The following is an 87,516-nucleotide window of genomic DNA, read 5'->3' as shown; positions in this document are numbered from 1 at the left end:
ACATCATTTTCAAATCGTTTCCACACCACATTCTCTTCAAATCCAATACAGGCAACAATTTCAAAGAACTATTATCTTCAATAACGCAACGCTAATGATCACTTACAACCTTCAACTCTACAGGTACCTCAAAAAAAACTCATAGGTCCTCAACATCTGGTCAATACGCTGCCGGTTATTTCCACTGCGTGTAATCTCATGTGTTGCTCCCGGATGACGCACATATTCCACTGGTCTGGCCAGCGTTTTCAGACTTTTATACAGCATCTCACTCTGGATAACCCCGGTGCGCAAATCATTTTCACCATGGAAAATAATCAGCGGCGTTGTGATGTTGTTCACATAAGTCAGTGGCGATTCTCTATCCAGTAATACCTTTACATCTTTCTGCCATGGATAACCGCCGAAATATCCTGGCACCAGGCGTGATGCATTTCCTTCTCCGAAAAATGTTCCCAGTTCATAAACACCTCTTTGTGAACAGGCAGCTTTGAAACGTTTATCATGACCCAGGATCCATGTAACAAGATAACCTGCATAAGAGCCACCCGTAACGAACAATTTCGATGTATCTGCCCAATTTTCTGCAACCGTTTTATCCAAAGCTGTCAGTACATCAGATGCCGGTCCTGCACCCCAATCGCTCAGATTGCCACGAAGAAATTGTTCACCATATCCTGATGATCCCCGGGGGTTGCTGTATACCACACCAAAACCTTTTGAACAGAAATACTGGTACTCATGCCACATGGAACTTTCTCCTGGTCCCCACATCGCCGTTGGACCTCCGTGAATTTCCAGTAGTAAAGGATATTTATTTCCGGGTTTAAAATCAATTGGCTTCATCACCCAATACTCCACACTCATTCCTTTCTCATTTACAAAACTGTGCTTTTCCGGAAAACTCAGTTTCCTGTTTTTGAGCCAGTTGCTGTTTAATGAAGTAATCTGTTTACTGTTTTTTACAAGCGCATCAGCAATAAAAATTTCTGAAGGGTTTGCAACGGATGTTTTCGCAAATAAAATTGAGTTTCCATTGATGTCAAAGCTGGTGATGCCACTGATATCATCAGTAAGCTTTTCGGATTTACCTGTATTCACATTAAAACGACTCAATTGTACTGCTCCATTAGTCTGTAATGTGTAATAGATGAAATTCTCATCAGCATTCCATTTGATACCTGAAATATTTCTGTCTGTATTTATGTCGATAGCCTTATTTGACTTTCCATCGATGGAAACAACTTTAACCACTGGAATGCGAATTTCCTTAGTGCCGTCAATAGCGTAAGCAAGCCATTTACCCGATGGTGAAACGCCCATGATCCTGTATGCAAAACTATCTTTACCGAATAATTTTTTCTCAACTCCCGTTTTCGGATTTATACTGAACAGTGCCATCTCTTCCTGGCGGTCTGGATGCAATTGAGGATTTGGAACAGTATTGAAAAACATCAGTGTGTCGTTTACAAAAACCGGATTTGTGAAAGATCTGAATCCATTACATACGGTTTTTGGATTGCCACCACTCGCAGGGATTATAAAAACCTGGTTGAAATTTATTCCGGATGAGGTAGTTGATTCTTCCTGGAACTTTACCCGGTCGATCACCTTTGCCTTATTATCTTTTTCGTTTATTGCGAGGTAATTCCGGATAGCGTCTATGGTGCCATCAGGATCAGCAGCCACCTGGCCGGTCCGAAAATTACTGTTCGGGTTAAATCCTGGTTTTTCATAATCCCATTTCGGTGTTTCTTTCGATGGATTGAGCAGTGAATCAGATAATATATCAGTGAGCGTCGCGGTGGATGAAAAAATAATCTGTTCTCCGTTTGTTGTCCACTGGGGATTTGATGCTCCATATTTAATTTTGGTCAGCTGAATTGCTTCGCCGCCATTCATATTCAGTATAAAAATTTGTGGCTTAGCGTTTATAGTTCTTACAAAAGCGAGTCTTTTACCATCAGGACTAAGGCTTGGCTGCGATGCACCTTCTTTAGCCGATGTCAGTTGACGTGGATTATTACCGGCAGGATCGGTAGCCCATATCTGAGTTACATATTTGTATTCCCATTTGTCTGCATCCGGTTCAATGTTCTGTACAGTGAATACTGCGATTGTACCATTTTTCGCGATGTCAATATTGCCTGCAGTTTTAATTAACGTTAAATCAGTGACGCTGATACCGCGGATTGACTCCTGTGTATAAGCATAAGCGGAAACAACCGATATTAAAAAAATAACAAGTAATAACCTTATCATATTTAAATTTTGAGTTCAATCTGAAATCTAAACATAATATAGATACCTGACGTAAAGAGCTGACAGGTTTCCAAAACCTGTCAGCTCTGCCTTAACTGGCGGGTTTCGATTTTGGAATGATTTTCGGCTTTGCAGATTTTGGGATCACCAGGTTGGTGCTGATCTCAGGAAGTTTGGTACGAAGGTCATTTTCCCTGAACAACGAAGTGTCGATAAAATACCAGTTTTTGCCTCCATCTTTTGACAAAGCAAGGAGCGTGGTTTCATATTCGATATCTGCAAATACTGTTGCCAGGTAAATGGTTTGCGATAAGGTTGTTTGTAATTGTTTTTCGTTCGTGATGATATCTGCAGGATTTCCGAATATTATTTTATTGACGGTACCACCCATACTCTTAAACATTAACAGGGCTGAGTCAGCAAGCAGGCTAAGTTTTTTTTCACCTCCTTCCATCTGCACCAGTTTCGGATACATGAACTTTTTGAAGGCAGTCATATCATTATTCACGAGTGCCTTTCCCATTTCAATAGCCTGGGTTTTTATTACTGTCGAAAGTGGTTGTGCAACCGCAGAATTTCCAATGCAAATCAAAATTAAAAGCAGCAACCTCATAAATCTCTCCTTTTATTGATGGTATAGCAAACGAGCCACACGATTGCAGTCACGATCAGTGTAAGTATCACGTGCATCCCTATCGCATCAACCGCTTTCTGGTATCCTTTCTCATCAAATTTTCCCAGGAATGCGACGATAGGAATCATTCGGTCGGATATCTCCAGCGGAAAAAAACGGCCAATATCATTTGCTTTAAAACGAAGGATTTTTTCGGCGATATTTTCCAGGATCAAAAAATAAAAAACGAAAACACTCAATGCAATGAATGATCTGCGGATAATAAATCCGATAAGGAATGCAATAGATAGCTGTGAGAAAGTTTGCAGCCCAAATAAACCCACATACTTTACCTGTGAAAATTTATCAGTTACATCAGCAGGCGTATTATTCAGGCCGATGGCCATTGCAACAATAAAAAATATTACGCTTATCAGAACTGTAATGAAGGCGACATCAAAAAGTTTTCCGGTAAGAAACTGCTTTCTGCTCCATCCGTCGATTATATTCTGCCGGTGAGTTTTAAAATTATATTCATTGGTGATCAGCATGATTACTACAATACCGGGAATGAAAACAAAAAAAGAGCTGAAATAAGCAGCAGTATGAAATACTTCCGGAAATGCAAAAGGGTTGCCGATCAATGCTTTAGCCAGTTGCCCTTTAGCGTCTTTGTTCTTTGTTAATTCAAGATAGCCAGTGTAGAAAATATAATTGATGCCCGGGTAAGAAAGTGCCGTTATTCCGATCACCCACCAGAACGCACGATAACTCTTGATTTTAAGCCACTCTGTTTTTATGATATTGTTCATGCTGTAATTGCGCTGTTGATGTTCTGTTGTTAAAGTGGATTTTCGTGTACGTCGGCAGTGAGCTCAAAAAACCTGGTTTCCAGTTTTTGTTTTTTAAGCAACAGGTGATTCAGTATAATTCCATTATTGAAACAAAAGCGGTTTACTTCTTCGAGATTGACTCCACCTTTCTGGAACGTCGCGTATACAAATGCGTTTTCTTTACTCAGATTTTTAATCCCGGCAAATTCCCTGAGCAATTCAAACAATCGCGAATTGTCTGCAGCAGAGAGTTCGACCGCATCTTCATCGATCAATACTTCATCGACATTTCCGGTAGTGACAAGCACTCCTTTTTTAAGTATGGCGACATGTGTACAGATCTTTTCTACTTCGTCCAGCAAATGGCTCGCAATGATGATCGTATGACCCTGGTTACGCAATGCCGTGATCAGCTGCCGGATCTCGATGATGCCTACGGGATCAAGTCCGTTGGTGGGTTCGTCAAGTACAAGAACCTTCGGACCTCCGAGCAATGCTGCTGCGATGGCCAGTCTTTGTTTCATTCCGAGACTGTATGTACTGAATTTTGTATTTCTTCTTTCAAAGAGCTTAACCTGTTTTAATACAGAATCAATTGCAGGTCCTGCATCACCGCGGCCACTGATCTCATGAGTTATCTTAAGATTGTTCACCGCGGAGAGGTAGTGATAAAAATTTGGCGTCTCCAGTAATGAACCAATCTTCTTACGGATATCCGGAGAACTCCCTTCTCCAAACCAATTATAACTGCCGCTATCGGCAGCCAGTACATCAAGAATAATACTGAGTAATGTCGTTTTACCGCTACCGTTAGGTCCTAAAATGCCGAATACCGAACCTTCCGGAACCTCGATGCTGACTTTATTCAAAGCCTGGATGCGGCCATAGGATTTCGATACCTCCCTGATCTGCAATATTGCCATGAGATGATTTTCTTTTATAAAAAATGGATCGGCTGAAAACTCCGGACAGAACTTCAGGAAAGCTATTACAATAATCCTGAAAACTGTTAACAGATTTAATCACGGAAGATGCTTTTTTCTGTTGACATATTGCTGCAGAGTTTCACTGCCGGCAATAGGTGCAATCGTGTCGTGCATCATCACCTCTGTAAAGAAGGCGATTTTATCGAAACTATTCCGGTCAAATATTTTTATCAACGGCAGCATTGATCTTACGAGGCCCATAGGAACCGTTCGTATTTTTTTTGCAGGATTGATATTTTCCTGGATGATTTCGTTGATCCTTTTTCGCGTAAGCACTTCCGGCCCACCGGCAGCGAGGACATAGTTTTTCTCAGCCAGTGAATCAACGACTATCCTTGCCAGGTCTCTTTCTGAGATTGGATTTGTTTTCATTTCACCTTTTCCCATATTGACCAGTTGCCCTTTTGCAGCCATTTTCATCAGGTCGATGAATGCGCTGAAGAGTGCTGGTGGTTTCACAATGGTGTAATCAATCCCCGATAGTGCGACCAGGTTTGCCATTTCCTGGTGTACAGCGAAATACTCCAAATCCGGATATTTTTCTGCATCCAACGCTGACACATACACGAATTTTTTCACTTTGTTTTGGAGCGCATCTTCGAGAATTTTTTTATTGATTTCCAGGTCTACCTGGCGAAAACTTCGTTTTGACCGATCAAAAGGAGATACTGATTTTCCAAGGGCTGAAATAACCAGATCATACCCCGCACAAATGCCTTTAAAATCATCCGATGAGGATAAAGGGCTTATTCTGAAATCATCAACATCATTTTCAGGAAAAGAATTATCAGGTCTGCTTCTGACTACCGCTGTCGTGAAAAAATTCTTCGATTTCAATGCCGCCACCATTTCGCTGCCCAGGTGGCCGGTTGCCCCAAAAACCAGCGCTTTTATCATTTCTCCTCTTTTATGCCAGGACGTTTAGATGCCCATTTTATTACAAAATATCCTGCGAAACTGGCCACAAGGGATGCTGCGAGTATTCCCAGTTTAGCCTGGCTTATAAGGAATTCATCATCAAATGCGAGATCTGTTACAAAGAGCGACATTGTAAAACCGATCCCTGCGAGTAATCCGACGCCAACGAGATGCCTGCCTGTCATTCCTTTAGGCAGCTGTGCGACTCTTAGTGAGATAAGTATCTGAATAATACCTGCTACTCCAATCAGTTTACCGAGCAACAGCCCAAAGAATATGCCCATCACTACCGGGCTCAGGAGCATATCTCCCAGGCCGGCGTCCAGTTTCATTCCGGCATTACTCAATGCAAACACGGGCAGCACCAGGTAAGCCACAAATGGATGCATCGCATGTTCGAGCCTTTGAAGAGGTGTCAGCGCCAGTTTTGACACATCGCGAATATTCGCGAGGACATGCAACTGCTCGTGTGTCACCGTTGGCTTATTATTTGTTTTAGCTTTCTTAAAATCTTCCACAAGTCCCTCTACCTGCAAAACAAAACCCTCCCCGGAAATTTTAGTATTTGCAGGAATTGTAAATGCAGCAAGAACAGCAGCAATCGTGGCATGCACACCAGACATCAGAAAGAAAAGCCAAACACCACCGATGCCAATAATCGCATAATACAAAGTACTGCGAACACCCATCCGGTTGCTGATAACAAGTAACAGTAGCAACGCTCCTGCACTGAGCAGACTGTCTACATCTATCTCAGAAGTATAGAAGAAGGCGATCACAAGTACTGCTCCGAGATCATCTGCGATCGCCAATGCTGTCAGAAAAATTTTTAACGATACGGGCACTCTGTCGCCCAGCAGGTAAAGTATACCGAGTGCAAAAGCAATATCAGTAGCCATTGGTATACCCCATCCACCAGCAGCTTCACCTTTCAGGTTGAACATTGCATAAATCAAAGCAGGAATCACCATGCCGCCAATGGCTCCGGCAAGAGGCAGTATCGCTTTCCGTGGCTCATTTAGTTCCCCGGCTATAATCTCTCTTTTCAATTCAAGTCCAACGACGAAAAAGAAAACAGCCATCAACCCATCATTGATCCAATGATGCAGACTCTTCTTAATCATGTACTGATTATAGCCAACATAAAATTCGTGTTCCCATATATGCTGAAACTGTGTTCCCCAGGGAGAGTTGGTTAATATAATTGCAAGGAGAGCAGACGAGAAAAGCAAAATTCCGCTCGTGCTGCTGTTGCTGATAAATTTTCTGACGGGCTTCAGAATCCATTTGTCAACGGGTTCCTGTCTGATCCCCGATCTTTCCATATCATTCATGTTGTTGAGCTGACTATGAGATCAGAAAATACAACATTATCAATTAAACCAGCATTAGATTACAATGATTTGTCCCGCAATTTTCCCATGCGCATAAAAACGGGAAAACGAATTTGTTTTTCCTGATCCGCGGGCCAGCTGCGTAGAAGCTGTGCTTCAAGATCAACAATCGGATCCTTCTTATTGATTCTGATGTAATTTTTTACAGCGGACCAGGTAGATAGATAACCCAACAGATCTGCACGGGTCCATTTTTTATCGATGCTGAATTCAGGTGTTTCCAATTCCAAAAAAGGAAAAGGGATGTTTTGGTAATGACCATCGACATATTTTCTTTCAGAATCCCAGTAGGGTCCGGTTACATCATGATAAAAAGCTTGTGTTTCCCGGTCCGTTTTTTCATCGTCCATTACATTAAACATTCCATAACCGATAGCTGCAAATACTCCACCGGGCTTAAGTGTGCGGGCAACTTCATGGTAAAATGCGTCAAAATTAAACCAGTGTATTGCCTGCGAAACCGTGATCATATCAAAATAATCTCCCGGGAAATCAACCTTTTCTGCAGGCTGAATGGAGTAGAAAATATTGGGAGCCTGAACGGCATTTGAAATCTGGCTCGAAGAAATGTCGGTTGCGTAAACCTCTGCGAAAACTAATGACATCGGTCCGGCAACCTGTCCGTTTCCGGTGGCGCAATCCCATAATCTTCCAACCGCATTTGCTTTTGATGCGAGGAAATGAAACAAGGCCTCCGGGTAAGTAGGTCGGAATTTTGCGTACAGATCAGAGCGGGTGGAAAAAAGGTCTTTCATCCAGGTAACATTATCGCTTCAAAGATATTTAAAAATGCCCTTATGCTTCTAACACCAAAGCTTTCAAAGGATTTTGTAATTAAATTCAATATGTATAGATTCACCGACGTAACCTTAAAATAAGCTTAAAGCTAACCATGTTCAAGAGCGTTCTTAATTACTTCCAGAAATCATTTGAGCGTAAAAAAGCTCGTCGGGTAGTACAGGAATACGAACCCAGGATTGATCGTTTCCGTTTAAAAGATGGAGAAATAGAGTTTGCTAATTGGAAAAATCCGCTGGTTGAACAAATCGTGATTACCCAGGGGATGGTGGATTTTTTCGGAAAGTTTATACAACCAGGTGATCTGGTGGTGGATATCGGGGCAAATATCGGAGACACCACCGTTCCAATGGCGCTCGCCGCCGGAAAATCGGGAACTACATTGGGGTTCGATCCGAATCCATTTGTATTTAAGATCCTGAAAATTAATGCAAAGCTGAACGAAACAAAGCACAATATTGTTCCCCTGCCATATGCTATTTCTGTAAACGAAGAAGAGTTTTATTATGTTTCTGAAGAAGCCTCATTTGGTAATGGTGCTATTTCACCTACCAAAGAAGCCGGCAGGTTTAAATTTACCTACCCCGAAAAAATCAAGGGCATCAATCTGAAAAAATTTCTTGAGGAAAATTATCCTGCCCAGATCGACAAACTTTCATTTATTAAAATTGATACAGAAGGTTACGATAAGGAGATCATCAAATCGATCCCGGATCTGATTGAAAAATACAAACCTGTTATTGTTGCAGAAAGTTATGGTAAAAGTTCTGCTGAGGATAAAACAGATCTATTCAATTGCATTAGCAAATTAGGATATGATCTTTTTTACTTTAAAGATTTTGATGTCAATACATCATCGGCTGAGATTCGCGACAGCACAGATTTGATCAGCTATAAAAAGACGATCAATTTTTGCGCGATGCCCAAAGGCAGGAAGTTTTAGGGCTCCAACGTTTAAAGTTAAATGCAAAACGCGGGCCTAGGAGTCTTGGGCCCGCGCATACAATTAGCAATTTTCAGCTTTCGGAGTTATCAGATTTCGGCGTTTGACGTTCAACTTTAAACTAGTTCCTGATAGGTTTCCCTGTCTTTAACACGCCCTGTATTCTTTCCAGTGTTTTTCTTTCACCACAGAGACTAAGAAAAGCCTCTCTTTCCAGGTCGAGCAGATATTGCTCGCTGACAGTAGTTGGTTCGCTGAGATCTCCCCCGCACATAACGTATGCGAGTTTGCGTGCAACGAGTGCGTCATGATCTGTTGCATAGCCTGCGCGCCACATACCATTGATTCCTGCAAGCAAAGCTCCGAGGCCTGATCGGCCCAATACTTTAATATCACTCCTCTGTACCGGTGTCGTATAACCGCTATGGAATAGTTCAAGTACGGATTGTTTTGCTTCACTGATTCTGCGCGCAGGGTTCAGAATGATTTCGTCATGGCCTTTTCTGAGAAAACCAAGATCAAAACCTTCCTGTGCAGAAGTTGCCACCTTTGCAGTTGCAATCGTCAGAAATCTGTTTTTAAGCGTGATCGTTTCTGGTTCATCCTCATGCATTTCGTCAGATGCACGCAACACAAATTCTTTAGTACCCCCGCCGCCTGGAATAAGACCAACACCCAGCTCTACCAGACCGATATAAGTTTCGGTAGCCGGACAAACTTTATCTGCATGCAAACTTAATTCGCATGCTCCTCCCAATGAAAGCGCGTGAGGCGCAACTACCACGGGAACAGAAGAATATCTGGCCCGCATCATAGTATTCTGGAACATTCTGATACCCATGTCCAGCTCGTCATATTCTTCCTCAACGGCAAGCATGAATATCATTCCCACATTAGCACCTGCAGAAAAATTAGCGCCTTCATTCGCAATTACAAGTCCTTTATATTTTTCTTCTGCCAGAGAAATACTTTTTTGAATTCCTTCAAGTACTTCTCCGCCGATGCTTCCCATTTTTGTATACCATTCCAGGCCGATAACATCATCACCCAAATGATAAGCGCGACACGCACTGTTCTTCCAAACGGTTTCATTTTCAAATTGCTTCATCACGATGAATGCAGACTCCTGGCCAGGTGCAACAGTACTGATGTATTCTTTTGTTACCGGTGAGTAACAGAGTTTTTTGCCGTCGGCAACTTTGTAAAACTGGTGATGGCCTTTTGAAATCATATCGTCCACCCACGCAGCAACTGGATAGCCGTTTTTCTTCATGTTCTCAACAGTCTTAACAACACCCAGCGTATCCCAGCTTTCAAAGGCACCGATTTCCCAGCCGAAACCAGCCATCATCGCATCATCAACGCGATAGGGTTCATCAGTTATCTCGGGAATACGATTGGAAACATACGAGAACAATCCATAGTGAAACTGCCGGTAAAAATCTCCGGCTTTATCCATGCCTGTACACAAAGCTTTCAATCTTTGTTTCAGATCTTCGATTGGTTTGGCAGCATCTACAGACGGAAACTTTGGCTTTTTTCTCGGGCCATACTCCATCGTTTTCAGATCAAGTGTAAGTATTTCCTTTTCACCTGAAGCTCCTTTCGTCTTTTTGAAAAATCCCTGGCCCGTTTTGTCGCCCAGCCAATTATTATCGACCATTTTCTGCAGCCATTCCGGGATCTGGAAATTGTCACGCGTTTCATCTGCAGGACAATTTTCGTAGACACCCCTGGCCACTTTCACCAGTGTGTCGATGCCTACAACATCTGCAGTTCTGAAGGTGGCGGATTTTGGCCTTCCAATGATGGGACCTGTGAGCGATTCGATCTCATCGATATTCAATCCCATCTTATCCATCAGTTTAAAAATGGACATGATGCCAAATACCCCGATCCTGTTTGCGATAAACGCCGGTGTATCCTTACAAAGCACCGTTGTTTTTCCAAGATAGAGATCGCCATAATGCATCAGAAATTCAACAATGCCAGGATCGGTATTCGGAGTGGGGATAATTTCAAGTAATCTTAAATATCTCGGTGGATTGAAGAAGTGTGTTCCGCAGAAATGTTTTTTAAAATCATCGCTTCTGCCTTCAGCCATCAGGCGGATAGGGATACCCGAAGTATTCGAAGTAATCAGTGTTCCCGGCTTTCGATGTTTTTCAACCTGCTCAAAAATCTGTTGTTTGATATCCAATCGCTCAACTACAACTTCAATCACCCAGTCGCAATTGGAAATTTTAGACATGTCGTCAGTAAAATTTCCAGTGCTTATTTTTTTGGGAACATCTTTGTTATAAACTGGTGATGGATTGCTTTTGAGTGCTGCAGCAAGTGCATCATCAACAAGTTTATTACGCAGTTTTTTATCTGATGAATCAACTGCTTCTTTGGGAACCATGTCCAGCAACAACACCTGCAAACCCACGCCTGCGAAATGGCAGGCAATCCTGGATCCCATTACACCGCTTCCCAATACAGCAACCTTTTTTATTGTTCTTTTCATATAACAAGATTTTCAGCTCAGTGGTAAACACAAAATAGTTAGCTAAACAACTATCTCAACCGAAGATAATAAATTACAGACAATGGTAAAAACCTGAAGTTTTGCGTTTAACGTTTTACGTTGAACGTTTTACGTTGAACGTTTTACGTTGAACGTTTTACGTTGAACGTTAACAGCACATAATGAAATGGTTATCTTAGTGATATGCGTAAACGGGCCCGTGAAATTTATGAAGCTGCTATTGCAGCCGTTCAGCCAGACAGATTGATTCGAAAAAATCTTCGGATGGAAGGCGATGAATTGTTTGCCGGTGATTTTAAATATAAGCTTGAGCCCGGCACTCAAATTTTTTTGCTTTGCGTGGGTAAAGCCGCCGCTGCCATGGCAATTGCTGCTGAGGAAATTTTGGGAGAGAAAATCGGGGATGGCCTCGTACTCACGAAATATGATCATAGCCTGCCGTTAAAAAAACTCCGGATAATAGAAGCTGGTCACCCCGTTCCTGATGAGAACAGCAGACGCGGAGCAGAAGCAATCTTATCCATTTCAAAACAAGCACGGCCGGCCGATATTGTAGTATTGTTACTCAGCGGCGGTGCATCTGCATTGATGAGTGATCTTTCTGCGGGTATAGATGTGACGGAATTCGATTTGCTCACGAAGCAACTTTTAAACAGCGGCGCAGATATCAAAGAATTGAATACAGTACGCAAGCATTTATCCTTTTTAAAAGGAGGTCAACTTGCAAGGCTTGTATCACCGGCAAAATTGGTTTGTCTTGCGCTCAGCGATGTTCCTGGTGACGCACCTGATATTATTGGAAGTGGTCCGACGGTTGCTGATCTTTCAACCTTTGCAGATGCTGTTGAAGTTCTAAAAAAATATGAGTTGTGGAATGGTGCCGGGCAATCAATAAAAAAAAGATTGCAGGAGGGCGTGGAAGGAAGAATTGAAGAAACTCCGAAGCCTGGAGACAAAGATTTGGTAAACTCGGATTATAGGATCATTGGGAACAACCGGGTTGCTGTGGAAGCTGCTGCTGAAAAAGCAAAATCTTTAGGCTATCAGACTGTCATATCGTATAAGGAATTATCTGGGGAAGCTGCAGAACAGTCGATTGCTTTCCTGGAGGATAGCCTTTCCCGGGAAGGATCTCTTCCTCTTTGTGTTATAGCGGGAGGAGAAACAACAGTAACGGTGAAGGGCAGTGGAAAAGGTGGTCGTAATCAACAGATGGCATTGTCGTCAATTGCATATGCGATGAAAAATCAGGCAGCTCTTCAAAAGAACTGGTTGCTGCTTGCCGGATCAACAGATGGTACAGACGGCCCAACCGACGCAGGTGGCGCTTTCGCTGATACTGAATTGATCAATGCATTGAAAAAATATGAAGTTGATCCTCAGCCCTGGCTCGACAATAATGATGCGTATAATTTTTTTAAGAAATATGGAGGACTGCTGATGACAGGTCCAACGCAGACAAATGTGATGGATATTTTAATTGTGTTACGAGAGTCATAGTCACTGCAGGTATGAGTCTGGCATGTTAACCAACTCCAGACTCCCGGCTGTTTTTCCTCCCGCCTCCTTACTCCTGCCTCCCAGCTATTTCAGAAATTCATTTTCTTTACTTCCCGGTGATTTTTCCTGTCTTGTTTATTGACGCCTTCGATACCAACACTATTCAATGCTCCGCTGATTACGATTTTCATCCAGTAATTGAAGATGCTTTTATCGCGAATGCGATCCCAATAAACGGTTCCCGTTTTTCTCATATTTTTTCCGCGAAGCAAAATATTATTTGCAGCAAAGTTGATCAAACGCGTAATTACAGTTTTCCTTGAGTTGTCTTTTTTGTTCAGATAACTGACATGAAGGTTTCGATAGTACATCTGCATCTTACCACGGGCAACTTCATCGTCTCCGACAACGACCATTTGAAGTGTATCTAATGAGCCGCGGTCAACTCTTGCTGAAGCCAATGGTTCAAGTATGGTATTTAATGCTGGTAATCCAAATGGACCGATCTGAAGATTGATTTTAAAACCATGTACCGGATCATAATAAGATTCTTTGTACTTCAAATGAAGTCTGACAGTATCAAGAAAATTTGAGCTGGCAGTGAAAGTCAAACTATCGTTTTCCTGTTCTCTTTCAAGATTGTGAAAATTGTAAAATGACGCATTGGTGTTGGCAAATCTTACTATGCCTGTCCTATGCGTCTTGTCATTAATTTCTTCATAGGTAACAAGTCCGTTGTACAACCGGACGCTATCGGCACTAACAGGGAAGGGTATCTGTTTTATCATGCCGGTGGCGAGAGGTTTGATAAAACCCGCTTCAAATGGAAGATGCATGTCTTTGTAGATGTACAGCGTTGGATTGTGCATCTGCATAAAACCACCATGAATAATACTATCCTTGCCCCTGGTTTGAAAATCAAATTTTTCGATCTGGACTTTTCCGGAAGAGAAACTGATATAATTTCTTCTCACCGTTTGCATCTGCATAAAGGAATCAGCGCTGATCACTGGTCGCCACGATATGCTGTCTGTTTCGAAATAATCCGTTGTACTATTGAATAAAATTCCTCGTGCTGTAATCCGGTCTTCTCCATCAGTGTAATCAAGGTTGGAAGCATAGAAATTAAGATCCGGGTTCTGAATTAGAATTTTAGGCAATGTCATCCGGCGGTTGTTTCCGATCGACAGGTTTCGGACAGCCAGGTCAGTTGCAACAATATTTTTATTTTTTCCGGTATCTGTTTTAATAAGAAAATTTATTCCAGGCAGTACAGCTTCGTTGATGATGGCTGACCATGCAGCAGGAGTTTTTCCATCGGCTCTTTGATAGCTGACATCTTTCAGGTTAAAAAGTTGTTGCTTACCAGCGAGAGAATTTATCTCTGCATGTTCATTGCTGAATTGTAATCCCGGCGAGTTCGCCATTATTTTTTTTGCTGAAATTGTCTTGCCATCTGATTTAACCTCATTCATTTTTAACGAAGAAATTTTCATATCCCGATAAACAGAAGTGGATGGCAGAATAATTTTTGGATCGATCAGTTCCAGTTGATCAATATCTGCAAAAGGGATTTTTCCATTGGAGGAAGCACTATCCGACACAGTTGTCGTATCACGAATTTGAATGGTTGGTTGAAATACCATTAACTGCTCAATTTTGTTCTTCTTATCGAGTATGCTCGCGAGGTCTGAAACCACCTGTATTTTTGGAAAGTATCCTGAAATATTCTGACGGCTTCCTTTGATATCCAGTTGCACTTTTTCGAGTATGGATACCTGCTTGTCATTGAGAAAATAAGTACCTGCATTAACAGCAATCGACTCATTGTTGAACCGGAGTTGATCACCTTTTACGGAAAGGCCCCTTATCTCGGGCATCCCTTCATCAGTTATTTTCACATTTCCCGTTGTGACAACAGAAAGGAATGTCTTCATCGTCAGTGCATCTCCCTTGATGTCTACAGAAGTATTCTTTCCGTTGGTATAAGCCCATTCTGCAACGAAAGATTCAAGAGCAGATGGAACATCTTCTTCTTTTTTTCTGTAGTTCAGGATAATGCCAGCTTTCTGCCAGGATACTGAATCAGCAGTAAATTGGAATGGAGATTTGCGTTCGATATTTTTCAGGTTAATATGTTCAGCGGTAATCGCATTTCCTGGTTCATTCCCGGTGTAGGTAGCGGCTTTTAAAAAAATCGACTGATCTTTTCCGTTATATATACCTTCCGACAGGCGAAACTCCCTGCCCTTGTTCCGCAGAAAACCGTTTTCAAAAGAAAAGCGATCAATACTGTTGATCAGTTCACCCGCATCGTCAGCATTTAAAAGAGAATTAGCTTTGATACCGGTATTGAAATGATCCATCTCCAGGACAGTACCATCTCCGGATTGAATAATCACTTTTGCATCGCTCAGGATCAGTTGGTTGATTTCAAAATTGTCTTTGAATCCATCAAGGACCCTGTACAAACTTCCTCTTTGTTTTTTCTTTCGCGTCTGGCTGTGGATTTCAACCTCGGGTCTTACCAGGATAGCACGTTCAGCAAAAACTTTGTTGTTGTAAATCAATTCTGCCCAGGTAATATCTTCCAGTTGGAAAGCCCTCGTTTTTACTTCACGCCAATCGGCATTATGATTACTGCTATTGGGTGCAATGGCAAAGTTGCTGAGTGATAACCTGTTTTTTAGTAATTGTATACTATCGAAGCGAATCATATATGCGCTGTCCCGGGAAAATCCTTTATAGTCGCGGATGGCAAAATCAAATCTTTCGACCTGGATAGGTACTTCGGGATCCTTCAGGATCAATAAACCCATCAGGTTGAAATTGCTTTTTTTGGAAGTGTATGTCGTTACTCCTTCTCCGCGTTTTACCTTGATATCAATTCCGGCATTTAATACGTTTATCGCCCTCAGATCGAGATTGGCAAAGAGGTTTTTAAAAGCAGCTTCGAGACTATCTTTTTCTCTTTTCTTTGATGAAAAAACAGAACCTGCTGCGGTATTTTGTACTTCCAGATTGAAACGAATCTCAGGATTAAGACAAACGGTACTGTCTACACGAATAATATCTGCTCTCGACAGTGCATTCAGATCCGTGTTGATCAGTCGTAGAGTATCAACGAATACTCCGAAATCAGCAGTGGAATTTTTTGTTTTGTTTCCATAGATATAACAACTGTCAATTTCGATATGACGGGTTTCGCTGTTCAATCTGAACCTGCTGAAGCGGAGACCATGAAATCCATCAGGGAAAATAATATCCTGGTTATGTGATTCGAGCAGGATTTTGTCGGTAAACAGAACGCGCTTTCCGGCATCATATCCAGAAGATTCGCCGAAATTAGTGATGGTAAGATCGATGTTGGAAATATGTATCGGCGGCGATTCAGGATCGTATTGTCTTATCAGCGAAAAGCTACCATTTCTGATGGCGAAATGGCGGATCTCCATTTTGCTGATCACTTCTTCGATCGACTTATAAATTTTTGAAATCTCTTCCGGCAACGAGATCTTTTTATTTTCTGATGGTTTTGTTTTTATTACTTCCACAACTGGCTGTGTACAATCCAGTGAATCGATGGTAAATGTTTTGCGGAAGATGATGGATTGAAGCGAACCGGTATTCAAAACCATCTTTTTCAATTGTATTACATAGGAAGTGCTCTGATCAGCTGAAGGAGCAGAACTTATCCTGGGATTGAGCACTTCGAACTGTTGCTTGCGGAACGAATACCTTACTTTCTGACTCGCGATTTCTATTTTTCCTTTTGACTCGGAACGTACGAATTCACGTAAAAGATATTGGGCATTGTAAATCACCCAGATGTATGCACCCAGGAATAGCAAAAGAAGGATGCCAATGATAATTCCGGAAATTTTTAAGATACGCTTCATCAGGCGGTAATCACAAATATCGGATTGATAACGAATAGATTAGTGATTTAGGTATTTGGTTTACAGATTTAACTTTTGGGAGAGGTAAGGCAGCAGGCAGCAGAAAAATTCACGGAATCCTGCGAGGAAAAAGCATGCAAACTGGTTTAAGGAACCTTGGTGCCGCTTTTTTCTTATAGTAAAGTCATATCAATAAAATAAAGGGAATGCAGGATTGGGGATACAGGAAACTTTTCGTTTGGCATAGATCGATGGAATTAGCAAAGCAGCTTTATTTCCCAAGCGAAAAGTGGCCTGCTCAGAAAACTTCTCATTAAAAGCGCAAATAAGGAGGGCAGCGATTTCAATCAGTTCTAATATCGCAGAAGGTTCAGCACGAAGCAGCGCCGCCGAAAGAAAAAGATTTTATACAATTGCCCGTTCATCACTTGTCGAAACAAATTCACAATTGGAATTGTCGGTAATGCTTAACTAGACTGGTACATCAGATTTTGAACCTGTTAATGTTAACATGGTGGAAGTCTTCAAAATGTTGTCCAAGATGATTCAATAACAGGAGAAGTGAAATCAAGATCGATATGACTTCACGATCCTGATTTCGAAATCTGATTTTATTTTCAAAGCATGTCAGCACCGGTCTGCTGCCCGCTGCCTACTGCCTGGCTAACTCACTTTCGCTCCCGCTGCGATCTCCTGCGCCGGCTGTACAAAATACAATTTCCCCGCACTATCCTCAGCCATCAGAATCATTCCATTACTCTCTATGCCTTTCATTTTTCGCGGAGCAAGATTGGCTACAACCACTACCTGCTGACCGATGATCGAGTCAGGTTCAAAATGTTCCGCAATACCCGATAGAATGGTTCTTTTTTCAAAACCAAGATCCACTTCCAGCTGAAGAAGTTTATCGGCTTTCTTCACTTTGGTTGCAGAAAGAATTTTGCCGGTAAAAAGTGAAATCTTCGCAAAATCATCGTAGACAATTTCCGCTTTCATTTCAGGTTTTATTTCTTCCACAGGAACTTCCGCAACTGCAGTCGATGGCTTTGCATTTGACTTTAATTTTTCAACCTGGTATTTAATCTCATCATCTTCCACCTTGCGGAACAGCAATGAAGGTTCTCTCAGGCTATAGCCCGGACTTAACAATTTCTGTTTTCCTGCATTTTCCCAAAACAGAATTTTCTCCACCACTTTAAACATGTGCAGCATCTTTTTAGATGTAGACGGCAGCCATGGATTAATAAAAATCGCAAGGTTAGCCGAAAGCTGCAGACATACATGCAGGCAGTTGTCGATTATTTTCTGATTCTCAGGATTTGTTTCCAGATTTCTGGCAAGGATCCAGGGTTCTTTTTCCTGCATGTACCTGTTTCCTTTTCTTGACAATTCAATCACCTCGAACAGCCCTTCACGAAAACGGAAATGCTCAATGCAGTCTTCAACAACTTCCTTTGTTTTCATGAATCCGGCCAGCATGTTGCGGTCTTTATCATCCATCACATCTTCATGCAGCTTTGGTACTTTTCCGCTGGTGAGTTTGTGCATGAGCACCATCGTGCGGTTGACAAAATTGGCAAAAACGGAAACGAGTTCATTGTTTACTGCATCCTGGAAACCTTTCCAGGTAAACTCGCTATCCTTTGACTCCGGTGCAATCTGAGTAAGATAGTACCTGAGCATATCCACCGTTTGTTCGCCACCGTTATCCTTGTTTACAAAATCATCGATATAATCCTGCATATCGATCTTCCAGTTGCGACTTGTACTCATCTTATCTCCTTCGAGATTCATGAATTCATTTCCGGCAACAAACGAAGGAAGGATATTTCCATGCAGGTTAAGCATCACCGGGAATATGATGCTGTGAAATACGATATTGTCTTTCCCGATAAAATGAACCAAGCTGGTATCCTTATCATACCAGTAGGGTTTCCAGTCTTTACCGGCATTTATTGCCCATTGTTTTGTTGCACTGATATAACCTATAGGGGCATCAAACCATACATACAACACTTTGCCTTCTGCATCTGTCAGCGGCACTTTTATTCCCCAATCAAGATCGCGGGTTACTGCCCGGGGTAATAAACCTCCATCGATCCAGCTTTTGCACTGGCCAACCACATTGGCTTTCCAATCGTTTCCGTGTTCTTCCAGGATCCATTTCCTGAGAAACCCTTCATGCTTATCCAGCGGTAGGTACCAATGTTTGGTGGGTCTTTTGACCGGTGTCATTCCACTGAGTGTACTTACTGGATTGATGAGCTCATCAGGGCTTAGGGTTTTACCACATTTTTCACATTGATCCCCATAAGCCTGGTTGAATCCGCAGTTGGGGCAGGTGCCTTTGATGTATCTGTCGGCCAGGAATGTTCTGGCTTCTTCGTCATAATACTGTTCACTTTCAAAAACCTGGAACTCATTTCTGTCGTTCAGGTAAGTGAAAAATTCCTGTGATGTTTCATGATGCAGCGGCTCGGAAGTACGATGATAGATATCGAAAGATATTCCCAGGTCCTCAAAATTCTTTTTACAGATTTCGTGGTATTTATCGATGATCGCTCTTGGAGTCGTGTTTTCTTTCGCAGCCTGGATGGGTATGGCGGTTCCATGTTCGTCGCTGCCGCAGACAAAAACCACATCGCGCTGTTGGGCACGCAGGTACCGCACATAAGTATCCGCAGGTAGGTAGGCACCCGCGAGGTGTCCGATATGTTTATAGCCATTGGCATAGGGAAGGGCGGAAGTAATCAGATATCTTTTCGGTTGCTGCATAAATCAGCCCGGTTAAACGGTTTTGCCTGCCGGGGGCTGCAAAAATACCGCAAAATCGCCGACTGGTGACAGTCGACCTGGGCGGTCTAATAAACCTGGCAGGTCTTTCAAACCTGGGAGGTGTTTCAAACCTGGGAGGTGTTTTAGACCTGGCAGGTCTTTTAAACCTGGGAGGTGTTTTAGACCTTGCAGGTCTTTCAAACCTGGGAGGTGTTTTAGACCTTGCAGGTCTTATAAACCTGGGAGGTGTTTCAAACCTGGCAGGTCTTTTAAACCTGGGAGGTCTTAGACCTCCCAGGTTGTGGTTTTGGAAACCTGTCTTCTCTGAACTATTTTTAGACTTTGTTCCTAATGTCCTGAAACAACCTGTGCATGAATAGAAAAAATTTTATTCGTTCCGTATCCATGTCAGCTGCTGTAATCGGCAGCGTTTCTTCAGCGTCAGCAGCATCAGAATCATCTGATGCCCAGGCAATCATACCTCCTTATCTCAAACCTGGAGATACGATTGGGATCAGCGCACCAGCCGGATATATCCTGGATAAAGAAATACAGCCGGCAAAACTTAAACTGGAAGAATGGGGATTTAAAGTCCGAATTGGCTATACCGTAGGTAAACGTGATTTTAGTTTCGGAGGAACGGACGACCAGCGGGCAAATGATCTCCAGATCATGATCGATGATCCGAACGTAAAAGCAATTTTATGTGCACGCGGAGGCTACGGAGTAACGAGGATTATGGATAAGCTCAGTTTCACCCGTTTCAGGGAAAAACCAAAATGGATCATTGGTTTCAGCGATATCACCGCGCTTTTAATCCACGTCAACAGGAATTTTAATACTGCTTCGATCCATTCCAAAATGTGCAACAGCTTCCCGGAGAATTGGGCGTCAGCAGAACCACAGATACAGGAATCCATTTTATCAATCAAGCAGGCACTGACAGGAACGAAGATGAAATATACCATCCCCGTTTCCCCGATGAACCGAAAAGGCATTGGAACGGGGCAACTGATCGGTGGAAATCTTTCCATTATCCAAAACCTGATGGGTACCAACTCTGAAATAAAAACTGATGGAAAAATTCTTTTCCTTGAAGAAGTTGCTGAGTACCTGTACAGTCTTGACCGGATGATGATGAACCTCCAACGTTCTAAAAAACTTGACAAATTATCCGGTATCGTCGTGGGAGGATTCAACCGGCTTAAACCTGATGATCCTGGTGAAGAATTTGGTCGCACGGTGGAAGAAATTATTCTCAGTAAAGTAAGCGCCTATTCGTTCCCGGTATGTTTCAATTTCCCGGTCGGACATCAGAAGTACAATATGGCGCTGAAATGCGGAGTGAAGCATACACTCACCGTCAGGGAAGATACTGTTGAACTCACAGAAATTTAAGTTTCATGGCGGTTAGTAAAATAGTATTTCCCCCATGTCTGAATAAGGGCGCCGTAATCGGCATCACTTGTCCTGCCGGTTATATGCCGATTGAAAAAACGGAAGATTGTGTTCGTACTTTAAAGGAATGGGGATACCATGTTGTCATTGGAAAAACAATTGGACAGCAGTACAATTATTTTTCGGGTACTGATGAACAGCGATTGGATGAGCTTCAGCAAATGCTGAATGATCCTGCAATTGACGCAATCCTCTTTGGTCGCGGTGGCTATGGAATAAGCAGAATTATTGATAAGATAGATTTTCGTGCATTCAGAAAAAATCCCAAATGGCTGATTGGTTTCAGTGATGTGACTTTGTTGCATACGCATATCCATCGCCAATTTCATATAGCAACTATGCATGCTCCGATGGCGGGTGCTTTCCGCGATGGAGGCTATAAAAATCAATACATCGGTTCTCTTCATAAAGCGCTGACAGGAAAAAAGGCGAGCTACAACAGTTCGGTGCACGAACTAAACAGAAAAGGTAAAGGCGAAGGACAGCTGATCGGTGGAAATCTCACAATGCTGGCACATGCATGCGGCACATCATCAGGTATTCAGACTGACGGAAAAATTCTTTTTATTGAAGACACAGGGGAGTACCTGTACAATATCGACAGGATGCTGATTCAGTTAAAGCGTAATAGCGCTTTGAACAAACTTGCAGGGTTTGTGGTTGGCGGATTCGATTCCATGAAAGACACAACTGTTCCGTTCGGTAAAACGCTTGAAGAAATAATTCTTGATGCAATAAATGAATTTGATTACCCTGTCTGTTTTGGATTTCCGGTGAGCCATGAAACAGCAAATGTTGCTTTGAAAATTGGTGCAACTTACAGGCTGATTGTCTCGGGTAAAAATGTTTCGCTTAAAGAAAAGTAAACGCAGAATCTGAATATAGAATTAATTTTCTTTCCTCAAAATACATTTTCCTCTACTACAATCGGGATCGACGCCTTCCCGGTATGGTAGATATCAAAACCTGGCGAAATAAAAAGCCTTGTATTCCGGATAGATTAAAAAACAAAAAAGTTCCGTAACCAGTAACGGAACTTTTTAGGAATAGTTGTTCAGAGATATGTGTCAAACAGGAACACCATTCTGCTTTCACGATGAATGATAATCATCGCTACTGCGACAGTCAACCAATAAAATCTCTTGTGTCAGCCTTTTGCTGTGCAGAATCAGGTCGTGGAAATTCAGAAGTAAATACAAATTTGAACCATTTAAAATTATAATTATCATCAATTAACTAAATAATCTGATAGGCAAAATCTATCAGGGCGTAACTTTGCAGCATGACACTGACACAACTCGAGTATGTTGTTGCTGTAGACAATTGCCGCCATTTTGCTACTGCGGCTTCGCGCTGTTTTGTTACTCAGCCTACGCTGAGTATGCAGATTCAGAAGCTCGAAGAGGAGTTGGGCATCAAAATTTTTGATCGCAGCAAACAGCCTGTAATACCTACTGAGGGCGGACGGGAAATAATTGAACAGGCAAAAAAAGTACTCGCGGAAAAAAGTAAGATAACTGAACTGGTTCAGATCCGGAAAGGTATTCTCGCAGGAGAGCTAAGGATCGGAATCATTCCAACTCTCGCGCCATATTTACTTCCGTTGTTTCTGAAAAGTTTTAACGCTAAGTTTCCTGAGGTAAAGCTCATCGTAAATGAGATGATGACGGAGTTTATTGTACAGCGTCTTCGCGAAGGGAGGATCGATGTAGGTTTGCTGGTTACGCCTTTACAGGAAAAAGGAATTCGCGAACAGCCTTTGTTTTATGAAGAACTTGTGGCCTACGTATCGAGGAAAAATGCAGCTTATGAAAAAACATATGTGCTGGCACAGGACATCGATCCGGAAAAATTATGGCTGATGGAGGAAGGACATTGCTTTCGCTCACAGATCGTAAACCTTTGTGAATTGAGAAAAGCTTCTGAAAGTGGCAGCCATTTTGAATATGAAGCCGGTAGTATTGAAACTTTAAGAAGGATGGTTGATCTGAATGATGGGATCACGATTTTACCTGAACTCACTACCCTGGATATGGGTTCTAAACAGCAGAAGCAGATCAGGCATTTTAAATCGCCTGCCCCGATGCGCGAAGTGAGTATGGTTACGCATCGCGACTTTATGAAAAAGCAACTGATAAAAGCTTTGCAGGAAGAAATTATTGCAGCAGTTCCCGATTCTGTAAAGGATAACAAGAGCAAGAATGTAATTCCATTGTAAAGATGCAACGGATTACACCTTTACCGATCAGCAGCAGCCATAAAGAAACTATTTCGCAAAATATTTTTCGGATTTCAATGGATGTCCCAGGTATATTAGTACTAAGGGAATCAGTAAAAAAGGAATTTCCATGAATGCAGTTTTGTAATTGCCGGCTCTGAGCGCGAAAGACATCACAATGAGTATCCCGAATGCATTGAGAATATTCCCGACAAAAAATGTTTTCGGTACCAGTGTGAGTATTGCGGATACAATCGCAAGTATTGAAACTCCGGTGAGCACTGGTTTGCTGATTCCAAGATCTGTCATCATTTTTATTTCCTCCGCACTCATTTTACCGGACAAACCAGCCCATCCATGTTTAATATTCAGGTAAGCGGTGATGAGTATTAAAATGCCGCTGATGATTTTGGCTATCATAATTCATTAAAAGATTAAATTGAAAATTGGAATACTGCTGTCAGGAAGTTACGAAAACGATGAAGCGAAATAACCAGTTCATCTGTTCAATTGCTGGAGATTTACAAGTAAAAAATCGCTCCGATCATTCCAAGGTTAAATCCTGCATGACAAATAACTGTTCCCCAGATGGAAGTTGCTTTTTCTTTAAAATAGAAGAAAATTCTGCTGACTAAATACATCGCTCCAACCCATATCAGTGCAGGTACAAAAAGAAAGTGCCAGCGCTCATTTATAAAGACAATTCCAAAATGCGCAAGATGGGTGAATGCAAAAAGGAGACTGTCGATAACAGACGCTTTCTTTTCATTCATCGATTTTGCAAAACCTGTATGTACAATCGCGCGAAAGAAAAATTCTTCGCCGACAGGACTAAAACTCATTCCTGTAATCGCAAATATGGCGAACATCACCAGCTTATCCGTATCATTTGTATTTTCCGGTAAACGATAAGACCTGCCGATATAATTGTACCAGTTGCTTTCTGTATTTCCATACAATAGCATTCCCGAAAAATGAAGAATGACTGCAAAGCCGAGACCAGCGGCAAACGCGGATAATAATACCGACCATCTTTTTGTACTCACGATACCCGCTTCCCTTCGGCCATTACGCGTAAGAAACAGGAAAGGCGTAAGCGCAGATAGCACCATGATAATTCCAATTGCGTTGTAGTTGCCAATTTCATTGGCCTGCAACACGAGGAAAAACCGCGGAATACAAATAAGTAGTGCCAATCCGAGGCTGAATTTCCAGTTAAAAGAAAAAAGCCTGTTCCAGAAAGGATAAAGTAAAGAATCGCTCCCGTTACTGATCATTTTATTACCCGGTGCCAAATGCAAACACCGTCACTAATTTATAAAAATGTGATTTTACAAAATTGGTTTCCTGAGCAGGATGTAGTTTTTTTGATTGGCTGGACATAAACAGTGATATCAGAACTCCTGTATTACGCCTCTCCGTTTTCCAGTTCTTTCAGAATCCTGTTTACATCTTCTTCCGTCGAACTGAGTTTTGTTTTGCATATATTGATAAGGAATGCTGCACGCTTTACTTTTTCCGAAAGTGCATCAACAGAAATTTCTCCTTCCTCGATCTCGGTTACAATTTGCTGTAATTCTTCAAACGCTTCTGTATAACTGATCTTCTCACTCATCTTTTTTTAATTTTTCTATTGATTCTGCAATACTTGTCACATTACCGGAGTAAAGAGTTGTACTCAAGTGATCTCCCGGATTTACATCTTCCGCATTCCGGACCAGTTTTCCCTTTGATCGAGTAATGCTGTATCCACGGCGAAGGACATTCTCCGGACTCAAATTTCTAACATTCTTCTCAATGGAATCAATCCTCAGCAGGGAATAACTAATCTGTTGACTCACCTGCTGCCGGAGTTGATCGGCGAATTGTTCAACTTCCTGCTTCTTTGCTTTTATTGACATGACACTATCTTTCTGTAATATTCTACCGGAATTTTTTAGATTCATTCTTCCTGCACCGATGGCCTCTGCTGAACTTCTTGTCAAAGAAAATTTAAGATTATTCAGACGGGCTCGTTCATGATGAAAGCGAAAACTGATTTGTTTCTGCACAGCAGTTCCGATCTGATCAGCGAAGTTTTTGTTTCGTAGTAAGATATTTTCAGTAACCGATCTGAATAATTTTACTGTTGACAGGAGCGCGTATTTGTTTTCAGCAATAATACTCTCCGCAAATTCAATAATCCTCGCTTCCGCTTCCTGTACCGGAACTGAAAAATCATGAAACTGCTGAATCAGGTATTCGGCCAGTTTCGTGGGGGTGATGGCATTCTGAAATGAAACCAACTCGGCGACAGTCTCATTTGTGGAATGACCTATGCCCGTAATCACCGGTGCCGGAAATGTGCATATGGTTTGGGCAAGCGTATAATTGTTGTAGCAGGACAGCCCGATATCTCCACCGCCTCCCCGGATGATGGCTACAACATCAAAATGCGCAATAACTTTCCGGATTCGGTTAAGCTGAGCTGTTATCTCCGCTGCAGCTTTGTCGCCCTGAAGTACCGCCGGAAACAACATATGGAAGAATCGATATTTCCATGGATTTTTACTAATCACATCGATGAAATCCGCATATCCTTTGCTGCTTTCCACGGAGATAATTGCAATCCTTTGCGGAAGCAGTGCCAGAGGAATAAATTTGTTCAAACTAAAAACACCTTCCTGCTTCAACCTGTCAATAGATTCCTGTTTTTCTTTTTCAAGATCTCCAAGTGTAAATGCGGGATCAATTTCAAGAATCTGTAATGCTAATCCATGAACCGGGTTAAAACTGATTTTCGCGAGGAACAGAATTTTTATTCCGTCTTTCAAAGGCTCTTTCAGTGTTGCGCGGAATTTCTGATCTGCTCTCAGATAATCATCCTTCCACAAATTTGCTTTCATCTGCGCCGTAATCTTTCCTCCTGATTTCTCCACCAGTTCCGGGTAGCAATGGCCTGAATGAGGATAGTAATTGAGTTTATTCATTTCTGCTTTCACCCAGAATGCAGAACCATACCTGCCCGCCAGCGTTTGCTGAATACTTTTGCTTACGTCCAGCAACGTAAATATTTTCCTCTCCTGTGACTGATCAGCCATGTGCGGAAGATAGCTGAAAATTTCTTTTTAAATGTTTAGTGTTAATCTGATACAGAGATCAGCTTATCGCGATTTTTTTTTAATTTCCTGAATATGATTTTTCTCCTGGTCAGCTGGTGGTATATACTTGGCGGCTACCTGCTCGTTCTCGCGGTTGCTTATTTTATCCAGGAGAAACTGATCTTTAAGCCCGAAAAACTTGCCCAGGATTTCCAGTTTAAATACGATGCTCCTTTCAGCGAATTGTTTTTTGATATTGAACCAGGTGTGAAAATAAACGGATTACATTTCCACAGGGAAAATCCTGCCGGACTCGTTTTATATTTTCATGGAAACACCCGCAGTATAAAAGGCTGGGCCAAGTATTCCGGAGATTTCTATCGATACAATTATGATGTGGTTCTTGTGGATTATCGTGGTTTTGGAAAAAGTACAGGAAAGCGATCGGAGGAAGGCATGCTGAATGACATGCAGTTTATCTACAATGATCTTAAATCGAAGTATCCGGAGAAACACCTGATACTTTATGGCAGAAGTATCGGAAGTGGATTTGCAGCAAAACTGGCTTCAGATAATCATCCGCGATATTTAATACTTGATGCGCCTTACTACAGTTTCTCAAAAGTCGTTGAACGGTTTTTACCGATTCTGCCGGTGAGATTTGTGCTGAGATATCATCTTCGCACAGACAAATGGATCCAATCAGTCACCTGTCCGATATACATTATACATGGTACAAAAGACCGATTGATTCCGTTAAAAAATAGTATTCGTTTGCAGCAGCTCAATCCTGGAAAAATTACGCTGATACGTATCCATGGTGGCGGACATAATAACCTTCCGTCCTTCCCTGAATATCATAATTTTATACGCGATATTTTGCAATACTAGGCAGCAGGCCGGCCTGAGAAGGCAGGACTGAGAAGACAGCAGATCGGTGTAAGATCGTTTAGAATCCCTGCAGATACTATGCTGTTACCCCGGCTGTATTTTCTGTGTTTTGACTTTAGCTGGGTAGAAATCAGTAGTAAAAGGGCAGAAGGGTAAATGGGAAAATTTGAAGATGAATGCCGTTCAGGATAGTAGTAAATAAATGGAATAAATGAATCGGAAAAGAATCAAAAGAATTATTCAATGGGTTGTAATTATTTATTGCCTTCTGGGAACTGCTTTATACTACCTGCAGGAAAAAATGATTTTTCATCCGACTCCGATTGCATTTACTGATACGTTCAAGATCGACAGGCCCTTCAAGGAAGTTAATATCCCATATGATCCACATACAAATCTTAGTATCATCAAATTTGAAGTGCCTCGCGAAAAGAAAAAAGGTGCCGTACTCTATTTTCATGGCAATATGAAGAATGTTGAATACTATGCACCTTTGACTGAAGAATTTCAGAATCGGGGTTACGATGTATGGATGCTGGATTATCCGGGTTATGGAAAATCAACGGGAAAGATTTCAGAAAAGCTTATGTATGAATTTTCTGAGCAGATGTATAAAATGGCGAACAGTGAAATTAATGCCGATTCAATAGTGCTATACGGTAAATCTCTCGGCACTGGTCTTGCGTCTTATATCGCTGCAAAAAAAACAGCAGCATACCTCATCCTTGAAACACCATATTATAGTATGCATTCCGTTGCATTCAGCCGTTTCCCAATTTATCCTGTAGCGATGATGATGCATTTTGAATTTCCTACTTACTCCTATCTCTATGAATGTAAAACTCCCGTTTTTATTTTTCATGGAACAGATGATCGTACAATTTCATTGTCCAGTGCTCAGAAGCTAAAAAAATATCTCAAGCCAGGCGATGAGTTTTTGGTTGTTGAGGGAGGCAAACACAATGGTCTTCAAAAAAATCTGCTGGTTCAGAAAAAACTGGATTCTATACTCGGAAAAGTTTTTTGATTTTCTAAGCTGCCCTAAAAATATCACCAATAAACTCTTAATTACTACTTACAGATTACTACTAACCACTTCTGCTGTCTGCTGTCTTCTGTTTAATCGATCATTTTCTTCCAAAAATCGTCTAATTACATTCAATCATCGAATTGATTTTCAAACGCAAAAACTGCGATGCATATTTGTATTGTCAAGATTGATGAGTCAACCCTAAGCCCTTTAGAAAGATAAAAAACACCCTTCGTCCCGAACAAAAATTAAACGGTCCGTTTTTCCCGTACCCTTAAAAAGGCGGACCCAAACCTGAACCCGGAAAGAAACAAACATGTTGGATTTAATGCTAACCTTGCGAAACCTGGAAGCAAAGCGGAAAGAAAATGAAACCACAAAGCCGCTATGCGAATTTCAACAATCTCTGAATGACTAGATTAAAAAGTTCCCGCCGAAAGCGGGAACTTTTTTTTGAAAGACCGGGAGAAATATTTTACAGAATTTTCCTTTCAGAATTATCCGTTTGATATCACCCCTCGCTTCCAATTCCGTCTATGGTGGACACCATCCGGAAAACCACCAGATTTACACTAAGGGTTTAAAATTATCTGTAACAGGAAATCTGACCAACGTGAAATAACGTTTTCCAGACGTTTTTTTCTCCTCGCATAAGCGGATTTTTGATTTTTTAGCACAAAAAAATGTGCATTAAATCAATAATTCCACAGTTTTTTTATGAAAGCAGTTATAAAGTGGGGTGGCCATAGATTTTGCCGGAAGGAATGTCAATAGCAAATATGGTCAGGATGAAGCTATTAGCTTTCAGCGCGTGTAATTGCTGACAGACTTGCGGTAAAAAAAGAGAAGGCGTACAGTAGTTTTACTTTGCTGGCATAATTTTTTTGGAACAACTTTAAAGGCGGTTAAGATATCCTAACCGCCCTTGTTTTAAATCCACTTGGTATGAAAAAAATCTATGCAACCAATTTCGGAATTTGCCTGGCGATGATCCTTGTGTTTTATGTGATGATGGTTTTCTTTACAAAAGTATTTTAAGTGCTGAATGTTGATTCACGTCGGCTGGCGTCATCAGTAATACCAGATCTGTGTTTTATGTTGATGGCTCGTTTATGTGAATGAACATTATTTGTTCACGGCACGCACCGTCGTTGTACCACCACCGTTGAGCGTAAGATCATGTGGAGTATTTGTCTTCCATTTCCCACGTGTGAAATCTGGTACATCAACTGTGCGTGATCTTTTTGCAATGGAAGCTTCACTTAACGGAGCAATAGAACTCCACAGCGCCGCATCATATACATCCTGGTCGAGTGGCAGGCCATTGCGGAGACAATCAATCAGTCTCCAGTCCATGATGAAATCCATACCTCCATGTCCCCCGACATTTTTAGCGATATCACCGATATGTTTTACAATCGGAGGAGTATACTTTTCTTCGAGCGCTTTAAACTCTTCTGCTTTCACCCATTCGTGACCAAAAGCGATTTTAGCTGGTGACGGCCATTTCTGCGCCATACCCTTTGTTCCACTGATAAGATGAATCCGACTATACGGCCTCGGAGAAGTAACATCATGTTGTACCATGATTGTTTTTCCTTTCTCTGTTCTGATCAAAGTGGTATTCATATTACCACGGAATTTTTTATCTGCAAAAGGTTTATAGAAATCATCTGTTGCAGCTTTTTCTTTCGCCATGGCACCCATCTGAAAATCATTTGTGGACATTGACACCAGATGATCCATTCTGTCACCACGATTGATATTCAGGCATTGCGCAATCGGACCAAGTCCATGTGTTGGATAAAGATCTCCGTTCCTCGTGGCATTTTCTTTTAATCGCCACATATCAACGTAACCATCTTTTGCAAAATTAAGCGAACGCAGGTCGTGGATGTATGCGCCTTCTGCATGAACAAGTTCGCCAAACATTCCGTTGCGAGCCATGTTCAAAGTCAGCAATTCAAAAAAATCATAGCAGCAGTTTTCAAGCATCATGCAATGCTTTTTTGTTTTTTCTGATGTTTCCACCAGCTGCCAGCATTCGTCGAGCGTTCTTGCTGCAGGTACCTCTGTCGCTGCATTTTTTCCTGCTTTCATCGCCGCAACTGCCATCGGTGTATGTAAGGACCAGGGTGTGCATATGTACACAAGATCGAGGTCTTCGTTTTCGAGCATGGCTTTCCATCCGTCATTTCCATCATAGCCTTTTGCTGCAGGAAGCCCGGATTTTACAAGTGCCTGGTTTGATTTTTCAACACGATCTTTAAGCTTATCACAGATGGCTTTAATTTCGATGCCTTCAATAAAACTTACACGTTGAACGGCGTCGCTACCGCGCATACCCAGACCGATAAACCCGATCCTGACCTTGTCCATTTTTGGTACGGCAAAGCCGGACATGTTTACAGCATCCGGCAAAGAAGGATAGTTTAGAGCGTACGCATCCTGGCTGTGCAATCCTGCAGCAACAGCACTGCCACCTATGGTGATATTCCTCAGGAACTGTCGCCTGTCCGTTTTACTCATATGGGTAATTTTTGGGGTTGAAGATAATGATAAGAAGTGAGGAGGCAGGAGACAGGAGGCAGGAGATTTAACAGAAAGTTTTTCGTAACAAGCATTCAGTGGAAGATATTTTACACTCAGTAGGCAGGAGAACGAAGGCAGAAGTTTTAGCTGACAGTTGATAGGTGCCTGTCGAGGAGATAAACCGTTTCGATTTGCAGGAATTAATTTTAAATAGGAACAACGCTGCCTTGTTTCTATATAATACCCTGGTCAATAAAACTCGGAATTAAAAAAATTGTCTATTTGAAAAAGCTTCAAATCCCAATGAAATTTTTCCGGGTGGCAAAAAATACCGGCTCGGGATGAGTTTTGCAAAGGATGCTTGTTACTATTAACTACTAACTGATTCTCCTGCCTCCCAACTCCTTACTTCTGCCTTAAAGATTCAGCCAATAATTCATCTTAAAAACAACTGCTCTGTTCTTGTTCTTAAACAACGGATCAGTAAAGTAGTTATCGGTATATACAAGAAAAATATCACTCATCGGTTTATAGCGCCATTGCAGGCGACTATTGAAATTGATATTGTTCCGCTGGCTGTTGTATTGAATAAAAGTTGTCCAGAAAAGATTGTTGGTGAAATTGATTTCAATCCTTGGAGCAATCAACAGAAGTTTGTCATCGCCGGTTGGTTCAGCAAAATGCAAAGATGAGTACACCAGGTCAAGACTGAAATTTCCCCAGGGCTGCGCACGGAAAGTTCCTGATACTGCCAGCTGGTACATTTCACCACTATAAAATCCACCTGCTACACCTTCCACACCAAAATAGATTTTTTTACGGTAGTCACTCTGAAACTCGAGACCAACCCTGTTGTACAAATATTTTCCCGGCATCAACGGAGCATTGTCAGTAACATTTGTAGGAAACAGGAGATTGGTCTGCGTGTTGTTGAATACAAAACGCAAGCCCATCGTGTTTTTGAACTCTACGAGGTAGGACATTTCTGTGGTGCGTTCATTCAATGTGTTATCCCTGTTCCACACAATATAGTTTTCCATTCCAAACCGGTGATTATTTACAAAGCCTGAAGACGGAAAAATCCGGTAGGTGGTTTCATTAAATAAATGCCGGAAGCCGACACGATAAATGGTATCCTTGAGTGCATCATAATTTTCAATGCGCTCAATATAGCCCATATCGGTGTAGTAATTATTCGTCAGGTCAGTGTAATCAAAAACAGAATTGAATTTTTTTCCAAGGTATCCGAAACCAAGATCTATAAAATGCTCATGCGTTTTTATATCAGGTTTGAATGATCGGTGATAACCTGTCCATGCATTCCATTTTCCGGTGATGTCGATAAAATTATACTCAAGACCGAAGTTCCTTCCGAATTCATCCAGCGGATTACTCTTGATATATTCGTCGTGACTGATCTGCTGACGATTCAGAAAATATCCTTTTACGACGGATCTTTTCTGTACCTGTTGATTGAAACTAACTGCTGTATAGTTCTGCGCCTGGAAATTTCCTTTTTTCAGACTCTGCATATTCATAACACCGAGCCTGAATTTTTTTGTAACGTTTCCGCTTAACCGAACACCGCCTGCAATGGGTATGGTGTTTCCTTCATTATCCAAACCGATCCTCCTGGAGTAAAACGGTTTTATCGGATCTATTCCGTAACCTGAAAAAAGATCATCATTCTCAAGAAAAAAAGTCCGTCGTTCCGGGAAGAAAATATTGAATCGTGTAAGATTTGTCACCTGCCGGTCCACTTCCACCTGGGAAAAATCCGGATTAACAGTCAGGTCAAGGTTCATTGAAGGGGTGATAGCGATTTTTGCATCGACACCTAAGCCAAGTTTGCTATTGGTTAATTCATTGTCTGCAAAAGCTGCTGAACCGGATATATAAGGTATCAGCGAAATATTCCTGCCAGGGGAAGGAGGAGGCTCATCCCAAATCAATGCGCCGGTATATCCAAAATCAAAAAATGGAAAGTTCACTGGCATATCCGTCCAGCTGCTGTATTGGTTGTTCTGCAGATCTGAACGAAGAAAATTGATTCCCCAGATTGCTTTGTCAGCTGAAAATCTCAAAGTACTGAAAGGGATAGCGATTTCTGCGGTCCATCTGTCTTCATATCGTTTTGTAGCTGAATACCACTTGTTATCCCAGCTGAAATTAAGGTTCCCTTCACCAGTGTTGATAGAGATCAGATCTTCTGTCTGAACATTATAGGGATTGATGGAAAAAAGAAATCCATTTGTTTTCTGATTGAAAGGATCAAGAGAAATACTCACCGCATCGCTGTCATAAATTCCATTATCCCGTTTCAGGGTTTGCACTATGATGGATTTGTTCTGCCACGCAACGATGGAAAAGTACAGGTTGCGCTGGTCATAAGTCATACGGATTTCGGTGAGTTGTTTTGCTGAATCCACATCATTGGGCCATTTTTCAAAGAAACGCTGGGTTGCTGTGGCCTGCTGCCATGAATCTTCGTCAAAAATACCGTCCAGCTTAATCAGTCCGGTCGCTTTTCTGATGTGCATACGAAAGCGTTCCTGCATGCTCACCACTGGCTGAGCATCGACATCGGCAAAAGCAAAGAGGAACCCCAGCAGCAATAGTCTTCGTTTTCTCATATACAGGATCGCGAATTTCGATCGATTTTACTGCGTGGCAAAAACCAATGGGAAAAATCCCGAATGTATCTGATGAATGGAAAATCATTCATGCCAGTGGCTGTTAAAAAGCATTTCCGGGTTTCAGTTGATTTCCTATCTTGGGTTTATGTTGTATTTCCTGGCCAAGGCGATCATGTGGCCGGCAACACAGGTTTTTTTCCGCAGGATGGTTATTTCCGGAGCGGAACATATTCCCAAAAACAAGCCGGTAATACTGATCGCCAATCACTCTGCTTCATTTCTGGACGCCATCGTAGTAGGTCTTCTCATCAGGAGGCCAATGTATTTTCTTGCACGCAGTGACGTATTTAAACCCCGCGCAAAAAAGTATATGAAAGGCGTACACATGATCCCTATATACAATGCGGAACACAGCAAAGAAGATCTCAGCAGGAATATGGAGACATTTGCTGAAGGTGAAGAGGTATTAAGGCAGAAAAAAATCCTGATGATTTTTCCTGAGGGCATCAGCCGCCGCGAAAGGATATTACTCCCGCTGAAAAAAGGAACTGCAAGGATTGCCTTCCATACGGTTTCAACACATGGCTTTGATATCGGCCTCGAAGTAATTCCTGTGGGGATCAATTACAGCTTTCATCGTTTTCGTGCAAGCGTGGTGGTTTCCGTTGGCGACAGCACAGCGATAGCTGATTATAAAACCATGTATGAAGAAAATCCTGCAAAAGCCATCAATGTACTTACACGCGAGCTGCAGGAAAAATTCAGTAATACAGTTTTATATGTCGACCAGGCTGAACGTACGGACCTCATCAATCAACTCCTTGAATATTTCAGGAACGATGCTATTCATCGGTCGGATTACCGGAAAAAAGACCTCGTGATCAGGGAAGAAAAAAGCATAGCCGATGACGTTAGTGAAATGGATGATGATACTGCCAGCGACGTTACTGAAAGTGTTTTCAGATACACACATAAACTGAGTAACCTGCGGTTGAATGACAGATCAATTATCCATCGCTATCATTCTATTTTCTTCCATTTTTTTGGATTGATCCTGGGGTTACCCGTAACACTTTGCGGTGCAGCAACAGGAATAGTTCCGGTGTTACTTGCGAAATACATTGCAGATAAAAAAGTAAAAAGAATCGATTGGTATACCAGCGTAAGCTGTGTTTTGGGTGGAATGCTGTTTGATATCTGGTTTATTCTTTTATTGATCGTTTCTGCATTTGTACAGCAATGGTGGTTTTTTATCGCCGTATTGTTATCACCGCTGACGATCTACCTTGCCATCCAATGGTGGGAAGCGTTCAAAATTTTTACCGCACATGCCCGATATCTTTTCCTTCGTAATGCAAAACCGCAGGTGATAAAGGACCTCGAAGATCTGAGAAATGAATTTAGTTTCTGGAGAACCAATAAAAATCTTCGCCGAAGATTGTTCAGATAGGATTATTCATCTTTAATAATATCGGGACGCCGTTCCTGCGTTCTCTTTACAGCTTCTTCATAGCGCCATTCATTTATTTTTTTGTGATCGCCACTCAGCAATATTTCCGGCACTTTCCAGTCGCGATATACTTCCGGGCGCGTATATACGGGCGGAGCCAAAAGATTATCCTGGAAGGAATCGAACAAAGCAGATGTTTCATCATTCAGAACACCTGGTAACAATCTGCCGATGGCATCAACCAATACGGCCGCAGCGAGTTCTCCTCCACTTAATACATAGTCCCCTATAGAAATTTCACGTGTTACAAAATGATCCCGTACCCGCTGATCGATGCCTTTGTAGTGACCACAGATCATCAGTATATTTTCCCTCAGTGAAAGTTGATTTGCGATTGGCTGTGAGAGTCTTTCTCCATCAGGCGTTAAGAAAATAATCTCATCAAATATTTTATCGGCAGATAATTCCTCAATCGCTTTTACTAATGGCTCACACATAATGACCATACCTGCGCCGCCGCCAAACTGGTAGTCATCCACCTGGCCATATTCATTTACTGCCCAGCGGCGGAGATGATGCACCGAAATTTCCAGCAGGCCTTTGTCCTTCGCACGTTTGAGAATGGAATGGTTAAACGGACTTTCCAGTAATTCGGGCAAAACGGTAAGAATGTGAATGTGCATGGATCAAAGATAAGCGCATTGGAAAAAATGCGATCTATTCCATGAATTCGTCAAGGTCGCGACGTTCTTTTTTGGTAGGCCGTCCGATTTTTGTTTTTCTTTTACCAGAATAAAAGACAGCAGCCTGGTATTCGAGACGTTGTTTTTCTTCTTCAGGAGTTTTGTCGGTATAAAATTTCACTGCCTCGGTGTATTGTACACGGTGGTCCAGCAACCCGCTGACCTGGATTACCCACCTGCGTGCTTCTGTTTTTACTTCATATTCATCACCAATATGCACAGTCCTGGATGCTTTAACACTATCACCGTTGAGCTTCACTTTTCCTTTATCACAGGCTTCGGCAGCCGCAGTTCTCGTTTTAAATAAACGAATGGCCCAGAGGTATTTGTCTATTCGGAGTTTTTCGTTTCCGGCTTCACTTTTCATAGTTAAAGTTAAAAGTTATATGTTGAAAGTTGAAGGTTTGAAGTCTGCAAAACTGTTTCAGCATTTGACAAGACAGGATAGCCGGTTCACCACCGGAAATAGCTGTTCGAACGAACAACCATGAACGAACAACGAAAAACGAATTCAGCCAACTTCTTTTAACTTTAAACATTCTACCCGCCTGCTGTCGGGCAGGCATTAAACTTTAAAAATGAAGTTCAACAAAATCCTCCTCCTCGTTTTTGTAATCACAGTTCCTTTTTTTGCTGTTGCCCAGAAGTCAAACGCATTGCGCTGGTCAAAGGATGGCGAAGCGATGATCCGTTTTGAGGGCGGGCAACTGAAGAAAACTTTTGTGGCAGATGGCCGGTCTGAAGTATTGTTTACCGCGGATCAACTCAAGGTAAATGGCACAATGATTCAACCCGCAGCTTATGAGTTTAGTGATGATCAATCAAAACTGCTGGTGTTTACCAATGCTGCCAGAGTATGGAGATACAACACGCGTGGAGACTACTGGCTTTTTGATAAAGCCACCGGCAAATGGCGACAGGTAGGAAAGGGCAGGCCTGCACAGTCGCTTATGTTTGCAAAATTCTCTCCCGACTTTTCAAAAATTGCTTATGTAAGTGCGCAGAATATTTATGTAGAAGATGTGAAAACCGGTGCAGAAACACAGCTTACTACAGGGGGTAACCGAAAGCTGATCAATGGTACTTTCGATTGGGTATATGAAGAAGAGTTTTATTGTCGTGACGGATTCCGCTGGAGCCCGGATAGCAGGTCGATCGCTTACTGGCAGGTAAATGCTGCTGATACAAGGGACTTTTTCCTTATCAATAATACCGATTCGATCTATTCAAAAGTAATTCCGGTCGAATATCCGAAAGTGGGGCAGCCGCCTTCGGCAGTTAGGATTGGTGTTGTTGGATTGACTGGCAAAATCACGAAATGGATGAATGTTCCCGGCGATGCAAAACAGAATTATATTCCGCGTATCGATTGGTATGGAAATGAGGTGATCATTCAGCAACTCACAAGAAAACAAAACGAAACTGTTCTCTGGCGATGCAATGCAGCAAGCGGCGAGGCGAAGAAAATAATCACTGAGAAAGATGCTGCCTGGATTGAGATGATGCAGAACTGGGATTCCGATTACGCTGATCGCGGTTTTGACTGGCTGAACAATGGCAAATCATTTCTATGGGCAAGTGAGAAAGATGGCTGGCGTCACCTTTATCTTATCGACGCTGCCACTGGCAAAGAAACACTTGTTACCAAGGGGGACTTTGATGTAATGAGCATCAATTGTGTCGATGAGAAAGGAGGCTTCGTATATTTTATCGCTTCTCCGGAAAATGCCACGCAGTCTTACCTTTTCAGATGTTCCCTCAATGGAGGATCTGCCCCCGAAAGACTGACTCCTGCAGAGCAGCAGGGTTCCAACAGTTATACTATTTCTCCCGGTGCGAAGTATGCATCACATCGGTTCACCAATCATAAAGTGCAGACCATTGCTGAATGGATCAGTCTTCCGGATCATAAAACGTTAAACAATGATTCACGACTCAAAACCGCATTGCAGAAAGCAGCATCGCAAACTTCTGCTACGGAATATATAAAGATAAAAACAGCAGACAATATTGAAATGGATGCGTTGGTGATCAGGCCAGACAATTTCGATCCTTCAAAAAAATACCCCGTGGTTTTTTACGTGTATACGGAACCGGCAGGTCAGCTGGTGCAGGACGAGTTTGGTGCCGGGTATAATTTTTTATACGATGGTGATATCAGTGCAGACGGATATTTCCAGATTGCGATTGATAATCGTGGAACACCGGTGCCGAAAGGACGTGAGTGGCGCAAATCGATTTACAGGAAAGTAGGGATTATCAATATTGATGACCAGGCTGCAGCAGCAAGGGAAATCCTGAAATGGAAATATATCGATCCGGAACGTGTGGCAGTATGGGGTTGGAGTGGCGGTGGCTCTGCCACATTGAACCTGATGTTCCGTTATCCGGAAATTTATAAAACCGGGATCGCGATCGCTGCTGTAGCTAATCAGCTTACCTACGATAATATTTACCAGGAAAGATATATGGGGCTTCCTTCGGAGAACATGGATGATTTTATAAAAGGTTCGCCGATCACCTATGCAAAAAACCTACAGGGAAATTTATTATACATCCACGGCACAGGTGATGATAACGTTCATTATCAGAATGCAGAATTGCTGTTGAACGAAATGATCAGACACAACAAACAGTTCCGTTTTTTCCCGTATCCTAATCGTACGCACGGCATCAGTGAAGGGGAGGGAACTTTTGATCATCTCAAAACATTGTACACACAGTACCTGAGAGAGAAATGTCCTCCGGGAGCGAAGTAGCGCGCAGGGGCGAATGTAGTTTGAAGGTGTGAAGGAGATTAAAGCGGGAAGATCTGAATACAAGACTGTACGCACTTAGAAAGAAGTCAATGTGAAAAATCATTTAATAAAAAAGGTATAGACGCCATGGACGGCGTCTATACCTTTTTTATAAGGCCAATAGCTCTCAATAATCAAAGACATATTAGTGGCCATATGAACAACGATACAGTATTAATTGCATCAGTTTTTGAAAAATAAAAAAACTTAATTGTGTTGGAAAAGGAATGGAGAAAGACTTCAAAAAAGAAGTGGGGCTAAAATTGTACTGGATTGGAGATGGCCGACATTTTAAAAAATCACTGCTTCAAGGCGCTTTTTACTTCCTGCCTCACTTCTTCCCTAAATTGGCTCAGCCTTTGGGGAAGCCTTCTACTCAAGGGTTAGTCGGTTCCGCAAAGGCTGATAATGGTTTGCAATCGGACACAAATATATAAACATGAATGATAACCAAAAATTTATGTCACTTATTTTCAGGAAACAATAACACTTTATAACAATTGATGATACATTAATTGCGTTCTCTTTTTTTATTTTAAGCGATTACTCTTTTAAAACTAATCTCAGAGTAACCCACACATAAATTAAAACGGCGTTATTACTGCTTTTGATTTCATTGGACGTGTTTAATGAATTTCTTATACATTCGTCCCTAAATATTTTTTTCATGGAGGCATGGAAGCGCTACCAGGATGAGCATAAAGAACGTTTTTTGAAAGAACTGATCGACTTGTTGAAAATTCCTTCAGTCAGCGCGAAGAGTGAACACAAACAGGATATGACGATCTGTGCTGAGGAAGTAAAGCAGCGATTGCTGGAAGCCGGCGCGGATAAAGCGATTGTGTTTGCGACAGAAGGTCACCCGATTGTTTATGGTGAAAAGATTGTAAATCCTTCATTACCGACAGTATTAGTATACGGCCATTATGATGTTCAGCCTGCTGAGCCGCTGGAGCTATGGAAAAGCGGGCCCTTTGAACCCGAAATCCGCGATGGTAAATTATATGCCCGCGGTTCCTGCGATGATAAAGGCCAGTTTTATATGCACGTGAAAGCATTGGAGATACTGGTGAAAACCAAAACGCTCAATACCAATATCAAATTCTGTATCGAAGGCGAAGAAGAAATTGGTTCTCCCAACCTTGCAAAGTTTGTTCAGACCAATCGTGACTTATTAAAAGCAGATGTCGTACTGGTAAGTGACACTGCAATGATCAGTCTCGAAACACCATCGATCGATGTGGGCGTTCGTGGCTTAAGTTATATTGAAGTGGAAGTGACTGGTCCGTCCCGTGATCTGCACAGCGGTGTTTATGGAGGAGCAGTTGCTAACCCAATCACCATGCTGGCAAAAATGATTGCTTCATGTCACGATGAAAATAATCATATCACCATTCCTGGTTTTTATGATGATGTGGTAGAAGCAACTCCCGAAGAACGTGAGATGCTGGCCAGGGCACCCTACAACGAAGAAACTTATAAAAAAGACCTGAACATTCCGGAGACCTGGGGTGAAAAAGGATTTACCGTTGCTGAAAGAACGGGCATTCGTCCCACACTTGAACTGAATGGAATCTGGGGCGGATATATCGGTGAGGGAGCTAAAACCGTATTGCCGTCAAAAGCATATGCAAAGATCTCCTGCCGCCTGGTACCGAATCAGAGTTCTGATAAAATAACCGCCATGTTACTGGACTATTTCAACAGGATTGCACCACCCGGTGTAACTGTAAAAGCAGAAGAACATCATGGCGGCGAACCCTACAGAACGCCTCTTGATTCATTAGCGTATAAAGCTGCAGAAGCCGCCATTACAGAGAGCTTCGGAAAAGCGCCTATCCCTGTACGTGGTGGCGGAAGTATTCCCATCTGCTCTCTGTTCGAAAAAGAACTAGGGCTGAAAATTGCATTTATGGGATTCGGATTGGACAGCGACAATCTTCATTCTCCAAACGAAAAATTCGAATTAAACAATTTTTATAAGGGGATAGAAACCATTCCTTATTTCCATAAGTATTTTACTGAAATGTCAAAGGGGTAGGCAGAGGTCCTGCTGCGAAAATTAAAGATCGGATTCAAGTTCAGGATCTCGCGTAGTCGTCACCATACATCAGTTTACGGACAATGACGACTATCCCGAATGGTATCACATACAAAAGAGCGAGTCCGAGCAGGATGAATTTAGTTATAGCAAAAAAAGCAGTGAGCAATACCGTCAGGTCATTGTAGTGATCTTCGAGAGATAACAGCATCAGTATATTTTCAAATACATCAAAGAGTCCTGCAATTACAGCACCAAAGGCGAGAACCACGCCCATCTTTGCAACGATTCTTCGAGTTCTTACGGATATACTTCCGCAAAGCGTGTAAAAAAGCAGGCTGTATAATGGAATAAACAGGAAGTCCAGCAGGATATTATTCTTCGCCGTGCCGATCATTGCTTCTGTTTCCCAGGTTTGGAGAATATTTTTTACTTCTGTTGTTGTACCCGCAAGTTCAAGAGATACAATCCCCAGGGGCGTTTCTTTTGTTTCCAGCCGGCCCTGGATCCTGAGCAAAAGAAACACTCCAAGAGTGGCTATAAAAAAGAAAAGAATAATCCGAATGTTAATCATGGTTGCAGAGCCGGTATTGAAAATAAGTTATACCAGTGCGTCATAACGTTTTTGTACAAAATCCCAGTTGATAATATTGAACCAGCTGGTTACATAATCTGCTCTTTTGTTCTGGTATTTCAGATAATAAGCGTGTTCCCACACATCGATCCCAAGCAAAGGAACACCTTTGATAGTGGAAACATCCATCAATGGATTATCCTGGTTTGGTGTTGATCCGATCTGTAATTTTTTGTCACCATCAACATATAACCAGGCCCAGCCTGAACCGAACCTTGTCATTGCAGCTTCTGAAAGTTTTGATTTAAACTGATCCATCGATCCAAAACTTCCTTCAACTGCATTGCGTAATTTGCCTGCTGCTAACTGTGATGTTCCCGGACCCATCACTTTCCAGAACAATTCATGATTGTAATGTCCACCACCATTGTTGCGCATCTTCGGTGTGAAGCCTGATACTTTTGCCAATATGGCTTCCAACGTAAGACCTTTGGCAGCTGATTCCGCTTCCACAGCTTCTTTCACGGCCTTCGAATAAGCCGCTGCATGTTTAGTATAATGGATCTCCATTGTTTTTGCATCAATGGAAGGCTCGAGAGCGGCATATCCGTATGGAAGAGGTGTCTGATCCAATGGCGTAGGAGGCAATGGATAACCTGCCGGTTGCTCATTAGTTCTGAATGATTGTAAAGCAGGTACTGCTGAAATAGCTCCGGCGATCACGCCTCCCGTTAAAGTGGTCTGCAGGAATTTTCTGCGGGATGAACGAATTGACATGGCTAATTTTTTATGAAGTTAAAATGAATTGACTTAACTGTTCTTTTTAAATAAACTATGCCAACCGGTTCTCACTGTCCTGAATGTTCTGAAGTAAAATTCAGAATTGAATAACTGGGAATCATTCATTGCTTTATAAATGAGGAAAAAGCTCACCGGCATCAATGCGTATACACATAACCACATTCCTCCAAAAGCAGTGGTGATATCCTGCCGTACGAATTTTTCACCAAACATATATAACAGGTGAAATATGAGGAAAAATATCACGGCAAAAACAAGCGGCATTCCTAACCCACCCTTACGTATAATCGAACCGAGTGGTGCACCAATCATAAACAATACAAAACATGCGAATGATAACACAAATTTCCTGTGCCATTCGATGAGGTAAAAGCGTATGTCTTTTCGCCTTTGCTGGTATTCGAGATTGACAATATCCAGTGACGAACGCATCATATTCATTTTATCAGCTGCTCTTGATGACACAAGACTTTTCGCACTGTCGGGAATGATCTGGATATATTGTTTGACAGTATCTGCAATGACCGGTTTCTTTGACTTCCATCCGCTGTCCATTTGTTTTCTGAATAGAAAATATCCTCCCACTTCACGTGAAATTCTCTGGGCCAGCGGTCCTTTGATCGCTTCCTGGAGACTGTCAATCGCCCTGTCAAGTTGCGCTACATCCAGCATCGCATAATTATTTTTGAATGCACTGTCGGGTGTTTTTAAAACATCAAAACTGCTCAGGTCAAATGATTTTTTATATTCTTTGAAACCCAGCCTGTAAAACTCCGTTTCAGCAGTATTGAATTGTCCCTTCTCCTGGTATCTCCACCCGTTACGAAGATTGAATTCAAGAAATTTTTTATCGGCACTAACAGTCATAATACCACTTTCCGCAACTATTATATTATCCTGTAGTGCAAACTGATTTTCATATATAATCACATCATGGATGGTGTTACCATCCTTTTCCTTACTTCCTACCTTTATGGCAAATCCGGGAATTTTGTCATAAAAGATACCCTCCTTGATGTCGAATGCAGGTTTTGCTACACGGATGTCAAAAAGCATGGTGGTAAACTTCAATTGCGCCACCGGAATGATGTAGTTGGCAAACAGAAATGCGAGTACACACAACAACAAACTCACTACCAGCAACGGGCGCATAAAACGAAGCAATGGAATGCCTGCTGACTTAATCGCCACGAGTTCAAAGCTTTCGCCCAGGTTCCCAAAAGTCATTATTGATGATAGTAATACAGCCAGTGGAAGTGCGAGTGGCACTGTATTTATGGCAACGTATCCTGTAAGTTTTAAAATACTTATAATGTCGAGACCTTTACCAACAAGATCATCGATATATTTCCAGAAGAACTGCATCACCAGAACGAACATGGTGACGAAGAAGGTGGCAATAAATGGCCCTATAAAAGCTTTTAATATAAGAGTGTCTAATTTTTTGATCACGGTAAGAAGAGAAAAAATAACAAGGGATGACAGATTTTACAAAAATAAGGCTTTCAGCAGAGGAACTCCGGCTGGTAACGGATGCGGATTTCATTTTAACAAAGAATGGGATTATTGAAAAGGTGTATGGTATGTACGGAGGTCTTTCGGAATGGATGCAGAATGCAGTGATTCCTTTCCAGCAGGAACTCAACGAAGTTTTGGATATTTCTCCCAAAATTTCGCGTGGTGAAAATTACCTCGGTCTTCCTTTTGTGATCCTGGATTATCCCCGTTACTTCAGGACGCATGATATTTTCGCAATCAGAACGATGTTCTGGTGGGGAAAGTTTATGAGTGTCACTCTGCATCTGAAAGGGAATTACAGGGAACACTATCATCAACGCATAATCGAAGAATTCCATACCATTTCACAACTGGGATTTTATGCAGGTGTGGGTCCTGATGAATGGGAACATCATTTCGGGGAGGATAATTATCTTCCTGCAGCAGTGATTGAGCCTGATGAATGGCTGGAACTGTACCAGGCCCGGGACTTTACCAAACTGGCAATTAAGTTTCCGCTGGATCAATGGGAAGAACTTCCGTTGCGTATAACAACGGTTTATTCAACCATCCTTAAAATATTAGGTGGTAATTAGCCATCAGCTGGCGTCCATTGCCGGAATACCAGGTATCAGTTTCCTAAACGATAGAAAAGATCATTCACCTGGAAATCCCAGAGACGTTTCTGGTCAGGGATTTCTTTTTTCTCTGAAAAATCTTTGATCACCAGGATGGTCTGGCTGGTGACTTCTGATTTTTCTATGGCGAACTCGAAGTATTCATTCTTAGGGCCATTCAGCCAGTGAAAACGAACAAATTTATCTTCCTCCGCTTCGATCATCTGCGCCTTATCGGTATTTCCATTCCAGGTGAAAGAGAAGACACTGTCCCGTTCATCTACTTTGTCAGCAAACCATTCCTGTAAACCGGCAGGCGTTGATAAAAATTCATATAAAATCGTGGGCGAACATCTCACAGGGTATTCCAGGGTGTACAATTGCTTACTCATCTTTTGATTCAATTAGTCTAGCTCACAGTCATTCTGACTGTATCCGTGCAAGTATAGAAAATAATCTGTTGCCGCAAAATATTTTTTGGCATTTGTTCACCCCGCATGGTGGGAAAAAAACGTCATTAGATTTTTGAAATAAGTAACTGACTATCTTTCAATTATTTATGAAAAAAATGTGGATTGTGATTGGCCTTTACGGGTATGCGCCTTTAACAATATCTTAAAAGAGTATCCGTTTAAGCTGTGTTAATCCGTACAGCCAAAAAGGCAAAACCAAAAAAGTGCCCTCCTATGAGTATGCGTCAGCTCAAAATCACGAAATCTATTACAAATCGTGAGTCGCAAAGTCTTGAAAAGTATCTCCAGGAAATCGGTAAGGTGGAAATGGTGAGTGCTGAAGAAGAAGTACAACTGGCGATGCTCATCAAACAAGGCGATCAACGTGCCCTTGACCGCCTGACAAAGGCAAACCTTCGATTTGTTGTTTCTGTTGCGAAACAGTATCAGAATCAAGGTCTTTCACTTCCAGATTTAATCAACGAAGGTAATCTCGGCCTGATCAAAGCAGCACAGCGCTTTGATGAAACAAGAGGTTTCAAATTCATTTCTTACGCAGTATGGTGGATCCGTCAAAGCATCCTGCAATCACTGGCTGAACAGTCGAGGATTGTACGATTACCATTGAATAAAGTCGGTCTCGCCAACAGGATTAACAAGGCTTATCAGCAGCTGGAACAGGAGTTCGAGCGCGAACCCTCGGTAGAAGAACTGGCTGATATTCTTGATCTCGAAATCGAAGAGATCTCAGCAACACTCAGTATGGGCAGCAGGCATGTGAGTATGGATTCCCCTCTTTCCGACGGAGAAGAGAGTACATTGGTTGATGTTATGGAAAATCCGAATTCGGAAGCTGCCGATGAAGAGCTTGACCATAATCAATCGATGAAACAGGAGATCGAAAGATCGCTGAACACATTGACCGAGCGCCAGCAGGAAGTACTTCGCTTTTTCTTCGGAATCGGTGTGGATCATCCGATGAGCCTGGAAGATATCGGCGAAAGATTCAGCCTCACCCGCGAACGCGTCAGGCAGATCAAAGACAAAGCCATTACACGTTTACGAAATACTTCAAGAAGCAAACACCTGAGAAGCTATTTGGGGTAGAAACGTTAAACGTAGAACGTTCAACGTTCCGCGTAAAACGTATATTTGCATCTCATTTTAAGTGAACATCAATGATGTTCACTTTTTTATTGGTTAGAAAAACACGGTTATGTTTGAAAATCTCAGTGATAAACTTGAATCGGCGTTTAAGCAACTCAAGGGTGAAGGAAGGATCAACGATCTGAATATTGCCACCACAGTAAAGGAAATCCGAAGGGCTTTGATTGATGCGGATGTAAACTTTAAGATTGCTAAAGAATTTACGGATAAGGTCAAGGATAAGGCAGCTGGTGAGAAGGTAATCAATGCCGTTAGTCCGGGACAGCTCATGGTTAAGATCGTAAAGGATGAGCTTACCGAATTGATGGGCGGTGTTGAAAGTGATTTCAATATCACGGGCAATCCTGCAATTATCCTGATTGCTGGTTTGCAGGGTTCGGGTAAAACTACATTCAGCGGTAAGCTGGCCAGTTACCTGAAAACAAGAAAGGGGAAATCTCCCTTGCTTGTAGCGGCTGATATCTATCGTCCCGCGGCGATTGATCAGTTGAAAGTATTGGGGGAGCAGATTAAAGTTGATGTGTACAGTGATCCGGAAAACAAGGATGCTGTTGCCATTGCGAAACAGGCAATTGTTGAAGCACGGGCAAAAAACAAGAATGTTGTTATCATAGATACTGCCGGTCGCCTTGCCATTGACGAAGTGATGATGAACGAGGTAGCAGGAATAAAAGAGGCGGTAAAACCACAGGAGATCTTGTTCGTAGTTGACTCCATGACCGGCCAGGACGCAGTGAATACTGCCAAGGCTTTCAATGATCGTCTTGATTTTAATGGCGTTGTACTTACGAAACTTGATGGTGATACGCGCGGTGGTGCGGCATTATCGATCAGGTATACTGTTAACAAGCCGATCAAGTTCATCAGCAGCGGAGAAAAGTTGGATACCCTGGACGTATTCTATCCGGAGCGTATGGCTCAGCGTATCCTGGGGATGGGTGATATCACTTCACTTGTTGAAAAAGCACAGGCGCAGTACGACGAAGCGGAAGCAAAAAAACTGGAGAAAAAGATCAGGAAAAACCAGTTTGATTTCCAGGATTTTCTTGATCAGCTGCAGCAGATTAAGAAAATGGGAAGCCTGAAAGATCTGATGGGCATGATACCCGGAATGGGCAAGGCGATCAAAGATGTTGATATCAGTGATGATGCGTTTAAGGGTGTGGAAGCGATCATCAATTCCATGACACCATTCGAGCGTGCCAACCCGAATGTGATCGATATGAGCCGGAAAAAGCGCATCGCTGCCGGTTCGGCGAAGGATATCTCCGATGTAAATCAGTTCATGAAGCAGTTTGAGCAAATGAGGGAAATGATGAAAATGATGAACAAGATGCCAATGGGCGGTAGAATGGGTTTTGGGCGCAGGTAGTGGATAATTTTTTAAGAAATGCTTTGTAATTTTGTTTTGTGAAATAGGCCGTTAGCCTTATCTTCGCAAACTTATTAGTTGAAACCTTTTTAATAAACAACCCGCAAAAAATTTCTATTTTTTATGGCTGTAAAGATTAGATTACAGCGTCACGGGAGCAAAAAACGACCCTTCTACTTTATCGTTGTTGCCGATGCCCGTGCGCCCAGGGATGGTAAATTCATCCAGAAGATCGGCACTTACAATCCTTTAACTGTTCCTGCTACTGTGCAGATTGATCGTCAGAAAGCATTGGAATGGCTTCACAAAGGAGCTCAACCCACAGACACTGTAAGAAGAATTCTTTCTTACAAAGGAGTACTCTACCTGAAACACTTGTTGCGTGGTGTTACGCTCAACCTTTTTGATGAAGCCACTGCAATGACGAAGTTTGCTAAATGGCACGAAGAGCATGAGGCAAAAATCAGGCAGCGTCAGGAAGAATCTGCGCGTGCGCGTAGAGGTAATCGCAGACAGGGTCCTCCAAACCGTCGCATGGAAAGAAGGCCAGGCGAAGCAAAACCGGAATAGTACCTGCTGGTAAGATATCACAGAAAGCCCCCTGATCCGGGGCTTTTTGTATTTTTCAGACGATAAGAACAGCTAATGGATGAACAGTATATCCGTGTAGGTTCAATCGTAGGAACCTACGGAACAGAAGGTGAAATTGTATTGAAACACAACCTCGGAAAAAAATCTTTATTCCCGGGAGTGGAAAGCTTTTTTGTTGAAGTATCCCGTGGGAGTTATATCCCCTATTTCCCACTGCAGATCCGCGGGAAGAATAATGAAGAAGTAATCATCCGGCTGGATTCGGTGGCATCAAAAGAAGCGGCGCAGCTGCTGTTGAAAAAGCAGGTATGGCTACCCGAAAGCCAGGTCAGTAAACTTGCTGCTAAAAATGCACCGGTTTCCCTCCTTGGATACACAGTTCTGAACAATAAAGAACCCTTAGGCCTTGTGGAAGAGGTGATTGAACAACCACAACAGATTCTGCTCCGGATCGAGATCAGTAAGAAAGAAGTGCTGATCCCGTTAAATGAATCGACGCTCGAAAAAATAAATCACTCAAAAAAACAGATACTGGTGAATTTGCCTGAAGGTCTACTGGAAATTTATCTTTAAGGTTTATCGTAAAACGTCGAATGTAAAACGTAAGCTGTTGCTCGAAAGATATTTTTTAGAAATGCAAGTAGATATTTTAATATATTTTTTGCGGCTGCATTGATTACAAAGCAAATATGATCGCAAATTGCAGTGCTGGTCGCTTCGCAGGTTCTGACGTTCAACGTTTAACGTTCTACCTTCCACTTTCAGCGTTTTACTTCGTAAATGAACTCCGCCATCAGCTTCATCCTGAAGTAAAGATTACTGAGTTTGAGTGTGACTTTCGGGCTGATTTTTTCTACTGATCCGTTGTTTAATTTTTTCAGATTTTTGAGTGACTGAATTTTTTCATCGATCTTATCCATCAGTTTTTCGGTTGTCCATCCCAGGTATCTGAGGTTGCGTTCATCCCTGATATGGATTTTCTGAATTTTACCTGCCTTTATCTTTTTAAAAGGAAAATTTTCTTTAATGGCAGTTCTGTATGCCTCATTACTGAGCAAATCGATGAGATTATCATAGGTACCGGTATTTTCATAAGCCTCCTTATATAGATTAAGATTATCTCTCAGTTCCATCAATACCTGTTTTCCTGTAACATCACTTGATTTAGATTCTTTGTGCAGAAATCCGATCAGTTGTTGCAAAGGAGCAACGGTTGAACTAAGCCAGGTCCATGTCATAGCCATTCTTTTGTAATCGGTGAATTTACATCATATTAGCCGGTACAGAAATCTGTAAATTTGATCCCTTGGAGAAGCAACGATATATCGCTCATTTCGACCTCGATGCATTTTTTGTGGAAGTGGAGATCCTAAAAGATCCATCGCTTCGCGGAAAACCGTTGATTGTGGGAGGCAGCCGCGATCGTGGTGTTGTAACGACCTGCAGTTATGAGGCAAGGAAATTTGGAGTTGCATCAGCCATGCCCATGAAAAAGGCCATGCAGCTTTGTCCGCAAGCCATATTGTTGCAGGGCTCGCGTGACAGGTATAGTCATTATTCAAGAATGGTGACAGAAATTATTGCTGCAAAAGCACCACTATTTGAAAAGGCTTCTATCGATGAGTTTTATGTTGATATAACGGGAATGGATAGGTTTTTTCAGCCTTTGAAATGGACAATAGAATTACGTGAAGAGATCATGGAGAAAACCAAACTTCCTATATCATTTGGCCTTGCGTCGAATAAAATGATCGCAAAAATGGCTACAAATGAAGCGAAGCCAAATGGTTATTTGCAGGTGTTGCCGGGAAGAGAAAAGGAATTTCTTGCACCGTTACCACTCAGTCGTTTTATGGGCGTTGGTGAGCACACGCTGAAAAATCTGCATGCGCTTGGTTTTTCAACCATTGGTGACCTCGCCTCTTATCCGCTGGAAGTTTTAGAAAAAACAGTGGGAAATTATGCCGTCGATTTATGGCATCGCGCACAGGGTCAACACCACAGTGAAGTGCATGCCTATCATGAATCTAAATCAATTTCCAACGAAAACACTTTCGAAGAAAATACCAATGACATGGAATTCCTGATGAGCCAGCTGGTAAAGATGACAGAAAAAGTCGCCTTCAATCTTCGCAATGATGATAAGATGGCTGGCTGTCTGGCAGTAAAAATCAGGTATCCGGATTTTGAAACGACGTCAAAACAATCCTCGATCCCCTATACTTTTTTTGATGACGAACTTATTCCTGTAGCAAAGACTTTGTTTCACCAGCTTTATCGTAAAGGTGAAAAAATTCGACTTTTAGGCGTCCGGGTCAGTGAACTCACCCGCGAGGCTCTGCAAACCAATCTTTTCAGCGATCCCGCACGCAAGGCCGGACTGTATAAAGCTATTGATGATGTTAAGGACCGGTTTGGCAGGGATGCCGTAGGAAGCGGCGGAAGTTTCTAGCCTGTAACTTTTTATCGGGACCGCAGCCAAAAGCCGGAATGCGGGAGCAGCATTTGTAAAGTGTTGATTGTGCGTTCATAAAATCGTAACCATGGCAGCTCCGATTGTTTAATAATCTTATGCAGTTCACCCTGTAAATAAATGAACGCTGCATTTTTTAAACGAGAATCCCGGAGATCTGATGCCTGGCGCCCCCTGCGTGCTTCCTTGGCTGTTCAACTATGGACTATGGACTATGAACCGGCTGTTAAATAAGTCTATAAATTTTGTCGGCTTCTCAAATTCTCCTAAATTCGTCGCTCATTCAAAAATTTACCAATTATGGGATTACGTTTAGGAGACATAGCTCCCAACTTCCAGGCAACGACTACTGAAGGTGAAATTGATTTTTATGAATATCTCGGCAATAGCTGGGGCATTCTGTTTTCACACCCGGCCGATTATACTCCTGTATGCACTACCGAACTCGGTAAGACCGCAGCTTTGAAAGAAGAATTCAGAAAGCGTAATGTAAAGGTGCTCGCGGTAAGTGTTGACCCGATTGATAAGCATCGTGGTTGGGTGAAAGACATTAACGAAACTCAGAAAGTGAATGTTGAATTTCCGATCATCGCGGATCCGGATCGTAAAGTGGCTGACTTATATGACATGATTCACCCGAATTCTTCTGAGAATTTCACAGTGAGATCATTGTTTGTGATTGGTCCTGATAAAAAAATCAAACTTACTATTACTTATCCTGCTTCCACTGGAAGAAACTTTGTTGAAGTACTGAGAGTGATCGACTCATTACAGCTTACAGCTAATTACAGTGTAGCAACTCCTGCTGACTGGAAAAACGGTGAAGATGTAATTGTTGTTCCTGCAGTTTCCACAGAAGATGCAGTGAAGAAATTCCCGAAAGGTTTGAATGTGGTTAAACCTTACCTGAGGTATACTCCACAACCTAATGTTGACTAATTAATTCTTTTCGATGACGCTTGAATCCTTACAGGAGGAACTGAGTCAGAAAGATATCAAAGCACAGTTACTCCACCTGGCAAATTTGTTTCCAGGTGGAGTTTGCTTTTCCACTTCACTTGGCCAGGAAGACCAGGTGATAACAGATATTATTGCCCGGAATAAAATTCCGATCCGCATTTTCACATTGGATACTGGCCGATTGTTTTATGAAACTTATGAATTGGTCGATCGTACACGCGCCAGGTACAAGATCGATATTGATGTGTTTTTCCCAAGACACGAAACCGTAGAAGAACTGGTAACAAAAAAAGGCTTCACGAGTTTTTATGACTCCGTCGAAAACAGGAAAGAATGCTGCTTTATCAGGAAAGTTGAACCACTGGGACGCGCACTTGCGGGTGCTAAAGTCTGGATCACCGGATTGCGTGCTGATCAGTCGGCGAACCGTCATGATATGCCGCTGGTCGAGAGGGATGAACAACGCCAGTTAATTAAATTTAACCCGCTGATTCATTGGAGTTTTCAACAGGTACTCGATTACCTTAAGGAATTCAACGTTCCCTACAATCCCCTTCACGATAAAGGATTTGTCAGCATCGGATGTGCGCCATGTACCCGTGCTATCGAACCCGGCGAAGATCCCCGTGCCGGAAGATGGTGGTGGGAAGAATCCAAAAAGGAATGCGGTCTTCACGTAGCTTCCTGATTTCTCCTCATCTAATTTCACCTGTCAGATTTCTGTTTGAGAATTCGAAAAATTTTTTAAGTTCGCATTGCACTTGTCTATTCAAGATGCTGACACCCACCTCATTTATATATCCACCCCCAATTGGTAGTATTATTTTTCTGATCCCTGGTTAACTGTTACCCCCATTCTATAACCCGGATATTTTTCGTTTATGAGGATTCAGCAGCCTGGAGCTGAAAGGACCATTCTTTTAATCACGGCAATCACTGCATGGTTTGCCCTGGGGCTACAATTTTATTTGTCAATTTATACATCAGGTAAAGACCTGACGGAAGCGATCACACGTTACTTTAGCTATTTCACCATCTGGATCAATCTTGTTATCGCTGTTTGTTGCGCAATCTCTTTAATGCCCGGCAGCAATCGAATGAAATCATTTTTTAAAAAACCCGCCGCTGTTACTGCAATTGCGGTTTATATTACTGCCGGTGCAATTGTGTACCATACAGTCTTGAGAAAAATCTGGAACCCGGAAGGCATCAACCGCGTGGCAGATGAACTTCTTCACCTGGTTGTGCCGGTACTGTTTCTGATGTACTGGTTGTTTTTTACCACGAAATCGACACTGAAATGGAAGCATATTTTTTTATGGTTGATATTTCCGTTTGCGTACCTGCTGTTTGCTTTGACTTGTGGCGCGATCGATCATTTTTATCCCTATCCCTTTCTTGATGTAACGATCAACGGATTAAATACAGTACTACTGAATTGTGTGCTGATGATTGTAAGCCTGGTCATTTCAGCTTTGGTGTTTATCACTTATGGGAAAATGGAAGGAAGTAGTACGCAAAAACTGTAAGCAGAAAAGATTGATCAGGCTTTTGGTTTGTTTACCCCTGTCCATTTTTCCAGCTGCTTCAGGGTAGCCTGCATATCCTTAAACAGTGGAGCTTCAATCAATGATTTTTGCCCTTGTTGATTCTGAAATTCAAGACTGTATGCATGTAGTGCCAGTCTGTTCATCAAGGGCTGCTCTTCTTCAGCGTCTTTCGAGAGTTTAAACTTTTTCTTTTTTATTGTAGAGAGAAGGAGTGGTGTATTTGTTCCATACAACGGATCACACACAACAGGATGCCCGGCGTCCTGCAGATGAACGCGGATCTGGTGTGTTCTTCCTGTTTCAATGTTTAGTTGCAACCAGCTATACGACTGAAAAGTTTCCACTACGTTAAAATGAGTAATTGCCGTTTTGCCCTTACGGCTAACAGCCATTTTCCCCTTTACCTGAAAGTGTTCACCAATGGGCTGATCAAAAGTTCCGGATGAACTGCTCATACGTCCATGTACAAGAGCGTAATATTTTTTTTCAACAGAACGCGATTCAAATAACTGTGAATAGTACTTATGTGCAGTAGCATTTTTTGCAAATAAAATCAAACCGCTGGTATCTCTGTCGATTCTGTGTATGATGAACAAATCATCATACTGTTCACGTAGGATAGTTTTCAATGATGGTAATGTGGGATCAAAACGATCGGGAATGGTCAACAGGCCGGAAGGCTTATTTAAAGCAATCAGATCATCATCTTCAAAAAGAACCTGTATTTGTGCCATTCTTTATTTCAATCGACTGTCTATTGAAAATCGTCGTCTGCCTGCGATTTATTCTTGCGGATAAAGGAGCTATTCATAAATTTCAGTAACCTCACTTCTTTTTCTTTCAGGAAACGCCATTTGCCACGTTCAACATCTTTTTTGGTAAGGTTACCAAACATTACCCGATCGAGATTTTTTACATCATAACCGAGTGATTCAAACATTCTTCTTACGATGCGGTTTTTCCCACTGTGTAATTCAATACCAATGATCGACTTGTCTTTGGCATCTGCATAAGCTAAAGCATCCGCACGAACCGGGCCATCTTCCAGTACGATACCATTCAATATTTTTTCGAAGTGAGCTTTTGTGAGGATTTTGTCCAGCTTTACTTCGTACATCTTTCGAACTTCATATGACGGATGTGAAAGTTTCTGCGTCAGTTCGCCATCATTCGTCAACAACAAAACGCCAGTTGTATTTCTATCCAGTCTGCCGATAGGATATACCCTTTCATTTGTTGCTCCCTTGATCAACTCCAGCACAGTTTTTCTTCCTTGCGGATCTTCTGAAGTTGTGATATAGTCTTTGGGTTTGTTTAAAAGAATATATACCAGATTTTCTGCAGGATATAATTTCTTTCCACCGTACACCACCTCGTCACTCGTTTTTACTTTGAAACCAGGCTCGGAAACCACATTGCCATTCACTTTTACTTTTCCTTCCCGAACAAGTGTAGCGGCATCTCTGCGGGAACATATTCCTGCATGAGCAATATATTTATTCAGCGGCATCTCATTATTCTGTTTCCTTATAATAACAGGTGCCTTATGATCGCTTGCAGTGGCTTTATTGGGTGCATGCGGCTGCGATTGAAAAGCGGCTCTTTTTTCCTGCTTCTTTTTTTCAATTGCATCTGACCTTTCCTTTTTGAATTTCTTTTTCTGCTGACGGATCTCTTCCTTGATTACACTGTTTTTTTTCTTTGGCAGAAATTTTTCAAAATTGCCTGCTGGTTTTTTAGTCATGAAGTGTAACTGAAGTATTTAAGAATATATTTTGGAGAAGATCTTTAAGTCTTAAGCTGTTTTTACATCACCTGCTTTATTGGCTAGCTGGCCGCATGCTGCATCAATATCCTTTCCACGGCTGCGTCTCAATCTTGCATTGACCCTGTTTTTTCCAAGGTATTGCATGAAAAACTCAATTCTTTCCTCAGATGGTTTTGTGAAGCGTGCGAAATCAATAGGGTTGTATTCGATCAGGTTGACCAGGTCGGCAGGTATCTGGCGATACGCTTTAATCAATTCTTCAGCATCTTCCTGGCTATCGTTAAACTGGTTGAAAAGAATATACTCCAGTGTTATTTCATTTCCGGTTTTCTTATAAAAATAATTGAGTGCATCAATCAACGACCTGAGATCATTGGTTTCGTTGATCGGCATGATCTCGTTTCTCTTCCTATCGTTTGCCGCATGCAGCGATAATGCCAGTTTGAATTTGACATTATCATCCCCCAGCTGTTTGATCATTTTCGCAACACCGGCTGTAGACACCGTGATCCTTTTCGGGCTCATCGCCAGCCCGTCAGCAGCGGTAATTCTTTCAATGGCCTGAAGGACATTTTTATAATTCAACAGGGGTTCGCCCATTCCCATAAAAACAATATTGGTCAGTTTTTTACCATTGACCTTCATGTTTTGCTGATTGATATGAACTACCTGGTCGTAGATCTCATCAAAATTCAGGTTGCGCTTGCGCTCCATATACCCCGTCGCACAAAACTTGCAGCTCAGGCTGCAACCGATCTGGGAAGAAACACAGGCTGTGAATCTTTGGTCCGAAGGTATCAGAACACCTTCGACCAGGTGACCATCAAAAGTTTTAAATCTTGATTTTATCGTTCCATCTGAGCTTTGCTGGACCGCATCAATTTTTAAACTGGGAAAGCTGAAATTTTCGTTCAGTTTTGCCCGGAGGTCCTTGGAAAGATTGGTCATGTCCTCGAAACTGAACGCATGTTTTTGCCATAACCACTCCCACACCTGTTGTGCACGGAATGATTTCTCACCCATTTCCTGGAATACTGTTTTCAGTTCATCAGGGTTTAACTGCCTGATATTCCGTATCGACGCCACTTTCATCCGGCAAAGATACGGCATCGTCTGTTGCTGGCCCGGGCGACTTATATTTGAAAGATGAAACCTGTCTTCGTTGTTGATGCGCTTCGTTCCCCCATTGGCCGGTATGGCGGTTCGTTGAGTTCTAAAAGGCCGGATGATCTGCTCGCCGATATGATCGTTGCCATCCTTCGGCGCAATCCAAAAATGGATGTCCATCTGATTGAAGATGTGATTGCAGGGGCGGCAAATCAATCAGGTGAGGATAACCGGAATGTTGCCCGGATGGCGGCCTTACTTGCAGGTTTGCCGCTGGAGGTTGCCGGTACTACAGTCAACAGACTTTGCGCTTCGGGATTACAGGCTGTCATGGACGGTGCGAGGGCCATTGCTGCGGGTGATGGTGAAGCGATCATCAGTTGCGGAGTGGAAAGCATGTCCCGCGCGCCTTTTGTAATGGGAAAACAGGAAGAGGGATTTGGACGAAAAACAGATCTGTTTGATACCACGCTCGGCTGGAGGTTTATTAACCCTGCTCTCAGGGCAAAATATTACCCTTTTACGATGGGTGAAACAGCAGAAAATATAGCGAAACACTGGAAGATTTCCAGAGAGGCGCAGGATCAGTTTGCATTTTCATCCCAGGAAAAATATGCAGCTGCCGCAGCAGCAGGGAAGTGGAAAGATGAACTTGTTCCGGTAAAAATATCGGGAAAAAAAGACGAAGTAATGGTTGATACTGACGAACATCCTCGTCAGACTTCCCTGGAAAAATTAGCGGTTTTAAAACCGGCTTTTGCAAAAGAAGGGAGTGTTACCGCGGGAAACTCATCGGGAATTAATGATGGCGCGGCCGCAGCAATATTGGCAAGTGAAGATCTTATAACAAAAAATAATCTTGCACCGCTGGGAAGGATTGTCTCGATGGCCGTTGCAGGTGTTGATCCATCAATAATGGGCATCGGCCCGGTACCGGCTACACGAAAAGCATTGAAAAGGGCCGGGCTGGAGATTAACGATATCGGTCTTGTTGAGCTCAATGAAGCATTTGCGTCTCAGTCTCTCGCATGTATACAGGAACTTGGTATTGATCCCTCAATTGTCAATGTCAACGGCGGGGCGATAGCCATTGGACATCCGTTGGGTTGCTCAGGTGTGAGAATTAGTACAACCTTACTTCACGAAATGAAAAAACGAAAAATCCGCTACGGCCTGGCCACCATGTGTATTGGGGTAGGACAGGGAGCCGCAGTGATTTTTGAAAATGCCATGTAATTTTCACCTTGTAAATGCTGTCTTATTTGCTTTCGAAAAATGCTGCTAACTCATTAGCCGGAATGGACTGTTGTTCACCTGTGGCGAGATTTTTTACCATCACGGTATTAGATTCCATTTCCTTTGATCCAATGATGGCAACAAAAGGAATGTTTTTCTTTTCAGCATATTTGAACTGCTTATCAAACTTTGCCGTTTCATGAAAAATTTCAGCTGCAACATTTTTAGAACGAAGCTCCTGTGCCAGTGAAAATGCAAATTTTGTTTCCTTTTCTCCAAGGTTAAAAAACAACAGTCTTGCCCCGCTTTTTAATGACTCAGGAAAAAGACCAAGTTCTTCCATCACATCATAGATACGGTCAACCCCAAACGAAATTCCGACACCAGGAATGTTGGGTACACCAAAAGTTGCAGTGAGTTCATCGTACCGTCCACCGCCACCGATGCTTCCCATCTTTACACCCTTTGCTTTCACTTCGAAAATGATACCGGTGTAATAATTAAGTCCACGGGCTAATGTAAAATCGACGAATAAAGATTCCGGTGACGATAACTTATCGGCATAATCAAGAATGAACCTGATCTCTGCGATTGCTGCTTCGCAAAGCGGCTCTGATCCCAAAAGTGCCGCGGCTTTTTCCAGCTGCTCAGCAGGCGAACCGCTGATATGCAAATATTTTTCGATAATTGAATACTGCTCTTCAGTCAGGCCTTTGCGTAAAATTTCTTCTTTCACCTTTTCAATTCCGATCTTATCCAGTTTGTCGATGGCTACAGTGATATCCGTCAGGTATTCCTGTCCTCCACATGCATTTGCCAGTGCTGACAGCATTTTGCGACTGTTTATTTTTATCTCCACAGGCACTTTAAGCAGAGCAAAAGCTTCCATATAAATAGAAGTGAGTTCCACTTCATTCAACAGCGATTTACTGCCCACCACGTCAGCATCACATTGATAAAATTCGCGATAGCGACCTTTCTGCGGACTATCAGCACGCCAAACCGGTTGAATCTGGTATCTTCTGAAAGGGAAACTCAGCTGCCCGTGGTTCATCGCGACATAGCGGGCAAAAGGAATGGTAAGATCATATTTCAACGCCCTTTCGGAAATCCCGGGAACATTTTTTCCTTCCAGCACTTTTTCGAAATCAACGCGGGCCTGTTCCTGTTTTTTCGGGTGATCCAGTCCGTTATTTAGTATCCTGAAGATGAGCCGGTCGCCTTCTTCGCCATATTTTCCCATCAGTGTTTCCAGGTTTTCCATCGCAGGTGTTTCCAGCGGATGGTAACCGTATCGTTCGAAAACAGTGCTGATCGTTTTAAAAATAAACTGGCGCTTCCTTACAACTTCTGCAGAAAAATCTCGTGTGCCCTGGGGAATGGATGGCTTCATCTTATTTAGAAACTTGGGTTATCGGGGTCTTTTTTCTATGATCGACTTCTCTCTCTGAATGAGTCTTTCGCAAGCCTGCTCAATCAGCTTATACACTTCATGATATCCTGACTCACCGCCATACCATGGATCAGGTACATCGAGGTTTTTTCCGGGATGGGTCAGGTTCATCAAAAGATCAACTTTGCTTCCGTCGTAATGACTGCCGGCGATCCATTTCATTTCATCAACAACATCCCCGGCCATGGCATATATCCGGTCGTATTTTTTAAAATCCTGGGGAATAATGCGGCGGGAACGCTGGTCACAGATGCTGATCCCATTCATTCCTGCAACTTTTTGTGAAAGACGATGCGGCGACTCTCCATCGTGAAGACCATTAGTACCGGCGCTATCCACCTGCCAGTCCAGACCCTCCTGCTCAATTTTTTGCCTGAGAATGCCTTCAGCCAGTGGGCTGCGACAAATATTTCCCAGACAAACCATGAGTATTTTCATCATTGCTGGTTTTAAGGCCGCAAAGATAGTCGCTGGCAGGAATAAAAGTCGCCAGGCAGGATCAGGGAGACAGGAGAAAACAGCCCCCCGGTGTTGTGGCAAAAATCCAGCAACAGAAAGCAGCGAATAGAAACAACAGGCCATACCGCACCGATCTGCTGCCCTCTGCACGCGATCTTCTACTTATTAACTGCCACTGTCTGCTGTCTACCGTCTCGTTATGAAATCTTCCAAATTCTGCATCTAATACCTGGCTGCATTTCTACTGGCAACTGTGGAAATGATTACCCGTAATAACTAATGGTTTGGTATCCGATCGAATGACATTTGTTAAAAAGGGGAAAGGCAACCCCTATCTGACGGTCACCCTCGAAGAAGAGAATTCGGCATGCGGGATTTGATTAGAAGTTGATTAGTCCTGCAGCATTTACCGGGCATTAGAAAAGCTTTTACGGATATCATTCTTTTCACCAAAACCGGATTTTGATTTTACAGTAGAATGATAATACATCGCTCATAAACAGCCATATTAAATTAAGGTTTTAAAACAGGTTTTCACTACCTTGGCAACTCTGCGAAAAATAACAATGGACAGAAACGAATTCGAAGAAAAACAGGTTCGGCACCAGGGGCGGCTTCGCTCATTTTACGATTTTGGCATGGGAATTTTATGGAGTTTAGCCGGGGTGTTTTTCCTGGGATACCGGAAGTTTGGCTTTGATTTTAATTTTGATCCATTGGTGACATCGATTTTTGGCGGCGCCTGCATTTTGTATGGCATCTTCCGCATCTGGAGAGGATATAAAACAAAACAACAGGCAGGATAAATGAAAAGAAATTTTGCACTCCGGAAATTCATTCCGGCCCAACTATTGTTTTTAACAGGAATTGTTTTTATACTTACAGGGTGCGCCGGAAATGGTAAAAAACCGCATGTTATCGGCGGTGACGATACCCTGACCAGTGGCACCATACACATCAGCGCAGACGAATCTTTTAAGCCGGTAATAGACTCACAGATAAAGGTATTTCTCTCCCAGTATCCTAAGGCAAATATCATAGCTCACTACAAGCCCGAAGCAGACTGTATTAAGGATCTGTTGAACGATAGCATAAGGATGGTGATCATCACCCGTGGCCTCAGTGAAGATGAAGTTAAATTCTATAAAGACACCCTTGAATTTGCACCGATATTCGGGATTATGGCGTCTGACGCGATAGCAGTGGTTGTAAATAATGCAGCAAAGGATTCGCTGTTTACGGTAGGAGATATCAGATCTATCCTCAATGGAACTTCCGGTTATGCTTATAAACCTGTGATGGATGGATTGACAGCGACAAGCACGGTAAGATTTATGCTGGACTCTGTTTTGAAAGGACAACCATTTTCCCAGAAAGTACAGGCTGCTACCAGTAGTGAAGGTGTGTTGGATTATGTAGCGTCAGATCCCGCATCGATCGGCTTTGTCGGAGTGAGCTGGATTGGCAATAAAGAAGATTCAACACAGCTGAGTTTTCTGAAAAAAGTTAAAATTGCTTCAATGCAATGCAGCAATTGTGACAGCGGAGATGTTTATGTTAAACCTTACCAGGCTAATATCGCTCTAAAGAGATATCCTTTCAGACGTGGTTTATATTTTGTACTGAAAGAAAATTATTCGGGACTCGGTCGCGGATTTTCAAATTTCCTAACCCATGAAAAAGGCCAGCTGATATTCAGAAGAGCTTATCTGGTACCCGACAGAATGCAGTTGGGTGTAAGAAGAGTAAACCTGAATATGGAGTAGTAACCAATTTTGATTTCAATATTTTTTCTTAACAAAATCAACTATCACAAATGACAAAAATCAAAACAGGCCTTGTTGCTGTGGTGATGCTGATGAGCAACCTGGTTTTTGCTCAGTCTGTACAGGAAGGAAAAAAATTCCTTTATTACGAGCGATACCAGAGTGCCATTGATGCTCTTGAAAAAGCACTGGCGTCCAAACCTGGTGACCCCGAGGCCATATATTGGTTAGCACAGGCATACCGTGAAAACGGTGATGTTCCTAAGGCAACAGAAACGTTGCGCAAAGGAATGGAGGGTGCCAACGGAAGCAATCCGTTACTGCTTGCCGGCATGGGACAGATGGAACTGGCAGAAGGTAAAACAAACGATGCCCGTCAACGTTTTGAAACAGCCATAAGCCTTACAAAAGGTAAAGATATTAATGTGCTGAACGCGATCGGAAAAGCGAATCTTGAGAAATCCGGAGACGCTGCTTATGCCATCGAAAAACTAAACCAGGCTACTTTAATCAAAGGATTTAAAGAGCCGGATGTGTACATTAATCTCGGTGACGCTTACCGCAAAAATTCAGATGGTGGTGGCGCTGTTTCCTCTTATCAGAAAGCGGTTGCACTCGATCCGAAATACGCAGAAGGCGAATACAAAGTAGGTAAGGTTTATCTCACACAAGGTTCTGATCAGAAAGATATTTTTCTTCAGCATTTTAACAAAGCGGTAGAAATCGACCCAAGCTATGCGCCCGCATATTATGATCTGTACACCTACTATTTCTCGAGAGATGTATACAAATCAAAAAGCTTTTTTGAAAAATACAGGGCTGTGGCAGATAAAGGTCCGGCACTCGATTATGAAGAAGCGACGTTACAGTTTGCATCGGGAGATTTCCAGACTGCGATCACCAAAGCAGATGAACTGCTGGCTAAACAGGGTGAAACTGCAGATCCTCGTCTGTACAGGTTAAAGGGATATAGCTATGACAAACTGAATGACTCAGTGAACGCAATAAAAAATCTGGAAATATTCTTTTCAAAAGCTAAAGAAGGTCAGATCATTCCTGAGAACTATGTAACAATGGCTATGCTTTCTGCGAAGTTCCCTGACAAACAAGCGCAGGTTGACGAGTTTTTCAATAAAGCAATCACCAGCGATACTGCACAGGCAAATAAAATTGACTACGTAAGAAAAGCTTCTGATTTCTTTAAGAAAGTAGGTAATCAGCCAAAAGCTGCTGAGTGGATGTCAAAAGTATTGGTGGTGAATCCTAATCCGGGCAAAGTAGATATCTACAATGCTGGTTTCGAAAACTTCAAGGCGCAGAATTACGCAACCGCTGACAGCATTTTCAAGATGTATTCAGACAAATATCCGAACGAAGTTTATGGATATTACTGGAAGATGCGTTCGCTGATGCTGATTGATTCTACTATGGAAAAAGGGCTTGCTGTTCCGGATGCAGAGAAATTTATAAGCATTGCAGAAACTGATAAAGTGAAAAACAAAAGCACTTTGATCACAGCGTATGGCTATCTCGCAGGATATAACGCGAACATCAAAAAGGACTTTCCCAAAGCGATAGAATATCTTGATAAAATCATCGAGATCGATCCTACAAATCCTGACGCGCCAAAGAATAAAGAGATCCTGCAGAAAGCAAATAAAGGCGCAGCTCAAAGCGGTAGCGCTCCAAAAACTTCGCCGGGTCAGAGTCAACCGAAGTCGGGAAGTGTAAACCAATAACTGATTTTAATTGAAATTTAATAGCCCCTGGTATTGCCGGGGGCTTTTTATTTTAAACCGGTGAAACCGGGATGTACACGTTTTCAGGCGGTTATTATTGTGCGTTCTATTTTCCGGCTATTATTGTTTTTAATATCCCCTGCCTTATTTTTGTCCCCGCAGAAGAAATTTCGCTGATGTATCAATCTTATTTCCTTCAAACTCCTGCCGCTCAGGCCATCTCTGATCTTAATAGTTCTGCCAATTATTTCCCGATTGGAATGCAGCTCCTGTTTGCAATTCTTTTCGTTGGAGGAATGATTACCCTGAGTTATTTCCTTGGTCCGAAACGCAATACTGCCGATAAATTACAGACCTTTGAAAGTGGTATCGAACAACAGGGAAATGCACGTCAGCCAATGGCGATCAAATATTTTCTTGTTGCAATACTCTTTGTTCTTTTTGATGTTGAAGTCATCTTTTTTTACCCATACGCGGTGAATTTCAGGGAACTGGGCTGGAACGGATTTCTGGCCGTCGTGCTTTTTGTAGGATTCTTTCTGTGCGGCTTCATCTATATTATCAAAAAAGGTGCGTTGCACTGGGAAGATTGATCAGGATTAACAGCTTGTTTGCCAAAGAAATTGAACTAAGAAGAGACCGTTTTGTTGTTACTGCGGAATCTTCTTACACAGTTATTTAAAAATTTGTGATATGGCTCGTCCCGTACGATTCAATATAAAACAAAAATCAGTCAGCGACTGGGGAATCAACCAGGTGGATGCACCCGATGGAGTTACCGGTGAAGGCTTTTTTGCGACCTCTTTTGATAAAGTTGTAGGTCTGGCAAGAAAGAATTCCATGTGGCCCTTACCATTCGCTACATCCTGCTGTGGTATCGAATTCATGGCAACCATGGGTTCCCATTATGATTTTGCACGATTTGGTTCTGAGCGGGTAGGGTTCTCTCCCCGTCAGTGTGATTTGCTGATGGTAATGGGGACAATTGCGAAAAAAATGGGACCCGTAGTAAAGCAGGTGTATCTCCAGATGGCCGAACCTCGCTGGGTGATGGCTGTTGGCGCATGCGCTTCCAGCGGTGGAATTTTTGATACTTATTCTGTGTTACAAGGTATTGACCAGGTTGTTCCTGTGGATGTTTATGTGCCAGGCTGTCCGCCAAGACCCGAGGCTATCATAGATGGTTTCATGAAGATCCAGGAACTGGTGCATAATGAGTCCTTACGCCGCAGAAACGGACCGAAGTACAAGGCGTTGCTGGAGAGTTATGGAATACAGTAGGTAAGAAGTAAGTAGGAGTTTAAAGTAGAAAGTTGAAAGCGGAAGGTTTTATATGTTAAGTTATAAGTTAGTTTTCGCGAAAGCCAGATGCATCTGAAATTACGACAAAGGGTAACATTCATGTTCCGGTAGGAACATCCTGTTTGTAGCCGCCCGAAGGGCGGGAATGAAGTCAGAGATAAGAGGTAGGAAGTAGTTTCAAGTTTATAATTGAAAATTTCTAGAGACAACCCATGCATTGTCTCAGAAAAAAAGAAATTAAATAAAAAGCCCTGAAAGGGCGTAATCCAATAGCCCTGAAAGGGCGACATCAAATAACCATGGCAATAGCCAACGATAAAATAAAATCATTATTAACGGAGCAGTTTGGTGAGTCGCTCACCCACTGGGAAGAACCTTATGGCATGCTCACGTTCACGGCTCCACGTGATATGAATCTGAAAGTGCTGAACTTTCTTTACGATACGCCTGAACTTGCTTTTCGATTCATGACTGACCTCACCGGGATTCACTATCCTGATAAAAAAGGCGAAGAATTCTGTGTTGTTTATCACCTGCACAACCTGGTAGAGAATGTCAGAATCAGGATGAAGATTTATACAGCAGCTGAGCGTCCCGATGTATACACAGCAACAGGATTATTTTCCGCTGCCAACTGGATGGAGCGTGAAACCTATGATTTCTATGGAATCAATTTTGTCGGGCACCCGGACCTGAAGCGTGTGTTGAATGTAGACGAGATGGATTATTTCCCGATGCGTAAGGAGTATCCGCTGGAGGACCAGACCCGCGTAGATAAAGACGATGAAATGTTTGGCCGCTGATTTACTTTCGCGGCTCTTGAATAAATAAATATGTCTGAGCATTTTAATATAAAACTTCCTGAAGGTTCGATTGAAAAGCAGACGACGACCCTGAACCTCGGCCCCACCCACCCTGCGACACATGGCGTGTTTCAGAATATCCTGGAGCTGGATGGCGAACGCATTATTAAATCAGAAGCAACCGTTGGATATATCCACCGCGCTTTTGAAAAAATTGCTGAACGTCGTCCGCTGTACCAGATCACCACGCTCACTGACAGGTTGAATTACTGTTCTTCTCCTATAAATAATATGGGCTGGCATCTCACCTGCGAAAAATTGCTGGGTGTGAAAACGCCAAAACGCGTTGACTATCTCCGTATCATCATCATGGAGCTTGCACGGATTTCTGATCACCTGATCTGTAATTCCATCGTTGGTGTTGATACCGGTGCTTTCACTGGCTTTTTATACGTGATGCAATACCGCGAACTGATCTATGAAATATATGAAGAGGTTTGCGGATCGAGGCTGACAACCAATATGGGCCGCATCGGTGGATTCGAAAGAAATTTTTCGGATACGGCTTTCCGTAAGATCGAAAAATTTCTCGCGGAATATCCTGGTGTACAGGCTGAGTTTGAAAAAATGTTCAACCGCAACCGCATCTTTTACGAAAGAACAAAAAACACAGGCGGCATTTCTGCTGACAGAGCATTGAACTATGGTTTTACCGGACCCAACCTCAGGGCTGCAGGCGTAGATTATGATGTTCGTGTTCACACACCTTACTCATCATACGAAGATTTTGATTTCAAAATACCCGTAGGCACCAGCGGCGATAACTATGATCGTTTTATGGTTCGTAATGGGGAGATATGGGAATCGCTTTCACTGATTCGCCAGGCGTATGAAAAAGTACAATCATTCAAAGGAACTGAAGCGGAAGTATTTCATGCCGACGCTCCTGAATATTATCTCCCTCCCAAAACTGATGTATACACAAAAATGGAAGCGCTGATCTGGCACTTCAAGATAGTGATGGGGGAAACAGAAATTCCTGTTGGTGAAGTGTACCAGGCTGTGGAAGGTGGCAATGGCGAGCTTGGCTTTTACCTGATCAGTGATGGTGGCCGTTCACCATATCGTTTACATTTCCGCAGACCGTGCTTCATATACTACCAGGCATATGCAGAAATTGTGAAGGGCGCGATGCTGAGCGATGCCGTTGTAACGATGAGTAGTCTGAATCTGATTGCCGGGGAAATGGACGCGTAGGAAGGCCGAAGAGAGTAAGTAGTAAGAAGTAAGTAGTAAGTAGGAGTTCTTAGTTTATAGTAAATAGTTATCTGTTGAAAACGCCAATGTATCTAGCATTGCGACCAGAGGTAACGATCATGTTCCGGTAGGAACATCATGTTTGTAGCCGCCCGGAGGGCGGACGTGAAGTACGAGGTTTGAGGTAAGAATAAGTTTTTTGTTGATAGTTATTAGAGACAACGCATGCGTTGTCTCGGGAATAGATAAACCAGGAACAACCACGCGTTGTTTCAAGACTAACATAATGATGGTTCTGCGTTTAACGTTCTGCGTTAAACGTATAACGTTGAACGTTAAACGAATATGATGAATCCATTTTCTGAAGCGAAAATGAAGCAGGTTGATAAGATCATTGCACGTTATCCGGAAGGAAAACAGAAAGCGGCGTTGATTCCTTTGCTCAACCTGGCCCAGGAAGAATCCGGTGGCTGGCTGAGTGAACCAACGATGGACTATGTGGCAGGTCTGCTTAAAATTGAACCTATCGAAGTATACGAGGTGGCAACATTTTACAGTATGTTCAATCTTCAGCCCGTTGGCAAATATGTATTTGAAGTTTGCCAGACAGGTCCATGCATGATTAGAGGAAGTGAGGATATTGTAAAACACATTAAAAAGCGCTTAGGCATTGATGTTGGTGAAACCAGCGCTGATGGATTATTCACTTTAAAAGTAGTTGAGTGTTTAGGCGCGTGTGGATACGCACCGATGATGCAGCTGGGAAAATATTTCAGGGAACATCTTACTCCTGAGAAAGTTGATAAGATCATCGACGAGTGTACTCAAAAAGCAGCTCAACAGAATTAAAAAGAAGATGAGCAAACAGTTAGACATATTTGTGGTGTTATTGATTACGGCGACAGTGATATATGCCTGTCAGAGTAATGGTCATTCTGCTGATGGGGGTCATGAATCGCATGGCGACAGTGCAGCGGCTCATGACAGCAGTCATGGCAATATGATATCTGGTGCTGCAGCTCAGGCCGATTCTGTCATAACCTATTCTGGTGTTATTCCTTGCGCGGATTGTGAGGGAATTGAATCAATCGTTAGTCTGAGAAAGGATTTCACTTTCACCGGCAGGCTTTTGTACATGGGGCGTAAATCGACAGGTGCCGGATCAAATGAATTGAATCAATCCGGCAGCTGGATGAGGCATGGCAACACCATACACCTCGTGGAAAAATCGGGAGGTGCCACATATTATCTGCAGACCGATTCGAGTCTTATACAGGTTGATGATAAGGGAGAAAGAATAGGTGGATCACTTGCGGATAAATTTGTTTTAAGAAAACAATAAACAGCCGGTTTCATCCGGCAAATCATAACCCAACGAAATGGGCAGAAAATTACTTTTAGAGAAAGCACATGTTGAAGGTATCCGTCATTTTGATGTATACCGGAGGGAAGGCGGATATAAGGCAGCTGAAAAAGCGCTGACCACCATGGCTCCTGATGCGGTGACAGAGGAAGTGAAGAAGAGCGGCTTGCGTGGTCGGGGTGGCGCGGGTTTTCCTGCGGGTATGAAATGGAGTTTCCTTGCCAAACCAGAGGGTATTCCGCGTTACCTGGTTTGCAATGCTGATGAATCTGAACCGGGTACTTTCAAAGACAGATACCTGATGGAATTCATTCCGCATCTGCTGATCGAAGGATTGGTGATTTCATCGTTTGCATTGGGAAGCAACAGAACTTATATATACATCCGAGGTGAATATGCCTGGATCGTTGATATTCTTGAAGAAGCGATCGAAGAAGCAAGGGCCAATAATTTTGTTGGAAATAATATCCTGGGTACGGGTTTCAATTGTGAGATTTATGTTCAGCGCGGTGCCGGCGCTTATATCTGTGGAGAAGAAACAGCTTTGCTCGAATCTCTTGAAGGCAAACGTGGTAACCCAAGAATAAAACCTCCTTTCCCCGCAGTAAAAGGACTATGGGATTCTCCAACGGTGGTAAACAATGTAGAAACACTCGCAGCGGTTGTTCCTATCATTAATATCGGTGGCGAAGAATATGCAAAGATTGGTGTTGGTAAATCAACAGGTACAAAACTGATTTCCGCCTGCGGTAATATCAATAAACCGGGTGTGTATGAAATCGATATGACGATTTCTGTTGAAGAGTTCATCTACAGCGATGAATATTGTGGTGGAATAGCCAACGGAAAAAGGTTGAAAGCCTGTATTCCTGGTGGATCTTCGGTACCTATCCTTCCTGCGAATCTTTTGTTGAAAACCGCGAAAGGTGAACCAAGAATCATGAACTATGAAAGTTTATCTGATGGTGGGTTTGCAACAGGAACAATGATGGGTTCCGGTGGTTTCATCGTGTTGGATGAAGATCAGTGTATCGTAAAAAATACCTTGACGCTTGCCCGCTTTTATCGACATGAAAGTTGTGGACAATGTTCCCCTTGCCGCGAAGGCACAGGTTGGATGGAAAAGATCCTGAAGAATATCGAATACGGAAAAGGAAAAAAATCGGATATAGATCTGCTTTGGGATATCCAGAGAAAGATAGAAGGGAATACGATCTGTCCGCTGGGTGATGCAGCAGCCTGGCCGGTAGCAGCAGCGATACGTCATTTCCGCGATGAATTTGAATGGCATGTGGACCACCCGGTGGAATGCCTGCAAAGGAATTATGGACTTGCCGGCTATGCAGAACCGTTAGCAGTAGCCACAGCTTAATAAAAATAACAGACGACATAAACGAACTCAAGCATGTCTGAAGCGCCGAAATTAGTTAGTGTAGTTATAGATAATATTACCGTGCAGGTACCACCCGGCACTTCTATTCTCCAGGCCGCCAGGACGATCGGTGGTGAAGTTGCCCCGCCGGCAATGTGTTATTATACCAAACTGAAGGGCAGCGGTGGTAAATGCCGTACCTGCCTGGTGGAAGTGAGCAAAGGAAGTAACGCTGATCCACGCCCGATGCCGAAACTGGTAGCGAGTTGTCGTACGAATGTGATGGATGGAATGGAAGTGAAAAACATTACAAGTGCACGCGTGACAGACGCGCGAAATGGTGTGGTGGAATTTCTCCTGCTGAATCATCCGCTCGATTGCCCGATCTGCGACCAGGCAGGAGAGTGTCACCTGCAGGATCTCAGCTACGAACATGGAAAAGAAGGTACCCGCTACGAATTTCATCGCCGCACTTTCGATAAACATGATCTCGGTCCTTATATCCAGCTTCACATGACGCGTTGCATTCTGTGCTATCGATGTGTATTTGTGGCTGATCAGATAACCAATAAGCGTGTGCACGGAGTACTCAGTCGCGGTGATCACTCGGAAATCGCCACTTATATTGAGAAGTCACTTGATAATGACTTTATTGGTAATGTGATTGATGTTTGCCCGGTTGGTGCACTTACTGACAGAACATTCCGCTTTAAAAATCGGGTGTGGTTTACAAAACCGGTAGATGCCCATCGCGATTGCCCTAAGTGCAGTGGTAAAGTAACACTCTGGGAACGCGGTAAGGAGGTATTGCGTGTTACTGCACGTAAAGACCAATGGGGTGAAGTGGAGGAATGGATCTGTAATGATTGTCGTTTCGAGAAAAAACACATTGACGACTGGGTGATTGAAGGACCCACCAAGATCAACAGGCATTCTGTGATTTCGCAGGGACATTATGTTGGTGTGGTTAAGCCAAAAGAAACTTTTTCAGCAGTGCATGATGGATCAAAACCAAAATTGCTGATGAATATTCATAGTGTCAGTGAAGTGAACCGTCCGGAAATTGATTTGAGTGCCATTCCCGGACCGGCAACGTCCGATGTGTTCAACGAAACACCAAAAAAATCCTGAGCATGGACCTATTACTAGTTGATTGGGCGCTTGTATTTGAAAAATTAATTCTGATCGTAATTGTGGTGCTGGCCTCACTGGGCATTGCTTTGTATACAACGTTTGCAGAACGTAAAGTGGCTGCTGTGATCCAGGACAGGCGTGGTCCTAACCGTGCTGGTCCCTTTGGTTTACTTCAGCCTTTTGCAGATGGATTGAAACTTATTTTCAAGGAAGATATCATTCCTCTCACTTCCAATAAAGCATTGTTCGTACTTGGTCCGGGATTGGCGATGGTAACTGCACTTCTGACAAGCGCGGTGATTCCCTGGGGAAGTGCGCTTGATCTGGATGGACGCACTGTTCCATTGCAAATAGCGGACATAAATATTGGTGTTCTTTACATTTTCGGTGTGGTGAGTATGGGTGTTTATGGGGTGATGATTGGTGGGTGGGCATCTAATAACAAGTTCTCGCTGCTTGCTGCCATCCGCGGAGCATCACAGATCATTTCTTATGAACTGGCCATGGGCATTTCACTGATTGCATTGCTGATGCTGACAGGTTCTTTGAGTCTGAAAACAATCGTCGAGCAACAGATGGGTGGCGGCTGGGGTGGATTGCTGGGATGGAATATTATTTATCAGCCGCTGGGGTTTCTGATTTTCCTCATATGCGCATTTGCGGAATGCAACCGAACACCATTCGATCTTTCGGAAGCAGAGAGCGAGCTGAACTTCGGATATCACCAGGAGTATTCATCAATGAAACTCGGCTTCTTCCTTTTTGCTGAGTACATCAATATGTTTATTTCCAGCGCGCTGATGGCAACATTGTTTTTCGGAGGATATGATATTCCTTTTGTGAATGAAGCGAACCTCGCACAATCATGGGGGCCCAATATTGTGGCATTCCTGGGCGTGATCGCACTACTTGTAAAAACCGTACTGTTTATATTTTTCTTTATGTGGGTAAGATGGACAGTTCCGCGTTTCAGGTACGATCAGCTGATGGACCTGGGATGGAAAAAACTGATACCACTGGCATTGGCAAATATGCTGATTACTGGTGCGGTTGTATTGTGGTTAAACAAATAGTATCGACCGAGATAAAATTGGGAGATCGGGTAAACAAAAATATTTTTGCGAACCTTTACAGACTCCTGTAAAAGTATAATGATATGCAAGCACTAACAAACAGGGCAAAACAAGTTGATGCGGAGCCTTTAAGCTTCTGGGAGCGGTTGTACCTGCCCGGTATTGCCAAAGGCATGCTGATAACGCTGAAGCATATATTTAAAAAGAAAGCGACTATAAATTATCCTGAACAGAAAAGACCATTCAGTTCCGTGTTTCGCGGATTGCATGTGCTAAACCGTGATGAGGAAGGTCGTGAAAGATGCACTGCCTGTGGCCTTTGTGCAGTGGCATGCCCAGCTGAGGCAATTACTATGGAGGGAGCTGAACGGAAAAAAGATGAGTTACACCTGTACAGGGAAGAAAAGTATGCCGCACGCTACGAAATCAATATGCTTCGCTGCATATTCTGCGGATTGTGTGAAGAGGCCTGTCCGAAAGACGCCATCTATCTCACTGAAACTTTTGCGCCTGCAAATTATACACGCAGCAGTTTTATCTATGGTAAGCCTGATCTGCTGATTCCTGACCCGGTTGCTCAACCAGAAGATTTTGAAAGAGCAAAAGGAAAACTGGAAGAACATAAAGCCAATCAGCGCGCAAAAAAAACCGACTAACTGACCAATGAATATTACAGAAATTCTTTTCTGGTTCCTGACTGCACTGGCTATCCTGAGCGCTTTGATGGTCGTTTTCAGTCGTAACCCGGTGCACAGCGTACTCTGGCTGATCCTTGTATTCTTTGCTATTTCCGGTCACTATATCATGCTGAATGCACAGTTCCTCGCCATTGTGAACCTCATCGTATATGCAGGTGCAATCATGGTGTTGTTCCTTTTTGTAATCATGCTCATGAACATGAATTCTGATTCAGAACCTCAGAAGAATAAATGGCTGAAAATGGCCGGAACTGTAGCTGGTGGAAGTTTGCTTCTGATACTGGTTGCTGCATTAAAAAATTCAGAAGTTCAGTACCAGAAAGTGGAAGGTGCCCAGGGAACCATCGGGTTGATTCATAACCTCGGCAAAACATTGTTTACAGATTATGTTGTTCCTTTTGAGATAAGCAGCGTGTTGTTTTTAAGTGCGATGGTGGGAGCTGTTGTCATCGGAAAAAAAGATTGAGATACAATCAGTATAAATTATGCCGATTAATTATTACATATTTCTCGCAATCACATTGTTCTGTATCGGAATTGTTGGGGTATTAACCCGCCGCAACGCGATCATCATTTTCATGTGTATTGAACTTATGCTGAATGCGGTGAATATTTTGCTGGTGGCATTTTCAAAAATGCATTACCTCGCTGCTGCAACAGCAAATCCTGCAACCAATGTGGGTTCCGAAGCACAACTCTTTGTATTCTTTATTATGGTGGTGGCCGCGGCTGAAGTGACTGTGGGCCTGGCTATCATCGTGATGATGTACAGAAATATACATTCCGTAGATATCAATTTTTTAAACAGGCTGAAACACTGATGATGTATACTGTTCCGATTAAAAAATCGGAATCAGCATTAAAGCTATACTGACTGTCATGAGTAAACTCATATACCTGGTTCCTCTTTTTCCGCTGCTGGGCTTTTTAATAAATGGCCTCGGCAGAAAATATCTTTCCAAATCACTTGTTTCCATCATTGGTTCGGGAACCATCCTGGCTTCATTCATTGTGAGCCTGATGATCTTTTTTGAAGTGAAAGCTCCAGGCTTTGCTCCACAGGTCGTGACGCTGTTTGATTTTATAGACGTTGCAAAACTGAAAATATCTTTTGCCTTCCAGGTGGATCAGCTTTCTGCATTATTCCTGCTGATCATCACCGGCGTTGGTTTCCTGATTCATTTGTATTCTTCAGCATATATGCATGAAGAAACACCACCGCATTTCGCACGCTATTTCGCTTATCTCAACCTCTTTGTTTTTTCGATGTTGCTGCTGGTACTGGGTGCCAACTTCGTGATCATGTTTATGGGCTGGGAAGGTGTTGGCCTTTGTTCTTATTTACTGATCGGATACTGGTTCAAGAATGATGACTACAACAAGGCTGCAAAAAAAGCCTTTGTGATGAACCGTATCGGTGACCTTGGTTTTCTCCTAGGTATTTTCTGGATGATCAGCCAGTTCGGTTCCACTGATTTCAGTGTTGTATTTGCCGGTGCCGATGGAACCCCGGTGAAAATACTTACCGGAATTACTTTGCTGCTTTTTGTTGGAGCAATGGGTAAATCTGCACAGATTCCTTTGTACACCTGGTTGCCTGATGCGATGGCGGGTCCTACGCCTGTATCTGCCCTGATACACGCTGCAACGATGGTGACTGCGGGTATCTACATGATCGCACGTAGCAACATCATGTACACGCTCTCTCCTGTTACGCAGGCAGTTGTTGCTATCACAGGATTAGCTACTGCATTATTCGCAGCATCGATCGCGCTGAAGCAAAACGATATTAAAAAAGTACTGGCTTATTCTACTGTCAGCCAGTTGGGATATATGTTCCTTGGCCTTGGTGTTGGTGCATACACCGGCGCTGTATTCCACGTAATGACACACGCCTTTTTCAAAGCCCTTCTCTTCCTCGGTGCTGGTAGTGTTATTCATGCTATGCATCACGAACAGGATATCAGAAATATGGGTGGTCTGAAAAAACATTTACCCATTACGCATATTACTTTTTTGCTGGGATGTCTTGCTATTGCCGGTATTCCACCGTTATCGGGTTTCTTTTCAAAAGATGAAATTCTGACTGCTGCATTTTTGAAAAGTCCGGTGTTTTGGGTACTGGGTGTTCTGGGTGCATTGATGACAGCTTTTTATATGTTCAGATTGTACGCGATGACTTTCCTTGGCAAATTCAGAGGTACACATGATCAGGAACATCACCTGCATGAAAGTCCGGCGGCTATGACTATTCCTTTGGTTGTGCTGGCTTTACTTTCTGTATTTGGCGGATTTATCGGAGTGCCGGAAGTGCTGATGAAAAACGGTCACCAACTCGAAAATTATCTTGCGCCTGTCTTCGCACAATCCACAGCAAAAATGCATGAAGAACATCATCTCAGTCATGTGATGGAGTATATGATGATGTTTGGTGTTGCAGCCATCATCCTCGTGATTATTATCATTGCCTGGAATAAATTCAGTCGCTACCAGAAAACCACAGCAGAAGCTACCGGACTGGGACGCGTACTCGAAAACAAGTGGTATGTAGATGAAATCTATGACACAGTGATCAGCAGACCGCTGCTCGGCTTTTCATCATTCCTGAGCAAGTTTGATAAAATATTTATTGATGGAATTGTAAATGGAGTAGGGAGACTGGTTCAATACAGCAGCAGACAACTGCGCTGGATCCAGAGCGGACAGGTAGGGTCTTATATTTTAATCATGGTTACAGCAACCATCTTATTATTCATCATCCAGTTTTTCTGGAAATCCTGAAGCCCGTAATAGCATATGATAGCTGCATTTGATAATTTTCCCGCATTGCTTTTATGGCTGCCGCTGATCGGTGGCATTCTTTGTTTTTTTATAAAGAATGAAAGGAATGTAAAAACCTGGAGTTTATTTTCTTCTATTATCACTCTAGCATTGGTAGCAGTAAGTCTTACCTATACTGATCAGAAACACTACATGCTCAATGAGGTAAAATATTTCTGGTTAACTGATATCGGAGCAAGTTTTGGATTTGTGCTGGATGGAATTTCAAGAACACTGGTGTTGTTGAATGCTATAGCCTTCCCTTTGATTTTTGCAGCTACCTGGAATACAAAATACAGTAACAGCAATAGTTTTCATGGATTGATGCTGCTGGCACAATGCGGTATGATGGGTGTGTTCATGGCTACTGATGCGATGGCGTTTTATTTCTTCTGGGAACTCGCGCTGATACCCACTTATTTTCTTGCATCACAGTGGGGAGGAGAAAGAAGGATACAAGCCGCATTCAAATTCTTTATTTACACATTTGCAGGTTCTTTGCTGCTGCTGATCGGTATTCTCTATGTATATCTGAAAACACCTGATCAGTCATTCGCTATGCTTTCTTTTTATAAAGTGAAACTGAGTGGGGACGAACAAAACTGGTTGTTCTGGTTATTCTTTATTGCCTTCGCGATCAAGATGCCGATTTTTCCTTTCCATACCTGGCAACCGGATGTGTACGAACAATCACCACCGGCTGTCACGATGGTGTTAAGTGCAGTGATGGTAAAAATGGGCGTATTTGCCGTGATTCGCTGGTTGCTGCCGGTGTTCCCTTCTGCTGTAAAACATTTTGATTCCATTGTCATCGGGCTTTCGGTGACGGGAATAATATATGCGTCCTGCGTCGCGATTGTGCAGGATGATATAAAGCGGTTGATCGCATGGTCGTCGATTGCGCATATTGGTTTGATGTGTGCTGCTCTTTTCACTCTGAACCATGCTGCTGTAAGTGGAGTGATTATTCAGATGTTCAATCACGGAGTAAATATCCTTGGATTGTGGATTGTTGCCGGCCTGCTGGAACAACAACTGGGAATCAGGAAAATTTCCCAACTGGGTGGGATCGCGCAGAAAGCCCCGGTACTTACCATATTACTGGTGATTGTCGCGCTGGCGAATATTGCGCTTCCATTGACCAATGCATTTGTTGGAGAGTTTCTCATGTTTAACGGCCTGTTTGGATACAGTAAATATGTTGCTGCATTTGCGGGACTGAGTATTATCCTTGCAGCGATCTATACGCTGAACATGATCAAAAATGTGTTTTACGGCAGTATGAACCCGATTTCGGAACGTGTGCAGGAGATTACCCTGAATCAGCGGTTGGTCCTGGCCGTTATCGTCGTTTTGATTTTTATCGTAGGTGTTTATCCGGCACCTATGTTTGATCTTATCAGGAGTAGTACAGATACATTATTATCCCGTATTGCGGCCAAATAAACATTGAACGGAATTTATGAATGTGATCATTTTATCGGCGATCCTCGGAGTTATTATGATGTATACCGGGGTAATGTCAAAAAACAAATCAACTGCACGTTATGTGGCCACAGCCGGCATACTGGCGTTGATTGGCGCCAACTGGCTGGAATTTGCGGGAGTTAATTTCTTCAATATTGATACGAGAGGAATGCTGGAGTTTACCAGCTTCGGCCTTGTATTCAACCTGATCATACTGGTTTGTACATTGGTGTATTTTCTGCTTTCAGGCAAAGATCTTGAGGAAGTAGGAGCAAATGCAGCTGATTATTTTGCACTGATATTTTTTATTCTCACAGGCATAGCTATAGTTTCTGCATTCAAAACAATGCTGATGCTTTTTATCGGCATCGAGATCATTTCAATTCCATTGTATATTCTTGCAGGCAGTGATAAAAAGAACCTCAGGAGTAATGAAGCAGCATTGAAATATTTCCTGATGGGCTCTTTCTCAACGGGATTGATGCTGATGGGGATTGCATTGCTGTACGGAGCAACCGGTACTTTTTATACTGATGGAATGTATCTCGGTCTCGGAAATATCACCGTAATGAAAATGGCAGGACTTGTTCTGCTGATGATTTCACTTGGGTTTAAAGTTTCTGCTGTACCGTTCCATTTCTGGACCCCGGATGTGTATGATGGTTCTCCAACCGTATTTACTTCCTTTATGGCAACCATTGTAAAAGCAGCTTTCTTCATTGCTTTTCTTTTGTTGTTCGAAAACGCTTTTGGAAGGATGCATTCAGAGTGGCAGTTTGCCATGGCGCTGATAACTGCTGCAACATTGATCATCGGGAATATTACTGCAGTATTTCAGCAAAGCGTAAAAAGAATGCTCGCTTATTCCAGTATAGCCCAGGCTGGGTTTATGTTGCTGGCGATATTTGCTTTGAATAATATCGGGAAACAAGGGCTGATACTTTATACAGCAGCTTATAGTCTGCCAACGATCGGCATTTTCGCTGTTCTTATGCGGATGAAGGATTATACTTACGAAGGTTTTAATGGATTCGCCAAACATCAGCCGTTACTTGCAGCTCTTCTGGCTGTATTTTTATTTTCTCTTGCAGGCATTCCGCTCACCGGTGGCTTTTTTGCCAAATACTATATGCTGGTTGCGGCCATGAAAAACGGTGCTATGTTCTGGCTGGTTATTATTGGTGTTTGCTGTGCAGCCATCAGTGTCTATTATTATTTCCGGATCATCCAGGCCATGTATTTCCGCGAAGGTGCCGATCCGGGGATCCAGGTGTCAGAAGGTTTCAAAACAGTACTGGTACTGACAGCGGTACTGGTAATTATCCTGGGAGTACATCCGGATTGGTTATTGCATCTGCTGGATAACTAGGCAGCAGGCAGGAGATCTTCGCGACGTCGATTCAATAGGCAATAGGTATGAGGCAATAGTCCGCCTGCCGCGAGGCAGGGCAATAGGAACTGCCAGCCTATGTAATGCCAAACAGTTTCTGCTTGTTCTTTTCTGTTTTTGGCAATAGTAATAGATCTCCGCTATTATCTCAGTTAATTCAAATTCTTATCGGGTTTATAAACTTAATTCGTCTATTTGAGAAAATTGGAAGCAGCAAAGTTTGTAACCCTTAAAGGCATTTGGACATATCAATTAATCAACCCGGTTTGACAATATCTGGTGCCTGTTGCCTGGCTGTTCCTGACTACTGAGAACCGACGCCTGCCGGCCGGCAGACTGACAACTCCCGAAAACACCGCTATTCGCCAGCCAAAATCAAATTTCAACCCTTCTTACTTCTCACTTCTTACTTCTTACTTGTTTATTTACCTTTAGCGAATGAAAATCCGGGATATATTTTCACTGGCCTATCGGACTGTCCGTGGCAATAAACTGCGCACAGGAATCACCGTGGCGATTATCGCTTTTGGTATCATGGCATTGGTAGGAATCATTACTGCCATTGAAGCGATGAATAACAGTCTTCGCGAAAGCTTTGCCACGATGGGTGCCAATGCCTTCAGTATCCGGTTTAAGGAACGCCGTATCCGTTTTGGTAATGGCGATGAAGTGAAGAAAACCGATAAGCGCAAGAAAGAAAAAAAATCCCGTTCCGGTCAGATCATTACTTATCAGCAGGCAAGACTTTTTAAAAGGGAATTTGATTATCCGGCAAAAGTCAGTGTGGGTTTAAATGGTGGTCGCAACTATACTGTGTTTTTCGAAAATGCGAAAACCAATCCCACAGTGGCAATGAATGGGGGTGATGAAAATTATCTGGCGCTCAATGGTTATGAAATTGAATACGGCAGGAATTTTAATAAGCTGGATGTGGAGAGTGGCCGGAATGTTTGCATCATCGGAAGCGATGTTGCCAAGAAATTTTTCAGCAACAGAAAGGAGCGTGCGATTGATAAAGTGATTCGTGTCGGCACCAATAAATATAGGATCATCGGTGTTGCAAAAGAAAAAGGATCGAGTGCGATGATGCGCGCAGATAACGTCGTTTTCACTACTTATACGAATGTTCGTCGGTTGTATTCTAGCAATAACCAGAGCTTCAATATTGCGATTATGGTAGACGATATTAAGCAGATGGATGATGCGATCGGGGAGGCTGAAGCGGCGTTCAGACCCATCCGTGGGCTGGGGGTAAAAGACGACAGCAATTTTTATATCGACAAGAGTGATAGTATCGCAGAGACTTTCATCAAACTGCTGAGTACTATCACTATTGCAGCAAGTGTTATCGGGTTTATAACACTGATTGGTGCTGCTATCGGATTGATGAATATCATGCTGGTAGCGGTTTCCGAACGAACGAAGGAAGTGGGCCTGGTGAAAGCACTGGGAGGTAAAAAGAATGCCATCAGGATACAGTTCCTTTTCGAATCCATTATCATCAGTCTGATGGGTGCATTGATCGGAATATTCCTAGGTGTACTTGTCGGTAATCTTGTCGGACAATTAATGGATACTCCATTCTTTATACCATGGAAAGTGATATTTCTAGGTATCACGATCTGTTCTTTTGTAGGATTACTGGCAGGGATTTATCCTGCGCTAAAGGCTTCGAGACTGGATCCGATTGTGGCGTTGAGGTATGAGTAGGCAGGAGTAGGGAGGCAGGAGGCAGAAGAAAACAGCCGGTTCATAGTTAATCGGTTTTCGTTGTTCGTTATTCGTTGTTCATTATTCACGACAGCGGTTGGTGAAGTGGCAGTTAAGATATCTGGATTTTGGCCGACATTGTCATAGGGAATAATTTATGCACGCGGACGAAATTTATCTTACATATAAAAACCGAATAAAAAAAGACCACCATCACTGGCGGTCTTTTAACATTGGTAGAAGCTTTTTTTTGCATTTGGCTTTAGACTTCGGCTAACGCCATGGCTGGCTGTTTTCTCCTGCCTCCCATCTCCTGCCTCCACATTAATTCCCCGGATTTAACGCCCTCTTAATCCTCTCCGCCAGATCCTGTAAATGATAACGCGTCATCGGATCCGTCATCGCTGGAGCAGCTGCAAGAAATTCGCTACGCAAGGTTGAAAGATGAGCACGTGTCAGGGAACTGATATCTGTTTTCAGCACGTCAGGACCAAAACGAATGGTAAACGCGCCTGATTGAATGGGTGGAGGAGGATTGATCAGCGTGATCATTCTTTCCACATAACTTTTCTGCAGGTTTCTGCGATATACATCGATTTTTCTCCTTGCAGGAACTTCACTCCAGATGCCTTTTTTCAGGTCACTGTAGAACTCCTCGATCGTGTAAGTATTATCGAAACGGTTTGCTCCTGTGAGCAATCTTTCAAGTCTGGAAGGATTCAGTAATGAGCCCATCATATTGTCCTGGAGCATGCTGAGCTGATCTGAAACCGGACTTGAAATTCTGTTGAGCACATTTTTATCGTATAACCATGATGGTGTTTCGAAGAGCTGTTTCTGAAGAAACGACACCGCTTCTTTCTGTGTGGCTTTTGGTGTCACTTCGTATACAAGGCCGTTTTGTTCAACTGATTTCTGTGTTTCATAATATCCGCCCACATTGCGAACAACATGACCAAGATAGCGCTGGAACTGGATCAGCACCTGGCTGTACATTTCAGAAAGATTTTTGTACTGATCAGCTTCTTCTTTTGTCCATTCAGGAAGATTGGCAATTATTCTTTTCAGGTTTCTGATCCCGTAATCACTTGCCTTCATGGCATTGTCTCCCAGATCTTCGCTTTGTGTGCGTGGGTCAGCAAAATTCCCGTATTCATAAGTACCGAACCAGATGCGTGGATTTTTTGCGAGACGCTCATTGTACAATTTGCTCAATTCTTTTTTCTCTTCTTCTTCATCTTTCGCATTCACATATTTATATCCCCATTCAACAGCCCAGTGATCATATTCGCCGATGCGGGGAAACAGGCCCATGCGACCAATATTGTCTTCGGGTTGTGCCACATAGTTGAAACGCGCATAGTCCATAATTGACGCTGTGTGACCATTGGCTTCAACAAATGCTTTGTCACGCAGTTTTTCAACAGGTGTTTTGCTGCTGGATCCCATATTGTGACGCAGACCGAGGGTGTGTCCGACTTCATGTGAAGAAACAAAACGGATCAGCATGCCCATCAGGTCATCATCATATTTCATCTTACGCGCGTCGGGATATACGGCTGCAGTCTGTACAAAGAACCAGTCGTGCAACAATTTCATCACGTTATGATACCAGCCGATATGGCTTTCGATAATTTCACCGCTGCGTGGGTCATGAATATTGGGGCCATAAGCGTTTTCGATATCAGAAGCGAAATAACGGATCACAGAATAGCGTGCATCTTCAAGACTCATGGTGGTGTCGTTCTCCGGCCACTCTTTTGCCATGATCGCATTTTTGAAACCAGCTTTTTCAAAGGCAGCCTGCCAGTCATTTACACCCTGGATCAGGTATGGGCGCCATTTCTTTGGTGTTGCCGGATCAATGTAATAAACGATTGGTTTCTTTGGTTCAACGAGTTCGCCATTTTTCCATTTATCCCATTCGCCGTCTTTGGGCTCGAGGCGCCAGCGAACTGCAAACTCACTCTGCTCAACTTTCTGCTGGTTGTCATCATATACTGTGAAATCATCAGTGAAATAACCTACACGGATATCTGCAGGTCGTTTGCGCATAGGCGTGGCCGGTAGTATGATAAATGAAGTGTTCATTTCTACGGTAATCGATCCTGATGCTGAAGCAGCAGGAACCGATGGCGTAGGAACAGGGGAGCCGAGTGAAGGTCCGCCGGAAGTTGATGAAAAAGTTTTTACAGTTTTAACTTCTGTATTGATTGGATAGCTGCGAATGCTCTCGATATATGACTTATCCGGCTGAAGACCGCTTAAAGTAAGCCTGCGTTTTACGCCTGGTGTCATTGAAACCACCTGGTTATCTCCTTTGAAGTAATCAGTAACATCGATGACAACCCCGCTTGAATCTTTACCCAAAGATTTAATATCAAATGCAGCAGCGATAGGATCCAGGTTGGAATTGCTTACTGCTTTATAGATGGGCTGTGATGAATCTCCTGCCACATTGATCACAATCACCACCCGCATGAAAATTTTATTATCAGGGCCTTTTTCAAAACGGATCACCTGCTGGTTGGCCAGCTCACCACCATACATCCCTGTACCACCGGCTACTTTGGAAAGCCTGGAAACAGCCATGATCTTGCGGTTAAATATCGAATCAGGAAGTTCGAAATAATATTTGTCCTCTACTTTGTGAACCGTGAACAAACCCTTTGAGGTTACTGCTTTTGACGTAATTACTTCTTTATAGGGTTTTGGACCAGTACTCCGGGCGGGAGGCACCATTGGAGGCACTGTGCCTGATGGAGTAGTGGTTGGGGTTGTGGGTGCGGATGGTCTTCTGTTTTGAGCCATAACACTGCTTGCGCCAATGACTAAGCAGGCTCCAAACAAAAGCGCATTCTTCGCTGTTGAAGCTAATCTCATGTATTTTGTTTTTTAAGTGAGCGAAAATAGACGAAAGATGGATACCCGAACAGGTTTAATCGAAATATGGTGTATCTATGATATGAGTGGCATAGATGTAATCCGGGGCATTTTCTATACGAAATATTCTATTTTGTAGGAATTAATTTGATGCCCTGAATTGATATCAGAAATTTATTATCTTGCTTTTCCAGGCTCAAAAAAAAATCCACACCTATCGGGGAATCCAAAACTATTTTCAGTAGAATTGTAACTCTTTTTTTTTTACCCAAACAGCAAATTCAAAAATTCTAAAAATTTAAGTCATGGCGGAAACAAAACCAACTGCGGCTGGTAAGGCTACTACATCAGTTCAACCTAAGAAAAGCAGCAATGCGATTTCTTATCTTGCTCCCATCATATGTATTATTGCTGGGTATTTGTTCTGGAGATTCGTTTTAGGTGCCGACAGTGGATTTACCAGACCTGACCCCGAGGGTGGTTTCTGGCCCGATCACAAAGGACCTAAAGGTGCATGGTATCGTATGTATGAAGGTGGTATTATCGTACCGTTGCTGATCGGATGTTTCCTGATGGTGGTTACATTTTCTATCGAGCGTTTTCTCACCATTTCCAAAGCAACCGGCAGCGGTTCTATTTCCGAATTCATTCGTAAAGTACAGTATCATCTTGCCAACAAGAATGTTGATGCTGCGCTGGCTGAGTGCGACAAACAGAAAGGTAGCGTAGGCAACGTAATGAAAGCTGGTCTTCGCAAATACAAGGAAATGATCACCAACAGCGAGTACAACACGGAACAGAAAGTACTGGCTATTCAGAAAGAAGTAGAAGAAGCCACAGCACTTGAGCTTCCAATGCTTCAGAAGAACCTGGTGTTCCTTTCAACGTTAACATCTCTCGGTACCCTGATCGCGCTTTTGGGTACGGTAATGGGTATGATTAAAGCGTTCTCTTCTCTTGGTGAAGAAGGTGGTTCCGGTGCTGCAGCTGAACTTGCTGTGGGTATCTCTGAAGCACTTTATAATACAGCACTGGGTATCGGTACTTCATCCGTGGCCCTGATGATGTATAACATTTTCACAACAAAAATTGACTCTATTACCTATGGTATTGATGAGTCAGGTTTCACACTGACACAGAGCTTTGCTTCTTTGTACAAATAATTTATTCGCCGGTTATGGAAACCGGTGGGTTGAGCATCTAAACATTAAAAGTATAAGTAATGCCCAGTGTAAAAATAAAAAAGCATGCGCCGGAGAACGATATGACGCCCTTTGTGGATGTGGCATTTCTGATCCTGTCGTTTTTCATGCTGGCTACTAAATTCAAACCTGAGGATCCGGTGGAAATTAAAACACCGAACTCAGTTTCTTCTGCACAGGTTCCGGAAAAAGATAATTTCCAGGTACAGATTGATAAAGATGGCAAAGCCTATTTCTCAATGGATAATCCTGAGTACAGCAAAAAAGTGATTGAAAACGTGAATACGACCAGGAATCTTGGTTTGACTCCCGCTGAAATCAAAGCTTTTGTGAACGCACCAAGTATTGGTGTTCCGTTCACACAGCTGAAATCTTATCTGAGCCTGAGCCAGGATGACCAGAAAAAATTTAAAGCTCCTGGTGTTCCTGCAGAAGATTCTACCGGTGGCGAAATGTATTTCTGGATCAGGGATGTATTATCAGCTTATTCGGGAAGAAAACTAAACATCCTGGTGAAAGCGGATAATTCAACAAAATATCCCGCATTCAAAAACATCCTCGCGGCATTCAAGAAGAATGATCAGAACAAATTTTTGCTGATCACCAGTCCTGAAGATGCACCTCCGGGCACTGCTTTGTACGAAACACGTGCCAAGCAGATGAATGCAACGAAAAAGGAGTAAGCAGAATACGGAATACAGAATTCACGGAACGAGACAAAGTATTTATTAATTATTCAAATTTAAAAATATGGCCAGTATAGAAGGTGGTGGTGATAGTGGCGGGCATAAAAAAGGCCCGGGCGTCAAAAAAGCCAAGAAACTGTCGACCAGGGTGGATATGACACCGATGGTGGATCTCGGTTTTCTGCTGATCACTTTCTTCATCTTTACCACAACCATGTCGCAGCCGACAGCGATGACGCTGTTCCTGCCAAAGGATGTGGAAAAGCCCGAGGATCAGAATAAAGTAAAAGAAACAGGTGCATTTACCATCCTGCTGGGGGGTAAGGACCACATTTTCTTCTACGAGGGTCTGGACCCTACAAAACTGCAGTCGTCCAGCTTTAAAAAGATCCGTGAAGAGATTATCCGGAAAAAACAGAGCACTAACCCCGAAGATCTTGTTATGATCATTAAGCCATCAGAAGAAGCTACCTATAAGAATACAGTAGATATTCTGGATGAAATGACGATCAATGAGATCAAGAGGTATGCGATGGTAGATATTTCACCGCAGGAATACGAGCTGGTGAAAATCACAGAGGCTGCCAGTCCCGGACAATAATCACCCTGCGCAATTATGGAATTAATAAGCCAATTGCATCTTAAGTTTTAAACCTGTTCATCATGGATGTAAATAAAATATTAAGTACACCACTCCTTGACCTGATTTTTGAGGGTCGCAACAAGGATTATGGTGCATATGAACTGAGGAAACAGTATAACCGGCGCCTCACATTCGCGTTGATTATCACTGCTTCTATCGCCCTGATTATTCTGTTGGGGTCGTTCATTGCATCCCTTGGTCCGAAGGATACCAAGAAGGCAGTGGAGATAAAAGAAGTACAGCTGGCAAAAGTGGAAGAGGTAAAGAATGAACCTCCTCCCCCGCCACCGCCACCAAAGCCACCAGATCCACCGAAAGTAGAAATGACCAAATTCACACCTCCTAAAGTTGTAAAAGATGAAGAGGTGAAGGAAGAGGAAAAACCACCGGAAGTAGAGAAACTGGAGGATACTAAAATCAGTACCGTGACCCAGGAAGGTATCAAGGATGAAGGTATTGTTGCACCTCCGGTGGATGCCGGTGGTGTTGTTGAAGCTCCGAAAGTGGACGATGAAGATAAAGTGTTCCAGAAAGTGGAGATCGACGCTGAGTTCCCTGGCGGAAATGCCGGATGGACCAAATACGTAACCCGCGAGATCGAACGAAATATTGATGAGCTGCAGGAAGATGGTCGTTCCGGTACAGTGGTGGTTCTTTTCATCGTGGATAAAGAAGGTGCGGTGAGTGAGGTGAAAGCGTTAGCCTGCGGCGAAGCAGGAGTTGCGAATTGCCTTGGCGCCGGTACCAAACTTGCGGAGATTGCGGTTAATGCTATCCGTAAGGGTCCAAAATGGAAAGCGGCTATTCAGAACGGTCGCCCGGTAAAAGCGTATCGCCGTCAACCGGTAACCTTCCAGCTTGCTGAAGAATAAGTGTACTTCTCAGAAATAGCTTTAAAGCCATTCGCGCAAGCGGGTGGCTTTTTTAGTTAGCAGGAAATAAGAAGGAGATTGAAGTTGAGAGTTGATAGCATCCCGTTGCCGGTGTTAAACTGGCTTGTAAATGTAATGGGCGTAAAAATTGCGACTGAGTTGACCCAGCTTGGTGGTTCCACTTTTTATTTGGGCAACGGCATATTAATCAGGCCTTGCTGATTAAGTGAGGGCACGCGGCGTTTTTCGTTCATCGCTGTTCATTGAAAAGGTGTGATTTGCAGAAATGTAGAATAAAGAATTCAAAGTATAAATCTAATGTGAAGGCCAACCGGATACAAAGGTCTTCATGTTTTGATTTTTACATCCATGCCGTCACTGGCATCAAAATTCTTTTGTAATTCAATATTCACCAGGACTTGTACAACAAACAGCAGACCCTGTTTAACATACCAATTCCTTCAGTGCTCCGGCAAGTAAGTAAGCGGTTTTCAAATACCCATGCAAAGCCGAAATCACCACGTTCATTTTTTCAGGTTCGGTCAAAAGAACGTCAAAACACTCAGTTTTAAATCTTTAAATTTCGTTTATTCGTTTCAGTTATATATATCTTTTTTGTCTGTTGAAAATCTATTTTTTAGATTGTTTGTGAAAATGTAAGGCAATTGCATCTAATACATAACCTACCTGATGCGATACTTTGCATCTGCAATAAACATACTTCAAGAATTTATCCTGAATAAAGTTTCGGGATATATTCGTTTGTTCCACACCGTTATATTCTTTTCGATAGAAATAAAATACAACTAAATCTTTGTGGATTTTTTTCAATACAGCTTCTCAATTAAAAACACTGTTATGGAAAAAAATCAAATCACCACAGCACCGCTGCTGGACATCATTTTTGATGGACGCAATAAAGAGTATGGTGCGTACGAGTTAAGAAAGAAGTACAATGATCGTTTGACAAAAGCGCTTGTTATTACTGCTGGCTTGGCTGCAATCATTTTATTGAGTTCGTATGCGTTGTCATCGAATGAGGGGAAAGTAAAATTTTTACCAGTTGTCCCTGTTGTTGATCTCAAAGAAGTTGACATTCCGAAGGATGAACCGGTGATTATTCCACCGAAACCGGTAGAACCTCCGAGGGTGGCAACCATACGCGATGTTACATTCAGGGTCGTAAAGGATGAAGAAGTAAAAAAAGAAGAGATGCCTCCTGAAGTGGATGATAAAGAGGATGCGAAGATCAGCACGGTAACTCAGGATGGTGGCAAATTCGAAGGTGTGATTGCGCCACCCGTTGACAATGTCAGTTCTGTCATGGATGCCCCGAAAGGTAAACCCGCAGATACTGTTTTTCTTAAGGTAGAGAAGGAAGCGGAGTTTCCTGGTGGTGCCGCAGCATGGACCAGGTATGTTAGCAGAGAAGTGAATCGCAATATTGATGAACTTCAGGATGACGGACGTTCAGGGTCAGTTATGATAAATTTTATAGTAGACACAGAGGGAAACGTAAGCGATGTAAGAGTGCTTAATTGTGGTCAGACAGGAATAAATAATTGTTTAGGCAGTGGATCTAAACTCGCTGAGATTGCATTAAATGCAATACGCAAGGGTCCAAAATGGATTCCCGCTTTGCAAAATGGGAAACATGTGAAAGCCTATCGCAATCAAGCGGTAACGTTTCAGTTGCAGGAGGAGTAGCTCACCCCCGGGCCCTCTCACGCTTCGCGCGAGAGGGGTGGAATGGTCAGAGTCCTAGAAATAGTTTTATTTTTTCAAGGGCTTCACGATAATTTTTTAAGATGAGATCATTGCTTATTCGGAGAACACGAATTCCTTGTACTTCCATTTCCTTATCACGAATCTGATCATATTCTTTTCTGTGCAAATGATAATCCCCATCGAGTTCAAGTACGAACTTATACTGTGGACAATAAAAATCAGCGATGTAAAAAATCTGGCACTGTCCATTTGACGAGATATGAATCGGGTATTGCCTCCTGAATTTTAAACCCAGAAATTTTCTGTTTCGTAAAAGATACCATGCTAGTTCCTCTGCGGGTGTTTGCTTTTGCCTTAATTCACGAGCATATACTATAGAAACCATTTTTGACATTGTACAAAACTCTATTCCAGGCTCATGAAAAACAAGTTGAAATGCACAAAGTCCAGTGTGAAAATTCTATAGATTATCGAGGTTTTACTGCCTTTTCTCCCCTCTCGCGCGAAGCGTGAGAGGGGCCGGGGGTGAGGTCGCCCACTGCGCCCGCAGCCTCCTGCCAATAATTTGGTTTTCTAATTCTTGATTTATAAAAAAATAGTTTATGCAAATCACCGAAAATATCTCCAGCAAAAAAGGCTTCAGAAAAATCCACTCGCTTCGTATCGATATGACACCGATGGTGGATCTGGGCTTTTTACTGATCACATTTTTTATATTCACATCACAAATGATAAAACCACAGGCGCTGGATCTCAAAATGCCAAAGGATGAAGGCGATCCGACACCTACTAAATGCAGTACATCATTTACCATTCTTGCAAGCGACTCCCAGGTTGCATGGTATGAATGTGCAGATGGAGATCCTGCAGGTTTTCAGAAATCGACACTTCCCGGGATGCACTCCTTACGTAATGCAATCATTAAACGCAGAGACCAGGTTGCTGCCGCAGGTAAAGCGACAGATATGGTGGTGATGATTAAGCCACTGGAATCCTGCGAGTACAGTACGCTGATCAATCTCCTGGATGAAATGCTGATCAATAACATTACGCGTTATGCAATCGTAGAACCAGATAGAGACGATCTGCGTCGACTGGAATAATAAAGGTCACAATCGGTACATTTGCTCTCTATCTTTTTATATGAAGGGAGCATGGACCGATACAATTGCTGCAGTGGCCACAGCGCCGGGTATTGCCGCG

The 87,516-nt window shown here is 42.7% G+C and carries 79 protein-coding genes (1 of these 79 cut by a window edge); 49 read left to right on the top strand and 30 right to left on the bottom strand.

Translation table 11 applies throughout. The annotated features are described in order from the left end of the window. Positions 1 to 117: 117 nt before the first annotated feature. The 7 genes from P2W82_RS22125 to P2W82_RS22095 form a co-directional block, all read right to left on the bottom strand. Positions 118 to 2,262, bottom strand: a complete 2,145-nt coding sequence (locus P2W82_RS22125) for a S9 family peptidase (protein ID WP_336518132.1) — start codon at positions 2,260 to 2,262, stop codon at positions 118 to 120. 91 nt (positions 2,263 to 2,353) lie between these two features. Further along, positions 2,354 to 2,875: a hypothetical protein gene (locus P2W82_RS22120; RefSeq protein WP_336518131.1), complete on the bottom strand. Its 522-nt coding sequence runs from the start codon at positions 2,873 to 2,875 to the stop codon at positions 2,354 to 2,356. Then, positions 2,872 to 3,687 (bottom strand): ABC transporter permease, encoded by an 816-nt coding sequence (locus P2W82_RS22115; RefSeq protein WP_336518130.1) that lies wholly within the window; start codon positions 3,685 to 3,687, stop codon positions 2,872 to 2,874. Before P2W82_RS22115 ends, P2W82_RS22120 begins: the two co-directional genes overlap by 4 nt. 29 nt (positions 3,688 to 3,716) lie before the next feature. Next, complete coding sequence (locus P2W82_RS22110) at positions 3,717 to 4,631, bottom strand: ABC transporter ATP-binding protein (RefSeq protein ID WP_336518129.1); 915 nt, start codon at positions 4,629 to 4,631, stop codon at positions 3,717 to 3,719. A gap of 99 nt (positions 4,632 to 4,730) precedes the next feature. Then, positions 4,731 to 5,591 carry an SDR family oxidoreductase gene (locus tag P2W82_RS22105; RefSeq protein ID WP_336518128.1) on the bottom strand — a complete coding sequence of 287 codons (861 nt, stop codon included), beginning with the start codon at positions 5,589 to 5,591 and terminating at the stop codon, positions 4,731 to 4,733. After that, positions 5,588 to 6,937 carry a Na+/H+ antiporter NhaA gene (gene nhaA, locus P2W82_RS22100; RefSeq protein WP_336518127.1) on the bottom strand — a complete coding sequence of 450 codons (1,350 nt, stop codon included), beginning with the start codon at positions 6,935 to 6,937 and terminating at the stop codon, positions 5,588 to 5,590. Before nhaA ends, P2W82_RS22105 begins: the two co-directional genes overlap by 4 nt. Before the next feature lie 68 nt (positions 6,938 to 7,005). Further along, positions 7,006 to 7,761, bottom strand: coding sequence for a class I SAM-dependent methyltransferase (locus tag P2W82_RS22095; protein WP_336518126.1), 756 nt, complete (start codon positions 7,759 to 7,761; stop codon positions 7,006 to 7,008). 137 nt (positions 7,762 to 7,898) lie between these two features. On the opposite strand from P2W82_RS22095, the gene P2W82_RS22090 reads away from it, so the two are divergent. Continuing rightward, the gene (locus P2W82_RS22090; RefSeq protein ID WP_336518125.1) at positions 7,899 to 8,747 is read left to right on the top strand and encodes an FkbM family methyltransferase; all 849 of its coding nucleotides are present in this window, start codon (positions 7,899 to 7,901) and stop codon (positions 8,745 to 8,747) included. A 121-nt stretch (positions 8,748 to 8,868) separates the two neighbouring features. On the opposite strand, the gene P2W82_RS22085 is transcribed toward P2W82_RS22090, so the two are convergent. Next, complete coding sequence (locus P2W82_RS22085; RefSeq protein ID WP_336518124.1) at positions 8,869 to 11,256, bottom strand: 3-hydroxyacyl-CoA dehydrogenase/enoyl-CoA hydratase family protein; 2,388 nt, start codon at positions 11,254 to 11,256, stop codon at positions 8,869 to 8,871. Between the two features lie 204 nt (positions 11,257 to 11,460). Between P2W82_RS22085 and P2W82_RS22080 the strand changes: the two genes are divergently transcribed. After that, entirely contained in the window at positions 11,461 to 12,777 is a 1,317-nt protein-coding gene (locus P2W82_RS22080) for a glycerate kinase type-2 family protein (protein ID WP_336518123.1), read from the top strand. Between the two features lie 89 nt (positions 12,778 to 12,866). On the opposite strand, the gene P2W82_RS22075 is transcribed toward P2W82_RS22080, so the two are convergent. Further along, on the bottom strand, positions 12,867 to 16,676 hold the full coding sequence (locus P2W82_RS22075) for a hypothetical protein (protein WP_336518122.1): 3,810 nt from the start codon (positions 16,674 to 16,676) through the stop codon (positions 12,867 to 12,869). A gap of 289 nt (positions 16,677 to 16,965) precedes the next feature. Between P2W82_RS22075 and P2W82_RS24845 the strand changes: the two genes are divergently transcribed. Further along, a complete protein-coding gene (locus P2W82_RS24845) occupies positions 16,966 to 17,151 on the top strand; it encodes a four helix bundle protein (RefSeq protein ID WP_419555729.1) in 186 nt (61 codons plus the stop codon). Between the two features lie 188 nt (positions 17,152 to 17,339). On the opposite strand, the gene metG is transcribed toward P2W82_RS24845, so the two are convergent. After that, positions 17,340 to 19,451, bottom strand: coding sequence for a methionine--tRNA ligase (gene metG, locus P2W82_RS22070; protein ID WP_336518121.1), 2,112 nt, complete (start codon positions 19,449 to 19,451; stop codon positions 17,340 to 17,342). 65 nt (positions 19,452 to 19,516) lie between these two features. Here metG and P2W82_RS22065 point away from each other — a divergent pair, with 65 nt between their 5' ends. The 4 genes from P2W82_RS22065 (at position 19,517) to P2W82_RS22050 (ending at position 23,127) form a co-directional block, all read left to right on the top strand. Continuing rightward, a complete protein-coding gene (locus tag P2W82_RS22065; protein WP_336518120.1) occupies positions 19,517 to 19,831 on the top strand; it encodes a hypothetical protein in 315 nt (104 codons plus the stop codon). Then, positions 19,824 to 20,849 carry a S66 peptidase family protein gene (locus P2W82_RS22060; protein ID WP_336518119.1) on the top strand — a complete coding sequence of 342 codons (1,026 nt, stop codon included), beginning with the start codon at positions 19,824 to 19,826 and terminating at the stop codon, positions 20,847 to 20,849. The genes P2W82_RS22065 and P2W82_RS22060 overlap by 8 nt, the downstream gene beginning before the upstream one ends. A 5-nt stretch (positions 20,850 to 20,854) precedes the next feature. Then, positions 20,855 to 21,775: a S66 peptidase family protein gene (locus P2W82_RS22055; RefSeq protein ID WP_336518118.1), complete on the top strand. Its 921-nt coding sequence runs from the start codon at positions 20,855 to 20,857 to the stop codon at positions 21,773 to 21,775. A 416-nt stretch (positions 21,776 to 22,191) separates the two neighbouring features. Continuing rightward, complete coding sequence (locus P2W82_RS22050; RefSeq protein WP_336518117.1) at positions 22,192 to 23,127, top strand: hydrogen peroxide-inducible genes activator; 936 nt, start codon at positions 22,192 to 22,194, stop codon at positions 23,125 to 23,127. Positions 23,128 to 23,175: 48 nt separating this feature from the next. Here the strand turns inward: P2W82_RS22050 and P2W82_RS22045 are convergent, their stop codons facing one another. From P2W82_RS22045 to xseA, 4 genes are all read right to left on the bottom strand, one after another. Further along, on the bottom strand, positions 23,176 to 23,547 hold the full coding sequence (locus tag P2W82_RS22045) for a hypothetical protein (RefSeq protein WP_336518116.1): 372 nt from the start codon (positions 23,545 to 23,547) through the stop codon (positions 23,176 to 23,178). Positions 23,548 to 23,648: 101 nt separating this feature from the next. Continuing rightward, positions 23,649 to 24,428, bottom strand: coding sequence for a CPBP family intramembrane glutamic endopeptidase (locus tag P2W82_RS22040; RefSeq protein ID WP_336518115.1), 780 nt, complete (start codon positions 24,426 to 24,428; stop codon positions 23,649 to 23,651). Between the two features lie 107 nt (positions 24,429 to 24,535). Continuing rightward, the gene (gene xseB, locus P2W82_RS22035; RefSeq protein ID WP_336518114.1) at positions 24,536 to 24,742 is read right to left on the bottom strand and encodes an exodeoxyribonuclease VII small subunit; all 207 of its coding nucleotides are present in this window, start codon (positions 24,740 to 24,742) and stop codon (positions 24,536 to 24,538) included. After that, positions 24,735 to 26,207 (bottom strand): exodeoxyribonuclease VII large subunit, encoded by a 1,473-nt coding sequence (xseA, locus tag P2W82_RS22030; protein ID WP_336518113.1) that lies wholly within the window; start codon positions 26,205 to 26,207, stop codon positions 24,735 to 24,737. The genes xseB and xseA overlap by 8 nt, the downstream gene beginning before the upstream one ends. Before the next feature lie 93 nt (positions 26,208 to 26,300). On the opposite strand from xseA, the gene P2W82_RS22025 reads away from it, so the two are divergent. Both P2W82_RS22025 and P2W82_RS22020 read left to right on the top strand, forming a co-directional pair. Further along, positions 26,301 to 27,098 carry an alpha/beta hydrolase gene (locus tag P2W82_RS22025; protein ID WP_336518112.1) on the top strand — a complete coding sequence of 266 codons (798 nt, stop codon included), beginning with the start codon at positions 26,301 to 26,303 and terminating at the stop codon, positions 27,096 to 27,098. Between the two features lie 211 nt (positions 27,099 to 27,309). After that, positions 27,310 to 28,125 (top strand): alpha/beta hydrolase, encoded by an 816-nt coding sequence (locus P2W82_RS22020; protein WP_336518111.1) that lies wholly within the window; start codon positions 27,310 to 27,312, stop codon positions 28,123 to 28,125. 1,128 nt (positions 28,126 to 29,253) lie between these two features. Here the strand turns inward: P2W82_RS22020 and P2W82_RS22015 are convergent. Beyond that, a complete protein-coding gene (locus P2W82_RS22015) occupies positions 29,254 to 30,657 on the bottom strand; it encodes a Gfo/Idh/MocA family protein (RefSeq protein WP_336518110.1) in 1,404 nt (467 codons plus the stop codon). A gap of 419 nt (positions 30,658 to 31,076) precedes the next feature. Then, positions 31,077 to 33,293 carry a carbohydrate binding family 9 domain-containing protein gene (locus P2W82_RS22010; protein ID WP_336518109.1) on the bottom strand — a complete coding sequence of 739 codons (2,217 nt, stop codon included), beginning with the start codon at positions 33,291 to 33,293 and terminating at the stop codon, positions 31,077 to 31,079. Positions 33,294 to 33,441: 148 nt separating this feature from the next. Here P2W82_RS22010 and P2W82_RS22005 point away from each other — a divergent pair, with 148 nt between their 5' ends. Beyond that, positions 33,442 to 34,746: a 1-acyl-sn-glycerol-3-phosphate acyltransferase gene (locus tag P2W82_RS22005; protein ID WP_336518108.1), complete on the top strand. Its 1,305-nt coding sequence runs from the start codon at positions 33,442 to 33,444 to the stop codon at positions 34,744 to 34,746. 2 nt (positions 34,747 to 34,748) lie between these two features. Here P2W82_RS22005 and trmD read toward each other — a convergent pair whose 3' ends face one another. Together trmD and P2W82_RS21995 are read right to left on the bottom strand one after the other, a co-directional pair. Then, positions 34,749 to 35,429, bottom strand: a complete 681-nt coding sequence (gene trmD, locus P2W82_RS22000) for a tRNA (guanosine(37)-N1)-methyltransferase TrmD (RefSeq protein WP_336518107.1) — start codon at positions 35,427 to 35,429, stop codon at positions 34,749 to 34,751. Between the two features lie 34 nt (positions 35,430 to 35,463). Next, positions 35,464 to 35,856, bottom strand: a complete 393-nt coding sequence (locus P2W82_RS21995; protein WP_336518106.1) for an RNA-binding S4 domain-containing protein — start codon at positions 35,854 to 35,856, stop codon at positions 35,464 to 35,466. Between the two features lie 211 nt (positions 35,857 to 36,067). Here P2W82_RS21995 and P2W82_RS21990 point away from each other — a divergent pair, with 211 nt between their 5' ends. The 3 genes from P2W82_RS21990 to P2W82_RS21980 all read left to right on the top strand — a co-directional run bounded on the left by P2W82_RS21990 (position 36,068) and on the right by P2W82_RS21980 (position 40,328). Beyond that, positions 36,068 to 38,248 (top strand): S9 family peptidase, encoded by a 2,181-nt coding sequence (locus tag P2W82_RS21990; RefSeq protein WP_336518105.1) that lies wholly within the window; start codon positions 36,068 to 36,070, stop codon positions 38,246 to 38,248. 266 nt (positions 38,249 to 38,514) lie between these two features. Beyond that, positions 38,515 to 38,724 carry a hypothetical protein gene (locus P2W82_RS21985; RefSeq protein ID WP_336518104.1) on the top strand — a complete coding sequence of 70 codons (210 nt, stop codon included), beginning with the start codon at positions 38,515 to 38,517 and terminating at the stop codon, positions 38,722 to 38,724. 230 nt (positions 38,725 to 38,954) lie between these two features. Next, positions 38,955 to 40,328, top strand: coding sequence for a dipeptidase (locus P2W82_RS21980; RefSeq protein ID WP_336518103.1), 1,374 nt, complete (start codon positions 38,955 to 38,957; stop codon positions 40,326 to 40,328). A gap of 40 nt (positions 40,329 to 40,368) precedes the next feature. On the opposite strand, the gene P2W82_RS21975 is transcribed toward P2W82_RS21980, so the two are convergent. From P2W82_RS21975 to P2W82_RS21965, 3 genes are read right to left on the bottom strand one after another with little or no spacing between them, the layout of a single operon-like run. Beyond that, positions 40,369 to 40,902, bottom strand: coding sequence for a hypothetical protein (locus P2W82_RS21975; RefSeq protein WP_336518102.1), 534 nt, complete (start codon positions 40,900 to 40,902; stop codon positions 40,369 to 40,371). A 27-nt stretch (positions 40,903 to 40,929) separates the two neighbouring features. Continuing rightward, positions 40,930 to 41,679 (bottom strand): superoxide dismutase, encoded by a 750-nt coding sequence (locus P2W82_RS21970; RefSeq protein WP_336518101.1) that lies wholly within the window; start codon positions 41,677 to 41,679, stop codon positions 40,930 to 40,932. A gap of 33 nt (positions 41,680 to 41,712) precedes the next feature. Next, on the bottom strand, positions 41,713 to 43,155 hold the full coding sequence (locus P2W82_RS21965) for an LptF/LptG family permease (RefSeq protein WP_336518100.1): 1,443 nt from the start codon (positions 43,153 to 43,155) through the stop codon (positions 41,713 to 41,715). 26 nt (positions 43,156 to 43,181) lie between these two features. Here P2W82_RS21965 and P2W82_RS21960 point away from each other — a divergent pair, with 26 nt between their 5' ends. Next, on the top strand, positions 43,182 to 43,796 hold the full coding sequence (locus P2W82_RS21960; protein ID WP_336518099.1) for a hypothetical protein: 615 nt from the start codon (positions 43,182 to 43,184) through the stop codon (positions 43,794 to 43,796). A 35-nt stretch (positions 43,797 to 43,831) separates the two neighbouring features. On the opposite strand, the gene P2W82_RS21955 is transcribed toward P2W82_RS21960, so the two are convergent. Continuing rightward, positions 43,832 to 44,209, bottom strand: coding sequence for an START-like domain-containing protein (locus P2W82_RS21955; RefSeq protein WP_336518098.1), 378 nt, complete (start codon positions 44,207 to 44,209; stop codon positions 43,832 to 43,834). A gap of 300 nt (positions 44,210 to 44,509) precedes the next feature. Between P2W82_RS21955 and P2W82_RS21950 the strand changes: the two genes are divergently transcribed. The 4 genes from P2W82_RS21950 (at position 44,510) to rimM (ending at position 47,972) form a co-directional block, all read left to right on the top strand. Next, a complete protein-coding gene (locus tag P2W82_RS21950) occupies positions 44,510 to 45,376 on the top strand; it encodes a sigma-70 family RNA polymerase sigma factor (RefSeq protein ID WP_336518097.1) in 867 nt (288 codons plus the stop codon). Between the two features lie 109 nt (positions 45,377 to 45,485). Further along, a complete protein-coding gene (gene ffh, locus P2W82_RS21945; RefSeq protein WP_336518096.1) occupies positions 45,486 to 46,808 on the top strand; it encodes a signal recognition particle protein in 1,323 nt (440 codons plus the stop codon). Positions 46,809 to 46,931: 123 nt separating this feature from the next. Then, positions 46,932 to 47,378, top strand: coding sequence for a 30S ribosomal protein S16 (rpsP, locus tag P2W82_RS21940; RefSeq protein WP_336518095.1), 447 nt, complete (start codon positions 46,932 to 46,934; stop codon positions 47,376 to 47,378). Positions 47,379 to 47,453: 75 nt separating this feature from the next. Then, a complete protein-coding gene (gene rimM / locus P2W82_RS21935; RefSeq protein WP_336518094.1) occupies positions 47,454 to 47,972 on the top strand; it encodes a ribosome maturation factor RimM in 519 nt (172 codons plus the stop codon). A gap of 188 nt (positions 47,973 to 48,160) precedes the next feature. On the opposite strand, the gene P2W82_RS21930 is transcribed toward rimM, so the two are convergent. Beyond that, on the bottom strand, positions 48,161 to 48,637 hold the full coding sequence (locus tag P2W82_RS21930; protein ID WP_336518093.1) for a hypothetical protein: 477 nt from the start codon (positions 48,635 to 48,637) through the stop codon (positions 48,161 to 48,163). 68 nt (positions 48,638 to 48,705) lie between these two features. Here P2W82_RS21930 and dinB point away from each other — a divergent pair, with 68 nt between their 5' ends. From dinB to P2W82_RS21910, 4 genes are all read left to right on the top strand, one after another. Beyond that, the gene (gene dinB / locus P2W82_RS21925; RefSeq protein ID WP_336518092.1) at positions 48,706 to 49,851 is read left to right on the top strand and encodes a DNA polymerase IV; all 1,146 of its coding nucleotides are present in this window, start codon (positions 48,706 to 48,708) and stop codon (positions 49,849 to 49,851) included. 321 nt (positions 49,852 to 50,172) lie between these two features. Further along, positions 50,173 to 50,811, top strand: a complete 639-nt coding sequence (locus tag P2W82_RS21920) for a peroxiredoxin (RefSeq protein ID WP_336518091.1) — start codon at positions 50,173 to 50,175, stop codon at positions 50,809 to 50,811. 13 nt (positions 50,812 to 50,824) lie between these two features. Continuing rightward, the gene (locus P2W82_RS21915; protein WP_336518090.1) at positions 50,825 to 51,520 is read left to right on the top strand and encodes a phosphoadenylyl-sulfate reductase; all 696 of its coding nucleotides are present in this window, start codon (positions 50,825 to 50,827) and stop codon (positions 51,518 to 51,520) included. 193 nt (positions 51,521 to 51,713) lie between these two features. After that, positions 51,714 to 52,361, top strand: a complete 648-nt coding sequence (locus P2W82_RS21910; protein WP_336518089.1) for a Pr6Pr family membrane protein — start codon at positions 51,714 to 51,716, stop codon at positions 52,359 to 52,361. 14 nt (positions 52,362 to 52,375) lie between these two features. Here the strand turns inward: P2W82_RS21910 and P2W82_RS21905 are convergent, their stop codons facing one another. Genes P2W82_RS21905 through rlmN form a run of 3 tightly spaced genes read right to left on the bottom strand, consistent with a single transcriptional unit; the run spans position 52,376 to position 55,437 of the window. After that, positions 52,376 to 53,116, bottom strand: coding sequence for an RluA family pseudouridine synthase (locus tag P2W82_RS21905; protein WP_336518088.1), 741 nt, complete (start codon positions 53,114 to 53,116; stop codon positions 52,376 to 52,378). Positions 53,117 to 53,136: 20 nt separating this feature from the next. Further along, complete coding sequence (locus P2W82_RS21900) at positions 53,137 to 54,126, bottom strand: pseudouridine synthase (protein ID WP_336518087.1); 990 nt, start codon at positions 54,124 to 54,126, stop codon at positions 53,137 to 53,139. Between the two features lie 51 nt (positions 54,127 to 54,177). Continuing rightward, complete coding sequence (gene rlmN / locus P2W82_RS21895; protein WP_336518086.1) at positions 54,178 to 55,437, bottom strand: dual-specificity RNA methyltransferase RlmN; 1,260 nt, start codon at positions 55,435 to 55,437, stop codon at positions 54,178 to 54,180. Between rlmN and P2W82_RS21890 the strand changes: the two genes are divergently transcribed. After that, positions 55,357 to 56,493: a thiolase family protein gene (locus P2W82_RS21890; RefSeq protein ID WP_336518085.1), complete on the top strand. Its 1,137-nt coding sequence runs from the start codon at positions 55,357 to 55,359 to the stop codon at positions 56,491 to 56,493. The genes rlmN and P2W82_RS21890 overlap by 81 nt on opposite strands. 22 nt (positions 56,494 to 56,515) lie before the next feature. Here the strand turns inward: P2W82_RS21890 and hisS are convergent, their stop codons facing one another. Next, positions 56,516 to 57,886: a histidine--tRNA ligase gene (gene hisS, locus P2W82_RS21885; protein WP_336518084.1), complete on the bottom strand. Its 1,371-nt coding sequence runs from the start codon at positions 57,884 to 57,886 to the stop codon at positions 56,516 to 56,518. An 18-nt stretch (positions 57,887 to 57,904) separates the two neighbouring features. After that, positions 57,905 to 58,384: a low molecular weight protein-tyrosine-phosphatase gene (locus P2W82_RS21880; RefSeq protein WP_336518083.1), complete on the bottom strand. Its 480-nt coding sequence runs from the start codon at positions 58,382 to 58,384 to the stop codon at positions 57,905 to 57,907. Between the two features lie 587 nt (positions 58,385 to 58,971). Between P2W82_RS21880 and P2W82_RS21875 the strand changes: the two genes are divergently transcribed. The 19 genes from P2W82_RS21875 to P2W82_RS21785 all read left to right on the top strand — a co-directional run bounded on the left by P2W82_RS21875 (position 58,972) and on the right by P2W82_RS21785 (position 78,299). Beyond that, on the top strand, positions 58,972 to 59,211 hold the full coding sequence (locus P2W82_RS21875; RefSeq protein ID WP_336518082.1) for a hypothetical protein: 240 nt from the start codon (positions 58,972 to 58,974) through the stop codon (positions 59,209 to 59,211). Next, positions 59,212 to 60,171 carry a PstS family phosphate ABC transporter substrate-binding protein gene (locus P2W82_RS21870; protein WP_336518081.1) on the top strand — a complete coding sequence of 320 codons (960 nt, stop codon included), beginning with the start codon at positions 59,212 to 59,214 and terminating at the stop codon, positions 60,169 to 60,171. A 50-nt stretch (positions 60,172 to 60,221) separates the two neighbouring features. Continuing rightward, the gene (locus tag P2W82_RS21865; RefSeq protein WP_336518080.1) at positions 60,222 to 61,910 is read left to right on the top strand and encodes a tetratricopeptide repeat protein; all 1,689 of its coding nucleotides are present in this window, start codon (positions 60,222 to 60,224) and stop codon (positions 61,908 to 61,910) included. A 71-nt stretch (positions 61,911 to 61,981) separates the two neighbouring features. Then, complete coding sequence (locus P2W82_RS21860; protein ID WP_336518079.1) at positions 61,982 to 62,503, top strand: NADH-quinone oxidoreductase subunit A; 522 nt, start codon at positions 61,982 to 61,984, stop codon at positions 62,501 to 62,503. A gap of 100 nt (positions 62,504 to 62,603) precedes the next feature. After that, positions 62,604 to 63,191: an NADH-quinone oxidoreductase subunit B gene (locus P2W82_RS21855; protein ID WP_336518078.1), complete on the top strand. Its 588-nt coding sequence runs from the start codon at positions 62,604 to 62,606 to the stop codon at positions 63,189 to 63,191. A gap of 320 nt (positions 63,192 to 63,511) precedes the next feature. Continuing rightward, a complete protein-coding gene (locus P2W82_RS21850) occupies positions 63,512 to 64,015 on the top strand; it encodes an NADH-quinone oxidoreductase subunit C (protein ID WP_336518077.1) in 504 nt (167 codons plus the stop codon). A 30-nt stretch (positions 64,016 to 64,045) separates the two neighbouring features. Continuing rightward, on the top strand, positions 64,046 to 65,272 hold the full coding sequence (locus tag P2W82_RS21845; RefSeq protein WP_336518076.1) for an NADH-quinone oxidoreductase subunit D: 1,227 nt from the start codon (positions 64,046 to 64,048) through the stop codon (positions 65,270 to 65,272). A 348-nt stretch (positions 65,273 to 65,620) separates the two neighbouring features. Further along, the gene (locus tag P2W82_RS21840) at positions 65,621 to 66,121 is read left to right on the top strand and encodes an NADH-quinone oxidoreductase subunit NuoE family protein (RefSeq protein ID WP_336518075.1); all 501 of its coding nucleotides are present in this window, start codon (positions 65,621 to 65,623) and stop codon (positions 66,119 to 66,121) included. Positions 66,122 to 66,128: 7 nt separating this feature from the next. Beyond that, a complete protein-coding gene (locus P2W82_RS21835; RefSeq protein WP_336518074.1) occupies positions 66,129 to 66,614 on the top strand; it encodes a copper resistance protein NlpE in 486 nt (161 codons plus the stop codon). Between the two features lie 37 nt (positions 66,615 to 66,651). Beyond that, positions 66,652 to 68,007 carry an NADH-quinone oxidoreductase subunit NuoF gene (nuoF, locus tag P2W82_RS21830; protein ID WP_336518073.1) on the top strand — a complete coding sequence of 452 codons (1,356 nt, stop codon included), beginning with the start codon at positions 66,652 to 66,654 and terminating at the stop codon, positions 68,005 to 68,007. A 33-nt stretch (positions 68,008 to 68,040) separates the two neighbouring features. Beyond that, positions 68,041 to 69,138: an NADH-quinone oxidoreductase subunit G gene (locus tag P2W82_RS21825; RefSeq protein ID WP_336518072.1), complete on the top strand. Its 1,098-nt coding sequence runs from the start codon at positions 68,041 to 68,043 to the stop codon at positions 69,136 to 69,138. A gap of 2 nt (positions 69,139 to 69,140) precedes the next feature. Further along, positions 69,141 to 70,214, top strand: coding sequence for an NADH-quinone oxidoreductase subunit NuoH (nuoH, locus tag P2W82_RS21820; protein WP_336518071.1), 1,074 nt, complete (start codon positions 69,141 to 69,143; stop codon positions 70,212 to 70,214). Positions 70,215 to 70,297: 83 nt separating this feature from the next. Next, positions 70,298 to 70,870, top strand: a complete 573-nt coding sequence (gene nuoI, locus P2W82_RS21815; RefSeq protein ID WP_336518070.1) for an NADH-quinone oxidoreductase subunit NuoI — start codon at positions 70,298 to 70,300, stop codon at positions 70,868 to 70,870. Between the two features lie 7 nt (positions 70,871 to 70,877). After that, positions 70,878 to 71,378, top strand: coding sequence for an NADH-quinone oxidoreductase subunit J family protein (locus tag P2W82_RS21810; protein WP_336518069.1), 501 nt, complete (start codon positions 70,878 to 70,880; stop codon positions 71,376 to 71,378). 19 nt (positions 71,379 to 71,397) lie between these two features. Next, positions 71,398 to 71,733: an NADH-quinone oxidoreductase subunit NuoK gene (gene nuoK / locus P2W82_RS21805; protein WP_336518068.1), complete on the top strand. Its 336-nt coding sequence runs from the start codon at positions 71,398 to 71,400 to the stop codon at positions 71,731 to 71,733. 58 nt (positions 71,734 to 71,791) lie between these two features. After that, positions 71,792 to 73,693: an NADH-quinone oxidoreductase subunit L gene (nuoL, locus tag P2W82_RS21800; RefSeq protein WP_336518067.1), complete on the top strand. Its 1,902-nt coding sequence runs from the start codon at positions 71,792 to 71,794 to the stop codon at positions 73,691 to 73,693. Between the two features lie 15 nt (positions 73,694 to 73,708). Next, positions 73,709 to 75,178: a complex I subunit 4 family protein gene (locus P2W82_RS21795; protein ID WP_336518066.1), complete on the top strand. Its 1,470-nt coding sequence runs from the start codon at positions 73,709 to 73,711 to the stop codon at positions 75,176 to 75,178. Between the two features lie 16 nt (positions 75,179 to 75,194). Further along, complete coding sequence (locus tag P2W82_RS21790; RefSeq protein ID WP_336518065.1) at positions 75,195 to 76,568, top strand: NADH-quinone oxidoreductase subunit N; 1,374 nt, start codon at positions 75,195 to 75,197, stop codon at positions 76,566 to 76,568. A gap of 459 nt (positions 76,569 to 77,027) precedes the next feature. Next, positions 77,028 to 78,299: an ABC transporter permease gene (locus P2W82_RS21785; protein ID WP_336518064.1), complete on the top strand. Its 1,272-nt coding sequence runs from the start codon at positions 77,028 to 77,030 to the stop codon at positions 78,297 to 78,299. A 324-nt stretch (positions 78,300 to 78,623) separates the two neighbouring features. On the opposite strand, the gene P2W82_RS21780 is transcribed toward P2W82_RS21785, so the two are convergent. Beyond that, a complete protein-coding gene (locus P2W82_RS21780) occupies positions 78,624 to 81,182 on the bottom strand; it encodes a zinc-dependent metalloprotease (RefSeq protein WP_336518063.1) in 2,559 nt (852 codons plus the stop codon). A 305-nt stretch (positions 81,183 to 81,487) separates the two neighbouring features. Here P2W82_RS21780 and P2W82_RS21775 point away from each other — a divergent pair, with 305 nt between their 5' ends. The 5 genes from P2W82_RS21775 (at position 81,488) to P2W82_RS21755 (ending at position 86,292) form a co-directional block, all read left to right on the top strand. Next, positions 81,488 to 82,345 (top strand): MotA/TolQ/ExbB proton channel family protein, encoded by an 858-nt coding sequence (locus P2W82_RS21775; RefSeq protein WP_336518062.1) that lies wholly within the window; start codon positions 81,488 to 81,490, stop codon positions 82,343 to 82,345. A 59-nt stretch (positions 82,346 to 82,404) separates the two neighbouring features. Then, positions 82,405 to 83,067 carry an ExbD/TolR family protein gene (locus tag P2W82_RS21770; RefSeq protein WP_336518061.1) on the top strand — a complete coding sequence of 221 codons (663 nt, stop codon included), beginning with the start codon at positions 82,405 to 82,407 and terminating at the stop codon, positions 83,065 to 83,067. 67 nt (positions 83,068 to 83,134) lie between these two features. Beyond that, positions 83,135 to 83,671, top strand: a complete 537-nt coding sequence (locus P2W82_RS21765) for an ExbD/TolR family protein (RefSeq protein WP_336518060.1) — start codon at positions 83,135 to 83,137, stop codon at positions 83,669 to 83,671. Between the two features lie 62 nt (positions 83,672 to 83,733). Further along, positions 83,734 to 84,585 carry an energy transducer TonB gene (locus tag P2W82_RS21760; RefSeq protein WP_336518059.1) on the top strand — a complete coding sequence of 284 codons (852 nt, stop codon included), beginning with the start codon at positions 83,734 to 83,736 and terminating at the stop codon, positions 84,583 to 84,585. Between the two features lie 858 nt (positions 84,586 to 85,443). Beyond that, positions 85,444 to 86,292, top strand: coding sequence for an energy transducer TonB (locus P2W82_RS21755; RefSeq protein ID WP_336518058.1), 849 nt, complete (start codon positions 85,444 to 85,446; stop codon positions 86,290 to 86,292). Between the two features lie 46 nt (positions 86,293 to 86,338). Here P2W82_RS21755 and P2W82_RS21750 read toward each other — a convergent pair whose 3' ends face one another. Next, the gene (locus P2W82_RS21750; protein WP_336518057.1) at positions 86,339 to 86,698 is read right to left on the bottom strand and encodes an endonuclease domain-containing protein; all 360 of its coding nucleotides are present in this window, start codon (positions 86,696 to 86,698) and stop codon (positions 86,339 to 86,341) included. 217 nt (positions 86,699 to 86,915) lie between these two features. Between P2W82_RS21750 and P2W82_RS21745 the strand changes: the two genes are divergently transcribed. Next, complete coding sequence (locus P2W82_RS21745) at positions 86,916 to 87,416, top strand: ExbD/TolR family protein (RefSeq protein ID WP_336518056.1); 501 nt, start codon at positions 86,916 to 86,918, stop codon at positions 87,414 to 87,416. Positions 87,417 to 87,456: 40 nt separating this feature from the next. Further along, positions 87,457 to 87,516 carry the beginning of a tRNA uridine-5-carboxymethylaminomethyl(34) synthesis GTPase MnmE gene (mnmE, locus tag P2W82_RS21740; RefSeq protein WP_336518055.1) on the top strand. It continues 1,317 nt past the right edge of the window, so the window shows 60 of its 1,377 coding nt (coding positions 1-60); the start codon lies at positions 87,457 to 87,459; its stop codon lies off the right edge, out of view.

It is taken from the genome of Pollutibacter soli (assembly GCA_029269725.1).
GTDB classification, from domain to species: Bacteria; Bacteroidota; Bacteroidia; order Chitinophagales; family Chitinophagaceae; genus Pollutibacter; species Pollutibacter soli.
Note: the sequence above shows the minus strand (reverse complement) of the source record. Positions and strands in the feature narration are given on the sequence as shown.

Bases quoted from the DNA above. Each gene is read 5' to 3' on its own strand.
- P2W82_RS21870 (WP_336518081.1), top strand. From the start codon at position 59,212: ATGAAAAGAAATTTTGCACTCCGGAAATTCATTCCGGCCCAACTATTG.
- xseB (WP_336518114.1), bottom strand. From the start codon at position 24,742: ATGAGTGAGAAGATCAGTTATACAGAAGCGTTTGAAGAATTACAGCAA.
- P2W82_RS21860 (WP_336518079.1), top strand. From the start codon at position 61,982: ATGTACACGTTTTCAGGCGGTTATTATTGTGCGTTCTATTTTCCGGCT.
- P2W82_RS22080 (WP_336518123.1), top strand. From the start codon at position 11,461: ATGCGTAAACGGGCCCGTGAAATTTATGAAGCTGCTATTGCAGCCGTT.
- P2W82_RS21810 (WP_336518069.1), top strand. From the start codon at position 70,878: ATGAATATTACAGAAATTCTTTTCTGGTTCCTGACTGCACTGGCTATC.
- ffh (WP_336518096.1), top strand. From the start codon at position 45,486: ATGTTTGAAAATCTCAGTGATAAACTTGAATCGGCGTTTAAGCAACTC.
- P2W82_RS21745 (WP_336518056.1), top strand. From the start codon at position 86,916: ATGCAAATCACCGAAAATATCTCCAGCAAAAAAGGCTTCAGAAAAATC.
- P2W82_RS21950 (WP_336518097.1), top strand. From the start codon at position 44,510: ATGCGTCAGCTCAAAATCACGAAATCTATTACAAATCGTGAGTCGCAA.
- P2W82_RS22075 (WP_336518122.1), bottom strand. From the start codon at position 16,676: ATGAAGCGTATCTTAAAAATTTCCGGAATTATCATTGGCATCCTTCTT.
- P2W82_RS21930 (WP_336518093.1), bottom strand. From the start codon at position 48,637: ATGACATGGACCTGGCTTAGTTCAACCGTTGCTCCTTTGCAACAACTG.
- P2W82_RS22085 (WP_336518124.1), bottom strand. From the start codon at position 11,256: ATGAAAAGAACAATAAAAAAGGTTGCTGTATTGGGAAGCGGTGTAATG.
- P2W82_RS21955 (WP_336518098.1), bottom strand. From the start codon at position 44,209: ATGAGTAAGCAATTGTACACCCTGGAATACCCTGTGAGATGTTCGCCC.
- P2W82_RS21845 (WP_336518076.1), top strand. From the start codon at position 64,046: ATGTCTGAGCATTTTAATATAAAACTTCCTGAAGGTTCGATTGAAAAG.
- P2W82_RS22050 (WP_336518117.1), top strand. From the start codon at position 22,192: ATGACACTGACACAACTCGAGTATGTTGTTGCTGTAGACAATTGCCGC.
- P2W82_RS21795 (WP_336518066.1), top strand. From the start codon at position 73,709: ATGATAGCTGCATTTGATAATTTTCCCGCATTGCTTTTATGGCTGCCG.
- P2W82_RS21970 (WP_336518101.1), bottom strand. From the start codon at position 41,679: ATGTCAATTCGTTCATCCCGCAGAAAATTCCTGCAGACCACTTTAACG.
- P2W82_RS21985 (WP_336518104.1), top strand. From the start codon at position 38,515: ATGGAGAAAGACTTCAAAAAAGAAGTGGGGCTAAAATTGTACTGGATT.
- P2W82_RS21920 (WP_336518091.1), top strand. From the start codon at position 50,173: ATGGGATTACGTTTAGGAGACATAGCTCCCAACTTCCAGGCAACGACT.
- xseA (WP_336518113.1), bottom strand. From the start codon at position 26,207: ATGGCTGATCAGTCACAGGAGAGGAAAATATTTACGTTGCTGGACGTA.
- nuoL (WP_336518067.1), top strand. From the start codon at position 71,792: ATGAGTAAACTCATATACCTGGTTCCTCTTTTTCCGCTGCTGGGCTTT.
- P2W82_RS21840 (WP_336518075.1), top strand. From the start codon at position 65,621: ATGAATCCATTTTCTGAAGCGAAAATGAAGCAGGTTGATAAGATCATT.
- P2W82_RS21790 (WP_336518065.1), top strand. From the start codon at position 75,195: ATGAATGTGATCATTTTATCGGCGATCCTCGGAGTTATTATGATGTAT.
- P2W82_RS21750 (WP_336518057.1), bottom strand. From the start codon at position 86,698: ATGGTTTCTATAGTATATGCTCGTGAATTAAGGCAAAAGCAAACACCC.
- P2W82_RS22115 (WP_336518130.1), bottom strand. From the start codon at position 3,687: ATGAACAATATCATAAAAACAGAGTGGCTTAAAATCAAGAGTTATCGT.
- P2W82_RS21995 (WP_336518106.1), bottom strand. From the start codon at position 35,856: ATGAAAAGTGAAGCCGGAAACGAAAAACTCCGAATAGACAAATACCTC.
- P2W82_RS22095 (WP_336518126.1), bottom strand. From the start codon at position 7,761: ATGAAAGACCTTTTTTCCACCCGCTCTGATCTGTACGCAAAATTCCGA.
- P2W82_RS21785 (WP_336518064.1), top strand. From the start codon at position 77,028: ATGAAAATCCGGGATATATTTTCACTGGCCTATCGGACTGTCCGTGGC.
- P2W82_RS21915 (WP_336518090.1), top strand. From the start codon at position 50,825: ATGACGCTTGAATCCTTACAGGAGGAACTGAGTCAGAAAGATATCAAA.
- rimM (WP_336518094.1), top strand. From the start codon at position 47,454: ATGGATGAACAGTATATCCGTGTAGGTTCAATCGTAGGAACCTACGGA.
- nuoI (WP_336518070.1), top strand. From the start codon at position 70,298: ATGCAAGCACTAACAAACAGGGCAAAACAAGTTGATGCGGAGCCTTTA.
- P2W82_RS22055 (WP_336518118.1), top strand. From the start codon at position 20,855: ATGGCGGTTAGTAAAATAGTATTTCCCCCATGTCTGAATAAGGGCGCC.
- rpsP (WP_336518095.1), top strand. From the start codon at position 46,932: ATGGCTGTAAAGATTAGATTACAGCGTCACGGGAGCAAAAAACGACCC.
- P2W82_RS22010 (WP_336518109.1), bottom strand. From the start codon at position 33,293: ATGAGAAAACGAAGACTATTGCTGCTGGGGTTCCTCTTTGCTTTTGCC.
- nuoK (WP_336518068.1), top strand. From the start codon at position 71,398: ATGCCGATTAATTATTACATATTTCTCGCAATCACATTGTTCTGTATC.
- P2W82_RS21990 (WP_336518105.1), top strand. From the start codon at position 36,068: ATGAAGTTCAACAAAATCCTCCTCCTCGTTTTTGTAATCACAGTTCCT.
- P2W82_RS22105 (WP_336518128.1), bottom strand. From the start codon at position 5,591: ATGATAAAAGCGCTGGTTTTTGGGGCAACCGGCCACCTGGGCAGCGAA.
- P2W82_RS21775 (WP_336518062.1), top strand. From the start codon at position 81,488: ATGGCGGAAACAAAACCAACTGCGGCTGGTAAGGCTACTACATCAGTT.
- nhaA (WP_336518127.1), bottom strand. From the start codon at position 6,937: ATGGAAAGATCGGGGATCAGACAGGAACCCGTTGACAAATGGATTCTG.
- P2W82_RS21910 (WP_336518089.1), top strand. From the start codon at position 51,714: ATGAGGATTCAGCAGCCTGGAGCTGAAAGGACCATTCTTTTAATCACG.
- P2W82_RS21905 (WP_336518088.1), bottom strand. From the start codon at position 53,116: ATGGCACAAATACAGGTTCTTTTTGAAGATGATGATCTGATTGCTTTA.
- P2W82_RS21880 (WP_336518083.1), bottom strand. From the start codon at position 58,384: ATGAAAATACTCATGGTTTGTCTGGGAAATATTTGTCGCAGCCCACTG.
- P2W82_RS21900 (WP_336518087.1), bottom strand. From the start codon at position 54,126: ATGACTAAAAAACCAGCAGGCAATTTTGAAAAATTTCTGCCAAAGAAA.
- P2W82_RS21755 (WP_336518058.1), top strand. From the start codon at position 85,444: ATGGAAAAAAATCAAATCACCACAGCACCGCTGCTGGACATCATTTTT.
- P2W82_RS21980 (WP_336518103.1), top strand. From the start codon at position 38,955: ATGGAGGCATGGAAGCGCTACCAGGATGAGCATAAAGAACGTTTTTTG.
- P2W82_RS22020 (WP_336518111.1), top strand. From the start codon at position 27,310: ATGAATCGGAAAAGAATCAAAAGAATTATTCAATGGGTTGTAATTATT.
- P2W82_RS22045 (WP_336518116.1), bottom strand. From the start codon at position 23,547: ATGATAGCCAAAATCATCAGCGGCATTTTAATACTCATCACCGCTTAC.
- P2W82_RS21835 (WP_336518074.1), top strand. From the start codon at position 66,129: ATGAGCAAACAGTTAGACATATTTGTGGTGTTATTGATTACGGCGACA.
- P2W82_RS22015 (WP_336518110.1), bottom strand. From the start codon at position 30,657: ATGAGTAAAACGGACAGGCGACAGTTCCTGAGGAATATCACCATAGGT.
- hisS (WP_336518084.1), bottom strand. From the start codon at position 57,886: ATGAAGCCATCCATTCCCCAGGGCACACGAGATTTTTCTGCAGAAGTT.
- P2W82_RS22110 (WP_336518129.1), bottom strand. From the start codon at position 4,631: ATGGCAATATTGCAGATCAGGGAGGTATCGAAATCCTATGGCCGCATC.
- P2W82_RS21850 (WP_336518077.1), top strand. From the start codon at position 63,512: ATGGCAATAGCCAACGATAAAATAAAATCATTATTAACGGAGCAGTTT.
- P2W82_RS21825 (WP_336518072.1), top strand. From the start codon at position 68,041: ATGTCTGAAGCGCCGAAATTAGTTAGTGTAGTTATAGATAATATTACC.
- P2W82_RS21780 (WP_336518063.1), bottom strand. From the start codon at position 81,182: ATGAGATTAGCTTCAACAGCGAAGAATGCGCTTTTGTTTGGAGCCTGC.
- P2W82_RS22025 (WP_336518112.1), top strand. From the start codon at position 26,301: ATGATTTTTCTCCTGGTCAGCTGGTGGTATATACTTGGCGGCTACCTG.
- P2W82_RS22120 (WP_336518131.1), bottom strand. From the start codon at position 2,875: ATGAGGTTGCTGCTTTTAATTTTGATTTGCATTGGAAATTCTGCGGTT.
- P2W82_RS22060 (WP_336518119.1), top strand. From the start codon at position 19,824: ATGAATAGAAAAAATTTTATTCGTTCCGTATCCATGTCAGCTGCTGTA.
- P2W82_RS22005 (WP_336518108.1), top strand. From the start codon at position 33,442: ATGTTGTATTTCCTGGCCAAGGCGATCATGTGGCCGGCAACACAGGTT.
- P2W82_RS21875 (WP_336518082.1), top strand. From the start codon at position 58,972: ATGGACAGAAACGAATTCGAAGAAAAACAGGTTCGGCACCAGGGGCGG.
- P2W82_RS21865 (WP_336518080.1), top strand. From the start codon at position 60,222: ATGACAAAAATCAAAACAGGCCTTGTTGCTGTGGTGATGCTGATGAGC.
- P2W82_RS21760 (WP_336518059.1), top strand. From the start codon at position 83,734: ATGGATGTAAATAAAATATTAAGTACACCACTCCTTGACCTGATTTTT.
- P2W82_RS21975 (WP_336518102.1), bottom strand. From the start codon at position 40,902: ATGATTAACATTCGGATTATTCTTTTCTTTTTTATAGCCACTCTTGGA.
- P2W82_RS21960 (WP_336518099.1), top strand. From the start codon at position 43,182: ATGACAGATTTTACAAAAATAAGGCTTTCAGCAGAGGAACTCCGGCTG.
- nuoF (WP_336518073.1), top strand. From the start codon at position 66,652: ATGGGCAGAAAATTACTTTTAGAGAAAGCACATGTTGAAGGTATCCGT.
- P2W82_RS21770 (WP_336518061.1), top strand. From the start codon at position 82,405: ATGCCCAGTGTAAAAATAAAAAAGCATGCGCCGGAGAACGATATGACG.
- rlmN (WP_336518086.1), bottom strand. From the start codon at position 55,437: ATGGACATCCATTTTTGGATTGCGCCGAAGGATGGCAACGATCATATC.
- metG (WP_336518121.1), bottom strand. From the start codon at position 19,451: ATGCAGCAACCGAAAAGATATCTGATTACTTCCGCCCTTCCCTATGCC.
- trmD (WP_336518107.1), bottom strand. From the start codon at position 35,429: ATGCACATTCACATTCTTACCGTTTTGCCCGAATTACTGGAAAGTCCG.
- P2W82_RS22125 (WP_336518132.1), bottom strand. From the start codon at position 2,262: ATGATAAGGTTATTACTTGTTATTTTTTTAATATCGGTTGTTTCCGCT.
- P2W82_RS21765 (WP_336518060.1), top strand. From the start codon at position 83,135: ATGGCCAGTATAGAAGGTGGTGGTGATAGTGGCGGGCATAAAAAAGGC.
- P2W82_RS21855 (WP_336518078.1), top strand. From the start codon at position 62,604: ATGGCTCGTCCCGTACGATTCAATATAAAACAAAAATCAGTCAGCGAC.
- nuoH (WP_336518071.1), top strand. From the start codon at position 69,141: ATGGACCTATTACTAGTTGATTGGGCGCTTGTATTTGAAAAATTAATT.
- P2W82_RS22090 (WP_336518125.1), top strand. From the start codon at position 7,899: ATGTTCAAGAGCGTTCTTAATTACTTCCAGAAATCATTTGAGCGTAAA.